Raw genomic sequence first — 115,343 nt, 5'->3', positions numbered from 1 at the left:
GCGGCGCGGGCCGGGCTGTCGGGGTTCTTCAGATAGGCGGGGACCTCCCGGCAGAACCCCGCGACGAACCACCTGGTGGCGGGTGGGCCGAGAAGGCGCATGCGGGCGAGGGTCTCGACGGCCTGGCGCACCTCGACGGTCGACTCGCCCGCTGCGACCCCCCGGGGCAGGTCGAACGTGTCCAACCACTGATGCGCGAATTCGGTCTCGGACGGGTCGAGGTGGTCGAGGTCGTCGCCGGCGCCTTGGCGGCCGGACTTGACCAGCAGGTCGGCGTAGTACGCCACGGACACGTCCGGCGGCGACGCGCCGCCTCCGGCGCGTCGCAGGGCGGTGGCGAGGTGTGTGGCCCAGATCCGGGAAAGGGTTTCGGCGGCTTGTTCGGGAGTCTCGCCGCGGCGGCGGTTCCAGATGCCGTGCACGCCGACGATCGCCGCTGTCACGAGCTCTCCCTGGGGAAGAAGTCGGTGCCTGTTCCATGCACCGGGCGCTCGCCCGGGTGGTGCGGCTTTCGGTGCAATACCGCGATGTCCCGGCCGAAGCCCGCGAACAGGCGACCGTCCGGGCCCCAGTCGAGAGCCACACACGCCGAGGGCAGGGGAATCCGGTCGAGACACCGTCCGTCGGCCAGGTCCCAGACGCGCGCGGTCCGGTCGTTGGAGCCGGTGGCGGCGACGGGTCGTCCGTCGATCGTCGTGCACGCCACGGCTCTCACCCAGTCGGTGTGTCCTTTGAGCGGTTGGCCGAGTTGAGTCTGCGTGGTCAGGTCCCATACCCGCACGGTGGCGTCGTGGGAGCCGGTGACGGCGACCGGCCGGCCGGCGATCGTCGTGCACGCGACGGCTCTCACCCAGTCGGCATGTCCTATGAGCGGTTCGCCGAGTTGAGCGTGCGCGGTCAGGTCCCACATCCGCACGGTGTCGTCGTCGGAGCCGGTGACGGCCACGGGCCGCCCACCGACCACCGCGCACGCGACCGCGACCACCCCGCCGGTGTGCCCCGTCAGGGGTACACCGAGTTGTGTACCGGTGTTCAGATCCCAGACCCGCACGATGGCATCCCACGAGCCGGTCACCGCGACGGGCCGCCCACCGACCACCGCGCACGCGACCGCGACCACCCAGTCGGTGTGTCCGATGAAGGGTTCACCCAGCGGTGTGCCGGTGCCCAGGTCCCAGAGTCGCACGGTGGCATCACGGGAGCCGGTGGCACCGACGGGACGCCCGCCGACCACCGTGCACGCGGCCGCGTCGACCCAGTCGGTGTGTCCGGTGAGAGGTTCACCGAGCGGTGTGTGCGTGGTGAGGTCCCAGATCCGCACGGTGCGGTCGTCGGAGCCGGTGACGGCGACAGGCCGCCCTTCGAGCTTCGTGCAACCGACCGCGATCACCGCACCGGTGTGCCCCGTGAGGGCTTCACCGAGGGGTGTCCGGGTGGTCAGATCCCAGATCCGCACGGTGTCGTCGTCGGAGCCGGTGACGGCGACGGGCCGTCCATCGATCACCGTGCAGGCGACCGTGCGCACCGCGCCGGTGTGTCCGGTGAGGGGCTCACCCAGGGATGTGCCGGTGGTCAGGTCCCAGATCCGCACGGTGCGGTCGTCGGAGCCGGTGACGGCGACGGGGCGTCCGTCGACCAGGGTGCACGCGACGGCTCTCACCCAGTCGGTGTGCCCGGTGAGGGGTTCGCCCAGCGCCGTGCCGGTGGTGAGGTCCCAGACCCGCACCGTGGCGTCGTGGGAGCCGGTGACGGCGACGGGCCGCGCGTTGATCGCGGTGCACGCGATCGCGACCACCGTGCTGATGTGTCCGGTGAGGGGTTCGCCGAGGGGTGTGCCGGTGGTCGGGTCCCAGACTCGCACGGTGGTGTCGTTGGAACCCGTGACGACGACGGGCCGCCCGGCGACCACGGTGCACGCGATCGCGACCACCCCACCGGTGTGTCCGGCGAGGAGGGGCTCACCCACAGGTGCTCCGGTCGTGAGATCCCAGACCCGCATGGTGGCGTCCTTGGAACCGGTGACGGCCACGGGTCTCCCGCCCAGCACCGTACACGCGATCGCGACCACCGCACCGGTGTGTCCGATGACGGGCTCGCCCAACGGTGTGCCGGTCGTGAGGTCCCAGACCCGCACGGTGCGGTCGTTGGAGCCGGTGACGGCGACGGGACGCCCGCCGACCACACTGCACGCGACCGCGACCACCAGATCGGTGTGTCCGGTCATGGTGTCGCGAAGCGCGGGGTTCAGGATTCCACCGGTGGCGGCGACGGTCGTCCACACGCCGGTCTCGATCCGGTCGTCGAGCGTGCTCGCGGGAGCGGCGGCTCGGTAGCGAATGGCATCGGTGGCCAGGAGCCGCCGGCGGGTGCCGGGATCGGCCTGACGGTGCACGCCGATCGAGGCGCGGTAGACGGCACGCGCCGACAGCGCATCGGTGCCGCCGGCGCGAGGAAAGGCACGCACGAGGGCGATCGGGTCACCGTGGACCAAGTACTCCGTGTCGGTGAGGAGTTCCTCCAGGCGGCCCGCGGCTTCGGCGTGCGCCGGAGCGTGCCGCAGGAGGTACGGAGGGGCGGTGTCCCAGCTGCGCACGTGGCCGTCGTGGGTGGTGTGCGTCGCAAGAAAGTGCTCCAGGACGTCATCGGGCGTGGGAGCAAGGGGGTCCGTCGTCGACTGTCGCACGAGATGATCGACGAGTCCCTGGTGAAAGAGGCGGTACAGCAGCGTGTCGTCGTGGTCGGGGGTCGCACGCAGGTAGAACAACGCCTCGGAGACCAGCGTTCGGGCGCGATCGGGATCGACGTCGGCGAACAATCCGGCCAGGGGTAGCGCCACTTCCAAGGGCATCCCCGCACCCCGGGCCAGGGCCAGTGCGGACAGGATGGCGCGGACGCCCGGACCGTCCGGACGCGAGGCGAGATCCAGGTCGAGCACCGCCGGCAGTGTGGTGGGCGCCGAACTCCCCAACCGCCCGGCCGTGTCCGGGTCGGCCGGTGCGGGGACCTGCGTGAGGTGACGAGTGAAGATCCCGGCCACGAGGAACGCGCCCCACTCCGCACGGCGATCCGGGTTCGGGGCGAGGCGATCGGCAATCGCCCGGGCGAGATGATGACGGATCGCGCGCATCCGGGGCGGGCCGAACGCGGAGATGTCGGCCAGGCGGGCTCCCAAGTGGTCCGCCAAGTCCTCGCGAACCTCGTCGGGATGGGCGTCGTCCAGGTCCAGCAGGCCGCCCACATCGATGGCGCGGTCGAGCAGCGGGGTGAACATCGGCCTGCGCCGCGTCCCCACCAACAGGCGTACCGCGGGCGTGCCGTCGGCACGGGCCACGCCCACCAGTCGGACCAGGTTCGCGCACAACGCCACCGGCTCCGAAGCCTCGTCCAAGGCGTCCACGATCACCACCGGAACCTCGCCCGTCGCGGGCAGGAGAGCGATGAACACCGTCGCGTCCATGAGCACGTCCGGCCCGGGATCCATGCCGAGTTGACGGGCCGCCGACGCGAACACCTCGGCCGACGTGCGCCCTCGGGCGTGCACGGCGGCCAGGAGGTCGTTGATCGACGGGCACCCCGACGCGTCCCGCGCGTCCAGCCGCTCGCGCACATGCCCCGCGACCGCGACCAGTTCGGGATGCGACGCACACGCCAACGCCCCCAACAGCGCAGACTTGCCCACTCCCGGATTGCCCGTCACCACCCGCAGGCCACCCACCGCGACGTCGTCCAACCACGGCGCGAGCACCCGCAACTGCGAGCGCCGGCCGGTGAACCGCACCCCGGCCTTGTCGGTGAAGTGCCGCACGTCCGAGGGATCGAGAAACACTCGCAGCGCGGGCTCGACACCGGCCAGGCGCGCCGCGTCGGGGTCGTGGACCGGGTTGGGAAAGAACGGCAGGTTCGGCTCGTCCTCGGCCAGCACCATCGCCGTGCTCTGCACGCTCTGCACCATCCCGGGCATACGCTCCACCCGCTGCGCCACCCGTCGGGCCACCTTCGAGAACGGTACGTGCGACCGGGCGGGATCAGTGTCCAACCCCGTGCGGGCCACCTCCTCGAACACCTCGGCCAACGCGACGCTGAACCGCCCGTCGTACGCGTCCTGCCCCGCACCCGAAGCCGTCATCACCCACGCGTACGCCGGCGTGTCCGATCCGTGCACCATGTGCGGCAACGACGCCGCCCGCCCCGACCGACACAGGTCGAACAGGAAGAGCGTCGGAGACCCCAATCGCTGCGCGTCGTCCACCCATTGCGCGACGTTCGTGCCTCGACCCACGCACGCGTCGGCCGGCACCACGTCCACCCGGTACGGGTTGGCGGCATCCGCGTCCCCGTGCGACGCGACATACACGACCCGGGCGGCGCCCAATGCCTCGTCCACCGCCGTGCGCAACGCGGCGGCGCCCACGTCCCTGTGCACTTCGGTGGTGTAGCCCAGGCGGTTCAGCGCCGCCGTGACCGGCGGCACCACCTCGTCCACGAACGGCAGGTCCGACCACGCCACCGCGCCGACCGGAACCTCGCCGATCCCCGCCGCGAAGCGCCCGATCCCCACCACCAACGCTCGGACAACCCCCACTCACGCCCCCCACCCGACAGGAGACACCAGCCTGGCAGACATTGCCCGACCGCACCCTCGAAAGGACGCAACAACGACGAACAGCCCAACAACGCCGGGAGACTTCCCGGTTCCCGCGGGCAGGCGCCGAGACCGGGCGCAGGACCCGGTCGAGGACGCGCACCGGTGCAACGTGCCGATCCGCGCGGAGGAACACGACCGTCTGATCCCGCTTTCGGCACCGCCGCCTGCACCCACCCGTCGAGATCCTTGGCCGCCCTCACCTTGTCGCCGACGTTCATCCGCCGGCGGACGCAGGTCACTGCCGATAGCGGCTGTACAAGCCCGGCGACACCCGCCCACACGGCGGCCACCAACAGCGGTGTGGGTCAGGGGCGCCGGCGGTGGAACCGGCACTCGTCGTCCCCGGCGCCGAGTCGGAAGGGCGGTGGGAGCCGTTCGAGGAAGGACTTTCGCCCGCGCCGTTCGATCCGGCGGGCCTGGTGGACGACGCGAAGCCGTCCCGCTCCTTCACCGTCATTCCTGGAATGTCGTGGTCTCCCCCAGTGCGGCACGTCCGGTGTCGATGTGGTTCACCGGCGCGGAGTCGTCGGCGTATCCGAACGAGATCCCGACCAGCAGTTTCCCGGCGGTGCCGCCGAGTTCGGTGCGTACGTCGTCGGCGTAGAAGCTCAGCAGCCCCTGCGGGCAGCTCGCCACGCCGTACGCGGTCATCGCCGGCAGAAGCGTCTGGTGGCGAAGGTGAAGGCCGGCTTGTGGGGCCGCCGGCTTGCCCGGGTGGTTGCACCGGCCATGGCCGACGGTGACGGCGGTGACACGAGGCCGCGCGCACGGCGGCAGGGAAGCCCGCCCGACTGGATCGACAAGCAGCTGCACGGCAGACAGTCATTCGTCTGGGACTGCCCGCCATCCACTCCCACCGGCACGAGTGAGCCGCGGGGGTCAGGACCGGGGATGGCTCGCCGAGCAACTTGTCGTTGGACACGTCCTGGCGTCGGAGTCCCTCTGCGGCTGTGCAAGTCGGGCAGCGGGTCACCGCCGAGGTGGTCGCCGTGGATCAGGAGGAGGGCCGGGTCCGGTTTCCGCCGGGCAGCCCAGCGACAACTCTGCTATCCGGCGTCCACGGTGCAGCGCAACGGCAGTTCGTCCCGGCCCTGCGCATGGCCAAGGCCGCAGGCGAGACCGCCTTCGCCGCGCATGTCATCTCCGGCCTCGCCACCCGGGCCGTCTTCCCACGACGCGGACCCGACGCCGCACCTCGCCTGCGCCGGAGCCAGCGCCGCAGGAATCCACGCACGGCGCTGCCGGCGCGGCTGTCGGGGCCGAGGCACGCGGCCGCGCGGCCCCGGGCGGTCGCCGGGCGACGAACGCCAGGCGCGCCGTGCGCCGGCCGACGCCGGAACCCGCCTCGAACACATCGGCGGCGGAAACGACCAGGCGCACGGCCTGCCTCCGAACCCGCCGTTCCGTGAATGCAGGCGCGTTGCCCGCGTGGCCGGTGATCGCCGTGCGACTACGACAGCCAGAGTTTTCGCTCGATGATGGCGCCCTTGCGGGATCCTTGTTCGGTGACGAAGGGGGTGATCTCCACGCCGGAACGGCGATGGTTGACCTGTGACGGCGTCAGTGGCGTCCGCGGTGCCTTCCACGCGGCGGGCTTGAGGCCCAGGGCCACGACGGAGAGGGCCGGCACGGTGTCCGCGGTGCGTACTCGGGCAGACGGGTCGCGCGTTACCGAGGAGATCGCGGCGGAGGCGTCCGGAGGATTCCTGGCCTCCTCGAATCTGGTGATTTCGCCGAAGTGTTGCATGCCGGCTCTCGCGGCGAACTCTCCGAAATGCGCGACGTGATGGTCGACTTTGGCCTCGAAGAACTGGGCGTCAAGGCCCGATGGTGACGAATCCCCGGTCCTCGTCGTCGCGTTGCGCCCTCGTCGATGCGCCCGTCGCAGCAGGCGATCGTCTCGCCGTGCCCGGCGAAGCTCGCGCTTCGCTTCTTTGACGGATTCCATACCTGGACGGGCTGTTCGAGGTACCTCCGGGTTCCGGCGGTTGGCCTTCCAAACCCGTCGGTCGTACTTTGCCTGGATACGCCTGCCGTACACCATCTCTCGGGCGATTCGTACCGCCATCGCCGTCGCGTCCGGCGTCAGACCGGCCAGGCGGGCATCGTTCGCGTCTCTACGCGCGGCCCAACTCGCCCTCATGCGCTCGAACATGCCCCTCCATCGTGACTCTGCAAACGCCGCGCAAGAGCCACCCGTGCGACGACTTCGACCCGGACACTCATCGAGACTCCCATGAAGTCACATCACCAGGGCTCTCGGCAACATCGATGACAACGCGCCCGTTGTCCGATCGTCGAGCGCCGCCCGCGACGGACGGCCCCGACGCCTCGTTGCGATGGACATGACCGTGTCGCGCTCGTGGGGCAACGAGGTCGATCACGGGGTTCCTTTGACGGCCTGTCGCAGGGTGCTTTGGCGCCCCGATCCGCCGATCGGCGCGGCGGGCAGACGGTGTTACCGCTGCCCGGGTGGTCGCACAATCTTGTGTCGACCCGGTCGAGGCGCCCTTTCGCGTATTGCTTGCGGACGCGGTCAGCACCGCCGGACGGAACTCACCTCGTTCCTCTGCGGCGACGGCAGGTTCGTGCTCTGGCCGTCGAGGATGTTGAGGATCTTGTTCCTGTACCCGGCATCGCGAAACAGGCACCAGTCGTCCTTGGTGTTGTTCCGGGCCGACCACACGTGGTCGTTCAACCGGCCCGACAAGACACTCAGGTCGGAGGCGCCGTCCTCAAGCTCGTAGTGCGCGCCGGTGCCGTTCGTACCGTAATAGATGCAGAATTTGTTCGAGTTGCACGGCCACGCCGACGCGTCCGTCCGTGCCGTCGCAGATGGGGCTGAGATCGTGACGGCTCCGACCAGCAATGCGGTGACTACTGCGGCGCTGCGCGTCCTGAAGGCCATGATGCCACTTCCTTTCACATCCCGAAGGCGCCGACGAAACGCATTTCGGCCCTGTCGCCCACTCGCGGCGTCGGCGGTCCGAGACGGGTCGATGTCAGGGTTCTACGCATCCGCATCCACCTCCAAGCAGGCCCGAGCCAACGATCACCCGAAAGGATGGTTGCGGAGGGTGGGCTTCCGGTGGCGCCGTACCCGCGGTGACGGCGTCGCCGAGCATCTCGCATGCGCCGCATTGGCCTGCGCATCGGCATGCGGTGCCGAATTCCGCCGTCACGGCCGCGAAGGCTTCCGAGGGTGGAAGGTGGTGGCGGGCCGACCTGCATGGGCACCACGGCACGTGTTCGTCCTCGAGCGCATGGCTCGGGCGCCCCGGGGGTCGAGGGGCTCGGAGAGGCCCGGCGGGACCCACCGGCCCCGGCATCCGGCGACCGACCGATGTCGACCCGCGCGATCAGCGCTTGCGGGCGACGCCGCCGAACTCGATCCATTCCGCGGTCTCCTGGGCCGGCCCGGGCGTTCCGTCCGGGCGCCAGGTGGATACCTCGACGAGGCCGGGGTCGAGCAGTTCCAGGCCGGTGAAGTAGCTCTCGACGTCCGCCGCCTCGCGGACGCGGCCCCAATTGCCCTGGGTAGCGGTGAGCATGAATTCGCTGAGACGCTCGCGTACTTCCGAGTCTGCCGAGACCAGGTGCGAGATGACGACGAAGCTGCCCGGGGCGAGCCGGTCCATGACACGTTCGACCAGAGCCGCCGGTTCATCGCTGTCCGGCAGGCAGTGCAGTACCGAGACGAACAGCGCCGCGGTCGGTTCGGTGACGTCGATCAACTTGGCCACTTCGGCGTTGTCCATGATCGCATCGGTGTCCCGAAAGTCCGCGGTGATCACGGTCGTTCGGTCGTTGTCCGCAAGGATCGCGCGCCCGTGCGCCAGCACGATCGGGTCGTGGTCGATATAGGCGACGCGCGACGCCGAGTCGACGCGCTGCGCTATCTGGTGCACGTTGTCCTGGGTGGGCAGGCCCGATCCGTGGTCGAGGAACTGCCGTACGCCGTAATCGCTCGCCAGCACCCGGACCGCGCGTTGGAGGAAGCGCCGATTGTTGATCGCGAGCGCGCGCGTGCCCGGCGCCGCTTTGGACAACTCCTCGGATGCCTCGCGGTCGACCCGGTAGTTGTCCTTGCCGCCGAGATAGTAGTCGTACATTCGCGCCACGCTGGGAACCGTGAGATCGAACCCGCCGGGCGGGTTGACCTGCGCCCGGTCCCGGGCATCGTCCTGCGCGTCGATCGAGCGCTCCGCCATGCGAATCCCCCACGAATACCCGGTAGTTGACGACGTGTCACACGACATGGACACGCCGGACACAGCCTAGCCGATGCTTGACCGAGTCCATATCCTCGACGCGCGGGCCGTCCCGCCCTCGTCGGCGCCGATCAGCCGGATGACCCGCGTCGGTCACGCGGAACGACAGCCGGGCGCTGACGCGGGCACGGCAACGTAGGGAGAACGCACGGAGTACGGTCCGCGTTCGATGGGTTGTCCGAGCCCTCGAGCGTGGCGCGACATCCCCTGCCCTTGCGGATCGCCTTGCGGCGCGCGGGGATCGCCCCCGTTGATCCTGCCGAAGCCGAGCGTCCCGCCGCCGTCCAGCGTCGCGGCGGCGGGCAGACGAGCCCGGGCGACGTGTTCGTCGATCAGTCGGCCTGGTTCGGCGTACTGCTGCACCGGCTCGACGGAACCGCCGCACGGCCGACCGCATCCCGACCCTCGCGAACTCGCCGCTCTCCCGGGCGCCCACAGCACGGCACGCGACCATCACGCCTCCGACGAGCAGGCCGAACACCCGGCGTATCGCCGCCTGTCGAGCGACGCGGGTGTTCCGGCACACGGATCGCGAGGCACCGTAGTCGGCCCTGCCGTTGTGCGTCAGTCGATGAGGTAGTCGTCGGGGGCGGGTCCCTTGGTCCAGTTCCAGTAGTCCACCAGGCGCCAGGGGCTGGCGGTGTAGACCTCGCCGTCGGCGTTCTTGAAGTAGGAGTGCTTGATGGTCGGGTGCGACCACACCAATTGCCGGACTGCGGCGCGGTGTCGGGCGACGTAGTCCTCGAGGGCTGTGTGAGTGGGTTCGAGGGCGCGGGCGCCGCGCTCGATGACGGCTTCGATACAGGCGGAGATGTACTGCATCTGGCATTCGGATTGGAAGATCAGGCTGCCGCCGTGTGCGAGGGCGGTGCCGGGGCCGTACATGCAGAAGAGGTTGGGGAAGTTCGGCACGGTGATGCCGAGGTACGCGGTGGGTGTCTCGCCCCACTGTTCGGCGAGAACCGCCCCGTCCCGGCCGACGACGCGCATGGGGTAGAGGTAGCGGTTGGCCTGGAAGCCGGTGGCGTAGACGATGATGTCGGCCTCGTGGCGCACGCCGTCCGCGGTCACGACGGCGTCCTTGTCGATGCGCGCGATGGGGTCGCGGACGAGGGTGACATCGTCGCGTTTGAGGGTGCGCAGCCAACTGCCGTTGTCCTGAAGGGTGCGCTTGCCGGTGGCCGGGTAGTCCGGGAGGACCTTGGCGAACAACTCCGGGTCGTCGCCGACCTGGCTTCGGATCCAATCGGTGAAGATCTCGCGGGTGCGGTCGTTGCGCTCGCTGATGGAGCGCTCCTGGTGCGGCCATTCGGGGTCGATACGGGCACCTTCGAGAGCGCCGTCGCTGCCGGGCCAGAAGATCATGAAGCGGTACCAGCGTCCGTAGAAGGGCAGGTGCCGCATGGCCCACCGCACGCCCGGACCGACCTTGCCGTGGTAGTTCGGGTTGGGGAACATCCACTGCGCGGTGCGCTGGAAGACGGTCAGGTGCGCGACGTCCTCGGCGATCGCGGGTGCGATCTGGAAACCGGACGCGCCGGCTCCGATCATCGCGACGCGCTTCCCGCGGTGGTCGACGCCGTGGTCCCAGTGGGAGGAGTGGAACACGGGGCCGGCGAAGTCCTCCGCGCCGTCGAAGTGGGGGATGTGGGGTCGGTTGAGCAGGCCGACTGCGGAGATCACGGCCCGGGCGGTGACCGTGTTCTCCCGGGCGCCGGGGCCGCGGGTGGTGACCCGCCAGGTGCCTGTGGGCTCGTCCCACACGGCCTGGGAAACCTCGGTGTTCCAGCGGACGTGGTCGGCGATGCCGTGACGTTCCATCACATCGCGGAAGTAGCTTTGGAGTTCGGGCCCGCGGGCGTAGAACTCGCTCCAGTGGTCGGAGGGTTCGAAGCTGTAGCAATAGAAGTGGTTGCCGACGTCGACGCGGCAGCCGGGGTAGGTGTTCTCGTACCACGTACCGCCGACATCCGGGTTCTTCTCGATGATCGTGAAGGGGATGCCGGCCTCCTTGAGGCGGATGCCCGCGAGCAGGCCGGACTGGCCGCAGCCGATGACCAGCACCGGGAACGCTTCGCGGGCCGCGGCGACCCCCGGGGTGGGGACGAACTCGGCAGGCTGCTCCCCCAGTTGCATGTCCTCAAGCATCATGGGCACGTACTCGGCCGGGATCTCCGCGCAGGCGACCCAGTTCATCATCGCGTGGAGCAGTTCGGGGCCGGGCTGCGTGGGCAGGGTGCAGCCGTTGTCGCGATAGGCACGTATGGCGTCCAGGGCTCGGGCGCGGACCCGGGCCTTCTCATCCTCGGTGAGGAAGCCCTGCACTTCGTTCAGGACGAGGCCGCGTGGGCGTATCGGCCCGCTGATCCACGACGGGTCACCGGTCAGGTGGACGAGCGACAGCATCAGGGCGGGGATGCTGACGTCCTCGAGTGCGGCGGCGATGGTGGCGTCGTCGTCGGTGAAGGGAAGCCCGACGTGCGGGTGGCGTTCGGACATGCTCGTGTGCTCCTGCGCGTGGGGGTGTGGACAGGTACTCAGGGACGGGCGAGGCGGCGGGCGGGTCGGCCAGTGCGCCGGGCGGGGGCGCCGTTCTGCCGGCGGCGAACCGATTCCGGGTTCGGCTCGGGTCGGCTCGGGTTCGGCTCGGGCTGCTGCGGGCGGCCCGTGCCCACCGCGAACGAGCAGCCCCTGCCCGCGTGAGCGGGCTGGAGCGTGGTGCCGTGGTCCTCTCGGGGACGGTTTCCGTGCGCGGCCGGACGCCGGTGCGGCCCGCGGTGCGCCGGGACTGTGCCGCCGACGGGCTGCGGGGCGCCGCCCTGGACCGGCCGCGGTCCCTGACCGTCGCGGTGGAGCGACGCGTGTGCACCGCCCCGGCTTCCCCGCTGAACCGCGCCGGGAGCCGCAGCGAGCGGGCTCCGCTGCCGGCGGCCGGGCGGTCGCGCCGGCCTTCGGTACGGCGTCGCTCCGTCGCGCATCGGCGAGGTTCCGCCGGGGCCGCTCCGCGCTGCCGCCCCGTGGGTCGCGCAGGGAGACGGCCGCGGTGGCCGCTGCCGCTGCCGACATCGTGAAGTGGCAGCGCTGGTCGGCACCCCATAGGCGGGCTGCTCCGTTCGTTTCGTACCCGGCGACGGCGCTCATGACGGCCCGCACTCGCGCCCATATCGAGACGATTTCAATATGAAACTATGGCCCGCAGTGAAGCCTAGGGGCCTAAAAATCACAAGAGACGCACGACCGCAGTTCGCATCGCCGCGTCCTCCGCCGAGCAGGGACTCACCGTCATCGATGGAACGGCCCCCAGGGCAACGGACTTCGCGGGAAACCACGCCGCCGCCTACACGTCTTCGACCAAACGGACGCTTTCGGCGACCTCTCGGTCATCGCCTTCATCGAGTGGGCCAAGACCCATGCCACTCATCTGCGCGACTACGGCGCGGGCATTGTGGAGGGGCGGGCGACGTTGCTACCGCCGAACCCGGGTCGGCCCGGTCGTGGGGCTGCGGCGAACCAGACGACGAGCGTGATCGCCACATCCGAGGCCGGACCCGCCGTAGAACCGCGCGTTCGCGCCGTCCTCAACATGCCGTTGCCGCAGCACGCCGTCAGAGGGAGGCGATGACCTCGGCCGACGTCATGGGCACCGAGAACATGGGGAAGTCGTAGGTGATCGCGTTTTCGTGCTCCTCCTGGGAAGTGGCGGCAACGCAGTCCGCGAGAGTGATGACGCGGAAGCCGTTCTCGTACCCGGTGCGCATCGTCGACTCCACACAGCAGTTGGTGAGGAAACCGCCGAGGATGATCGTCTCGATCCCCTTGTTCCGCAGGATGAAGTCGAGGTTCGTGCTCGCGAAGGTGTCGAGGCCGCGCTTGCCTTCGATCACGATGTCGCCCTCGGCCGGCGCCAGGTCGTCCACGATCGCGGCGCCCCAGGTGTTCTTGACGAAGGCCGAGCCTTCCACGACTCCCTTGAGGATGCCGTACGGGTGGCGAGACAGTTCGCCGTAGCCGGGGGCGAACGTGATGGGTGCGTGCATGATCGCGACGCCCGCGGCGCGAGCGGCTGCGACCAGGGCCACGGTGTTCGCGAGCATTCCGGTCTTGGCCATGACATCGGCAACGGCGCTGTTGAGCACCCCGCCCTCGCTGGTGAAGTCGTTCTGGTACTCGATCAGGACGAGTGCGGTTTTCGCCGGATCGAAGCGGAAGGTCTCGGACATGGCGGCTCCCTGGTGAGCTGGAACGTCAACGGTCTTGGCCAGTTTGCCCGAGATGGCCTCCTACTTCGCCCGGTTCGGGATCACGAGCGGGTTCCCTGCTGCCTCCCGACATCGGATTCCCGACGAACCGGCCGGGAATCGGCAGTTACACCGGCAACTCGAAGCCACCGGACTCCCGGCGCTCCGGACGGGGCCGGTCGCATCGGGCGGGGAGGCGTGCGGCGCGCGGTGAGGACCCACGGCCGATCGCCTTCCCGATCCCGGGATCGAAACGCCGCCCGACCCGTCGGACCCCGTCGGATCCCGTCGGACCCCGTCGGACCCCGTCGGACCCCGTCGGATCCCGTCGGATCCCGTCGTGGCGGACGTCGCCCCGGGCGTGCCGAAACCCCCGCGGGATGCAGGCGCGGGGGTCTCGGTGGTGAGGGACGCGGAGGAACGTCCGGGGAGCCTGTCCCGGGGGTGGATCAGCGGTGGGTGCCCGCGGGGCCGGCGCCCTGGTGACCCGCGAGGAGGTCACCGTGGTCGTCGTCGCCGTCGACGTTCAGGCAGGTGTTCCCGAACGCGAAGTTGCCGCCGGCGATGATGTTGACCGTGTTCCCGCAGAGGTTCACCGGAACGTGCACCGGGACCTGGACGTTGTTCCCGGACAGCACGCCGGGCGAGTCGACGGCCGCGCCGTCGGCGTCCGCCCCGGCACTGGCCGCCCCGGCACCGGCCAACACCAGCGCGACGGTACCGGCGGCCGCCATCGCGGCCTTCCTGAACGTGTTCACAACTACTCTCCCGAAACTCGCCGGCGCGCCGCGTGAATGCGACGCACGAACCCCCAACGACGACCCGCCCCGTCAAGCAACCGGCCGGTGCAATCGTTCACCCGAACGCGCGGATGCCCCCGATCTCCGGCTCCCGGCAGGAGGCGCGCGGCCGTCATCGCACCGCCCATGCCACACGACGCTCGCGTACGGGCTCTTCGGGCTCTCCGGGCTCTTCGTGGTCGGGTGCTGCCTGCTCGCGGGAGGCATCGTGGCGGTCGGCGCGTTGGCGCGGGCATTCGGTGGCGACTACCCGACCGAGTTCGTCACGGGTCCCCTCGGGCTGGTCCGGACCTGTGCGCCGGGCCGCGTCGCCGGCACCGTTCCCCCCGGTCCCAACCAGGAGTGATGCCGAACTCGGTGTACAGGCGCCGGCAGTCCGTGGATGCTCCTTGGCGCTCCGTGTTACTCCGAGCTGATGGGGGGCCACCGAGCCATGGACCCGCTCGGAACGCGCGTCGGGTGCGTACCGGCGCCGGGGCGGGTACTCGTCCCGCTGCGGCAGCCGTCCGCTCGCGCCGGAAGAAGGGATCCAGATGTCGACTGTGCAGACGACACCGCGAACGAATCGTCTCCAGCGGGTTCATCACCGCGCCCGGTCGAGCGGCTCGTGATGCCGAGTACCGCTCTGATCGTCATCGACATGATCAACGCCTACGAGCACGAGGACGCCGAGGCATTGGTTCCCTCCGTACGTGAGGCCCTACCCGCGATGCGGCGGCTGATCGACCGCGCTCGCGGACACGAGGCGGACGTGGTCTACGTCAACGACAACTTCGGCAGGTGGCGCTCGCACCACGACGAGATCCTCGATGCCGCACTGCGGGGGCGGCACGCCGACCTCGTCGAGCCGATCCGGCCGGACGACACCTCGATGTTCGTCGTCAAGGCCCGCCACTCGATCTTCTACCAGACGCCCCTCGAATACCTGCTGAACCAGCAGGGCGTGCACCGGATCGTGCTGTGCGGCCAGGTAACCGAGCAGTGTGTGCTGTACTCCGCGCTCGATGCCCACATCCGTCGCTTCGAGGTGGCCGTGGCCGCGGACGCGGTCGCGCACATCCACGCGGACCTCGCGGACGCGGCCGTGAGCATGATGGAACGCAACATGGGTGCCACCGTCCTACCCGCCGACCGAATCGAGTTCTCCTGACCGCCGGGGCGAGCGCCCACGCGTCCGGAGCCCCCCGGCCACGTCACGACACCGGATACGCGTCCCGCTCGAATGAACTCGGTCCGTTGGGAGCCGATCGGGGTGCCGCCGCTCGCGGAGCCGGTGGGTCGTCCCCGGCCGAGTGCGGGACAAGCCCCCACGCCCTCGAATCCGTGTCGTCACTCGTAGTCACCGGCCCACGATTCCCGTCGACAACGCTCCTCACGGCTCCCCCGCCCGAGGTCCGGCGTTCGGGACTCTCGGGTCTCGCATGGGTGGACTGCCACAGGGTAGGTGGGGGACCCCTGCATGCGAAGGAGTCACGATGGCGGATTCCGCCCGCCCGCGCGACCGGGCCGCAGACCACCCGCCGGTTCCGGTGTCCGGATCGGCCCGACCTGCGGGCGGGGGACGGCCGCAGGTGGTCACTCTCGGCGTCGAAGAAGAGTTTCTGCTGCTGAACCGCGAGGACGGGGAGCCGGTCGCCTGCGCGGAGTCGGTTCGTGCCGCGGCCGACCTCCAGCCCGGGCTCGCGGACGGTGAAGTACAACCGGAGATGCTCCAGGTCCAGGTGGAGGTGGCGACCCCGGTATGCGAGAGCCTCGACGAGGTCGGCGATCACCTGCTGCGGCTGCGGCGGGCGGTCTCCGCCGCGGCCGAGCAGACCGGGTGCATGCTCGCGCCGTGCGGTTCGGCGGCCTTCGCCTCCGAGGGGCAGGCGTCGGTCACGGCACGTCCGCGCTACCGGTCCCTGCACACGGACGCCCCGCAACTGGTCGACGAGCAGTTGATCAACGGCATGCACGTCCACGTGGGGATACCCGATCGCGACGCGGGCGTCGCCGTGATCAACCGGCTGCGGCCCTGGCTGCCACTTCTGGTGGCGATGTCCGCGAACTCTCCCATGTGGCACGGCGACGACACCGGCTTCGCCAGCTGGCGTACCGTCGTCTTCGGCCGCTGGTCGGTCAGCGGCATCCCACCACTATTCGCCGATGCCGGCGACTACGACCGGCGCGTGGACGATCTCCGGGACGTCGGCGCGCTGCGAGATCGCGGCAGGATCTACTGGCAGGCCCGCCTCTCCGAGCGGTACCCCACCGTCGAGGTGCGCGCCATGGACGTGCAACTGCGAGTCGACGACGCGGTGCTCCTCGCGGGGGTCGTCCGTGCGTTGATCACGACGGCCCTGACCGGGAACACGGCAGGCGCCCCCCTTGCCGAACCGGCCCCCGAACTCCTGGCCGCGGCCCAATGGCACGCCGCGCGCTACGGCTTGGGTGACGCGCTCATCGACCCGCGGATCCCCCAACGCGTCCTCGCCGGAGACCTGGTCGGCCGGTTGATGGACCACGTACGGCCGGCCCTCGAAAACTCCGGCGACGCAGAGCGCGTGACCACACTGGTGCACCGACTGCTCGCCGAAGGAACCGGCGCCCAACGACAACGCGCGGCCGTGCGCCGCGGCGGCCCCGAAGCACTCATGGAATTGCTTGCCACCGAGACGACCGCGGCCCCACAACCCCACCGGTAGAAGCGGCAACCCATCGGGAGACACGCACGGACAGACCTACCCCGACCGACGGTGCCATGACATCGCCAGCGACCAGCGACATCGATCCCGAAACGATCGGGCGCTCGACGTGCCCATCGGCCGGACACGGCGTCGAACCGGCTGCGGTGCGGTATCCACCCCCCGATTTGGGAGGAACGACGGCCCTCACGCGTTCGACATGCACGTCGCGCGGGCGGTCAACTTCTCGATGAGCAGGCCGGCCGGCGGGTAGTCGGTGTTGGAGTAACACCAATCGGTACCCCAAGGGGACCGGCAGGACCAGCCGGACCGCGCCGGGCGGAGGCGAACGCAACCGTGCGAACCGGCCGCCCGGGCGGGCGGTTGCGGACGCGCCTCCGCGTCCTAGACCACGGCCGAGGCGGGCGTGCGGCCCCGGGGCGCGGCCTTTCCACGGGTGATCGGGACGAGGGCGAACCAGATCATGGCCGCGCCGACCGGGAGGAGGTTCATGTTCGCCATGATCGCCACGAAGCCGAGGAGGACCAGCGCCGGGCTCAGCACCGCGGAGAGACCCCGCCGGGGGCCCACGAGGGCGTACTGGACGAGCATCGCGACCAGGCCCAGCATGAAGAACAGCGGGCCGATCTCGTAGAACGCCTGCGGGAGTACGGCGGGAACGTCGGCGTAGCGGTCGGACAGGGCGCTCTTCTCGGCGGTGTCCGCCGCCTTCAGGCCGACCACAATGTCGAGGACGGCTACGCGGACGAACGTGGCCAGCCCGGCGCCGGCCACGGCGGTGAGGATGTCGGCGGTGATCCGGCGGGACCGGCTGCCACCTTCGGCGTCGAGGATCCGGCGCCGCAGTCCGGCGATCACCGGCCCGTACAGGAGCAGCGCGCCGAGGAAGAACAGGTGGCCGATGGTCCAGGCGGGTCCGGGACCGTGTTGGCCGTCGCGGCCGTCGATGAGGCGGACGACTCCGTACCCGCCCATGAGGGCGGGGGCGAGACGGAAGGCGATCTTCGTCATGGGCGGTTCTCCTGGGATTCGGGACGTGGGGTTTCGATGTCCCAATCCTCTGGAGAACAGCGGCCCGGGTAATCGCCGTCGAAGGTGATCTCCGGGCATCGCCGGCGCGGGGGAGAACGGAGACCCTGCTCCCCCGCGCGACCGATGGCCGCTCAGGAGGGTTCGATCAGGCGGGCCTCGTACGCGGCGATGACGGCCTGGGTCCGGTCGCGGAGGCCGAGCTTGGACAGCACGTTGCTCACGTGCGTCTTGACCGTGTGTTCGCTGACCACCATCGCGGCGGCGATCTCCGCGTTCGACAGGCCGCGGCCGAGCAGGCGCAGGGTCTCGCGTTCGCGGCCGGTCAGGCGCTCGGAGGCGGTCGTACCGGCACGCGGGCGGTTGCGGGTGATGTCGGAAATGAGGCGGCGGGTGACGGCGGGAGCCAGCAGCGACTCCCCGGCCGCGACCACCCGGACCGCGTGTACGAGGTCGTCGCGCCGAACGTCCTTGAGCAGGAAGCCGCTCGCCCCGGCGTAGAGCGCGTCGTAGACGTAGTCGTCCCGGTCGAACGTGGTCAGCATGATCGCGCGGGCCGAGGTCTCGGCGCACACGACCTTCGCGGCCTCTATGCCGTCCAGACCGGGCATGCGGATGTCGAGAAGGACCACATCGGCAGCGTGTTCACGGACGGCGGCGATGGCGGCGGCGCCGTCTCCCGCCTCGCCCACCACCTCGATGTCGGGCTGCGCGTCCAGGATCATCGCGAAGCCGCTGCGGACCAGTTCCTGATCGTCTGCCACCACCACCTTGATCACGAGGCCACCGCCGCGGCCGAGGTGTAGGGCAGATGCGCGCGTACGCGGAACCCGCCTGCGGGCAGCGGACCGGCCTCGGCCGTTCCGCCACAGGCGAGCGCGCGTTCGCGGATACCGATCAGGCCGTCCCCGCCGCGCCGCCAACCCGCGGGATTCGCTTCGTCGCCCCTGCCGTCGTCGGTCACGGTGATCTCCAGTTCGTCGCCGGTCCAACTCAGCCGTACCTCCGCTGTCGAGGCGCCGGCGTGCTTGACCGTGTTGGTGAGGGCTTCCTGGACGATGCGGTACGCGGCAAGGTCCGTGTCGGCGGGCAGGTCGCGGCGGGCCCCCTCGACGGTGAGTCGCACCCGGACGTGGGTGCGGTCGACGTGCTCGATCAGCTGGGTGAGCGTGTCGACGGTCGGCTGGGGCGCGCGGACGCCGATGTCCTGGTCGTCCTTGAGGACGCCCAACATGCGGCGCAGCTGCGCCATCGCGTCGCGTCCGGCCTCCGCGATCGCGTCGAAGGAGCGCTCCGCCCGGTCGGGGTCCGTGCGGACCACCACGGGACCGGCCTCCGCCTGGACGACCATGATGCTGACCGCGTGCGCGAGTATGTCGTGCATGTCGCGGGCGATGCTTGCGCGTTCCTCGGCGGCCGCCCGCGCCGCCTCGGCCTCGCGTTCGCGTTCCAGCTGGACGGAACGTTCCATCAGCGCGTCCGACCTCTCCCGGGCGGCGCGGGCGAGCATGCCCATGAGAAACGCCGTGACGGGCAGGAGCAGTGTGAACATGAACTGGCCCGCGTCGTTGTCCTTGACCAGCAGCGCTCCGAACGGGGTGGTGGCGGTGAGTGTGCCGATGAACCCCCAGCGCTGCCAGGGGTGCTCCCCGCGGTCGGCCAGGGTGTAGATGGCCACCAGCGCGCCGTATTGCAACGTCTGCCCGGGTCGGTCGTGCAGCGAGACGGCCGTCGCGAAGAACGCCACGACCAGCACCACCGCGAACGGCGCACGGCGGCGCCAGAGCAACGGCACGACAGTACCGAGATTGACCACGAAGCCGAGCGGCGACACGTCGGGCGCGGTCGCGAACGGAACGAACACCGGGACGGCCACCGCCGCCGCGACCAGCCCGTCCACAAGACGGCCGTCGCCACGGCCGGTGCGCAGGCGTGCGGCAACGCCGCGGAACGAATCTGACATCCACTCAGTATTGGCCTGCGCATCAGGCTTCGCCTCAGTCGCGAGGGGGATTCGGCCGGCGGGCCCGGCGGGTGGCGGGCGATGCGCTCCGTTGCCGCGTCCCGGATCGACGGTCACGTGCCGGTCGGCCGGGTCGCTGTCCTTCAGGCCTGGGTCGGCGCCGGAATCCGACTCGGACCGGCTGCCGTTACAACTTCTCGAACCGCCACTGCAGCAGGTCGACGCACGCGTGGAGACCCGGCGTCGGGGAGCCGGCACTCTCGCGCATCAACATAACCGCCTGGATCCTGCGCCCCGAGGCGATCAGACGATCCACTTCGGTCTGCACGTCCCGCGAAAGCCGATTCCACAACGCGTTGCCCATACCGCATTCAACAGCCGCACCTCGACAAGCCGCACGGAGGTTTCCGGTTCCGCCGTCACCGCCGAAGCCGAACATCGCCGGGACGTCGCCGGGACGTCGCCCGGGTCATCGGCCGCAAAAGGCCGACGAAGTGTCAGGTCCTCTCCTGATGGGGAGGGCGGGGCGGTGGAAACGACGGAGGCGGTGGCGCCTGCGTCCAGGGCCCCGGGTCGACTGGACGAGACAGCGGATAGAACGGAGGCGGCGGTGGCGCCTGCGTCCAGGGCCCCGGGTCGACCGGATGCGGCAGCGGGTAGGACGGAGGCGGCGCCTGAGTCCATGGTGAAACATCGTCCGGGTGGGCGCCCCACGTGAATCGACCAGGCTCGGAGGCTGGTTGACGCGGGGGCGGACCGCTCTTGAGGTTGACCCGATGTGTGCGGGCGACGAAGCGGTATTCGAAGATCGAGCAGCCGATGACGGCCAGACACCCCGTCACGGACAAGCCGATCGACAACGGGCTGTGGTCGCCGCCGGTCGGAGCAGACAATTCGTATCCGGTCGAGGCGATCGCGAACCCCGGCGCGAGCAGGGCGGGCAGCAGCGGATGCCCGTCATTGGCGTTGAACATGTTCTTGTACGCGAAGAACGCGGCCCCCAGGGCGAACAGGACGCCCCAGAGTGGGAGAAGCAGCCCACCGACGAAGAGCGGGATGGCGACGAACCACGAAGTGCCCCCACCCCCGCCGAGCCCACCGATCGTGTCGCCGGCGTACAGGAAGTACCAGACGATCACGCCGAGTACCGCGAGCGGCAGGCCCGAGCCGGCGGCCAGGCGTTTACAGGTCCCCATGCGGTCGCCCGACGACGCGGCAACGAGAAACACCGTCACGACCACCCAGATGGGAACCGCGAACAACAGGCCGTTCGCGACCTTCAACAGGGCGGCGTCCAGGTCGGGCTCGAAACGCCCCTCACGGAACCAGACCGTCAGCGACACGATCAGCCCGATCATCGCGCGGACATACTGAAGGGCGGCTATCTCCCGGTCGGGCTCGGTGCGTGGACTGAACAACCACCGGGCCGCCATCAGCGGCCACGCGACGAACAGCACGCAACCGGTGCCCGTGCCGCCCTCATTCGCGCGACTCGTACTCACTTCGAACCCCCCGTGTGACTCGCAAACGTCAGTGATCGTCCCACGCGCGAGACAACCGCCCGACGGCGAGGCGACGTGACGCCGCCGGGGCGCCGCACCTCGGGCGCACGCTTTCCGGCCCGGCGCCGCGCGTGGGGTGGGCTGTGTACGACGCACGGCTGGAACCGGGCAACGGGTGGGAAGCGGCTTGCTGGCGGCCCGTTCGGCCACGTGCCCGCCTGTGGGCGGCAGTGAGGGCACGAGATGGTGGAGCCCAACGACTCGGCCACGGGCTCCACTTCCGGCCGCCGAACCGGTCACGGCCCGCCGACGGAAGGTGGAGCAAGGCGCCCCCGCCGGAGGCGGCGGGCCATGCCGTGTCCGGTCGCCAACTCGGCCAACTGCAGGCCGTCACCGCCCGGGCGGTCGAAACGCCGGCATCGTCCACCTCGCGGTCCCGTCACGCTCCGGCTCTTCCTTCAACCCGATGCCCGAGTTTCGTTGCCCGTGGCCAGTGTGATCTGGGCAGTCCATGAATCGGGCTCCTTGGGCGGATCCCAGGTCACCTCGACGTCGACGCCGTGGAAGTCGCGCGCGAGTTCCACCACCCTCACCGCTGCCGCGGCCCGCGCGTCCTGGGGGTCGGTGTCGCGAGGCATGTCCAGGCGTCCGCAGATCATTCCGCCTTCCCGGGTGAGGACACTGGTGCGCCAACCGTCCGGCGTCGCCAACAGGACGATCGCCTTCGGAACGCCCGGGACGGTCCACTTCTTCGCCTTCTCGCGTTTCACCATGCCGCCATCCAACATCGCCGTGCCCACGACGACGAGTTCGGGACGAAAGCCGACCACCGCACCGCGGTTCGATTCCCCTCCCGTGGCGGTGCCGGGCGGGCGTATGCCTCGCCGGCGGCGAGATCGCGTCCGGCGTCGCGGCGGGTGGCAGGCCGCCGGTTCTTCGAGCCGAGCGGGCGGCCGGGCCCGACCGGCAGCTCCGGCGACCAAAGGCGCCAGTAGTGGTAAACCGTCCGGTACGGCGGGAAGTGGCGTGAAGGCAGGCGCCACGCGCACCCGGGGCCGAGCCCAAAGCCCCGAACTTCCAGACGGCACCAGAGCGCACTGGGTCCGATCGCCGCCGCCTACTGGGAGTTCGCCTCCCGCAACCCGCACCTGTACCGGCTCATGCACAGCCTCTCCGACGTCCCGTTCGGGACCCCCGGACGCCCCGCCCTCGGCCGTAGTTCAACGATCTCGGCCTTGAACTCTGCCCGTGCTACTTACGGGAGTTGCCGTGCCGACGGCGGGCGGATGGCGCGCGACGCGCGCCGTTCACTCTTCCGGATCCGGCCTCCGACAGCATTGCGGGCACCGTTCCCGCCACGATTCCGGGATCCGAGTGATTGCGCGAATGCGCACGGATATGCTGCGTACATGCTGAGAAACGAGCGTCACGCGCGCATCTTTGAACACGTTTCCGCGCACGGGAGCGTGAGCGTCGAGGAGTTGGCCGGAATCCTGGCGGTCTCGGCAGCCACGGTGCGGCGCGACCTCCGGCACCTGGACGCGTCGAAGCTGCTGCGCCGCACCCACGGCGGGGCGTCCCTGGGCAACATCGGCCTCGAGACACCGATGCGGTACCGCAGCGAGCGCCGCCGACCGGAGAAACTGGCGATCGCCCAGGCCGCCGCCGCGCTGGTGCCGGCGAAGGCCGTGGTCGGCCTGAACGGCGGCTCCACCACCACCGAGATCGCCCGCCTCCTCGCCGACCGCGGACCCGTCACCATCGTCACCAACGCGGTCAACATCGCCGCGGAGCTGCTCCCGCACCAGGACGTCACGCTCGTCGTCATCGGCGGCACCGCACGCAACGAAAGCTACGAACTCGTACGCTCCATCGCCGAGAAGCCCCTCGCGGAGTACTACACCGACGTGACCTTCCTGGGCGTGGACGGCATCAGCGCCACTCACGGCTGCACCACCCACGACCAAGTCGAAGCCGTCACCGACCGGGCCTTCACCGACCGCAGCAGCCTCACCGTCGTGGTGGCGGACAACTCGAAGATCGGAAAGGTGACGCTGGCGAGGATCTGCCCACTGTCGGCGATCGCCCACCTCGTTACCGACCACGACGCCCCCAAGGACGAACTGGCGAGGATCACCGACGCCGGTGTCCTGGTAACCGTCGCCTGACCCGACCGACCCCGTCAACCCCGGCTACCGCCATGGCATTTGCGCGGATCGAGCCCGACCGCACGTGCCCGCGGCTCGTTGGCCCCGAACTCGACCGCGGACGATACCCTCGCGAAGATCCGGAGTCGGCCGGGGCCGACCGGTGTCCGCCCGACCTACTTGACCGAGCCGGCGGTCGGACCGTCGCATGCGTCCGCATGCCACCCGGCGCAACGGGGAAGGCATCGGCCTCCGAGTGCGCCCGCTGCCTCGGCATCCCCGTCGGCACCCGCCCGCATGACGCAGGCCCACATCACCGGCGGTCCGCCATGCCCACAACCGGGCGGGCCGGTGTCGCCCGGTCCTCATCGACGAGACCCGCCGCCTCAACCCCCGCACCACCACCGGCGCCGAAACCGCCGACCCGCGAGACGCAACTCGCCGGACGGGCCTGTCCGGTCGACTGCGGGCGTACCCGGCGCGGACCGGAAAGAGCGAACCGTTGGCTCTTGGCGCCGGTGTCGCCCCCGCCCCACGCCGGTGATGGTGAAGTGTCCCGGCCCGCCGAACCGTCCCCGGTACAGGTCTACTCGTCGGGGATGGCGGCGTTGTCGGCGAAGGCGGTGCCGGTCGGCTTGAACTCGTCGGGCCCTGGGCCGAATCGGCCCGAGTAGACGACGTCGATCAGCAGGATCCGGTCGTTGCCCGCCGTGCCGTCCTTGTCCGTGGACGTGGTGAGCCAGATGTCCCCGTCGGGATCGACCTCCACGGTGCGCAGCCGGTCGTACGTCCCCTCGAAGAACGACTTCTGCTCGACCAGGTTGGAGTTGGAGTCGATGCGCAGCCGGTAGACTCGCTGACCCCGAGTCGTGGCCACGAACACGTGGTCGTTGATGACGGTCAGGCCGCTCGGCGAGGCGGACGCCACCGGCCAGGTCTTCTTCGGCGCGATGTATCCGGAGCAACTACCTGCGGTGCCCTGACAGTTGGGCCAACCGTAGTTGCCGCCCTTCTGGATCAGGTTGACCTCGTCCATGATGTTGTCGCCGAACTCCGCCTGCCAGAGGCGTCCCTTGGAGTCGAAGTCCAGGCCCTGCGGGTTGCGGTGCCCGATGGACCAGACGGCATTGCCGAACGGGTTGTCAGACGGGATCGAGCCGTCCGGATTGATGCGCAGGATCTTGCCGTTGAGGGAGTTCTTGTCCTGCGCCCGGGAGTCGTTCTGGGCATCGCCCATGCCCGCGTACAGCTTGCCGTCAGGCCCGAAGCGAAGCCGCCCGCCGTTGTGGTAGCGGCTCTTGGCCATGCCGTCGAGCAGCACCTGGTAGCCGCTGAGCGCGTTGTTCTCCAACTTCATCCGGGCGATGCGGTTGCCGTCGGACGAGGTGTGCAGGAAGTACACGTAGTGGTCGGTGGCGAAGTTCGGGGAAACCTCCACGCCCATGAGGCCGCCCTCGCCGCCGGTGGTCTGGGAGTTGGGCACCTTGCCGAGCTGTGTCTTCTGGCCGGACTTGGTCAACCGGTAGACGTTGAAGGTGTTCCGCTCGGTGTAGATCCCGGAGCCGTCCGGCAGGAACGCCACGCCCCAGGCGACATCCACACCGCCGGCCAGGGTCTTCACGGTGCCCGGATCGGGGGTGCCGCCAGGCTGGGAACCGGCGGTGGTGACGCTGATCTCCGGGCCGAACGCCGACCGGTTGCCCTTGGCGTCGAAGGCCCGCACCTTGAACCTGTACGTCGTGTCGGCCCTCAGGCCCGCGACGGTCGTGGTCGCGGTTTCCGAGGTACCCGCGGCGACGCCGTCGCGGTGGATCTCATACCCCGTGACCTTCACGTTGTCGGTGGACGGCGTCCATGCCAGGTCGACGCTCGTCGCGGTCTTGCCGGTGGCGCGAAGCCCCTGCGGGGCACTCGGCGCCTCGGTGTCGGGCGGCGCGGGCAGCGTGGCGATGGTGACCACGTTGCTGGCGTCGGAGACGTTCGGGGCGGCGTCGCGCGCGAAGACGGTCCAGTCGTAGCTGGTCTCGGGTGTCAGGCCGGTCACCGTGGTGGCCGACGTGGAGCCGTCGACCTGCTTCATGAGCTGGCCGTGCTGGTAGACGTCGTAGCCGGTGACCTTCACGTTGTCACTGGCCGCGTCCCAGGTGAGGGACACGGAGGTGGCGGTCGGCTCCCGGTCCTTGCGCAGGTTCCTCGGAGCCGTCGGCTTCTCGGTGTCGGCCGGGCCCTGTGGGGTGACGGTCAGGCTGTCGAGGTTGGGGCCGTCCACACCCGAGGTGGTGGCGCGGATCTTGTTGGTCCCCGCCGCCAGTGCCGTCGTGACGGAGACCGCCTTCCAGGTCGTCCAGGCACCGGTGCCGGGGAAGGAGAGGTCGCCGGCCGCCTGGGTGCCGTTGACCGTGATGTCCAACGGCCGGTCGGCGGAGGTGCCGTTGGCGTAGCGGAAGTCGAGCTTCGTGGCTCCCGGCTGTTCCGCCTCGACGGTGAACTCGACGTACGCGTCGGACACCACGTCGAAGTTCACGAAGCCGGCGCCGGTGTGGCCGGCGTGGTTGGACTCCACCTTGCCCTTGACGACATGGGCGGCCTCGGCCTCGTACGTGGCGGCGCGAGGGAGGGAAGCGGAGTGGGCAGCGGGCAGGGCCACGCAGAGCGCGGCGGTGGTGGCCGCGGCTACCAGGGCGCCGAACGCCCTGGACGGCCGGGATTTGATGCATCTCACGGTGTCCTCCAGCGAAGAGGGCTGAGCGCAGGGCGGCTCAGCAGCTCGTGGTGCCGCCCGGGCGGTCCGCTGCGAAGGTCTCGCGGCAAGCGACTTCCGGCAACGGGCGGTCACCCGGGGGGAAGTTGGCGCCGAACCTCGATAGTTAGGAAACTTTCCTAACTGGTGATGGAGCACGCTAGGCCCCGGTTGTGTACCTGTCAACGGGTCTCGCGCCACTCGATGTGCGGGCCCACTCCCGACCGCGCCTCGATCATGCCGCCAATCGCCGCATGAGGCATCGAAGCGAGCACCGAGCCACTCTGCGCTCGCCCGGCCTCGTTCGTGACGGGCGTTCAGACAACCGAATACTTCGCCGGGCGCCGGTGGGTGAAGCTGCATCGACGACGAAGCTCAGGTGTCAGCGGCGGAAAGCAACGGTTGCCCATGCGGGTCCGATACGCGGGACCGCAAAATCGTCGATGGTCGTGCGTGGCCACATCCGCCGGTCTCCCGGACGCACGATTTGGGCATCGCGCCCCAAGCCACCGGCAACCCGACGACACAACCCGGCCAACGGGCGGTCGGCACAAACCTGTTCGCCGGCACAAAGTCTCCCGGTCGACCTCGCACCCAGCGCGTTGGCGGCCGGGTGGGTGGCGGAGAACAAGCTGTGTCTGGCTGTGTTGTCGGATCCGCGGTTCCCGCCGGTGGGCCAAGTGCCCTTCTATCAACATCGGTTCGGGGGGTGACGCGGCACCCGCCCCTTCCCTATGGTCTAGACCTATGACGAGACGATTAGGCAATGCCGTCCGCGGGGCGGTGGTGATCGCGCTCACGGCCACGCTGACCGCCGCGATCCCGGCCGAGGCCACGCCTTCACGACCACCGACGCTCACCTGGACGACCTGTCCGCCCGACCCCGCCGGCGTCCCCGTCGACCCGCGACTACGGTGCACGACGCTGCGCGTACCGATGGACTACCGCGCCCCGGCCGGCCGGACCATCGAGATCGCGGTGTCCCGGCTGGCCACGGCCAAACCGGGGCTGCGCCGCGGCATCCTGCTGCACAACGCGGGCGGGCCCGGCGCGGCGAGCCTGAACCGGCCGAGCACGTTCGTCAACCTCTATCCGCAGGAGGTCCTGGACCGCTTCGACCTGATCGGCTTCGATCCGCGCGGTCTCGGCTACAGCACGCCGATCACGTGTGGACGCACCACCCAAATCACCAACGAGCGTCTCTTCCCGTTTCCGGCCCCGGACGGATCGATCGCGGACAACGTGGACTTCGCCCGTACTCTGGCGCGCGACTGCCTCGCCAACGGCGGCGCCCTGATGCCGCACGTGACCACGGCCAACACCGCGCGAGACATGGACCGGATCCGAATCGCCCTCGGCGAACGCAAACTCTCCTACCTCAGCGCCTCCTACGGCAGCTATCTGGGAGCGGTGTACGCCGAACTCTTCCCCGACCGCACCGACCGGATCGTCCTCGACGCCAACGTCGACCCCAACGTCACGTGGCACGATCGGTGGGCGTCCTGGGACCGCGGGTTCGACACCCGGTTCGGGGACTTCGCCGCCTGGGCGGCCGAACGGCACGACACCCTCGGCCTCGGCACCACCCCCGCCGCCGTACGCCGGGGCTACCTCGACATGGTCGAGCGCCTCGATCGCTCCCCGGTGCAACACCCCGGAGCGGGTCCCGTCACCGGCAACCTGTTCCGAGCCCTCTATCACGCGTACTCGTACCACACCCTCCAGTTCCCGGAAGTCGCCGCGTGGTGGCGATTCCTCGCCGGGACCGGGCCGCCTCCCCTGTGGGGAGAGTGGCCGACCACGCCCGGCATCCCACGGGACAACGACACAGCCGTACTGCTCGCGGTGACCTGCGGAGACAGCCGCGCCCCGCGCGACATCGCCCACTACCAGCGCGAAGTCACACGCAACCGGGCCCTGTTCCCGATCCTGGGCGGCATGGGCACCAACATCTGGCCGTGCGCGTTCTGGCCCGACCCGGTCGAGCCGGCGGTACGGATCACCGACCGCGGAGCGACCAACATCCTCCTGCTCCAGACCACCCGGGACCCGGCCACGCCCTATTCGGGTGCACTGGGCATGCGCACCGCCCTGGGCAAGCGGGCACGCATGATCACCGTGGACGGAGGAAACCACGGCGCCTACGACCCCGAGGCGCCGTCCTGCGCGCTCACCCGAGCACACAGCTTCCTGAGCACCGGAACACTGCCCCGGCGTGACCTCTTCTGCTTCCACGACCCGTCGACCACACAGGACGGAAGCCGGCTTCCCGGCGCAACCCTCCACGCGCGTCGCCCACCGATCAGCCCCTCCTGACCCCAACTCCCCGAGCCCGCCCGACACGCGCCCTCGACCGGCCCCGAAGCCGATCGAGGGCGCCCCGTCGTCGACCGGTGCCGGCCCGCCCTGCCGCCCGCGCCCGGTCGCTCGACACCCCGCATCACCGGTTCGACGCAGCGCCCAGACGACACATCCACGGGTGTGCGGACCCTGGCGAATCCCGGCCCCGCTCCGGTCACCGGGCGCGGCGGTCCGCCGCCAACGCCGTTCGCACCGACGGTTCGAACTCGGCCAGGACTGCGGCACGTCGGCTCGTCGTCCGCTTCGAGAACCCGCTCCGTGCCGCCGCCGGGCAACGTGGTCGCGATGGCCGGCGGTGAACCTGGGCTGAACGGTGTCGGCGGTGGTTGGACGGTGTGCGGTGGCGGCTTCCGACCGGGGTGCCATGACCGGATCCACCGCCCGGGTATGTGTCGTGACAGATGGTGTACCGGCTGTCGCGATCCTGCGCGCGAGGTACGGCGACGGCGACAACCCCGGCACCCGGCATACGGGATCGACCCCGAGACCTTTGTCACTCAGGTGGTCGATCCGCTGCTCGGCCTCGTCCGGGGACGGTCGATCTCCTGGGCAAAAGACAGCGAGGCGGCTTTCAGGATTTCGTTGGCCGCCCGCGTCAACTCGGCCTCGTCTTTGCGGAGTTGCCGCACCTCCTCCGACCCCACGGAGGCCAGGGCGGTCGCTCCTTTCGCAGGAGTCGGGGTACGCGCCTGCCGCCCGTCTTCGGGGCGGCGTGAACGGCTTCCGGGTCGTCAGGACTTGGGCGGGATCGCAAAGGATGAGACGGCGGCACCCTGGGACGGCAGTTGCGCCACGATCGGATGGTCTCGTCCGATCGGACCGAGCTTCGCGCTGCCGCCGGGGGCGCCGAGGTCGGAGAAGAACTCGGCGTTCATGGCGTTGAAGTGGTGCCATTCCTGTGGGGTGTCGTCTTCGAAGAAGATCGCTTCGACGGGGCACACCGGCTCGCAGGCGCCGCAGTCGATGCACTCGTCCGGGTGGATGTAGAGCATGCGCTCTCCCTCGTAGATGCAGTCGACGGGGCACGCCTCGACGCATGCCTTGTCCTTGACGTCCACACAGGGCGAAGCAATCACAAACGTCATCGAACTGCCGTCCTCTCCGGGGTCGTTCCTGTTCGCCGTTCCGACCCGGCCGACCGTATGGCCTCAAGTAATGTTGAGGTCAAGAGGAGGCTTTGCATGACGAGTTACCGTTCCGGTGAGGTTCGAGCAGGCCCGGACGACTGGCTGAGCATCGGCGAGGTGAGCGCCCGGACCGGGGCGGCCGTCTCCGCTCTGCGGTTCTACGAGGAGTTCGGCCTGATCGCGTCCGAACGTGACGATCGCAACCAACGCCGTTATCCGCGGCACATGCTTCGTCGAGTCGCATTGATCTCGGTGGCGAAACGCATCGGCATCCCGTTGCTCGACCTCCGAGAGGCGTTCGCCGATGTGCCGCTCGACCGTCCGCCCAGTCACCGGGAGTGGCAGCGCGCCTCGCGTGGCTGGAGGCGTCGGCTGGAGGAGCGTCGGCAGACCATCGAGCGCCTCGAGGCCGAACTCACCGGGTGCATCGGCTGCGGATGCCTCTCGATGAAGGCATGCGCTCTGCTGAACCCCGGCGACGCGCTCTCCGGGGATGGTGTCGGGCCCCGACGACTGTGAGAAACGGACTGTCGCAACAAAGGGTTCGGCGCGATTGCCCCCGGTCCCCGATGGAGGGCCCCGTATCTCGGACGTAGGCGGCGACCCGATTCGCCGAGTCGTCCGCGACCCCGGGGTCCTCGCGTTCGTCGAACGGAGCGCATGGGGCCGGCCGGGCCACGTTCGCACTGCGAGTGCGCCCCCCGAGAGTCGGTCCTGTCGACGCTGGAAGACGCCGACGAATGTGTGGTGCGTGAGGTTCGCGAGGAATTCGCGCAACCACGGGCTGCGAACGGCCGGCAGCCGGACCAGGGTGTGCTCGAACGTTTCGCGCTCGGTTCGAAAGGGGGCCATTGGGGAGTAGTGGGGGCGGGTCGTCACGGAGGACATCCCGGGGGCAGGACGCCCAACGCGGTAACCGGCAGGCGCGGCCGGGGACGGGCTGGCCACAGCCACACCCCCAGCGACAGCGGCAGCAGGTACGCCGACGCGGCCCGGTCGGTGGTGGTCTATGTCCGACCGGTCTGCGAATGGAACGGCCCGAGGAGGATGTCGACTCCAGCGTCGGGGGCTGGGCGTCCCGGTCCGGCCAGAACGGCGTGCCGCCTCGGCCGGCCCGCGGGCAGCAGGGCGTCGAGCGCGCGTTGGACACGTCCGCGGTCAACCAGTTCGGAATCGCCACAGCCCCTCGAACGGGCACGCCCGACCCGACCCCGACAGACCGGCAGGTGGCGGCGTTACCCCTTGACTCCCCATCCGCGTACCTGTGAACGTCTCCAGTTGCCAGGCCACTTCCGTCTCTCGGACCTTGGGCGTGAGCACGATTGTTGTCAGACCCGGCGGGCTCTCACCGCGCTTCTGCTCTGCCGGGCGAGACTGTGAGACCGCCGCCGGGCATTGATGTGAAGCACCAGCCCTGTGGTCCGGTGATCTCCCACGCCGCCTCCGCCGAGCCGGCTGGGCACTTCAGGTGCAGACCGGCGTCGAACACCATCCTCAGCGCGCCGGACTTGAATGCGACCGCGGACAGGACCGATGTCGCAAGCAGTTGGGAGGCTATGCTCCGCGAGGTCGGAGTCAGGGGAAGACCCGGATTCGTCAGGGCCGACCCGTGCGACAGGAGAGCGGGGCATTTCAGGACGACCTCCCATTCCGAGTCGAGGGACACCGCCGGATGGGGCTCGAGGGCGACCTTGGCAACGCGCCGGCCCCGGAGGTTCAGGATCCACCGGTCAGGGTATTCGACCGGATTCGTATCGGTACTCACCCCTGCACCCTGACCTACTCCATCACAGCGGTCCAGGGAATTGCCATGGCCGTCAAGCCACTTCGATATCCCGCTCGATTGCCTTGAGGCAGCCCCGGCCCGTCCGAAACCTCGCCCGTGCCCAGGCCGAGCGCGGCAGACGCAACTGGGCTCTCGTCGATGTCCACGTCGTCGAGGCGCTCCTCGCCACCCGGCCCAAGGCGCAAGCTCGCGGGAGTTCACCGAAGCGGCCAGGGTCCTGGAGGCGGCGAGGAAGGCCCTGCCGTCGTGCGGCGACTTCGCGGAGACGACCGACAACCCCGCCCCCGAGGAGAGTTCCACCGTCGAATACGCGCTGACCGGCGGTGCCGGCTACGACATCGGTGACGACAGTCTGTCCCTGGAATTCGGCGTGGACGGGCCGTACTCGTTCGTCGTCACCGTCGTCCGGGTAGGGCCGGTACTGGTCAGAGGCATGTCCGTGGGCATGTTCGGCCCACCGGCGGTGGCGATACCCAAGGCGGTCATGAAGGCGCAGGTCGACAAGGTCGCGGCGATCGCGCTCCCCGCACGGTGAGGTCGAGCGACGACGCCCGCCGGAGACCGTGTGGTCGCCGGCACCCGCCGTCTGTCGCCAGGCGATACATCGAACGCCACGGACTCCTCCAGCCCTATGTGGCCGGTATGTAAGCCGGTTGTCAGGAACGCCCCTCGGCGGCGGCGCCGGCCAGGCCGCTGACCCGGCCCGCCCGCGTTCCGGGCGGTCGACCCGTCGCCGACGTCGACATCGAATTCCGCGAACTCGGCAAGCCCGGCGTGTGGGGCCCTTTGCACTGCACCGTCGCCGGCTACTACGCGCACCCGGAAGCGGCACGCTCCCCGGGGAGCTTTTCCGGCTGAGACTCTCGAGCCAAGGGTTTGAGATCCCCATCGGTGGTGTGGACCTGCACGGCGGTCGTCCCGCCGCCCGGCCCAGCGATTCAGGCCCCTTGGCGTGCCGTACGACGTTGCCGACGAGTTCGCTGACCAGGAGTCCGATGTCGGGGACAGTTCCTCCGGGCCCCCGGCCCCAGGCCCTGGCGCACAGCTGGTTCCGTACACGGTGGCGGGCCGTGCCCGCGGCTTGGGGCTCGGCCGGCAGGTCCCACGTTCAGCGGAGGTTCGCGGGTTCTCGTGAGCAAGCCGGCAACGGGAATGCGGCTCGCCCGCAGAGGTCCGGTTGCCCGGGAAGGCCCGCCCGGACAGCCGCCGGCCGAGTTCGCACGTGAGTCGTCGGATGTCCCGGCACTGGGCCTGGTGCACCGGGATGGCGGCCGGGCAGGCTAGTTTGCTCGGGTGACTCTCCTTGATGATGTAGCCGAGCGGGACGGCTGGCGGTGCTGGGTGTGCGACGAACCGGTCGACCCCGACGAGTCGGTGAACGACCCGCGGGGGCCCAGTGTCGACAGCCGGACCGCCGACCGGAAGGCCAAGGTCGCCGAGCGGCTCGCGCACCGCGGGTGCAACACCCGCAAGGGCGCGGTCAAGGTGGTCATCGCCTGGCCGGACCACCTGTACGTGGTCGAACCCGCGCCGCTGATCACCGTTGCCGGGAGGCTGGAGCGCAAGGGCGGCCGCGAGATGGTGGGCCGTTGTCCGACCAGGAAGGACGCCCAGCAGGCGGCGGATTGGTTGGTGGACCGGTTCTCCCGACTGGTGCCGGGGCTGCCGGTGACCGCCGACATCGAGGCGGGCGGCGGTCAGTTCCTCGTCATCCTGGCCACCGGCCGCCGCTGACCGTGTGCCGCCCCGGCCACCCTTGAATCGCGCGGCGCCGGGCGGCTTCAAGCCGTCGCGTGGTGGCCCGGCCCGACCAGGGGCCAGGTGGGGCCCAAGGGCTGGTCGAACCAGACGTGTTGGATGCCGTCGGGTTCGACGCGCAGGCCGAAGCGTTCGGGTCCGGGGCGGCCCCCTGCGGTCCAGCGTGCGTGGGTGTGTTCGATGTCGGCCCACACTCGCGTTCGCCGTACACGGTGACCGCGAACGGGCCCTCGTCGCGGTCTCGGGCGTGGTCGACGTCGGCCCGGTTCGCGCCGGTGGCGTCGATCACCGGCAGGGTGCAGCACCACGGGTTCTCACGCTCGGCTGCACTCCTGCCCGGGCGCGGCAAGACGTGCGTCCGGGAACGGGCTATGCACCGTCGTTGCCCTCGCGCAGGGAACGAATCATGCTCTGCAGGATCCGGAACGCGTCCGACTGTTCGGTCTCGGTCATGCCGGCCAGCATTGCGACCTCGACGGACCGGACCGCCACGGTCGCCTTCTCCAGGCTCCGTCGGCCGCGAGGCGTGAGCCGCGTGGGAAGAACCTTCCCGACGGGTGCCGCCGCGGGCCGGGTCACGTAGCCGTCTCGTTCCAGGGCCTGGAGCAGCACGTTCATCGATTGCCGTGTCACGAATGCGCCCCGCGCGAGCTCGGAGTTCGACAAGCCCGGCCGTTGAGCCAGCAGCTCGAGGCAGGAGTAGTGCGTCACGCTCATCCCGAGTGGTCGCAGCACCTCCTCCATGGCTGCGCGCAGGGCGCTCGAAGCCTCTTTCAGCAGGTAGCCCAGTGATTTGTCCAGGTCGACGCCGGCACCGTTTTGACTCATGTCAGGATTCTGACATACGTTGACTCGTGTCAGGAACCTGACACGAAGAGAAGGAGCAGCACCATGCCCGCCACCGGCCCCGACTTCATCTCGCTCCAGGCACGCGACCTCGACGCTTCGCAGGCGTTCTACGAGCAGTACCTCGGCCTCGTCCGCGCGCAGGCCGGACCTCCGCACGCCGTCGTCTTCGAGACGAAGCCGATCGCGTTCGCACTCCGCGGCGTCATTCCCGGCACGGATCTCGCATCCGTTGCCCAGCCCGGCATCGGTGCCGCGATCTGGCTCCACGCCACCGACGTCCAGGCCATCCACGACGCTCTCGTCGCCGACGGTCACACCATCGTCTCCGCGCCGATCGACGGCCCCTTCGGTCGGACCTTCACCTTCGCCGACCCCGACGGCTACCAGGTCACCCTCCACGACCGCGCCTGATACGCCCGACGCCACCGGACGAGCACCGGTCCCCGCCCCGAAGAGCGCGGTTGCGCCCGAGGCGCGAGAATCCGGGCGACAATCATCGGCTCTTCGCATGCCTCGGACCATCGGCGCGGGGTCGTACCGTCCTTGCCGTCGACGGTGGTCCCGCGATGCGCCCGCGCGCCACCGCGGGGGCGCGGCCAGCACAGAGAACAAGTCGTCGAACAGGTGGATCGCAGATCGGCGGATGAGCGCCCGGGCGATGCCAACCGCGGGCGCTGCCCACCGGACCGGTTCGAGCCGCCCCGGGTGACCGCGGCCGCCCGGCCCTGCGGGAGCCGTTCGACGAACTCCCGGGCCTGCGCGACCTCCACTGGTGGCCGCCGCCCTCACCTGGCTCGCCCGGTGGCGCGCGGCCGCGCCGGGCCACGGCCGCCCGCCCACGACGCCGCCCCCGTCCGGGTGTTCGGACAGGGGCGGCGCGCCTGGTATGTGGTCACACCGCCAGTCGGTGCACGCTCCCGTAGGTCGTCCCCGCGAACAGCCACCGGCCGTCGGCCGACACGGTCAGCGACGACACCGACGGCTCCGGCAGGTTCCTGGTGATCGAGCCCCAGGTCCGGCCGCCGTCGGTGCTGCGCAGCACCCCGAGAGCCGGGGTGAGGTGGTAGTGCGAGCCCGCGAACACCGTCGAGCCGTCCGGGGTGAACGCCAGCGAACTCAGGGCGCCGCTCAGGTCGGCGGCCACCTTCGTCAGGTGCTTGCCGTCGTCGGTGGTCACGTAGAGCGCGTCCTTGGCGGCGATGACCGCGTGGCCCGGGGTGCGCGGGTTCAGCGCGATCGCGCTCACCCAGCCGTCGAGGACCTTGTTCAGGGTGACGCCGCCGTCGGTGGTGCGGAACAGCCCGTCCGGGCCGCCGAGCCAGGCACTGTCGGGATTGGCCCGGTCGACGGCGACGCTGGTGAAGCCCTTCAGGTCGTCGTGCCCGTTCTGGACGAGGGACTCGCCGCCGTCGTTGCTGGTGTACACGGCAGACGGCGAGTGGGTGGCGATGTACAGCCTCTTCGGATCGGCGGGGCTGACCGTGATGCCGAGTGCCTTGCCCGGCACGGCGGTCTGGACGATGGTCCACCGCAGGCCCGCATCGGTCGACTTCTCCAGGTAGAAGCAGGGTTGATCGGAGGTGCAGGTGTTGCGTACCCGGTACACCGTCGAAGGGTTCGACGGATCGGTGGCCAGGCCGTCGATCCGGTTGCCGAAGGTGTGCGGCGCGGTGCCGGAGAAACCCCATTCCTGGTACCCGCGCGGCAGCCGGCTCTTCAGTGGCGCGGACGACTGGTAGCTGCCGGTCATGGTGCCCGCGACGATCGCCGGTCCCGACCTGCCCTGGGCGACGGTCAGCGACAACACTTCGGAGCCGGGCACCCCGATCCGGCGGAAGCTCTGGTGGTCGTCGGTGGTGTAGATGCCCGCGCCGGCCGAGATCACGTCCGTGCCGGGCCGTCCGGGGAAGGTGCCGGTGGCCTCGTACAGGTCGATGCGGGCCAGACCCGCCTCGGCGTGCCAGGTGCGGCCGTTGTCGCGGCTGCCCCATTGCTGCATCTCGCCGGTGGATTGGTTGACCTGGATGTGCAGCCGACCCGAGCCGTCCACGATCGCGGCCAGAACCACCACGTCGGTGCCCCACGGTCCGCGCAGCGCCCGCCAGTGCGCGCCCCGGTCGGTGGAAACCTGCGCGACCTGCAGGTCACCCCTGGCGACCAGGGTGCCGCCGGTGCCGGTGAGCTGATCGACACCCGCGCCGGTCGAGCCGGGGCGAGGCAGCTTCACCGGGGTCCGCGCGCCCCGGCGGAGCACCCAGACATCGGCGCCGGACGTGAAGTACAGGTCGCCGCCGGTGAACTTCGGGTTCCGGGCGTCGGCGGGGGAACCGGGTAGCAGTCGCCAGGTGTTGCCGTGATCGGTGGTGACGTGCACACCGTCGGAGGCAGCGGCGTACAGCCGCGCGCCGGTCGGGTCGAACACGACGCCACCGACCTTGCCCGGGGTGTCCAGCACTTGGGTGAACGTCTTGCCGGCGTCGGTGCTGCGCAGCACGTACCCGTGCCAGTTGTCCTTTTGCCGGCCGCCGGTGAACACCACGTCGGGTCGGAGCGGGCTGGCCGCGACACCGCCGGCTTCGAAGGCGTTCACGGGCAGTTCGTTGCTCTGCTGCCACGTGGTGCCCCGGTCGTCGGATCGGAAGACGACGTTGCCGATCGGGGTCTGCACGTAAGCCCGTTCGGGCCTGGCGGGGGTGAAGGCCAGTTTGCCGCCGTTGCCGTTCGGGCCGACCTGCCGCCATTCGTTGCCCCGGGTGGCCAGGGTCGTCGGCGGGTCGTCGGGGGCCACTGATTGCGCTTCGGCGGGCGCCGCGCCGAACGCGCCGAACACGGTGCCGAAGGCCACCGCGGCGATCAGGAGTAGTCGGCGCCGGGACAGCTTCGCTGAACCCGACCGTGAATGCTGTGCGTTGAACATTCCATCTCCCATGGGGGCCGGAGGTGTGATCTTTGTAGTCGCGGCTCCCGACGGTCGGCCAGGTGTGGCCGGTGTCCGATTGCGGCCGGCGCCGGAATCGGCCATGCTCGCTCGCCATGGAAGATGACGAACTCGTGTTCGGCGCCGTCGGGGTCGCGCCCTTCGACGAGCGGGTCTATCGCACCGTTCTGGCCGGACCGCCGGTCACCGTGCGCGACTTGGCGGAGCGCACCGGCTCGGGCGTCGAGCGGCTGCATTCGGCCCTTGCCCGACTGCGCGGCCACGGTCTGGTCAGCCGGCTCTCGGGCCGCCCCACCCGGTGGGCGGCCGTCAGCCCCACCGCCGCCCTCGCCGCCCTGGTCCGCAACGCCCACGCCGACCTCGGCAGGGTCACCGAGACGGCCGCCGAACTCGAGGCCGTCTACCGCGCGCTCGGCGAGGCCGCCCGCCCCGGCGAGGGCGTCGAATTGCTCACCAGCGCCGACGAACTCGGCCGGTGGTTCGCCCGGCTCCAGCAGGAGGCCACCGAGGAGATCATGAGCCTGGACCGGCCGCCGTACGTCCTCGCCCACGGCAACCCGCTCCAACACACCCTCCTGGGCCGCGGAGTCCGGTACCGCACGATCTACGCCCCCGAGTCGTTCGAGATACCCGGCAACCTCGACGACGTGAGCGGCCTGTCGCGGGCCGGCGAAGAGGCCCGGGTCCTCGCCGGCATCCCGCTGAAGATGTCCGTCGCCGATCGCCGGATCGCCCTGCTGCCCCTGCACCTCGATTCGCCCATCACCCGCAGCGTCGTCATCCGGGGCACCACCCTCGTCGACGCCCTGGTCGCCCTGTTCGAAGGGCTCTGGACACAAGCCGTCCCACTCACCGCCGCCGGCCCCCAGGAGTGCGACCCGCTCGACGCGGAGGACCGGCGGATCCTGAACCTGCTGCTGTCCGGACTCAAGGACGAGACGATCGCCCGGCAGCTGGGCACCAGCACCCGGAGCCTGCGGCGGCGAATGCGGGTGCTCCTCGACGAGTTGGGCGCGGAGAACCGGTTCCAGGCCGGGGTGCAGGCGGTGCGGCGCGGCTGGGTGTAGGGATGGTCGGACGGGCCGGGAGCTGAGCAGCAACGCGACACCGTGGGTGCTGCGGTCTTCGCGGCATCCCGGTGGGGACGGCCGTGCCCGGTGACCGCGGCGTGGGCTCACAGCGCGGCGATCGTCTCGTCGACCCTGCCCTGGGACTCCGACAGCGCGGCCGACTGCTCGACAGCGTGCCCCGTCTCCGCCCTCCGCGCCGGCCGAGACCTGGGCCGAGACCTGCTCGTCCAGTCCGGTCTCGGACAGTGGTCGGGGCGGGCTCGATCGTGTCGACCAAGGCGGGCAGGTCCCGCCTCGCACGTGTCGCCGACTCGGCCGGCTCCCGGGCGTTCATCGCCCCCGCATATGACCTGCGCATCGCGTCGATCACGTCCCGGGCGGACGGAGTCGGCCCGCCGTCGCCCGGAAGTCTCGCCGCCGGCGTCCGCGGCGGGGCGGGCGGCAGGCCGCGTGAGGTACTGTCAGCGCCATACCGCATCGCATGGCGGCCTCCTTCCTCGTGGCGAATCCGTTCGGAGGTCCTCCATGCCTGCTCTCATCGTGCGCCCCTTTCATCGTGACGATCGCGACCAGTTGACCGAGCTCGTCAACGCGCATGTCGCTGCCGTCGTGCCCGGCGCGTCCGTGTCCGTCAATACCGTTCTGGCGCAACTCACCCGGCGCCCCGACGAGTTCATCACCGATCCGTGGGTGGCGGAGCGAGCCACCCTGGTCGCCGAGCAGCGGGGGGCCGTGGTCGCCGCCGCGCATCTGCTGCGCTACCGCGACGACGCCGAGGTCGGCCCGGATCATCGTGGCGCGGGCGAGATCGCCTGGTTCGTCCACCGTCCGCCGGCGACGTTCCGGCCCGACTCCGAGACGGCGGCGGATCAGCTGATGGCCGCGTGCCTGGCCCGGTTGGCACGTTGGCACGTGCGGGTCCGCTACGCCGACGGAGCCCTGCCCGCTCCCGGGGTCTACGGCCTGCCCGATGTGTGGCCGCACGTGCGGGCGGCCTACGAGCGGGCCGGCTTCCGGCACACCGGCCACACCGAAGTGGTGTTGCTCGCCGAGGTCGCCGACCTGGTGTCGCCGCCCGCCGATCCGTCGATGCCCCAACCGGCCGTGCGGCGCACGCTCGGCGAGTGCGGAACCCGGCTGACGGCCCACCTGGACGGCCACGTCCTCGGCTTCATCGAAGTGGACACCGCCCTCGACCGACCCGAGCGGCTGGCCCGCAACGGAGGAATGGCCGACATCGGCAACCTCGTCGTCGAACCGGACCACCGCGTCGACGGGTTGGAGCACTGGCTCCTGGCCCAAGCGGCCCAGTGGCTCCGCCTGGCCGGGGTCGACCGCGTGCTCGCCTACGAGTCGGCCGACGACACGGACGCGATCGGGCGGCTGATCGCCGCCGGCTTCCGCGAGCTGACCCGTACCGACCGAGGATGGGAGCACCGACAGGGGTGACGCGACAGGGATCCGGACGGGCACGTCCCCGTCCGGATCCGCCGGCCGCTATCGCGCACCGAACCGCCGGCTGCCGAGGAGCACACGTTCGCCCCGACCTCCCGTCGGCGTGTTTCACAGGCCCAACTGCCACGTAGACAGCGCCTTTCCAGGTTTCACGGTCATCCAGCGGGTCGAACGGGCCCGCCGTGTCCTGGGGATCACGCTCGACGGGGCCGACGAACGGCCGGCGGTCCATCCGGTGTGCCGCGCCCAACGGTTGGGGTTGTGAACCCGCCGCGACCGCGTGTTCACCCTTGGGCATCGCCGGGGACAACCGGCCCTCCGGTTACTCGGCCATCCCCAGTCGGTATCCGTCCTCGGCGGAAAAGGCCGCGGTCACCGTGAACCGATCCGCGCGCACCAGCGTCTGACGCCACTCGACCGGGCCGACCGTGGCCACTCCCAGGCGGTCGATCGCGAACAGGGCCGTGTTCGACGGACATTCCAGCATCGTGCGTTCGGCGCGATCGGGCACCACGGCACGGATGCGCTCCCATCCCCCGGTGATCCGGATGCCGCAATGCCGCTCCAATTCGGCGTACAGCGCCGTGTGCGTGAAGTCGACCCCCAGCAACGGGGCGGTGACGTCGGCGGGGAGCCATACCCGATCGACGGCGAGCGGCCTCTCGTCGGCGAGGCGAAGGCGCTCCAGGTGGACCAGCGGTGTCGACTCCTCCAGGCCGAGCCGGGCCGCGACCACGCCGTCGGCACGCCGATCCAGCACCCGCACCACACTGCGCTGCACCGCACCGATCTCCTCGACCGAGGCGAAGAGGCTGTACGGTCGGCCCACCTGCTGTTCCATCGACGTCTCCGCGAGTGCGGACACGCGTCCCCGGTGCGCCGTGACGACGCCTTCGCTGCGCAACTGGCGCAGGGCCTCGCGAACCGTGTGGCGGCTGACTCCGTAGTCGGCCGCGAGGGCGTGCTCGCCGGGGAAGTGGTCGCGGAACTGGTCGGCCTCCAGGCGACGGCGCAGGTCGGCTCGCAGTTGGACCCACAGCGGCACTCCGCTCGCGCGATCGACGGGATTCGCTCCCGCGGGCTGCGTTGATGTCACCGAGGGTTCCCCTGACGTGCGACGGACCCGTGCTCGTGTCCTGTGTGAGGCCACGAAGGTACGGAAGCGTGCCGTCCGGTGGCAACTCCGCGCGGACCCACCGTGGTCCTCCGGGGTGCATGCTCGGGCGATCCGCGTACCGGGCGACACGGCAACCGTGCGATCGGTCAACGAAGGGCATCCACGAGCATGAACACCGCCAAGGCGACGAGAAGCGCGGCGAACATCCGCTGAAGGGCGATCCCCGACAGCCGGGCGGCCAGACGTTTGCCGTCCCAGGCCCCCAGGATCGCCGCGCCGGCGAAGGGGCCGAGCGTCGCCGGATCGAATGTGGTCGGCCCCACCGCCAACCGGGCGGTGAGCGCGGCTACGGAATTGACGGCGATCACGACCAGGCTCGTACCGACCGCCAGGCGCATGCGCAGCGACAGGACGCTCACCAGGGTGGGCACGGCGAGGAATCCTCCGCCGACGCCGAGCAGACCCGTGACGGTGCCCAGACCCGCTCCCGCGCCCATCACCTTGCCGATGCCCTGTGCCCCACGGATCGACCTCTCGTTCGCGCCTGGATCGGGTGCGCCGTTCTCCACTCCTTCGCCCGGGCCGGCATTGCGGAGCATCGCGATGGCGGCGAGCAGCGTGACCACGGCGAATGCCGTCGTGAGCGCGGCCTTGGGGATGTGGCCCGCCAGGACGGAAGCGGCGATGGCGGGGAGCACGCCGGCCGCGGCGAAGAGCACGCCGACCCGCCAGCGTACGGTGCCCGCTCTGGCGTGACGGAACACAGCCGTCACCGAGGTCGCGGTCACCACGATCAGGCTGGTGGTGGACGCGTCGGCCGGTGCCAGGTGCAGCAGGTACACCAGTGCGGGTACGGCGAGGACGCCCCCGCCGCCGCCGAGCGCGCCGATGGCGAGCCCGACCGCGGCACCGGACACGAGCGCGACGATCAGTACGCTCACCTCGCGGCCGAAACGTCGGGGACGGCGCGCCTCACGGAGAGTCCGGTCGTGCGATGGGGTGCTCGGCGCTGTAGGAGGCGAAGCCGCCCTGGAGGTCGGACACGTTCGTGAAGCCCGCCGCACGCAGGATCGACGCGGCGATGGAGGACCTGCGGCCGCTCGCACAGAACACGGCGACGGCCTCACCGCGCGCCAACTCGTTTATTCGCGAGGGGAGTTCGGGGAGTGGGATCAGTCGGGCCCCGGGGATCGTGCCATCGGCGCGTACTTCGCCGGGGTTGCGGACGTCCACGACGCGCGTGTCCGAGTCGAGCACGACGAACTCGTCGACGCGATGCCGTACGGCGGTCCGACGGTATTCGGGCTCGATCCCGGGTGCCCCGTCGGCCAGCGCTCCCGGCACACGGTCGAAGCCGATCCGGGCCAGCCGGTTGCGGGCCTCGCGTTCGGTGCCGGGGTCGCAGACGAGCAGGATGGGACTGTGTGCGCTCAGGACCTCGCCGGCGAGTTCCGCGAATCGACCGCACAGGGGGACGTTGATCGAGTCGGCGAGGTGTCCGGCGGCGAACGCGTCGGGATCTCGGGTGTCCAGGACGACTCCCCCGGTCGACCGGGCGCGCAGGAACTCCCCGAACGACAGGGCGGGGACGTGGGTGCTCTCGTCCAGTGTCGGCCGCTCCTGGCGATTGCGCGCGGACGTGTAGGCGAAGTAGCGCGGCGCGGGGATCTGTTCGGAGCACACCAGGTCCACGAAGTCGCCCTCGGCCATCTCGGCCAGCGCGTGGTTCGTGCGCCGTTGTTCGCCGATGGTGCTGTGGTGTTCGGCGGACAGGTTCTTCCCGCAGGACGACCCGCTCCCGTGGGCGGGATAGACGCCGGTGGCGTCGGGGAGGGCAAGCAGGCGTCGGGTGGAACGGAACAGGGCACGGGCCGACTTCTCCGTGGACCAGTCGGCGCAGGCGGCCAGGTCGGGACGTCCCACGTCGCCCACGAACAACGTGTCTCCGGTCAGCACGCCGAAGGGCACCTTGTCGCCCGCGTGGGCTCTGACGACCACGCAGATCGACTCCGGGGTGTGTCCGGGGGTGTGCAGGATCTCGAGTTCGACGTCACCGAGCGAGAGTTTCCGGCCGTCGGGCAGCGGATGGGCGGCGAAGTCGACTTGGGCGGCGGAGCCGTAGGAGATCAGCGCCTCGGTGTGGGCGGCGAGTTCGAGGTGTCCGGACAGGAAGTCGGCGTGCACGTGGGTTTCGATGACCCGCTCGATGTTCAGGTTCAGTCGTGCGGCGTCGGCGATGTACTCGCCCACGTCGCGTTGGGGGTCGACCACGACCGCGCGTCCGGATCCGCGGTCGCCGACGAGATACGAGGCATGGGAGAGACAATCCAGGTAGTACTGCTTGAAAACGAGTGTATCGACGCGTTCCACGGAGAGGCTCCCGCCGGGTCGGATGGGTGGGTTACGCCGGATGCGGCGGGCGCGGACGGGTGCAACTCGTCGCGGCGGCCGCGCGGCGGTGGCGATGTGGCTAGGCGCGTCCGCGAAGCATCAGGTTCCAATACAGGAACGGCAGTCCGTAGCGCTTGAGGTACCACATGTCGGTGCGTTCCCGGGTTGTGTCGATCACCGGGATGGAGGGGGTGGGCTTCATCGAGTAGTCGAACTCCGCGAGCAGCGTTTTGCCCCGTGCTGTGGTCAGCGGGCAGGACGCGTATCCGTCGTAGCGGGCCGGTGGCTTGAGACCGTTCATGCGCGCGAGGAGGTTTCGCACGACGACCGGGGCCTGTTTGCGCACCGCGGCACCGGTCTTGGAATTCGGCGACGAGCCGACGTCGCCCAGCGCGAAGACGTCGGGGTAGCGCGGGTGTTGCATGGTCCATTGGTCGACGAGGACGTAGCCCGCGGGGCTCTCGGGATCGGCCAGGACGCTCTTCTTGATCCAGTCCGGCGCGCTCTGGGGAGGCACCAGGTGCGCCATGGTGTAGGGCAGCGTGGTGGCTACCCGGGTGCCGTTGTGGGTGACCACGACTTCCTTGGACCCGGAACGGACCTCGCTCACCTCGCTGTCGAAGTGCACGGTGATGCCGTATCGCCGAACAACCCGATCCAGGACGCGAGAGAACTCCGGGACCGCGAACATGGTGGATGTCGGGAGCACCAGGTGCACGTCGATGTTGCCCAGGACCCCTTCGCGGCGCCAGTAGTCGGCGGCCAGGTAGGCGATCTTCTGGGGCGCGCCACCGCACTTGATGGGCCCCGACGGCATGCCGAACACGGCGGTTCCCGATCGGGTGTCCCGGATGAAGCGCCATGTCGCCGGTGCCGTTTCGGGCAGGTAGTTGCTGGAGACGCCCTCCTCGCCGAGCGTGGCCTCCAGTCCGGGGATTCTCGACCAGTCGAGCTGGATCCCGGGACACACCACGAGGCACTCGTAGCCGATGGTCCTCCCGTCGTCCAGGGTCACTTCCCGCACGTCGGGATCGATGTGGACCGCACTCCGACGGATCGACCGCACTCCTCGAGGCACGACGGACGCCTGCGGGCGCGTGCTCTCCCCGATCTCCGCCAGTCCGCCGCCGACCAGGGTCCACAGAGGTTGGTAGTAGTGCCGGGTTGCCGGATCGATGATCGCGACATCGCGCTCGCCGGAGCGGCGCAGCCGCGCCGCCACGGTGATACCCGCGCTCCCTCCCCCGACGATCACTGTCCGATGACGTTGCGTCGACACCATCATGACCTCCAGGACATCAAATGTGCAGACATTTAATCTGGCCACATGTCTCCCGGTTTCCGCAAGAGAATGTACGTACATTTTGGATCCACCTTGTGCGGGGGCATCCGAGTCGGCCGGACGGTGCGGCGGCGGCCTTGGGCCGGCGAAGGGCAGCCCGGTCCGAGCCACCGGTGACGCCCGGCAACCGCGGCGTCGGCGACATGTCCCCTGTCGCGTGGCTTCGCACGAAGAGTCGCGGCGCGGCGCGACGGCAGCGCGGCCATGGCCGAGGAAGGCGCCCTGAACCCTGGGGTCGGAGTTCGCCCGCCACCGCGGCCCGGCCGACGTGCTCGAAACCTGTCCGGCGAGCCGGCCACCGGCACTCGCCCCCGGCGCGCGTGATCCGAGCCCGCCCTGGGCCCGTTTACGCTCACACCGCGAACTCGGCCTCCGGGAGGGCCTGTTCGATCCAGACGATCTCGCCCCCGGGGACGCCCCGCGTGCCCCATCGCTCCGCGCACTCGGCGACCAGGAACAATCCCCGGCCGGCCTCCACGCACCGACTCGAAAAGGCTGGTGCCGAGGCCCGAACTCAGGGGACGGCGCGAGACTCATGATGTCGCGAGGTTGTCGGTTCCGGACCTCTGGATCGGCCGAACTCGCCCGCGCCGCACCGGTATTGGCGCCCACGATCGCATTCGTGCCTGGCGGAGAACCCGGTGGTTGCATACCAACCGAGGTCGCGACCGTTCACGACTCGGGGCCATAGACGCGCGCGGAACGCAAAGGCTCCCCCGGGTGATCCCGCCGACCTCCAGTCGGACGAGACGCGCGCGGGGCGTCATCGGCGGCTGTCGCAACTACGCGTCTTCGATGGGGGTTTGCCTCGCCGACGGGATCATCACCCGCGAACCGGCCCCGGAACTGCGCGCGGCGGCGTTCGCGGGCGCCGCCGAGATCCGCGCCGACAGCGACCCCGACCCCGGCGCGGGGCTTCCGCGAACATGATCGTCACCGTGACGAACGGCGCCGTGTCGAGGCGGCGTCGCCGATATATTGCCACCGCCGGTCGGCATATCCCGGATTTCGGATACATCAGGGTCCGCGAACGTGTCATGGGTATTACCGAGAGCGTGGTCTCCACCGGCGACGGGCTGCTCGTTGCCGGCGACACCGTCGCGGTGCACGGGGAATCGCTCGCCGCCCTCGCCGCGGCCGCGCTCGCGCTGGGCAGCCGGACCGCGGGGGAGGCGGGTCTGGGCGGCCTGCGCGACGTGGTGGCCCGCTGCAACGGCGGACACGTGGTGATCCTGGCGATCGGCAACCACGCGCTGCTGGCGGTTGTCGGCGACGAGGGGTTGGACATCGCCGGGCTGTATCGCGAGTCGCCCGCCTCGATCGCCCGCCTGGACCGGATCCTGACCGGAGCCGCGTAGTCGGGCGAACACCCGCCCGCCGACGCGGCCATCGACGGGGCGACGACCTGGGCGCGTACGTGGAACGGGACTCCAACTGGAAGTGTCGATACCGCAGATGCTCCGTGGCGTGGCATCCGAGAATCCCGGAGGCGGCCGGGCTCGGCGTCGGTGATTCGCACAGGATCGGTGGTCGTTCTTCGTGCGTGGCGACGATCCCCCGGTTTCCGGCCACTGCCTACCGTGATCGTCCGCAGCGGCGCAGGCCGCGCTCCGAGGAGGTTTCCCGTGACGAGACGATCCGAATTGCCGGGTACGACGCCCGCAGACCGCCGATGGGCACCGGGCGCCGAGTCGGGTGCGGTGCGCGGCGGCGGGCACGCCGTGGCCGGGCGTTCCCCGGACGCCGAGTGCTTCGCGGTCACCGGGCACTTCCCGGGAGGCGCGCGATGAGACGCGTCTCGCGTGGGGTCGTGGGGACCCTCGTCCTGGGTCTGCTCGCCGCCGGATGCGGTGGGAGCGGTGGGGGTGGCGCCGGCGGCGACGGCGACACGCTGACCGTCGGGGTCATCGCCGATCCCGGTGGCCTGAATCCACTCACCGCGCTGAACGCGAGTGCGTTCATGCTGAACCGCTTCTCCTACGACGGGCTGCTCAACATCCAGCCCGACGGGCGCATCGTCTCCGGTGTCGCCGAGAAGTGGACGACCGACGCGACCACCGCGAGCTTCACCCTCAAGCGCGGCGTCACGTGCGACGACGGTACGCCGTTGACCGCCTCCGCGATCGCGGCGCAGTACGCCTACATCGCCGAGCCGGCCAACGCGTCGCCCATGCTCGGCATGATCGTGCCCACCGGTCTCACCGTCTCCGCCGACGACGCCGCCGGCACCTTGACGTTCAAGACGCCGGAGCCCACTCCCTTCCTGCTGCGCAATGCCGCGACGCTGCAACTGGTGTGCCCCTCCGGCATGCGCGCGCAGGGCAGGCTGGACCACGCCTCGGACGGCACCGGGCCCTACCGGCTGACCGAGGCGGTACCGGGCGACCACTTCACCTTCACCAAGCGGCAGGGCTACACCTGGGGTCCGGACGGCGTGGACAACGCCCGCACCCCGGACCGGGTGGTCTTCAAGGTGATCGGCAACGAGTCCACCCGGACCAATCTGCTCCTGGGCGGCCAGTTGGACGTCACGACGGTGGTCGGCCCCGATCGATCCCGGCTGGCCGCGGCCGGGATCAAGTCCACGGCCATGCAGGACCCGCTCGGCCAGTTGTTGTTCAACGAGGACCCGAACCGGGTCACCGCCGATCCGCAGGTGCGTCGGGCGCTGGTCACCGCGATCGACCTCCGGCAACTCGGCGCGGTCGCCACCGGCGGCAAGGGAGTGCGGCCGACCCGACTGGGCACCGCGATGTCCCCTCCCTGTCCGACCGACTCGGTCACCGCCAACCTGCCGACGCACGACGTGGACCGCGCCGCCGAGTTGCTGAGCACCGCCGGGTGGAAGAAGTCCGGTGGGTACTGGACCAAGGACGGGCGGCAACTGTCCATCACCGTGCCCTACCCGGGCCTGTCCGGCACCCAGGTCGTCGCGGCGGCCGAGCTGGCGGTCAAGCAGTGGAAGTCGTTCGGCGTGAGGGTGACCCTGCAGCCGACCACGCCGGCAACGAAGGTGTCCACGCTGATGACCGGCCAGTGGGACGTGGCGTGGGCGCCGCTGTCACTGAGCACGCCCGACCAGATGCTTCCGTTCTACTCCGGGACCAAGCCGCCCGAGGGCCTCAACTTCGGTTCCGTGCGGAACCCGGAGTACGAGCGCCTGACCGCGCTCGCGATGGCCAAGCCGGACACCGCGGGCTGCGCCGAATGGACCGCGGCGGAGGAGGAGTTGATGAAGCGAATCGATGTGATCACCTTCATCGACAGCAACGTCCCCTACTTCACCCGGGGCTACGCGTTCGAGGTCGACGGCGGCGGTTTCCTGCCCACATCCCTGCGCCGCACCGACGCGGCCTGACCGCCCGCGCGGACCGCGATTCGGCGGGAAGGTACTCGCGCGGCGTCGACCGCAGCCGCTGGACGGTGCGGGTGCGTTCCGGGTCAGGGTCCGACGGGCGCGGGCGCGGGCGACGACCATGACGGCCGCCCGAAGCGGAACCCAGGCCCTGTCCGCCGGATCCTGGGGGGTCCGCGCCGCCCGGCACCGCGCCTCGCCGCACCGGAGAAACAGCCGAAGAGAACCACCATGCGGCTGCTTCTCCGGCACGCCGATGCACGGCATCCGCCCTTCGGGCTCCTCGCTGCGCTCACGACGCGGCCCGATCCACCAAGATCCGCCGGACAGGGCCTAGCAGTGGGTGGTGACGCGACGCGCGAAGGCCAGGGACCGGGCGAAGATCTCCGCCACTGCGGCGTCCGGCAGTCCGTGCCAGCCGTGGTCCGCGCCGGGCACCGTCCACAAGTCGACGGGGGCCCCGACCTGATCCAGTGCCGAGGCCAGGGATTCGCTGTGCGAGCACGCGACCAGGGTGTCCGCGTCGCCGTGGACGAGGAGGAACGGCGGCGCGCCGGGGTGCACGTGCGCGAGCGGACCGGCGGCGTGGGCGCGCTCCGGGACGGCCGCCGGAGCCGCGCCGAGCAGGAGTGCCTCGGGGGTGGTGGCGTCCTCGGGCGTGAAGCGGCCCCGCGCGGTGGTCAGGTCGCCGGGCGCGTACCAGACCACGGCACCGGCGGGCCGCGGGTCGGTGTGGGTCAGGGCCAGGAGCGAGGCGAGGTGGCCACCGGCGGACTCTCCCCATACAACGGTCCGCCGGGTGTCGATGCCGAGTTCCGCAGAGCGCAGGGTGAGCCAGCGCAGTGCGGTGCCCAAGTCGTCGAGCGGGGCGGGAAACGTGGCCTCGCCGCTGAGCCGATAGTCGGCGCACGCGACGGCGAAGCCCGCTTTCGCCAGGCGCGCGAAGGGCCCGGGATTCCAGCGGCGGGTACGGAACCCCATGTCGTCGCGCCGCCCCCGGCGCCAGGCACCGCCGTGGACGAACAGCACCAGCGGAAGCGGCTCGGACCGGTCGGTCTCGGGCAGCCACAGGTCGAGTTCCAGCGGACGGCTGCCCTCGAGCTTGCCGTACGGCACCGCGCGCATCTCGCGGCGGCCGGGCGCCTTCGAGGCCGCGGACGGCAGCGGCGCGTGGTCGGGGTGGGGTGCGGCGATCAGTTCCCGCAGCAAGGGTGCCGTTGTTGCGCAGCGGATACGGGCTGGCAAGGCGGTGTTCCTTCTGCCAGGCCATCACACGGTGACGATCGCCCCCGCGGTACCCGCTCCACGGGCGGCCACTTCGGGCACGGAACTCACCGACTCCCCGTGCCGTACGGCGCCGGAAGTCGGATACCCATCGGGTCGTGTGTGCGGGCCTCTCACGATCCTGTCAACGACCGGACGCCGCCCCCGGATGCGGCGCCCCAGCCGCTCCCCCGGCCGAGTATCGGCCGAGCGGCGGAGGCGTCGTTCTTCGGAACCGCGTCGGGGACGAACCCGGGAGGACGGTCACACGGTCGGTGCGATCTGCTCCGGGTCCACGGTCACCCGCACCTCCCGAGTGCCACCGAACACGCCCGCGACGGTGAACGTCACGTCCAGGCGCCCGAACGCGGTGTGGGTGACGAACCCGACCGAGTCCTTGGGCACGGACGCCTGCGCCCACCCGTCGAGATCCTTGGCCGCCCTCACCTTGTCGCCGACGTTCATCCGACCCCCGTCCGCCGCACCGACCCGACCTGCGGAGTCCGCGCTCCGTGCCGGACCGGTCAGTATCGCCGGACGGGGTACCGATCGCGGCACCGACACGCCATACGGCTCCGTACGGACACGTCGTGATCGATCGGGCGGGTGGGGGTCCCTGCCCTCTCGCCACGGCGGACCCGACACCTGTCCGGTCGGAACGGACGGCGGCTCGATGAGCCGGGCATCCTCTCCACGCCCCTCGGCGCCGGCGTGTCCGACCCGGCCGACCCGGCCGACCCGGCCGACGAGTAAAACCCGGGGGTCGTCCTTTTGATCGAGATCGCCATGGTGGCCGCGACCACGGCCCTGTGGTTCGCGTTAACCGTGAAGGGACCTGCGGCAATCGCAGCAGGTGCCTCCCTACTCACGGGGGTCGCCGTCAGCGAGATGCATTACACCGACATGTTCGCGATGAACGTTCGCGTTCGCAGGCGCATGGCCTCTACGAATGTTCGGATCCGACGATCCGACAAATGGAACGGAAACGCCGTGCGACGCATCCTTCTCCTTGCCAGTGGCAACAATGGCCTGACCCAGCGTGCCGACCTGGCTCTTCGGGCGGCCGGCCACCAGGTGCGACTCGCCGTGGTCGCCGAGGGGTCGGATATTCTGCGGGCAGTCGCCCCGGCGGATTTCGAAGTCGTCATCTGCCCGTTCCTGAAGACGCGCATCCCGTCGTCCGTCTGGAAAACCTGGCCCACGGTCGTCATTCATCCGGGCCCGGTCGGCGATCGCGGACCTTCCTCGTTGGACTGGGCCATTGCCGACGGTGAGCCGCTCTGGGGCGTGACGGCCCTGTCGGCCGTGGAGGAAATGGACGCGGGACCCATCTGGGCGACGCGCACGTTCCCGATGAGTGAACCTCCGGCACGCAAGTCGGCCGTCTACAACGGGCCCGTCGCCGATGCGGCCGTCGAATGCGTTCTCGAGGTCGCCGAGAAAGCCGCGGATCCCGCATTCCTCCCCGTGCCGGCACAGCAGTACCCGAAGGCGGTGCCTTCGGCTCGCCTGCGCCCGGCGATGTCACAAACGGACCGCGCGTTCCGGTGGGACTCACCGGGACCGGACATCGTGCGATCGATCGCGGCGGCCGACGGGTTCCCGGGAGTGCTCGCGAACATCGGTTCCCGGGCCGCCTACCTGTACGACGCGCGCTTGGACGGCCCGGTGGCCGGAGCGCTCCCGGGCACGATCGTGGCACGGCATCACGAAGCCGTGCGCGTGGCGGCCCGGGACTCCAGCGTATGGATCGGACACATGCGCGCCAAGGCCGAACCGACGGCCCGTGCCTGCAAGCTTCCCGCGGTACAAACGTTGGCGCGCGGCGATTACGGCGTGGACATCGCGGCCCTGCCCGAAGCGACGTGCTCGCCGTACACGGATATCCGGTACCGGCGTGAGGGCGACATCGGATACCTCACGTTCGACTTCTACAACGGCGCCATGAGCACACGCCAGTGTGGACGACTCCTGTCGGCGTTGCGCGAGGCAACGACCCAGGACACCAAGGTCCTGGTCCTGCGGGGCGGACCCGAGTTCTTCTCCAACGGCATCCATCTCAACGTCATCGAGGCCGCCGATCAACCGGCCATGGAGGCGTGGCTGAACATCACGGCCATCAACGCCGTCTGCCGCACCATCCTCACCACCACCGAACAGGTCCTCATCGCGGCGTTCGAAGCGAACGCGGGCGCGGGCGGTGTGATGCTTCCTCTCGGGGCCGACGTGGTCGTCGCTCGTCCGGGCATCGTGTTGAACCCGCACTACGCGACCATGGGACTGAGCGGCTCGGAACTTCACACGTACACCCTGCCCCGGCGTGTCGGCGACGCGACGGCGCGACGACTCACCACCGAATGCAGGCCGATCGATGCCGAGACCGCACTCGCCATCGGCCTCCTCGACCGCATCGGCCCCGCGAGGAAAACCGATTTCGACAGGTGGTTGGCCGACCTGGCCCGGGCGGAAGTCGCAACACACGAGCAGACCCTCGACAGCAAACGCAAGACTCTTGCCGCAGACGGCGCCTTCAAGCCGGTCGCCGCGTACGAGACCGAGGAACTCGAGGCCATGGCCTTCGACATGTTCGCGAACCGCCAGGGCTTCGCACACAAACGCCACCGATTCGTCTTCAAGCTCTGATCCCCCACCACGCAGACCCGGTGATCGCGAGGCCGGGATCCGAACGCCGTCGGCCTGGACCGGGCCGCGTGATGCCGGGTGCGGCCGCGAGTGGTGAGGCGGGGTGCAGCCCCGTGCGCGGGCCGGTGTCCGTACCGCACCGGGTGCGCCCGCGGCAACGACGCGGGCGCTGATCCGTCAGGCGGGCTGGACGGTGATGGTGCAGAGGCGCTTGGTGGCCCGGGTCAGGGCGACGTACAAGTCCCTTTCCCCACCGGGGCGGGCCGTGATGATCTCCTCGGGGTTCATGACGACGACACCGTCGAATTCCAGGCCGCGTGCTTCGGATGCCGGCACGATGCGTGCGTGTTGTGCGACACCCTGGGCCGTCAGTTCGGCCACCCTCGTGTCCGCGCAGAGCACTCCCAGAAGCTCGCCCGGGTAGGCGGTGCTCTGGGCTCGGAGCTCCCGGGCGACGGCGGTGACCAACCCGTCCGGAGGCGTGGTCACGGTGCGAGGGCTCTCACCGCTTCGCAGTGACCGTGTCGGCTTCTGGTCCGGAGCGATCCGCGCGAGCAACTCTCGGACACTCTCCAGAATCTCCTGCGTGGTGCGATAGCCGACGGTCAGGTTGTGCAGTTTGAACCGCGGTCCGACGTGCGGGCTCAGTGCTTCCTTCCAGTCGCGTGCCGTCGCGACCGGGCCGGCCTGGGCGAAGTCGCCCACCAAAGTCATCGCCCTTGCCGGGCAGCGGCGGACGACCATCCGCCACTGCATGACGGTCAGCTCCTGCGCCTCGTCGACGACGACGTACCCGTACGTCCGCTCCGGCGGGCCGTCGACCAGGCTCGCAGCCTCGTCCAGCAACGGCACATCGGCATCGGTCCACGGGTGGTCCGGACCGCGCAGCAGAAGTGACCGCTCCTCCGCGGTCAATCGGGGCAGGCGCTCGGCGAGAGCATCGGCATTCGTCAGGAGCGCCTTCACGAGGTCACCGGGTACCAGCCGCGGCCACAACACCTCGACCGCTCGGTCGACGCCGGCGTCGTCGAGGAGATCGGCCCGGATGGCGTCCAGGTCCAGCTCGTGGACCGGACCCGAGTCGGCCGCACCTTCCACACGGCGCTGGGCGGCACCAGTGAACCGGTCGAGGTCCATGCCCGTCATCGCGGCGGCATCGGCGTCGATCTGCTCCAGAAGGTCGCCCATGTCTCGTTGCATGGCGTCGGTGACGGCGTCGACCAGAAGCTCTTTGAACACCTGGCGTGCGGGGTTGTGCCCCGGTGCGGCTGCCACGGCGGCGTCGCGTGCCGTGGCAACGTCCTCGCCGGACAGGTGAACCGATTCCTGTCCGACCCGCACGGTGAAGTCGCCGTGGGGAGCTTGGTGGACGAGCAACAGGCCGGCCAGAGCATCGGCGAGGTCGGAACTGCCTTTGAGACGCGCCGTATCGAACGGGTCCACCGTGTCCGCGGACACTCCGGCCAGTTCGTGGCAAGTCGCCAGGACGACGTCGTTCTCACCGAGCGAGGGAAGGACCCTGGAGATGTAGTCGAGGAACCGGGCATTCGGGCCGACCACCAGGACACCTTGCTCCGCGGCGCGCGGGAACGCGTACAGGACATACGCCGCCCGGTGCAGGGCGACCACCGTCTTGCCCGTACCGGGCCCGCCCTGCACCACTGTCACCCCGCGGTGGGCGGAGCGGACGATCTCGTCCTGCTCGGCCTGCAGCGTCGCGACGGCCGCGTGCATCCTGCCGGTACGCCGCGCCGACAAGGCCTCGGCCAACGGGCCGTCACCCACGACGTCTTCGTCGGTCGGGGCGGAACCGTCGAGCAGTTCGTCGCTCACCGAGACCACCGTGCGTTCCTCGAGGCGCAGGTGCCGGCGGCGGCGCAGATTCATCGGGTGGATCGGCGTCGCCTCGTAGAAGGGCCGCGCCGCGTTCGCGCGCCAGTCCACGAGCAGAGGCAGTTCGTCGTCCTCCGTATGCAGGCCGATCCGCCCGATGCGCAGGGCCGTGCCATCCGTCCAGTCGATGCGGCCGAAGACCAGCCCCTTTTCGGCGCCCTCCAGCCGGCCGATTTCCCTGGCCAGACGCTCGGCGGCGATCTCTCTCTCGTATGCCTCATCGGCACTTTCCGCCGGAGCTTTCAGCACATTCGCTCGGTGTACTCGCGCCTCGGAAAGCCGCTCGGTGAGCAGGTCGTACAAGGTGGACACAAAAGCCCGCTCCGATGCAACCGCACACACAGCAGGGTCGTTCGCTTGCGACAACAGGGGACTCCTTCGATTCGAGCCAAGATCATATGGTCATAATTCTCCGAAAATAAGGCTTGACTTACTCGGGGCGCCGTGGCCCCAACCTGTACGAACGCTCACGCCCTGCATCAGTCAGACCGGCAATGGGGCCCTGACCTGGGAAAATAAAGATCTGCTGCGGCTCCTCCGAGTATCGAATGAGCGTTGAATCGGTGCACACGACGATGATCTAGAGCTGTCCGCCGGGCCGGGTGGCGCGCTTGGCGGCATCGGCAAGACCGAGGGCATACAGGACTGCCTCATGACCCTGCGACTGAATCCATGACGGCCGACCGTATGGCAAATCATGCATTCCGCCGTTCCGTTTATTGCCGGTTGCAATCTCGATGCCCGTATGCCTTATGGGCGATCCCCGTTCTCGGATGCCTGCGATTTTTTGCCGCACTCGGGAAAAGACGGAAGAGCCGGTGAGGCGACCTCGCCCCATCGAGCTCACTGCCAGGGGCATCCGGTCGCCTCGTCCGGGGACCCGACCGAGGAGACGAGCGCAGAATGGGTCAAAGCCCTCGACCGGCCCTCGACCGGTCGGACCTGCCCGAGGGCGAGCACCGCGCCCATGCCGAGTCGGCGTGGGGGATCACCCCATACGTCGCCGAGGGGCTCTACATCCTCTACGGCCGGGTCGGGCCGGGGGTCGGTTGCGCGGCAGGGACCGGCCCCCGGCGTTCGAGGCTTCCGGCGGGTGGGTGCCGGTGATCGCGGTGGGCGGCGCGCTCGGCGCCGGGCTGGTCAGGGGCGGATGATGTAGCGGCCGCGCAGGCCGCCCTTGGCGGTGGCCCGGTGGGCGTCGGCGGCCTGGTCCAGGTTGACGACGGCGTGGACACGGGCCGGGAGTTCGCCGGCGGCGGCGCGGGCGAGGAGGCCGGCGAGTCGGGCGCTGTCGGACGAGGTGAACAGCGTGGTGACCGCGATCCCGCGCTCGGCGGGCGGTGCGAGACCGGGCCGCACACCGACGTAGGCGCCGCCGTCGCGGACCAGTTCGAGGGCCTGGTCGTTGAGTTGTGCGGCGTCGACGACCGCGTCCCATCCCGGCTCGGCGTGCGTGGTGAAGTCGGCACCGAGGCCGCGGACGAACTCCTCGTCGCCGGTGCGGGCGAGCCCGGTCACCTGCCAGCCGCGTTCTTGGGCGAGGACGGTGACGTTCGCGCCGACCGCGCCCGCGGCGCCGGTCACCAGCAGCCGGTCGGCCCCGGCGGGCGCGTCGCCGAGCAGGTCGACGACCTGCGCGGCGGCCAGACCGTTGAGGGGGACCGTGGCCGCGGCCGGCAGGTCCAGGTCGTCGGGGACGGGGGCGACGTCGGCCGCCGCGACCACGATCTGCTCGGCGTAGGTGCCGTAGTCGCGGTCGAAGCCGACCACCAGGCCGGCCACCCGGGTGCCGACGGCCAGGTCGACGCCCGGCCCGGCCGCGTCCACGGTGCCGGCGAACTCCCAGCCCAGGCCGGTGTGTTCGGGCTGCTGGACCAGACCTGTCGAGTGGAAGAAGCCCGCCGCGACGCCGAGGTCGGTGGGGTTGACCGTCGCCGCGGCGATGGTGACGCGGATCCGGCCGGGGCCGGGCTCGGCGACGGGCACCTCGATGATCTCGATCGAGTCGGGCCCGTTCGGGACGCGGACGACGGCGGTGCGGAAAGTGGCGGCACTCATGACTTGTTCCTTCGCGGTGGGGTGATCGTTTCCGTGCTCCATGCTGGTTTCGTTAACCTCGTGACAAAAGAAGGCACTTGAAAGTGCGTTAGCCCCCTCGGGCACCGAAGGAGCGATCGATGTCGACGCGGACGGCGGCCCAGCAGCGGGCCGAGGAGAAGACGAGCTACAACGCGTTCATGGAGGGCTGCCCCAGCCGCCAACTGCTCGATCGCATCTCCGACAAATGGGTCGCGTTGATCCTCGCGGCCCTTGGCAGCGACGGCCCGCACCGCCCCGGGGTCGACCACGGCGATGGTCCCCGGACGATGCGCTATTCCGAACTGTCCCGCCGGCTCGCGGGCGCCAGCCAGAAGATGCTCACCCAGACCCTGCGCTCCCTGGAAGTCGACGGCCTGGTCACCCGGACCGTCACGCCCACCGTGCCCGTCACCGTCACCTACGAACTCACCGAACTCGGTCTGTCCCTGAATCGCGTCATAGCCGGCCTCAAGGACTGGGCCGAAACACACATGACCGACGTACTCGCCAACCGCGAGCAACACCACCGCGCCGCAGCCGAACACTGACTAGGGTCGGGGCAGTCCGCCCGGCGCCGCCGCCTCCCCCGGCGTAGGCGGTCGTGCCCGAGCCGTCCCCACCCGCTGCCCCTGTGCCCGGACTCCGTTCCACTGCGCGCAGAACGCGCGGATTCCGAGGGTGTGGCACCACATCCTCGTGGCGGCCGGGCTGCGAGCCCTTTGTGCAGACGCTCGGATCTGCCGACGTGACTCTCGTGCGCGTCCAAGGTCCGCGCCCGACCCGACACGGCTGCGCCGCCGACACGCCTTCGCACCGGGTGAATTCGCCGATCCCCGGACACCTCGGGCAGACGTCCGACACCCTGGGTGGGTGGCCGACGACATCGCGCACGACGACCCGTACGAGGGTGCCCCGCCGATCCCGGTGGAGTTGGCGGGCCTGGCCGAGTCCACCGGCCGAGAATTGTTATTGCGCGTGGCGGCCGTCCTGGACCGGGTCGCGCTCGCCGACACGTCGGGCGGGACGGCGCTGTTCGCGTCGGCACTGCACGCCGCGCGAGGCCTGGTCGAACACGACGACCGCGCCGATGTCGACCAGCCGTTGCGGTACGTTCGGGAGCAGTACCGGACATGGCGCGAGGCCACGACATAACGACACGCGGGAAGACTTCGGGCTGTTCGGCGTCGCAAGGGCCGGAACCCCTTGCGGGAGCGGTGTCCCGCGCGCGGAACGGACACACCACCCGCCAAGCCCTCGACACCGCGCCGACTCTCCCCGCCATCCGACGGGCAAACCCGACGGCTCCTCCACGCCGACCGGCCGTGCACGTGCAGTAGCAGCACACGAGAGCAGGAACGACTCGATGGACATCGAAGGCGCTGGGATCGACCACCTCATCGTGCAATACGTGTGCGGTGAGGATCGGGCCTACGACGGCCTGGTGGCCGCGGGACCGGTGAGCCTGTCGCGCCTTCTGGACACGCGGGCCGGCCGCGCCGCACCGTCCTGGAACGACGCGTTGGCAGAGGTACGCGAACGCCTCGACGCCCTGGGGAGAGAGGCCTTCGAACGCCTCTCCACACTGCAGGCGCTCCTGGCGAAGGCGTTTCCCGACGCCCTGTTCGACGCGGTCGCCGACGACCCGGCACTCGAACCCGTCGTGATGTGGACACTCCAGGGACTCTCCGATCCCCGCGTGCTGCCGATCCTCGAGCGTGGGCTGCGTTCGCCGGGCTCCACCCGCCGACAGGCGCTCCACGGCATGGTGAAGCACGGATCCGCCGCACACACCGACACGATCGTCGCCTGCCTGGGTGACGAGGACGATCGTTGGACGGCCTTCGAAGTGCTGGGGCACCTGGGTGACGAGCGTGCCATCGGCCCGCTGCTGGCCTGGCTCGCCGAGGACGACCGCACCGCCATGATGGCCGAGCAGGCTCTCGCCCGCATCGAGGAGCGCATCGGCGGCCCGGTCACACGACCCGTGTGGCTGGACCTGGAACTCAAAGAGTTCACCGCGTCCTCCCCCCTCCAGCCGTCCCGTGTCACCGAGGTACCGGCGCCCGGGCAGACCGTGGTGAACGGCGACGTTCTCGTCACATTGGAGAGCGAGCTGTTCGAGACACGGTTGTGCGCCGACCGGTCCGGAACCGTCGCGGAAGTCCGTGTGGCAGTGGGCGACGAAATCTCCGACGCCGTCGTCGCCGTCGTCCTCCGAGCCCGACGCCGCATCGGCTAGCGACACCGTCCGCAGCGCGGCCGGCGGCTGGAAGGCGGCGACCATTGCGCGTTTGGGGGATCGCGCGGCATCGGAGACGTCGCGTCCTCGGCCTCTCTCGGGGAGCCGAGCACGCGGGTGGGCCACCGCCTGCAAGCGGTCCTGGTGCTCGGCGAACCGTGCGCTCAGCCGGTCCGGTTCGACCATGTCACATTCCTATGCCCGCGCCGGTCATACGTACTGACCGGCGAAACCCGCGCCGATGCAACGGCGGGCCCGGGCCGCCGTCCGGCCGGACGGCACGCGGAACCCCTCAAGCACAAGGAGTCATGGCATGAAGGCGCACGTCAGCGCGATCCTGCTCGGTGTCCGGGACATGGACCGGGCCAAGCAGTTCTATACCGAGGGGCTCGGCTGGAAGATCAAGGACGACTTCGGCGTCTCGGTCTTCTTCGAGTCGGACGGCGCCTCGCCGGTCGGCTTCTACGGCCGTGAGGGCCTGGCGGATCAGGTGGGCACAGGCGCGGACGGAACCGGCTTCGGCGGGGTGGTACTCACCTACGTCGTCCGCAGTCGGGAGCGGATCGACGAGATCATGGCGGAGGCCGCAACGGCCGGCGCCAAAATCCTCAAGCCCGCCGGCGACCTGCCCTGGGGCGGATACGGCGGTACCTTCGCCGATCCGGACGGCTACATCTGGAGCCTCGGTTTCAGCGCCCGGGGAAAGGACCAGCTCTACGCGGAGTAGCCGCTCTCCGTTCACAGCCGCCCGGGACGGCGAGGCGCGTGCCGCGACCGTCCCGGGCATGGCGACGGCCCCGCTGGGCGAAACGGGAGCGAAGCACGGCGACCGGCCGGCGACCGGCGTCGCGATCGGCGACACGGTCGAGGCCGAGGTCGAACTCGACACCGAACCACGCGACGTCGTCGAGCCCGCGGACTTCGCCCGACCCCTGGACGACGACCCCCGCGCCCGCGCCGCGTACGACAACCTCACACTCAGTCGCAAGCGCGAGCACGTGCGCGCCGTCGAGAGTGCGAAGAAGCCCGCAACGCGCCAACGACGCATCGAGAAGGCCATCACCGCCCTACGGGGCTGACACCCGACATCGAGACTCCGCCGGCACAACAAGAGCCGCGCGGATGCCCGACCCTGCCCCACGCCACCGAAGGAACACACATGCCGAAGCGCCTGATGACCGTGCTGTACTGGTTCCTCGCCCTCGAATTCGCGCTGGGCGCCGTGACCAAGTACTGGCCGGGCGACACGATGTTCAGCTCGGCGTACTCCGCGAAGTTCGTCGACTGGGGCTACCCCTCCTGGATGCGCTTCGTCGTCGGCGCCCTGGAAGGCCTCGCGGCCGTCCTGCTCGCGATCCCCGACAAGCGAACGCGCTTCCTGGGTGCCACGACGCTGATGTTCGTGCTCACCGGCGCGGTCACCACCCACATCGTCAACCACGACCCCGCGGTGGAGAGTTGGGCCGCGCCGGCGCACCTGGTCGTCATGGGCCTGCTCGCGCTGACCACCTGGCCCTCCGACTGGCGGGACCTCCTGCGAGCCCCTGCCCGCCAACAGCCCGCAATGACAACGGCGTAGCCCCGCAACCGCGTCCTCACCGGCACACCACGGACTGAGCGCGGCAACCGGCAAGCCCGCGCTTCGACCACCGGCTGACTCTCTCGGGCGGAATGCGCCTCGCCCTGGTCCAGATCGTCCACGACGCAGCCGAAAGCCGGGTCTACCTCGGTTCGAGACCGACGCCCGCGGTCCGCCCGATCCGACTCGCCCGCGCTGCGGTGGGTCAGGCGCGCAGGCGGGCCAGGGTGCGGCGCCCGCGCTCGACCAGCTCCGGATCGCCGTGCTCGCGGCCGTACCGGATCCCGGAGACGGCGTCGCGTGCGGACGCGGCGGTCAGATGTTCCTCCTCGGCCCGGCTGAGCGGCCTGCCATACCCGGTCAGGAACGCCGCGCGCAGATCCGGGCGTCCCGTCCAGGCGTCGGACAGGCGTACAAAATCCCGTACGGCGGGGGCGTGTTCGCTGCGCTCGAAGTCGATCACACGCACGGTGGCGTCATCGGACCAGAGCAGGTTCCGTGGTTGCAGGTCGCCGTGGACGGGGACGAGATCGAGACCGGGCAGCCGAGCTGCCTGTCGCGCCGCGGCGCGGACGAAGTCCTCGTCACCGGGCAGGAGATGGCCGCGGACCCCGTCGAGGAGTCGCTCCAACGATTCGAGGCCGGCGCAGGCTCCGTCCGCTCGTCGGGCCGGCGCGCTGCGGTGAATCGAGGCGGCGAGTGCCCCGATGCCGCGGAAGATGCGTCGCTCGACGTCGGGCGGGTGGACGGCGCCGTGCAGGGAGCGACCCGGAACGGCGGTGACGACAACGGCTCGCAGATCCGCGTCGGCGGCCATCAGCCGCGGCGCGGCACCTCCCAGCCGCGGGACCCAACTCCGGTAGGCACTCGTCTCGCGATCGTGGAAACGCTCGTTCTGGTGGATCTTGACGAACCACAGGCCACCCGCGGCGCCGTGTGCCCGCCAGACCCGGCTGTCGGCCCGGGCCCAGGATGCGTCCGACCACTCGGCGATGCGGCCGACCGCCCGTTCGGTGAACTCTCGCACAGCCGTGGGCGGGACCGGGTCCGCGTCGCCGACGGCCGGGACGCGACGGAGTCGATCCGCCGTCGGGTCGTACGCGATCGGGTCGCCGGGCTGCTGGAAGTGCACGGCGAGCCGGGTGCCGACCCGATAGGCGTCGAGCCCGGCCCGACAGTAGGCCACCATCGGCGTCGGCAGCGCGTCGAGCCGATACCACGCCATCCCATCGCACACGGCGGGCTCCATGACCCGCGGAGTTCCGCGCCAGAGCCGCGCCTCGAAGAAGAACCCGACCCGGGCACCCCCGCCGGGGCTGCGATGGTGCACCGTGACCGCGGCGCGGACGTCGGCCGGGTCCACGACCACGCCGGTCTCCTCCTCCGCCTCGCGGATCACGGCGCCGACGACGTCCTCGTGCGGACCGTCCAGGTGGCCGGACGGAAGATGCCACAGGCCGGCGGCATACACCGTCCCGGCCCGACGCGACAGCAGCACCCGCGTCCCGTCGACGCTGTCGCGACGCAGGATCAGATGGACGTCCACGGGCTCGGTGTGACGCTCCCTCACGCTCGTTTCCCATCGCAGTTCTCGGGTGATCCGGGCCCGGCTGCCGGTCTCGTGCCCCCGATCCTCCGGGTCGCGATGGGGTCACCCTCTCGCGAGGCGGGCCGGTGACGGCGGTGTCGCCTGGCTCTGTTCACGAGTATGGGCGCTCAGGGCGGTGATCGTGTCCGGGGGCAGCCGCTGTGCCGGGCCCGCCACGGATCGGTGTACCGAGGCGGTGCCCGGTCGGGGGCCAGGCGAGACCCACCGTCCGGCACGCGCGTGGGCCCGCCACACCGATGCGGTGAAGCGGGCCCACGCTTGCGACCGGGGATTCAGAGGCGGTCGTCCGTCTCGTCCTGGATGTCGTCGAAGCTCGGCCGGCCTTGCCGGCGGGCCTCGTCCGCCTGCCGCCGCAGACGCTCCTGCTCGCTCTGGCCTCGCTGGGACGCCTCGTCCTGCTTGCCCTGCATCTTCTGCTTGGCCTGCTGGGCCTTCTCCTGCATCTCGTCCTTGATGCCCATGCGGGAACTCCGTTCCGGTGGGGGGTGGGTTCTCAGTCACCATGGCACGGAGACGGACGCGACACCTTACGGTGCGTGGCAATCAGGTGACGTTCGGCGTCGATGTGTCGCGCCACTGATCCGCCCTCGTCGGTTCGGTTGCCTGCGGGCCGCCAGGACTTCGGGCGAGGGATCCGGTGTCGGTCCAGGAAGTGCCGGGACGCGGCCGGCGGCCGGGGCGGGGGCGTTCCGCCGGTCGGGGGCGGACGCGGCCCATTCGGGCCTCAGCACGGCCCGGGCATCCCCTCTACTTGTACGGCCATGTCGCGCAGTTCACGCGCCTCGGCGATGTGTTCGTCCGCGAGCGGGGGTTCCAGGACCGCGAGGCGCTCGAGGTGTCCGGCCTGGGTTCTCAGGCCACGAGCCCACGCGGCTCCGGACTCGCAACTCCCGCCCCGTTCCGCCTTCCACAGGCCGGCGGACTCCGCGCGCCGCCGGTTCGTCTCCTCCCGCGCGACGACGTTCTCCGGTTCACCGGCGGCGAGCCCGGCCGCGATCGCGTGCTCGACTGTGGGTCATCCGCCGGTACCAGGCATCGATGTCGTGCGTCATCGAGTCGCCGTCGTCGGGGAGACGTCGCCGGCCGGTCCTTTCCGTGGGGCGGCCCGCCTACTGGCGGGCCATGTGCATGCGCATCTCGCTGGGAACGTCGACGATCAGGTCACCGGACAGGTCGACGGTGACGCTGTGGAGGGTGCCGGTGAAGCGGAACGGCGGCCGGTAGTCCGGGGTGACGGCCGATCCGGGGTTGGCGCCACAGGCCATGCCACCCGGGTTGAACGTGATCGGGGTCGTCACCGGCATGTCGCTCTCACCGACGAGGCGGCCGTCGATGTAGAGCTGGGCGCGGCCGGGCGCGCCCTTGCCGTGGGCCATGTCCGGGGCGCCGGTGGGCTCGAACTCGAAACGCAACGCGTGCCGCCCTTCGGGCACGCTCTCGCCCGAGACCACGTGATACAGGGCCCGCTGGACGTAGTTGTGGGCGTAGTGCAGCCGGCCGTCCTTGACGTAGAGCGACCAGCCGCCGGCGTTGCCGCCCTGGCACAGCAGGACGCCCTCCGCGCCGCCGGGCGGGATCTCGACGTCGGCGACGACACTGTGCGGCCGGTTCAGGACCCGGGGGGGCGACCGCGGCGGGCAGGACCTGGGTGCCGGGGCGGAAGGTGTAGCCGGTCCGGTTCTCGGTGATCTGCGGGCGCTCGGTCATCACGCGCTCGAAGGCGCTGCCGTCGATCGGCATCACGTTGTACTTCCCGGCTTCCACGTACCACAGGGCGATCATCTCGATCAGCTTGCCGCGGTGCTCCCGGGCCAGATTGCGGGTCTCGGCGATGTCCTCGTCGACGTGGTAGAGCTCCCAGTGGTGGGCGTCGAGGTCGTCGAGGTCCGTCACGGTGATCGGGGTGCCGAAGGGCCGCTCGGCCTCGGCGAAGGAGGGGCCGGGCCAGGGGCAGACCGCCCGCCATCCGTCGTGGTCGATCGCCCGGTGCCCGAGCATCTCGTAGTACTGCGTGCGGTGACGGGTCGCCGCGTCGGCGTCGTCGAAGGTATGGGCGAAGCTGACGCCGTGGATGGGTGACTGGGTAACGCCCCGGATGGTCGCGGGCGCCTCGATCCCCAGGACGTCCAGGACGGTGGGGACCATGTCGACGATATGCGCGAACTGGCCGCGGATCTCGCCGCGGGCGCGGATGCCGGCGGGCCAGTGGACGAGGAAGGGGTCGCTGGTGCCGCCGCGGTAGGTCTCGCGCTTCCACCGCCGGAAGGGGGTGTTGCCCGCCCACGTCCAGCCCCACGGGTAGTGGTTGAACGTGGTCGGCGCGCCGATCTCGTCGATCCGGGCCAGGCTCTCCTCCAGCGCCTCGGGCGCGTTGTTGAAGAACTGCAATTCGTTGGTGGTGCCGGTCACTCCGCCCTCGGCGCTCGCACCGTTGTCGGAGACCATCATGATCAGCGTGTTGTCGAACTCGCCGGTCTCCTTCAGGAAGTCCAGCAGCCGCCCGATGTGATGGTCGGTGTGCGCGAGGAACCCGGCGTAGACCTCCATCATCCGCGCGGCCAGACGCCGCGCGTCCGGCGTGAGCGACTCCCACGCGGGCACGTCCGGGTCGTGCGGAGACAGCCGCGCGTCCTGCGGCACCACACCGAGCTCCTTCTGCCGGGCGAAGGTCTGCTCGCGGTAGACGTCCCAGCCGTCGTCGAACCGTCCCCGATAACGGTCCGCCCACTCCGCCGGCACATGGTGCGGGGCATGGGTGGCGCCGGTGCACAGATTCAGGAAGAACGGCTTGTCCGGGGCGACCTGCTTGGCGTCTGCGATGAACGACATCGCCCGCTCGACGAGGTCCTCCGTCAGGTGGTAGCCCTCCTCCGGCGTGGCCGGCGGCTCGACCTGGTGGTTGTCGTACACCAGGTCCGGATGCCACTGGCTCGTGTCGCCGCCCAGGAATCCGTAGAACCGCTCGAAGCCCCGCCCCAACGGCCACCGGTCGTACGGGCCCGCCGCCGACTCCTGTTCCGAGGGCATCAGGTGCCACTTGCCGACCATGTACGTGTTGTAGCCGTGCTGGAGCAACATCTCGGAGAGGAACCCGTTCTCGAACGGGATGCGCCCGTCGTAGCCCGGGTAGCCGGTGGCCAGCTCGGTGATCGCCGCCATGCCGTTGGCGTGGTGGTTGCGGCCCGTGATGATGCACGAGCGCGACGGCGAACACAGCGCGGTGGTGTGCATGTTGTTGTACAGCAGCCCGCCCGCGGCCAGCGCGTCCAGGTTCGGCGTCTCGATCGGACTGCCGTAGCAGCCCAGTTGCCCGAACCCCGTGTCGTCGAACACGATGAACAACACGTTCGGCGCACCCGCCACCGCCCGCACCGGCTGCGGCCACGCCGGACTCGACTCGTCGGTCGTGCGCCCGATCACCCCCGGGAACCGCTGCCCCGGCCGGTACTCGCTCCACGACGACTGCGCCATCTCGGTCTCCGTCCCACCGGCGGCACCAGCGCCGGTGATGTGTGTGCGGCCGGGCGGCCTGCCACGACCACGAAGCCCTGCCATCGACGCGGGATCCATATCGACAGCCGGGCAGGAGACGTCGGCTCCGGCCGGGCCCCGGGCTCCTCCACGCTAGGACGCCACCTCCACCACGGCGACCGGGGTGCGCCGTCCGGGCCTCCGGCGAGAAGGCGATTCGAGGCCCCGACCGAGGACGACCCGGTGATCCGGTAGGGCCTGATCCACGCCTCGACCGTCGCCGCGCGCTGCCCGCCCTGGTCGAAGTCGAACAGCCTTCGCCCCTTCTGCGCACTCGCCCACCCGCCCGGTCGGGGCACGTACCGGCGGGCCGAGCCGGTTCCCGCCGAACGGGCCGTCGGGAACCGGGCGCCGGGACACCCGCCGGTCGACGCGCGGGCATGGGCGTGGGCGTGGGCCTGGGCGTTGCGGCGTTCGACTCACCGTGTCCGGTCCGCGTCACGCGGTCGGGTCGCGCCGGGCGTCTCCTCGTCACCTGGATGCCCGGTTGCTCGTTGTGCCCGTCGTGGTGGCCCGGCGTCCCCCGTCGCCGCGCCCACCTCATCCCGGTGGTCCCTCCCCCGATGCCACCGGGTGGCCGGGCGCGTCGGTGCCGGCCGGCGCGACGCCGGCACCGACCGCGTCCCGGGAACCGCACTCGGGCCACCCGGTCCACGGCGGCTCAGTCGTCGTGCCGCGGCCGGGTTCGCCCGCCGGGAGGCGCTCCGGCAGCGCGCGTCCGCGGCGTCCGGCGAGCGTCGCGGCGAGGACCCCGCGGTCGACGTACGGCCCCACCGCCGTTTCCACCAGCCCCCGCAACTCGGCCCGAGCCGGCGCCTCGACCTCACTGCACCGGCCGGTCGACGTCGAAGCCGTGCCGGGCCGCGAACGCCGGCCGGCGGGGGTCGTCGCGTTCGCGCTCGACCGCGGGCAGCGCGTACGCGCGGACCTGCCCGTGGGCGAGGGTGCCCCACTGGTCGCCGACGCCTTCAGGACCTCGAACGTGGCCGCCTCCCACCGGGCCCGGAACGGCCTCGGTTCCTCCCCCGCCTTCCCGCGGCGCCGCCTCAGCGCCTGAGCCGGATCACCGGTGGGGAGCGCCGTCGGCCAGATGGGCGAACGTCTCGAGCCAGCTCGCGTACCACTGGCGAAACCACGGGTGACCCTGGGCGAGAGGGACGATGGTCCGCGCCGTCTCGCGGTAGTACGAGCCCCGTTTGTCGGGTCGGGGATGCGAATCCAGGCGCTGGACGTTGCTCAGGCGATCCGCCAGTTTCACCATGAGCGCGTCCGTCGGCGCGCTCTGCAACCGGCTCAGATAGGCCTCTCGGGCCTCGGCCGGGGACTGTCCCTCGGCCGGTTCCGGTTTGGTCACCCACTCGACCAACTCCGCGACCCGATCGCCGAAACCGATCCTCACCGCCTCCGGCGAGCATGCCGTGTCCTCCACCACATCGTGCAGGACCGCCGCCCGCAGGACGTCGACATCGACGATGCCCAGCGCCTCCACGAGAACGCGCACGACCTCCAACAAGTGCTCGACGTACGGCTCGCCCGCCGGCCGGACCTGGTCCGCGTGCCAACGCACCGCGAAGTCCACCGCCGTGTCGAGCAGTTCCAGGTCCCCCGGGGAAAAGCGGCTCGCCCATCCTTCCCGGAGAACCGGCCAACCGGCCTTCGCCTCGAACCGCTCGAGCACCATGCTCACCACTCGCCCCCGTGTTCGCCGACCGGCACCGAACGGCCAACGCTACCAACCCACATCACGCGGCCGTCTCCCCCGCCGGACCACTCGACCACCGCGCCTACCCCGTTGTGGAGATCGAGGTCACCGAGATGGCCTCCGCCGAAATGCTCCTCGCGGTCTTCGGCTACTCCCTGTACTCAGGGTGCACACCGAGTCCTTGTCAGTCCCTTGTGTACCGGTTGACGGCCCGCGGAAGGCCGAGACGGGCTCGCAGGGTGGTCGTGGTGTAGCCGGTGCGGAAGGCCTTGCGTTGCCGGAGCTCGGGGACCAGGGCGGTGGTGATCGCCGTCAGGTCGTGGGGCAGGGCCGCGGGGCGTAGGCGGAAGCCGTCGAGGCCGGCCGGGCGCCAGTCGAGAAGCAGGTCGGCCAGTTCGCCCGGGGTGCCGGTGAAAATGTGCGCGTCGGAGGCCAGGGCGGCGCCGTCCAGGCCGTCGAGGCGGCGCTTGCGCCGGGCTGCGGCGCCGGGTTCCTCGTCCAGGAAGACCACCAGGTCGGCGAAGGTCCGCAGCGGTTGGTCGACCGGTCGGCCGGCCTTGGCTTTGGCCTTGTCGACCTTGCCGAGGATGGTCGCGATGTCCGCGCGGGAGTGTGGGGTGAGGTAGACGACGTCGGCGGCCGCCGCGGCCAGTTCGTACGGTACGGAGGCATGGGCCAGGACCGTGACCGGTGGTTGGCCCTGGGGCGGGCGCGGGGTGATCGAGGGGCCGCGGATGCTGAAGTGTTCGCCGACGAAGTCGATGTGGTGCAGTTTGTCGCGGTCGATGAAGCGTCCGGTCGCCGCGTCGCGGATCTCCGCGTCGTCCTCCCAGCTGTCCCACAGCCGGCGGGCGACCTCGACCACGTCGGCGGCCTCGCCGAACAAGTCGCGCAGGCGTTTGGCGATCAGTTCCGTCTCGCGGATGTCGTCCGGGGTCAGGGCGGGTGTCGTACGCCTGCCGAAGTGGGTGGCGTCGGCGGCGCGCGAGGAGATTTGCGGACGCCAGCCCGCACGGCCGCGGCTCGCGTGGTCGAGCGTGGCGATCCCGATCGCGACGTGGAACGGTTCGGTGTGGGTGACGTTCGTGGTCGGCACGAGTCCGATGTGGGAGGTCAGCGGGGCGAGGGTGGCCGCGAGCAGGACCGCGTCCAGTCGGCCCCGGACCTGGTCGGTGCGGTCGTCGGGCCGCTCGAACGAGGCGGATTGCATGGCGAGCGCGTCCTCGAAGGTGACGAAGTCGAGCAGCCCGCGTTCGGCCTCGGCGACCAGGTCGGCCCAGTAGCGGGCGGTGAACAGGTCGGCGGGTCGGGCGTCCGGCTCACGCCAGGCCGCGGGGTGCCAGCCGGCACCGTCCAGCGCGACGGCCAGGTGCAGCGGGGTCACGATGTCTCCTTCGCGCGTGGCGCTTTCAGGCCGAGGTGGTCGCGGAGTGTGGTGCCGGTGTAGTCCGTGCGGAAGACACCCTTCTCCTGGAGCAGTGGGACCACCCGGTCGACCAGCTCGTCCAGTCCGGTGGGTGTGAGGTGGGGGACGAAGACAAAGCCGTCGGCGCCGTCGCTTTGGACGAACTCGTCGATGGCTTCCGCGATTTCATGCGCGGTGCCGACGAACGTCTGTTGTCCGGTGACCTCGATGACCAGTTCGCGCATGCTCAGCCCACGCGCGTCGGCGAGTTCCCGCCATCGGCGGGCAGTCGCGTCGCGGTCCTTGCGGAAGGTCGAATGCCCTTGGAGGAGGAGACTGTCGGGCGCGGGGTCGATGTCGGGCAGCGGGCCGTCCGGGTCGTACCTCGACAGGTCCCGGCCCCAGACCGCCTCGACGAAGGTGAGCGCGGTCTGTGGACCGACCTGGGCCCTGCTGATCTCGGCCGCGTGCTCGATGGCCTCCTCGGTCGTATCGCCCAGTACGTAGGTCGCGGTGGGGAGGATCTTCAGGTCCTCGGGCGCGCGGCCGTGTCGGGCGAGCCGTCCCTTGACGTCCCGATAGAAGGCGCGGGCCTGTTCCGGGGTGTTGTATTTACTGAAGACGACGTCGGCGTCGGATGCCGCGAACTCCCGCCCTTCGGGGGATTCGCCGGCCTGGATGATCACCGGGTGACCCTGCGGTCCACGCGGTGTGCCGAATCGCCCCGAGATGTCGAAGTGCGCTCCCCGGTGCGCGAATTGCCCTGCGCCGGCCCGGATGAAGCAGGCTCCGTCCGGGTCGGCCGGGATGTCGTCCGGCCGGCGGCTGTCCCACAGTTCGCGTGTGGTCGACAGGAACTCGGCGGCGCGCGCGTAGCGTTCGGCCTCGTCGAGGAATCCGCCGCGACGGAAGTTCTCGCCGGTGAACGCGTCGAAGCTGGTCACCACGTTCCAGGCGGCCCGACCCCCGCTGAGGTGGTCCAGCGTGGCGAGCCGACCGGCGACCTCGTACGGTTCGTTGAACGTGGCGTTGACCGTCGCGGCCAGTCCGAGGTGGGTGGTGATCGCCGCGAGGGCGCTGAGCACGGTGAGCGACTCCGGCCGACCCACGACATCGAGGTCGTGGATGCGGCCCTTGTGTTCCCGCAGCCGCAACCCCTCGGCCAGGAAGAAGAAGTCGAACTTCCCACGTTCGGCGGTCCGGGCCAGTCGGGCGAACGAGTCGAAGTCGATTTGACTCTCGGATCGCGGGTCCGACCACACGGTGGTGTTGTGGATTCCGGGCAGTTGCGCGGCAAGATGGATCTGCTTCACCGGCACGACGCGACCGCCCGCCTGTTGCGGTGGCGGCGCGCCGGCTCGGCTCGGCCGTGGTCCGGGGATGGCTCCCCTGGTCGCGTGATGTGGTTGCGCATGGTCTGCATCGTCGAACCTTCACACTTATGTGAAGGTCAATCCGACCCGGCATGGCGTGGATCACATCGACTCGCGTGCCGCCTCGGGAGCGAGAGCGGCGTCGGAGCCGGGGCCACTCGGACACCCCGCCGTCAGGATCACCAGGTCCCCACTACAGCACATCCCCGGTCGGCACCCGCGGACGCGCCGGAAGTCACGCCCGCACCGCGTACGTCAAGCACCTACCCGTGGGTCTGGACGCTGCTCAGCGGGCGAGTATGTGGCCGTCGTGGGGGCGGTGGTCCCGGGAACGGCGCAGGTCGGTGGTGACGTAGGTGCGTTGCAGCCAGCGGTCTGCTCCGTCGTAGCGGGGGTGGAAGGCGGTGCGGCCATGGACGGTGACGCGGTTGTCGATGATGACCAGATCGCCGGGAATCAGGCGCAGGGTACGAGCGGTCGCCTCGCAGGCGCGGCCGAATTCGGCCAGCGCCGCGGTGGCCCGAGGGGTGAGCGGGGTGGTGACGAGTTGGGCCATCCGTATGTCGGGATCCTCGACCGCTCCCGACAGCACCGCTCGGGGCTTGACGTCGGGCTCGCTCACGGCAGCGTCGGAGCCGAAGGAAGGTGGTGGTGTGGTGATGAACTCCGGTGCGAACAGGGCCTGGCGGCCGGCCGACGTGAGAAGCGGCAGCGCTTGGCGGATACCGGCGACGCGCATGCCGGCGATCCGGTCGTGGTCGGCGCGCAGGCACAGGAAGATCACATGGTCGGGTGGGTGGGGGTGGAAGCCGTTCTCGGTGTGGAAGGACAGCGGCACCGATCCGGCGTTGCCGTGGAAGCTCTCCTGCCCGGGCACGGGCACGACGTCCTGCACGAGGGCACCGGATTTCTCGGCCCGGTAGGCGAGAGGCTCGCCCAGCCCGCAGGCCACCATGGTGAGCATCGCGGCCGAGACGGTGGCCCGGCGCTGGACGGAGCCGGGTACGGAGGGTGTCGCGGGCAGGGCCGCCCGATCGACGGGCAGGCCGCCGATCACCAAGGTGCCGTGCGGGCCGGAGTGCCTTCGAAACCGGCGCACCGCACGGCGCAACGGCAACGGCAGGTCCTCCCAGGCGTCCCGGGCCCGGGCCACCCACTCGGGGTTGTCGACTTGGTCGTGAACGCCGGTGCACAGGGTGCGGGCCTGCCGCTCGCACGCGTCGGCATCGGCCGGGTCGAGTGCCCAGTCGCCGGCGGCGGCAGAGCTTCGGGTGGTGCCGGGCGTCGTCTCGGGCATCAGGGTCTCCTGCCGCAGGTGTGGGTGGCGGACACACGGACTCACGAGTGGCGCAGGCCGGCCACGGCGTCGGCGACGTAGTGGTCCCCGAATCGGATCAGGGAGGCGTACCGGGCCGCGCGGCGATGGCGCATGTGCCGTAGTTCGGCGACGGCGTTGTCGGGGCCTTCCGGTTTCTGGGCGATGGAACGATGCAGATGCACCATCGAGTACGCGAGGGTGACGTGCCGTTCACCGTCCACGATGTCGGCTTCCAGGAGTGCGCCCCGTACCTCGGCCAACTCCGGGGCGCGGGCCGCCAACTGCTCGTAGGGGTCGGGAACCACGGACAGCAGGTCCTTCATCGCCGCCCGGAACAGCTTGTATCCGCGATGCTGGCGCCCGCTCAGCGGGACGTCCACCGACGGAGGCGCCATGGTGTGGCGTATCGCCGCCATGTAGTAGTCGGCCGGGACCGTACTGGCGTGCGTCATGGCCGCCGGAAAGCCCCGTACATACACCGTCGCATCCGCCAGCCGCAGCAGCGCGGCATCGCCGTCGCCGTGCCGCAGATGGCGGGTGGCGTCGGCCACGGCGACCGCGGCGCAGACGTTGAACAGGACATGGACCTGGTGCCCGATGAGCCACCGAGCACTCCACACACTCTCCAACGACGCCCCCGCGGCAGGCTCGGGGACGGCCACCGGCGGTACGGAGTCGGGGTCGGCGCCCGGCGCCGCGCCGGTGAGGTCGAGCACCGAGTGCCGCATCCCGGCCGCCTCCAGCGCCAGGTCGGCACCCGACAACGGAGCCTCGCACAGGTCTTCCAGACCGCGGTGGACGACCAGGACACCGTGCAGGGCGGCCTGCTGATCCGACAGTTCCCCTTCACGGACCCGGAAGAACGCTTGACTGGTCGACTCCGCCGGCAGTCCCTCACCGGCCACGGCCGGAGCCAGAGCCGACAGCGCGGCCACCAACTCACCGGCAGCCACGGCGGCCTGCCGCAGCGCGGCGGTCCGTTCGACGGGTCTGGCATGAGTCGCCAACCCGGCCAGCACACGCGCGGTGCGCCTCGCCTCGGCACCGACTCGCGTGCCCAGCGCCGGGACGGACCGCCCGCCTCGGGGTTCACGGAAAACAGCGACTGCTGGATGATCGGCAACCGGCGATATGTCCATGGCTGAAGTTCGCCAAGAACACCGCACACGAAACCCTGATCCGCAAGACCGTTCCTGTGCGGTGCGCCGGAGTTGGCCGGCGGGGTCCGCGGCGGCGGGTCCGGCATGCCCCGCGGGCTCCGGTCCGAGGTCCGGACAACCACCATCCACGGCACCGGACCGACCGATTGTGAATCCCTGCCCGACGTCACCGCGGTCCAAGGATCGGGTCGGGAGATCGTCGGCGCCGCGCAGCAGGGCGCAGCGGTGGCGGTGCGAGCACCCCGCACGGACGGCGTCACCGGTTTCCGGCGCAGCCACTCGGCGTGCGGCTCGGGCATGGGACCCTCGCCTTTCTCCGCCTCCGGAACGAACAACCCTCGCAGGAAAGGTACTTCGCTCACGGCAGGTACCCGCCCGGGTCCGGAACAACGGCCGTGCCGCCGAGGGCGGTTGCTACCGCCCCACACGTTGGCGGCCCAAGGGCCGCCGGCACAAGGGGAATCGGGAACTCGGCCCGAAACCACCCCGACGCCGTTCACACCGACCCGCCCTGCCGGACCTCGCCCGCGCAACCGGCCGCACCTGGACGCCACCATCTCGTCGATCGCGACCGGCTCGGTTCTGCTCGTCTACGCGGCCTGCTTACCGTACGTCTGAGCTCTCGCGCCCAAGCCGCCACGCTGGTGGTGCAATGAACTTGGTGGGGCTGGTGTGATCAGGGCGTCGGAACCGTTGCTGAACAGTAGTCCCGCTCGCCGACCTTCACCCGCGCACCGTAGGGAAGTTGCTGACCGCACTGAACCGCCCGACCACCCCGCATGGAGGATCGAACGTGAGACGGAGCCGTTCGATCCACAGACCCCCGACGCGCCGAACGAGGCCGCGGCGGGTGGCCGCGGCCTCGTCCGAGGGCGAGTGTCGGATGCCTATCGGGGTGCGTTCGGTATCACGGGCAGGTCGGGTCACCGGGCTGGGCCGGGACGCTCACCGCGTTCCAGGCCGCCTTGGTCTTGTTGAACAGGCCGCAGGTGGAGTCGAGCGCCTTGGCGGACTTCAGGGTCGCGGTGCGGTACTTCTTGTAGGTCATGCCGCTCGTCTTGAGCAGCATGCCGCCGTAGAAGATCTTGCCCGCGGTCTGGATTCCGACGCCCGTGAGTTGCGTGTTGTTGCAGGTCGGGCTGGAGGGCTTGCCGCCACCGGGGTTCGTGCCCTCGGCGAGCAGGTAGAACCAGTGGTTCAGGGGCCCGGCCGCCGCGTGGGTCTCGGTGCCGGGGATCGAAGAGCTGTAGCAGTTCGGGTTGTTGTTGACCAGCGAAGGGTTGTACATGTTGCGGATCGGGCCGCTGCCGACCAGGTTGACCGTCTCGCCGACCAGGTAGTCCGGGCGGTCGTAGGGCGAGGGCTCGTTGGTGTACGCCTCGGTGAGCGCGCCGAAGATGTCACCGGTGCCTTCACCCAGGCCGGCCTCGGCGCCGGCACCGCCGGGAGTGAACTGGTCTATGCCGTGCCCGAATTCATGGCCCACGACGTCCATGGACGCGATCCACTGGTTGCTCTGGTTGCGGCCGATCTGGACCTGCGAACCGGTCCAGTAGGCGTTGATCGCAGGGAGCCCCACACGTACCGGCCAGCTTCCGCCGTTGCCGTTGTGCCCGTTGCGACCGAGCCAGTCGCGGAGCATGTTCCATTCCTTCTGCGCGGCCCACAGGGCGTCGACGCAGCCGGTTTCCTTGCTGGTGGCGTTGCCGTTGCCCCAGGTGTCGGTGGCCTTGGTGAACACGCCGCCGCTGTAGTCGGCGCAGGACAGGCCGGGCCGGGTGGTGTCGATCATCTTGTAGTTGCCGGCGCTGCCGCTGGTGTTGATCGTCAGCGGGTTGGGGCCGTTCCACTGGCTGGTGCCGGTACCGCCCTTGACGTCGTCGTAGGAGTCGAGCATCCGACCCGAGCGGGCGTCGACGAAGACGTGCAGCCGGCTGGGTGCGCTCTCGGTGCTGCCGATCAGCACCGTCTCCCAGGCCAGGTTCGCGGAACCCTCCCGGACTCGTACGACCAGGCGTCGCGACTCGACCTTGTCGACGACCTTGAGTCGCGAACGCGAGACGTTCTCGGCCGCGCCCTTGCCGACGGTCGGCTTGACGGGGACGTCGATCCGCAGATCGGTGGCCGACTCGGCGGCCCGGACGTTGCCGTTGCCGTCGGCCAGCACCGCGGCGCTCGCGCCGACCACGGGCAGCCCGCGGTAAGTGCGCTCGTAGGCCACGGAGTACAGGTCGTCGACCCACGGGGTCACCTGCTGCCGCACGTAGCTCTCGTTGGGGCCCTTGGCCAGGACGTCCTGGCCGCTCGCGGCGGCCTTGTCGGCGGCGGACACCGCCGCTGCCAAGCCGGGCGCGGGCGGAGGGGTCGCCGCGTTCGACTGGGACGTACCGACCACGAGGCCGGCGAGTAAGGCCAGGACCGACCCGACCGTCACCGTGCTGCGTTTCATCGAGGCTCCTTGGATAGAGGACAGACCTCGACCACGAGTCCGACTCTCGTCGGTCCGCGGGGTGAGCGGGACCGACCATCGCGCGCGCCGGGTTCGTGCCCGAACGAACGAAACGCTCACACGGGCGCAAGTCGACCGTCAACGAATGTGATTGGCGCGGCACATTCTGTCAACAACCCACGCACGCCCTCGTCGAGCACGCGGGCCGCCCGCTCCCCTCCCCGACAACCGGGCTCCCACGAAGGCGAGTTGGCGCGAGTGGGGGCGAAGAACGCGGACCGTCGGGCGGCGTGGCTACCCGGTTGGGGACGTGCAGTGGCACGCCCGGGCGTGAAGAGCTGCGGTGACGACGGTTCGAGACCGGTTCGGAGAGCAGGAACGCGCCAAGGCTGACGGGACACCGCGAACTTGCCCGACGAATCGGCGACGACAGGGTGGCCAGGACAGGCGTGGGGGCGTGGGGCTGGGGCCAGAGCGAGGCCCGCGGGCCGGGACGGAGTGGCGCAGGGGCTGTGGTGGTGGTGGTGGTGGCGGTGGCGGCGGTGGTGGCGGTGGTGTCGGCGGCGTCTGTGGTATCTGAGGTATCCGTGGTGTCCGTGGTGTCGGTGGGGTCGTCGTGGGGCCGGTGGCGTTCGGGCGTCGGTGCCGTGTGGCGTGGCGTACGGGCGTGCCGGTGCGGGTGGCTCCGGCAGGTCCCGCGGTGGGAGCGGGTGTATGGGCGGCGCGGGTGGCGAGGTCCGGCGCGACTGTCGGCCCCGCGCTGGGGCACCCCGGGCTGCGCGAGGTCGTGGGGGTGGCGGCGGTGGGTGTGCAGCGGCGGGCGGTGCGGGTCGGAGGGTGGCGTCGGTCACTTGGCAGGGTTTGGTGCTCGGTGCTGATGGTGCTGATGGTGCGTGTGGGGTTGACGGTTTGAGGATGACGCAGATCAGACGCTTGGTGACGGGTTGTCGCACGGGCATTGACACATGGTCGCCCGTTGCGCGAAATCGGAGAATCTGAGCAAAGTCGACATTCTGCCCGAATCAAGTCGCGTCTACACGCGTGACCCGTTGCCGATCCTTCCGGAGTTCGTGTGCCTAAGCCCGTCCTGACGTCCCAGCCGTCCGTCGCCCGTCGCGTGCGGACCCCAGCGCTCCCCGGTCGGGGTGTCGCCCGCCGACTCCCGGCCCTGGCGGTGGTCGGGGTGCTCGCGGTGACCGTCGCCGCGTGTGGCTCCGGTGACGGCGCGGGGTCCGCCCGGACCGACAAGGCAAAGGCAGCGGCGGTACCCGTGAATCCGCCCCCGACGACCACCCCGAACCCGGCACCGGACGGCCCCGGGGCGCGGGGCGCGTCCCCCACCGGCCCGGCCGAGACGACCGCCCCCGGCCCGTCGGGCCCGCAGCCGTCGGCGTCGGCACCCTCGAAGCCGCACCCCTCCGCTCCGCCGACGGGTCCCGCGTCGACGACCCCGGGCGCGCCCTCGTCGGCCGCGACGCCCCGCGGCTCCGGCCACGCCGCACCGGCCGACCCACCCGCGCCGGCGGCGAATCGGGCCGCGGACATACCCCCGCCGCTCGTGCCCATGGGCATCGTACGGAGCACCACGGATCCCGGTCACCGCACGGTCGCGCTCACCTTCGACGACGGCCCCGACCCGCGGTGGACTCCGAAGGTGCTCGCACTCCTCGACGAGTACGACGTCAAGGCCACCTTCTGCATGGTCGGCCCCAACGCCTCTCGCCACCCCGATCTGGTGCGCCGTGTGGTCGCCGCCGGCCATCGACTGTGCGACCACTCGGTCACGCACGACGAGCAGATCGACAAGCGGTCGACCCCGCGAGTCGAGCACGAGATCGTCTCCGCGCGCGACGAGATCGCCCGGGCCGCCCCCGGCCACGACGTCGACTGGTTCCGCGCGCCCGGTGGCGCGTGGTCGCCGACCGTGCGCCAGATGTCGGCCGCGTACGGCATGAAGCCCCTCGGCTGGTCGGTCGACACCCGGGACTGGGAGAAGCCCGGCGTCGACGCGATCCTCGACAATGTGCGCCGTGAGCTGCGCCCCGGCGGCGTGGTCCTCATGCACGACGCGGGCGGCGACCGCACCCAGAGCGTCGAAGCGCTCGCACGGCTTTTGCCGTGGCTGAAGGACCAGGGCTACCGATTCGCGTTCCCGGGCTGAGACAACCGCCCCCCGGCCCGCCCCCGCGCGTCGGTGGCCGCGCGACGGGCAACGTACTTGCGCCTACGAAATCGGTGCTCGCGCGTCGCGGGGGTCGGGCTGCCGCCCAAAGACCCGATCGGTCTTCGCTGTTCGCGCCGGTCGAGTCAGCTGCCCGGGTGGTCCTTCACGTACCGGGCCCATGTGCGTTCGAAGGCGGCTCGGTCCAAACCCGTGGCGGCGGTGAGCGCGGCGTCGAGGCGACTCGCGTCGCGATAGACCTCGGCGACGAACGTGTGGGCCTTGTCCGTGCCGAACTCCTCGGCCAGGAAGCGGATTGCCTGCATCGAGAGGTGGTAGCTGATCGACGTCGTCGCGGGGTCGGCACTGTGGATCTCGCCGTCGACGGGGAGCCTGCCGGTGAATCTGCCGTCGTTGACATACGCCCGCGCGGTCGGGTTGTACTTGTTCGCCATCCGCGGGTCGGACCACGGCAGCGACTCGGCGAATCCTTCCGCGACCCAGCTCACGTGCTCGGTCCACGCGGGGGCGAATCCGGCAACCATCGCGTGACCCAGCTCGTGTTCGACGATCTGCTTGAAGATCGCGTCGTCGGAGGTGGCGAATCCCTTGCCCGCACCGTCCACCACGACGCGACAACCTACTTGTCGCGTCTGTTTGCCGTCGGTCAGCGTGAGGGGAGCCAGGCTCACACACACGCCCGCAGCGGGGCCGCGCCCCTTGGTCGACGCGATCTCGTCGAAGGTACGTCGATCGGGTGTCACGTAGACGACGAAGCGATCGACGGGCAGTCGCGGGCCGCGCCACGCGTCGAGATCGCGTCGGGCCGCGGCCTCCGCCTTGTCGGCCCAGGTCGCCGCCTCGGCCTTGTTCGCGACGGCGGCGGCGAGGACCACATGCGGACGCCTTTCGACCACCAGGGCGGTCTGATCCCACGGCATCGGGTACATCACCCCGCCGTAGGGAGCGGTGGAGACCGCAGTCATCCACAGGGGACCGCCGGCGGAGGTACGGTCGAAGGTCCATCGGTAGTTCTCCGCAATCGCCACCGGGTCGACTCCTTCGACGCGATGCACGAAGGAGACCACGACCATGACCGCGGCGCGACCGGAGTCGGAGACCGACCGAGGGGGCTGGTTCGACACCGTGTATCGGGCCTCCGCGAACGGGAACAGCGCCAGGTTCGCGAACAGGCGGCGCTGCTCCGCGATCAGCTCGCCGGCCGTCGGGTCGATCGGCGCGACGAAGGCGTCCACGTTGTGTTCCGCCAGGGCGCGCGAGCGCGCGGCGACCACCGCCTCCACTTCCTCGTCGCGGATCTCGGGACGCTGCGGAGCCGCCTCCGCGGCGCCCGCCGTTCGATCGTCCTCGACCCGCTGGTGCCGTTCGCCCGCATTCGTGGTGCCGCCGATCACGCCGGTGGCGACCAGCAGGACCACGATCAGGGCGACGGCGATCGACGCAGCTACGGTCACGAGCATGGCGCGCCGCTCGACGCGAGGTTCGTCGGCGTCGTGCCGTGGATCGCCGCCCACGCGGCCGGTTGCGGGCGGCGTCGAGTCGCCGGGAACGGGTGTGTCGGACATGCCGGTTCTCCCCTTGGACCCCGGCGCCAGGCGAGCCCACCCCGGTCCCGGACCGGCGATCCGATCAAGTATGCGCCGAGGCTATCCAGCACCGCCCCCGAAGCAGCACGCGACCCGGAGCAGCGATGCCGGGCCCCGACCATACGCGGGGCCGCGTAGCGTCGGCGAGCGCCCCGAAATGGTGAACCCCGGTGCGCATTCGAGCAACGACCCATACGGCGACGGCGCGGACGAAGGGCAAAGCCCCGGAGCCGGTCGAGCTGCGCTGCCTGGGCCCGCCGCCGCCGAACCATGTGGTCTCGACTCGACGGCGACGCCATTCCCTCATGGCCGGACGATCCCAGGACGTCGTCCGCTCACACCGCCGGAACGATACGCCAACTGCCCTACGGACAAAGGCGGATCCCGGCCGCGCCTCCGGACACCGCATGGACGACCCGATGAGACGCCCGCCGGACAACACCACGAGACCCACCGGTCCTCTCACGCCCAGTCGGCGGCGAACGCCCGCGCGGGGTTGTCCACGAACACCTCGGCGGCGAACTGTTCCCCGAACTCGCGTACCAACCTCGGGCGCAGGCTGTGCAGTAGGAAGGGTATGCCGGGCCCGCCGCCGCTGGACGCGCGCGCCGTCGCTGTCGTGGTGTCGCCGCCGAGCAGGATCCGGTGGCCGTGGCCCGCTTCGGCGAGCGCGGCCAGTTCGTCGAACAGCCGCCAGTCGGTGGCGTGGTGGGCGCGCGAGGGGCCGTCGAAGGAGAGGAACGCCCCGGTGCGGGCGGCGTCCAGATGAGCACGCGTGTCGGGCGAGCGGCCCAGATGGCCGAGGATGACCCCCTCGGGGCGGACCCCCAGTGCTCCGCACAGCAGGTCCATGACCTGCGTCGCGGCCGTGCCGCCTTCGAGATGGACGGCGATGGGCGCGTCGGTCGCCCGGTGTGCCTCGGCTGCGGCGGCCATCACGTGTCGTGCGTGCGTGTCGAGGCCGTGGAAGCCTCCGGCGACCTTGATCAGCCCCGACCGGACCGGCGCCTTGGTCAGGTCGTGGACGAACAGCTCCGCGAGCCGGTCCCGGATCCGCGCGAGGTGCTCGGGGTCGTAGTGGACCGCCTGGTGGAGTCCGGTCGCCGAGACGACCTGGATGCCGGTCTCCCGGGCGAGTTCGGCCAGGTCCGCACGACGGCGACCGAGTCCGTACGGCGTCCACTGCACCACGGTCCGTCCTCCGAGCCCACCGAAGGCGCGGAGTTCGGCGGCGGCGGCCTGCCGGTCGTCGAGTTCCTGGCCCGCCAACACCGGGCTGCGGAAGAACAGGTGGTCGTGCGCATCGGTGACACCCATGTCCGGGGCGGGAATATCGCCGAGCACGGTACGGATCGCGCTCATCCCGCGTCGCCCCCGCTCTCGTCGGCGGTGGCCGCGAGCGCGCCGGCGGCGACCCGCAGCCCGGCAAGCGCCTTCGGCACCCCGATGTACGGCGCGAGATGGACGAACACCTCAATGATCTCCTCGGCGGTCAGCCCGACCCGCAGGCCGCTCCTGACCTGGCCCTCCAGCTGTGGGTCGACCCCGCCCAGCGCCGTGAGCGCGGCCAGGTTGAGCAATTGCCGATCCCGCAGGCCCAGACCCTCGCGTTGATATGTGCCCCCGAACAAGGACGTCACGATCCAATCCGGGAAGCCGGGCGCGATGCGCTCCAAGCCGGGGAGCGTCGCCTCCTGGGTGTGCCGGTCCTGGAGGTCGTCCAACAGTCGGTAGCCCTGCGCGCGGTCGAAGCGCGCCTCACGCAACTCCATGATGATTTCCCATCCTGCCCATCCGGCGTCCATGTAACGGGTGTGCCGTTACATCTCGATCAGCGTAACGCCTCAGGCGTTACGCTGTCGCCATGCAAAACGAAGACGCCCTGGCCTTCCGGTTCGACTGCGGCGCGACCTGGCTCAACCTGCTCGCCACCCGAGGCCGCAGCTTCAGCGCGCACCCGGTCGAACGCATCGCCACACCCGAGCGGCTGGCGGAATGGGTCGAACACAGCGAATTGACACCGCTCCGCAGGCTGACCGAGGTCGACGTATGCCGTACCCAGGGCCTTCGCGAGAACCTGCGCCCTCTCGCCCTCGCGGTCGTTACCCAGGCAACACCACCGGCCGAGGCCGCCACCGCGCTGACCCGCTTCCTCAACGAAGTCACCGATCCCGTAAGGCTCGTGGTCACCGATCGGCTCACCCGCGAACCCCCGCCCACGATGGACGCGGCACTCGCCCGCATCGCACGCCAGGCCGTCGACCACCTCACGGGCGCCGACCGCCACGCCCTGTCCGTCTGCCCCGAACACGACTGCCGTGGCGTATTCGCCAATCCGACCGGCCGCCGCCGCTGGTGCCCCTCCCCGGCCTGCGCCAGCCGCGGCCGGGTCCGGGCCCTTCGCGAACGCCGGCGAACCGCCGACTGATCGGGAATACATCGGATGCGGGGGTCGGCGGGCCACGGAGATTCGGAGTGGACGGCGGGTCCTGCGGCGGGGCCAATCCGGGTGCCGGCGGCGGTGCGCTGTCGGCACACCGCCACGGCCGCGCTCATCGGTCACATGACCGACAGCCCGCCCCCGGTGATCGACCGGGAACTGCTGCGACGCTTCGGCGCTCTGACGCCCAGGGAGCGCGACGTGGCCGTTCTCGTCGCAAGCGGCCTCGGCAACGACGAGATCGCGGCCCGGATGTCCGTATCGCCGTTCACCGTGAAGACCCATGCGGTGCGGGCCATGACGGAGGTCGGCGCACGTGATCGAGCGCAACTCGTCCCGTTCGCCTTCCCGGCCGACCTCTACCCCTGAGCCCGCCGAGCAGGACTCCGAGTGTGCGCGCAAGAACCAGCCCGGTCCCGGATGGAGGAGCCGAATCGGCGCCGGATGCCCGTCGAGGGTGCGGGTATCGAGGCGGTGATCACAGCTTGAACGCCTTTCGCGGGTTGACCGTGACCAGATCCACGGCCGTCTCCATCGCCTCGTCCTCGTCGAGTCGGTGCTCGGCGACCAGTTCGGCGAGATAGCCACAGTCCAGCCGCCGCGACATGTCGTGTCGGGCGGGGATGGAGCAGAAGGCTCGGGTGTCGTCGACGAAGCCGGACGTCCGGGAGAATCCCGCTGTCTCGGTGACCGCGCGGCGGAACCGGCGGATGGCGTCGGGGGCGTCGAGGAACCACCACGGGGCGCCCGCGTAGACCGAGGGGTAGAACCCGGCCAGCGGAGCGATCTCCCTGGTGAAGACGGTCTCGTCGAGGGTGAACAGGATCAGGTGGAATCCCTCGGCGGTTCCGTACCTGTGCAGGAGCGGACGCAGGGCGTCGGTGAACTCGGCGCGCAGCGGGATGTCGTGGCCGGTGTCGGGGCCGTACCGGTGGTGGGTGGGCGCGTGATGGTTGCGGCGCACGGATGGGTGCAGGGTCATCACCAGGCCGTCGTCGCAGGACATGCGAGCCATCTCGAGCAGCATGTGTCGACGGAAGGCGACGCCCTCGGCTTCGCTCGCCGTGCCCCGCAAGGCGGCCCGGTAGATACGGGCGGCCTCGCCGTGGGTCAGCGGTTCGGTGCCCACGTCCGGGTGGCTGTGGTCGGCGGAGGTGGCGCCGTGCGCGATGAAGTGGCGTCGTCGGTCTTCCAACGCCCGGATGTAGCCGTCGTAGTCCGAGGTGTCGATGTCCGCGGCCTCGCCCAGGCGCGACATGGCTTCTCCCCAACCCTGACCGGGCTCCAGGTAGCGGTCGGGTCGGAAGGTGGGCAGGACTCGCGCCGTCCAGGCGGGGTCGGCGGCAAGTGCCCGGTGAGCGGCCAGATCGTCCGCGGGATCGTCGGTGGTGGCCAGCACCTCGATGCCGAAGCGGCGGAACAGCGCCCGCGGGTGGAAGGCCGGATCGGCCAGCCGCGCGGCGATCCGGTCGTAGATCCGGTCGGCCGTGGCGGCGGCGGGTCGCTCGGTCACGCCGAAGATCTCGACCAGTTCCGCCTCCATCCAGTAGCGGACAGGGGTCCCTCGGAAGGCGGTCCAGTGCTCACACATCTTGCGCCACGCCTGGCGGCCCTGCTGTTCGGACAGTGGTCCCTGCCCTACCCCGAGTTCGTCCAGCGGGACACCGCAGGCGTGCAGCAGGCGCGTGACGTAGTGATCGGAGGAGATCAGCAGACTCGCCGGGTCGCTGAACGGCTTGTCGTCGACCAGCAACCGCGGGTCCACGTGACCGTGCGGCGACAGGATCGGCAGGTCGCGGACCGCTTCGTAGAGACGGCGGGCGACGGCGCGTGCTTGTGCGTCGACGGGCAAGAGCCGGTCGGGATGGAGTGAGGAGGGCATACTCCGCATGGTTGTCCGCAGCCGGAGGCCACGGCAATCGGTTGTCATGTGTTGCCAGGAGAGCTCGTGTGCGGATGTGGGCACAGGCGCCGATCGGCAAGGCCCGTCGACGACTTGGGCCATGCGTGGGAGCGAGCGCCCTGCCGCCCTGACGGAGAAATCCCCGACGACACGGATCGAGATGGGACGGCATATCAGGACGCCGCGGATGGCCAGGCGACTGCGCGGTCTGCCACCCGTTTCACATCCGATCACAGACCTCGCGTCCGATCATGGACCTCGCCTCCGATCACGGACCTCGGGTCGAGGCTGGACCTCGGGTCGGCGCCGGCCCTCGAAACCGCCGGGGGTAGCCGGCCCCGGGGCGCGGCTCATTCCCGCCCGGCCGACCCCCACGACGGAGCGCCGGCCGCCGCCGGCGTGACGGGTGCCGCGATCTGCGCGGCGAGGTGCCCGGCCCCGAAGCCGTTGTCGATGTTGACGACCGCGACCCCGGGGCTGCACGCGTTGAGCATCGACAGCAGGGGTGCCAGGCCGCCGAAAGCCGCTCCGTAGCCGACGGAGGTCGGCACCGCGACGACGGGCGCGGCGATCAGCCCCGCCACCACGCTGGGCAGCGCGCCGTCCATACCCGCGGCGACCACCACGACCCGGGCGGAACGCAGCAGGTCGAGCATGCCGATCACGCGGTGGAGCCCGGCGACGCCCACGTCCACGGCCGACTCACAGCGCCGTCCCAGATAGCGGGCGGTCAGTTCGGCCTCGAGCGCCACCGGGAGGTCGGAGGTACCCGCCGCCAACACCACCACGAGACCTCCCTCCGGAGCGGGCGGTTCGGGCGGCCACACCAGCAGCCGGGCGTCCGACGCGTGCCGGGCGTCGGGCAGCTCGGCGAGGACGGCCCGCGCGTGCTCGGGACCGGCGCGGGTGAACAGGGCCACCGCCCGGCCGCGCTCGCGCAGCTCGGCAGCGATCGCGCCCACCTGGTCCGGGGTCTTCCCCTCGCAGAAGATCGCCTCCGGATATCCCCTACGGTCGATCCGTTCGTGGTCGAGGCGTGCAAACGATTCAGCCATGGCGGACTCCGATCAGGGAAAGCGTGAAGGCACCCGATTGCATGCCTGCGAGATCGACGGCGACCATCCGGAACCCGGCGGCACGGACCACCGCCAGAGCCTCCTCGCGCAGGTCGCCCGCGAGCGCCGCGATCTCGGCGACGGGCACCTCGATCCGTGCGACATCGCCGTGGTGGCGGACCCGGCAGTCGCTGAAGCCAAGCCCCCGCAGGCCCCGTTCCGCCACCTCCACCTGTCTCAGCTTTTGCGGTGTGACCTCACTGAAGTGCGGGATCCGCGAGGCCAGACAAGGCGCGGCCGGTTTGTCCGCGCACGGCAGGTCCAGCGCGGCGGCGATCCGGCGGACCGCCGCCTTGTCCAGGCCCGCGTCGGCGAGCGGGCGCAGCACCCGGTGGCGCACGGCGGCCCTGCCGCCGGGACGGTCCGCGCGCACCACGTCGTCGGCGTTCTCCCCGTAGGCGACGGCCGTCAGGCCGTGCGCCCGGACCACCTCCGCGGAAATGCGGGCGAACAACTCGTCCTTGCAGTGGAAGCACCGGTCGGGGCCGTTGGCCCGGTAGGCCGGCAGGTCGGCCTCATGGGTGGCGACCTCGACCACGCGCGCACCGATCCTCGCGGCAACCCGCAGGGCTGCCGTGCGCTCGTCCGCGGCGAGGCTGGGCGAGACGCCGAGCACCGCGACCACGCGGTCGGCGCCCAGCGCTCGGACGGCCAGGGCCAACAGCACGGAGGAGTCCACTCCCCCGGAGAAGGCCACACCGAGCCGTCCGGGCGTGTGGAGCAGTGTTCCGACGCGGTCGGCGGCATTGCTGTCGGTGTCGGACAGTCCGGGGAGCATGACGTGCTTCTCCTCCTGCTGATACTTGTCGGTCCGGGGGGGTGTCCCAGGTTTCCGACGTCCACGCCGATGACGACGTCTTCGGTCAGGCGAGTTCCCAGGCGCGGGCGGTGAGCGCCTCGACCAGTTCGGCGTCTCGGGCGAGGGCGGGATCGAGGAAGGCCAGCACGGCGTGCGCGGCGGCGGACGGTGATCCGGTGAGGACCGGGGCTGCGGCGTCTCGTACGGGGATCCCGTTGCTTCCGCGCAGGTGCAGCAGCCACGCGGCGATGACGCGGAGCGCGCCGGGCGGCATCGCCCCGGACGTGCGCTCGGCGTAGAGCGTGGGAAGGACGCGCACCGGGATCTTCTGGGCTCCGTCCTCGGCGATCTTGGCGAGGGTGTGCCGGATGCGCGGGTTCGCGAAACGGGTCGTCAGCGCGTCCCGGTAGGCGGCCAGCGCGGTTTCCGGGAAGTCCAGGTGGGCCGAGGCCTCGACCCACCACTCGCGCACCCAGACCCGACAGACCGGATCGGCCACGGCCTCGGCGACGGTGGCGTGCCCGCGGAACGGCGCCGCGTACGCCAACAGCGAGTGGGCGCCGTTGAGCAGCGACAGTTTGCGTTCCTCGTACGGCGTGACGTCGGCGACGAAGCGGGCACCGGCGTCCTCCCAGCGGGGCCGCCCGGCCGGAAATTCGCCGTGCAGCACCCACTCGGTGAACGGCTCGGTGACGACGGGGACTTCGTCGCGGCGCCCGGTCGCGTCGCGGACGGCGGCCACGTCGTCCGCGGTGGTCCACGGGGTGATCCGGTCGACCATGGTGCCGACGTACGAGGCGTGCGCGGCCGCGTCGCGCCATCCGGGGCGCCCGATCGCGTCCGCCAGTTCGCCGATCACCCGTGCGGTGACCTCGCCGTTTCCCGGCAGGTTGTCGCACGGCACGACAGCCACGGGGCCGCCGCCCGCGCGCTGCCTGGCGGCCAGCCCGGCCAACAGCCGCGCGGCGACGGTCGATACCGGAGCGTTCGGGTCGACCCGGAGTGCGGCGATATCGGCACTCACATCGGCGCGTCCGGTGTCCAGGCCGCCTCCGGGGGTGCGTGTGTACGCCGCCTCGGTGACCGTCAGGGTGACCACCGCGAGTTCCGGCCGCCGCCAGTAGTCCAGCCACGCGGCGTGGTCGCCGCCGGAGTGCGCCGAGGTGAGCGAACCGACCACCTCGAAGCGGTCGCGGTCGGGAGCACGGGTGGCCAGCGTGTAGAGCCCGTCCTGGGCGGTCAGCCGCTCGGCGATCGCGGTGCTGCGCCCGGTGAACGCCGCGATGCCCCACCGGTCGGCGTCGCCGGCGTGCTCGGTGTACCAGGCCTGATGGGCCCGGAAGAAGCCGCCCAGGCCGAGGTGCAGCATGCGCACCGGCGCGGCGGGGCGTCCGTCGACCGCGCGGGACAAGGGCCGGGTCGCGGGTTGGGCGGTCACAGTTCGAAGACCTTTCGCGGGTTGACGCGCACCGGTTCCGCCGCCGCCTCGAACGTCTCGTCCCGGTAGAGCCGGTGCGGTGACGGGATCGGCAGGTCGCGCACCATCTCGTGGCGGCGCCGGGCGAGAGCCCGCACACCGGGGTCGACGGGAAGTAGTCGGTCGGAGTGGAGGCTTGGCATGACGGCATGTTCGTTGCCGTCGGCCCGGCGCGGCAACCGGTTGCCATGTGTTGCCCTGGGCACTTGCACCGCGCCGGACGCCATGGTCCTCTGGCCGCCATGACAGCACAGATCGGTGGGCCGGGCGCGGTCCTTCCCGAGACCCAGGTGCGAGCCTTCGTCGCCGAACAACTGGCCGACGAGGATCTCGACGGCCGGAGCGTATGCCTGGTGGTACCCGACGGCACCCGCAGTTGCCCGCTTCCGCTGCTGCTCGCCGCGGTGCACGACGCGCTGTACGGCCGGGTCTCCCGGTTGACGGTGCTTGTCGCGTTGGGTACGCACGCGCCGATGGGCGAGGCCGAATTGGCCGCCCACGTCCCGCCGCTGCCGGGCATGACCGTCCTCAACCACGAGTGGTGGAAGCCGTCGACGTTCGCCTCGGTCGGCACCATCGGCGCCGAGCGCGTGGCCGAGTTGTCCGGCGGGCTGCTGCGCCAAGAGGTCGACGTACGCCTCAACCGGGCCGTCGTGGAGCACGACGTGGCCCTGGTCGTCGGCCCGGTCTTCCCGCACGAAGTGGTCGGCTTCTCCGGCGGTGACAAGTACTTCTTCCCCGGCGTCGCGGGCGCCGACATCATCGACCTGTCGCACTGGCTCGGGGCCCTGATCACCAGCGCGGAGATCATCGGAACGCGCGGCATCACCCCGGTCCGCGCGCTGATCCACGAGGCCGCCGCGCTGATCCCGAGCCGCAGGCGCGCGCTGTGCGTCGTGGTCGAATCCGGCACCGGGGCACTGCACTCGATGGCGTACGGGACCCCGGAGGCGGCCTGGTCGGCGGCGGCCGACGTGTCCGCGCAGGTCCACGTCCGCTACCTCGACGCCCCGGTGCGGCGTGTGTTGTCCGTGATCCCGGAGAAGTACGAGGACATCTGGACCGCGGCGAAAGGCTTCTACAAGCTGGAACCGGTCGTCGCGGACGGCGGCGAGGTCATCCTGTACGCGCCGCACGTGCGGACGATCTCCGCGATGCACCCGGAGATCGAGGAGATCGGTTACCACTGCCGCGACTACTTCACCAAGCAGTGGGAGCGCTTCAAGCACCTGCACTGGGGCGTCCTGGCGCACTCCACACACCTGCGCGGCGCGGGTACGTACGACGAAGAGCGCGGCGAGCGCTGCCGGTTGACCGTCACCCTCGCGACCGGCATTCCCGAAGACGTCGTCCGCGGGGCGAACCTCGGCCATCTGGACCCCTCCGCGGTGGACTTCGCGGCGTTCGACGCCGACCCGGACACACTCGTGGTGCCGCAAGCCGGCGAGGTCCTGCATCGGTTGCGCCCATGAGGGCCGCGTGGGTCGATGCGTCCGCCGGCATCGCCGGGGACATGCTGCTCGCCGCCCTCGTCGACGGCGGGGCCGCGTTGAGCACCGTGCGTGCCGCGGTGGAGGCCGTGGTCCCCGGCGAGGTACGCCTCGCACAGACACAGGTCACCCGCGCCGGGATGCGAGCGACGCGGATCCAGGTGACGCCGAGCGACGACGACCACGCACACCGAACGTGGCGTGACGTACGCCGCCTCATCGAGCGGGCGCCCCTGGCAGATCCGGTCCGCGCGTCGGCCCTCGCCGCCTTCGCCCGCCTCGCCGTCGCCGAGGCACACGTACACGGCACCACGACGGAAGAGGTGCACTTCCACGAGGTGGGTGCCTGGGACTCGATCGCAGACGTCGTCGGCGTCTGTGCCGCGCTGCACGACCTCGCCGTCACCGATCTGACGGCAGGTCCCGTGGCGTTGGGCGCCGGCCGCGTCACCACCGCCCACGGCGAACTTCCCGTCCCCGCCCCTGCGGTGGCCGAACTCGCCGCCGAGTGGCAGGTGTTCGCGGGCGGCGAGGGCGAACTCGCCACCCCCACCGGCCTGGCGCTGCTCACCACCCTGGCCCGCGAATGCGCTCCCCTACCACACCTGCGTCTGGAGCGAACCGGCATCGGGGCCGGCAGCCGCGACACCCCCGGACGCCCCAACGTCACCCGCGTCTTCCTCGGCACCCCGGCCCCCGCCACGGCCCTCGATTCCGTCTTCGACGCCGCCGAAGCCGTCGTCCTGGAAACCAATATCGACGACCTGGACCCGCGCGCATGGCCCAGCGTCCTCGCATCCCTGATGGAGGCCGGCGCCTCGGACGCCTGGCTGACCCCCATCCTCATGAAGAAGGGCCGCCCCGCGCACACGCTCTCCGTCCTGTGCCCGCCGCAAGGCGCCCAACCCCTCCGTGAAGCCGTCTTCCGCCTCACCACCACCCTGGGCGTACGCGAACGGCCGGTCCGCAAATCCGAACTCCAACGAGGCTGGACCCACGTGGACGTCCTCGGCAGCCGCCTCCCCGTCAAGGTGGGCCACCATTGCGGCAGAATCCTCCAGGCAACCCCCGAGTTCGCCCCCGCCGCCGCCCTCGCCGCCCGTCTCGGCCTCCCCGTCCACGCCGTCCTCGCCGCCACCACCACAGCCGCCCACCAAGCCGGCCTGACCTCCAGCGCCCCCACCCCGCAAACGCTCACCCCCGAACCCGCCTGATTCCGCGCCACCACTGCGGGCACCTGTCTCGCCCCTCGGCGGGGGACCGCTGTTCGGCAGCCGGGTGGCCCGCCGCGTAGCCGTTTCGACGACGGCCACGCCGGGATGACGGCGTCGAACGGAGTACAGTGCGCTGCCTCCCACCCATTCCTTGGGCAGCCATAGGGTCGTCCGATACCGGGTGTCGCCGCCCCAGACCTGCGGCTTTCCCACGAGAACGGAAGTGAGATCGGGTGAGCGAGCGTGACGACGCGCCGACCGCCGCGACCGGCGGGAGCAAGGCACCGACGATCTACGACGTCGCCCGGGCCGCAGGGGTGGCCGCGTCCACCGTGTCCCGGGCGTTCGCCAGGCCGGGCCGGGTCAACGCGGCGACTGCGGAACGCATCCGGCGGGTGGCCGCGGAGCTCGGCTACCGCGTGAATCCGTTGGCGTCGGGACTGCCCACCGGCCGCACCTCGATGCTCGCGCTGGTGGTTTCCGACGTGACCAACCCGTTCTACGCCGAGATCATCCGGGGAGCCGAGTCCGCCGCCGCCGAGGCCGGCTTCGTTCTCCTGCTGATCGACGCCCAGGAGTCCGATCGGGTGGAACGCGCCAGTCTGGAAAGGGCGTTGCCCGCAGTCGAGGGACTCGTACTGGCGGGTACCCGACTGTCGGACTCGGCCATCCGCATGACTGCCAAGCAGCGGCCGGTGGTCGTCCTCAACCGGGATGTCGCCGACGTTCCCAGCATCACCCTCGACAACCCGCACGGCATGCTCGTGACCGCGGAACATCTGGCCCGGTTGGGGCATCGCACGGTGACCTACGTGGCCGGTCCGGAGGCATCCTGGGCGGACGGGATGCGCTTGCGGAGCCTGCGCGAGGCGGCGATCGGGCTGGACATGCGGGTGCAGCGCGTGGGCCCGTTCGCGCCGACGGTCGCAGGCGGTCGCGAAGCCGCCGACGCGCTCCCCCAGGACCTGCCGACCGCCGTCGTGGCCTACAACGACCAACTGGCGATCGGCGCCATGCTCGCTCTCCAGGCGCGCGGCGTCCGAGTTCCCGAGGACGTCAGCGTGGTCGGCTTCGACGACATCTTCCCGACGCGCATCGTCAGGCCCGGGCTGACCACCGTCGCCGCCCCGCTGCGCGCCCAGGGACGGGCTGCCGTCGACGCGCTGCTGTCCTCGCGCGGCAACCCGGCACCGCGCACCGGCAAGCCCATGACCCTGCCGGTAAAGCTGGTCGTCCGCGGCTCGACAACCCAGGCTCGGCGAACCCGGCGTCCGAGTTCGTGAAAAGCGGTACCGGATCGCGGACTTCGTCGACCACCGCTCCATCCGCGGCCGGCCCTGACGAGAAGAGCCGGCCGGGCGGTGACCGCACCGGATCCAGGGTCTGCACGAACGCGAGCGCGCGCGCATCCGACGCTCCGATCGTCTGACCCGCGGCGCTGCTACCGCCGTGCGTCCAGGGCCGCGGGAGCGACCTCGGCGAGCCAGGCGTCGGCGATCAGCCGATGCCCCAGAGGACTCGGGTGCACGCCGTCCGGGGCCAGCTCCGCCGGCTCCCGGTCCCGCGCCGCGCGGGGCAGCACGAGGTCCGCGCGAACCACTCGGGCTCCGTTGTGCGCAGCGGCCCGCAGGACGGCGTCGGTACGCGGCGACAAGTCCTCGAACCAGCGTTCCTGGTCCGGTCCGACCGGAAGCAGGAACGGGGTGATGACGACCAGCCGTGCGGACGACTTCCGCGTGGTGGCCGCGAGCAGGCGGTCGAGGCACGCCTCGAACTCGTCGACCGGACTGGCGAGGTTGCGGTCGTAGCGTCGCCAGGTGTCGTTGATGCCGATCTTGACCGTGACGACAGTGGGTCGGTGGTCCATGACGTCGGTGCTCCAGCGGGATTCCAGGTCGTACACGCGGTGGCCGTTGATCCCCCTGTTGACGACGCGGGGGCCGGGTCCGTCGTGCGCCCGCTCGCGCAGAGTCCGCGCGATCTCGCGGACGTATCCCTCGCCGAGAGATGCGGGATCCGCACGGTCTCGGCCCGCGTCGGTGATGGAGTCGCCGATGAACACGAGCGTGTCGTCGTTCTCGAGTGGCATGCCTGCCGTCCTGGCGTCTTGGTGGGTGGGCGGGCGACGGGACATCTCACTCGTGACCCGCCGGATCACGATCGACCGCGTCGGATCGAGGAGGTTTGTGCCGCGGCGCGCCTCAGGGTCTCGGCCTCGCGCGCCAGCACCGCGGGGTCGTCACCGGGGACGAACTCCAGGAGCGCCTCGACGCCCCGGCCCGCCAACAGGTCGAGGGCCGTGGTCCACAGGTCCCGGCGGTCCGCCAGCGGCAGCCGGTTGTTGCCCGGCCACCACGAGAAGACATGTACGGCGGTGACCCGGTCGCCGAGTTCGACGAGCCCCGCCAGCGCCTGCTCGTCGGGGGTGTCCTGCGGCGGCTGCCAGTACGTGCGGACGTTGTCCGCGCCCACCTCGTCCAGCAACCGGACGGTCGAGGCGACGGTGTCGGTGAGCGTTCGACCGTGGAACTCCGGCGCGAGCTCCAGGCCGTGGTCCGCGGCGATCCGGGCCGCCTCCCGCAGGCAGCGCACGGTTTCGTGCCGCTCGTCCGGCAGGGCGGACCGCGATCCGGTTCCGCCCGCCCAGACCCGTACCCGGGGTGCCCCGAGCAGAACGGCGGCCCGGGCGACAGCGGGGAACGCGGCCAACTCGGCGGGAGTGGCGCGAAAGTACGAACCGTACGAGCAACAGACCAGCCCGTGGCGGTCGGAGACCTCACGGACCGCGCGGACCGTGTCGGGCTCCCCCGCGGGCGCGTGCACGTCCGCTCCCCACTCGATCACCTCCAGGCCCGCGTCGGCCGCGCGTCGCGCGACCTCGGCGGCGGGCAGCCGGCGGAAGGTGACCGAGCACAGGCCCAGACGGGTCCGCCCGCCCCCCGCTGTGTCCGTCGGCCCGGCCGGCGGGCGGAGCGGGGAGCGGTCCGCCGCACTCCGGGTGCTGTCCTCGGTCATGGCCCTGCCTTCCTGCGGTCGGCCTGCGGATGGTCTGCGATCGCCCTGTGGGGGGGTCCGACGCGGTCCGCCCGCACGGGGGTCGGGCGGACCGGGTCGGATGGACCGGCGGAGTCGGGTGGACGGACCGGTCAGGCGTGCGGCGCCCCGCCACCGGTGGTCGCTCAGGGGGCGTTCGGGCCCACGTCCGCGGCGGTGAGGGGGTGCCGGAGTGCGGGCGTCGTCGCGTACTCGTCGGCACCGATGTCCCGTACGCTGCCGCGCTGGTCCCCGTCGATGTCGTCGGCCAGGACTATGCCGCCCAGCGTGGCCGCGCCGATCGCCGGGCTGCTCGCCGTCAGCCGCAGAACACCGTCCGTGCCCTGACTGAGCCGGGGGTCGGCCCGGATGAAGCTTCCGGCGGGGATGTTGCCGTTGGCGGCCGCTCCCCACAGCAGGTTGCTCTGCCAGGTGAAGCCGGAGGTGGCTCCCATGGCGACGAGGCTGCCGGAGTCGCCGACCAGCAGGTTGTCGGCGATGGTCACGTCCTGCGGTTCGAACGCCCGCGTCTCGCCCGACAGCATGCCGGCGTTGTTGATCAGGGAGTTGTGCGCGATCACCGCGCGGTCGCAGGCGTCGTTGCCCCGCCGCTGGGTCTCCGTCTCACTCGGGGTGTGGTCACGGGTGCTGCCGCTGCCGACCACCAGGGCCCGGCCGGACAGCCCGCTGAGGTAGTTGTTGACGATCACATGGTCGTTGCCGTAGATCCGTACCCCGTCGATGCCGCCGATCAGGTAGTTTCCCTCCACCGTCGAACCGTTGCCGTGTCGCAGCACGATGCCGCCGCGGCTGTCGCGGATGGTGTTGTACCGGATGGTGTTGCCCGAGGACTTCACCGAGATGGCCTCGGGGTCGCCGTCGCAGCGCTCGAACAGGTTGTACTCCACCTTTCCGCCGGCGTCGGCCAGGGCCCGGCCGCTGACGCCGAAGCGGATGGGCTCGCCGCCGTTGTCCCCGGTGAAGCTGTGGTCGGAGAAGTGGTTGCGGAAGATCTGCACGTTCTGGGCCATGTCGGTCTTGCCGGGACCGTCGACGACGATGAAGATGCCCGTGGTGGTCTTGTTGTGGAAATGGTTCCGGTCGATCTTCGTGTCGTTCGCCCGGACGACGACCCAATACGGATCGCCGCTGTCCGCGAACTGGAAGTCGTTGCGAGTCAGCCGGATCGCCGAGCAGGTCGTCGGGATCTCGAGCGTGGTGCTCTGCCGGAAGGCGAAGCCGCTGATGACGATGTTGCTCGAATTGCCGAGCACGAAGCCGCGTGCGCCCCGCAGCACCACACCGCCGCGCGTCTTCGACACGATGGTGATGGGTGCGGCGCTCGTGCCGTTCTTGCCGGAGATGTTGATCGAGCCGCCCGAGGGGACAGTATAGGTTCCGTCGGCGACGACGATCCGGTCACCGGGTGCGGCGCCGTTGATCGCGCTCTGCAGCGCCGCGAGGGAGGAGACCGGGATATCGGCCGCCGATGCGCTGCCCGACAGCGAGGTGGTGAGGGGTACCGCGGCAAGTGCGGCCACGGCCGAGCTCTTGAGGAACGTGCGTCGTTGCATGATGCCTCCTGGATCGAAGTGGGCGGGAGCGCTCAGTGGGCCCGGGGACCGACGTCGGCAGGCGTCAGGGGTCCGCGCCTCGGCGGCCGGCGGAAGTATTCGTGCGCGCCCACGTCCGGCGTCCTGGTGCGGGGCTGTCCGTCGATGTCGTGCGTGATGCGCGGCCGGCGCGGCGTGCCGGCGTCGATCGCGGGGCTGCCGGCGGCCGGGCGGGCGATGCCGTACGCGTCCTTCACCAGCTTCGGGTCGACCCGGGTACCGCCGCCGGCGGGGATGTTGCCGTCCGCGGCGGCGCCCCACAGGAGATTGCCCGTCCAGGTGAAGCGCACGGTGTTGGCCATGGCGACCAGTTGGCCCGTGTCCGCGACGAGCAGGTTGTCGGCGACGGTGACGTCGCGCGGCTCGTGCGGGCGCTGGCTCTCGCCGGAGATCGTGCCGCCGTTGTTCACCAGGGTGTTGTGGGCGATCAGGATGCGGTCGGGGGCGTCGTTGCCGCGGCGCGCCTCGGGCGTCTCGCCGGGCAGGTGATCGCGCTCCGATCCGCTGCCGATCACCAGGGCGCGCCCGGCCAGGCCGGAGAGGTGGTTGTTGACGATCACATGGTCGTTGCCATAGATCCGCACGCCTTCGGTGCCGTCGATGAAGTGGTTGGCCTCCACCCGGTTGCGGTTGCCGTGCCGCAGTACGATCCCGCCGAAACTGTTGCGGATGGTGTTGTACCGGATGGTGTTGTCCGAACTCTTCACCGAGATCGCTTCGGGGTCCCCGTTGGCCCGCTCGAACAGGTTGTACTCGACGATCGCGTGTGCGCTGGACAGGGCGCGGGGGCTGACGCCCAGCCGGATCGGTTCGCCGCCGTTGGAGCCGGTGAAGGTGTGGTCGGAGAAGTAGTTGCGGTACACGTGGACGCGCTGGGCCATTTCCTCGGTGTTCGCGCCCTCGATGCCGAGGTAGATGCCGAGGGTGCTCTTGCCGTGGAAGTGGTTGTGGTCGACCGTGCTGTCGTCCGCGCGCACCATCACCCAGTGCACGCCCTCGATGTCGGCCAGGTGGATGTCGTTGCGGGTGAGTCTGATGTGCGAGCAGTCCGGGGGGATGTCCAGGGTGTTCCGCTGCCGGAAGGAGAAGCCGCCGAGGGTGATGTGGCACGACGCTGCGAGGACGAAGCTGTGCTCGCCTTCCAGGATGACGCCGCCCTGCGTCCGGGCCGCGATGGTGATGGGCGCGCGCCCGGTGCCCTTCTTGTTCCGAATGGTGAGCGGGCGGTCCGAGGGGACGGTGTAGGTCCCGTCGGCCACCACGATCCGGTCGCCGGGTCGTGCCCGGTCGATCGCGGCCTGCAGCTCGTCCAGTGTGCGGACGGCCCTGGGGGCCGCGCTCGCGCTCGCGGTCAGCGCTCCGCCGACGGGGGCGGCGGCCAGCGCCACCCCTGCCGCGGTACCCATCAGGAACGTGCGGCGTTGCATGGTGCCTCCGTGAGGATGTGGTGGAGGTACGGACGGTGTTCCGGCCAGTGATCAGCCGGCGGTCGGGGTGTCCCGGGTGGTGTCCTCGGCGTCCTGGGTCGCCTGGGCGTCCAGGAACAGTTCGATGACGGGTACGGGGGTGTCGGGGCGCCCGACCGGGATCTGGAGCGTCAGCGTTCCGGCGGGCTGGCCGCCCATCTCGGTGTTGACCGCGGGACGGTCCGGGTCGATGTGGACCGGGATGATCTCGGACGCGTCGTTGAGCAGTTGGGCGTAGCGCACCCGGCCGGCCAGGCCCGGTAGGTGCAGGTGACGCATCGGCCAGGCGAACAGGTGCACGTAGAGCCGGTCGCCGCGTTGGGTGTACCGGCATTCGGCGGGGGCGGTGTACGAGGAGGGGCCGCAGTCGCGAATCGACCGCTCGTGCAGGTGCATCCACCGGCCGATCTCGTCGAGGATCGCGGTGTCGCGCGGGTCGAGCGCGCCACGACCGTCGGGCCCCACGTTGAGCAGCAGGTTGCCGCCCTTGGACACCCCGTCGACGAGCATGCGGATCAGCAGGTCCGGACTCTTGTGGTCCAGGTTGTCCCGGTCGTAGCCCCAGCTGCCGTTGAGCGTCTGGCAGGCTTCCCACAGCACGGGTCGCCCGTTCTCGGTCATGGGACCGGACGGCTGGTACTGCTCGGGGGTGACGAAGTCCCCGGGAAGGCCGGTCCGATCGTTGACGAGGACGTGCGGTTGCAGTTCGCGAATCGTCCGCAGGAGCTGCGGGGAGTCCCAGTCGTCGGGTCCCTTGCCGCCCCACCACGAGCGCTCGGCATACGAGAAGTCGAAGAACAGGTAGTCGATCCGTCCGAACGAGGTCAGCAGTTCGCGGACCTGGCCGTGCAGATAGCGCTGGTACTCGCGGATGTCCCGGTCGGCGTTGGCGGCCTTGAACGCCTCGTCGTCGCGCTGTGGATGCGTGCCGTCCACGGGGAAGGACGGGTGGTGCCAGTCGATCAGCGAGTAGTAGAGACCGACCTTGAGACCCTCGGCGCGGCACGCCTCGACGAACGGCCCCACGAGGTCACGGCCGTGCGGGGTGTTGGTGACCTTGTACTCGGTGAGGGCGCTGTCCCACAGGCAGAAGCCGTCGTGGTGCTTGGTGGTGAGCACGACGTACCGCATGCCCGCGGCCTTGGCCGCCCTGGCCCACTCGGCGGGGTCGTAGCGGTCGGGGTCGAAGTGGTCGAAGTACACCTGGTACTGCTCGTCGGTCAGTTCCTCGCGGTTCTTCACCCACTCGTGCCGTGCGGCGAGGGAGTACAGACCCCAGTGCACGAACATGCCGAACCGGGCGGTGGTGAACCAGTTCGTCTCCGGGCCTGCCTCGGGACCCGGGGTCGCGGACGGACGCGCCTGCGGGGTGTCAGCGCTCGCGGTCATGGGGAATCGCTCTTTCTCGTCGGCCGTCGGCGCGCGGTGGCTTTTGGGTGCGCGTCGGGCTGGTCGTACGGGAGGGGGTGGGGGCGGAGCCGACGGGTGTGCGGGTCAGCCCTTGAGTGCCCCGGAGGACAGGCCGCTGACGAAGGACCGCTGGAAGAACAGGAAGACGATCACCGAGGGCAGCAGCGCCAGCAGCGAGGCCGCCATCACCACGCCGGGGGTCACGGCCGGGTCGATCCGCAGGGTTCGCAGCGCCAGCGGCAGCGTGTACGAGGAGGAGTCGGTGGCCACGAGCAGGGGCAGCAGGTACTGGTCCCAGATCATCGTGAAGCCGAAGACCCCGATGACGCCGAGCGCGGGCTTGCACATCGGCAGGATGATCTGGGCGAAGATCCGGAAGTCCCCGGCGCCGTCGATGCGCGCCGCCTCCTCGAGTTCGCGCGGCACGTCCTTCATGAACTCGGTCATCACCAGGATGGAGAATCCCCAGGCGCCGAGCGGGACGATCATGCCGGCGAGGGTGCCGATGAGGTTGAAGTGCACGACCGGCAGGTCGGAAAGAATGACGGACAGCGGGAGGGCCAGGATCTCCTCGGGCAGCATCAGCGTCGCCAGGATGGCGACGAGCGCCAGTGTCATTCCCGGGAAGACTTTCCTGGCCAGCGCGTATCCGGCCAGGACGGAGACGGACACCTGGAGCAGGAGCCCGAAGCCGACGACGAAGAAGGAGTTCAGCAGATACTTGAGCACCCCTTGGTCGAAGGCTATGTCGAAGTTCTCCAACGTGAAGCCCGAGGGCACGATGCTCAGCTGCGTCGGGTCCTTGATGTCGCCGAAGGCGCCGACGAGCAGGGCCAGCAGCGGACCCGCGAACATGGTCAGGACCACGAGGTAGACGACGGCCTTCAGAATCCGTCCGCCGATGCTGCGGCTCTCGGTCAGGCCCAGCGCGGTTTCGGTCGACTCGCTCACTTGCTCTCCCTCCGCCGCAGCAGTTGGACGATGACGGTCAGGATCAGCGTCGCGACGAACAGCAGGACCGCTCCCGCCGCACCGACACCGAGCCGGTTCTGCTCGAGCCCGAGCTTGTAGATGAGGGTCATGACGACCTCGGTGGAGCCGTTGGGCCCGCCGTTGGTCAGCAGGAACACCTCGGTGAACACGCGCAGTCCGCGAATCGCGGCGAGGATGAACAGGATCGAGAACACCGAACGCAGCCCGGGCACCGTCACGTACCGCACCCGCTGCCACCGGGAGGCACCGTCGACCCTGGCCGCCTCGTACAGACCGCGGTCCACACTCGTCAGACCGGCGAGGAAGATCATCATGTCGTAGGGGGCGCCGCGCCAGATGCCGGTGACCATGATGGAGGCCATCGAGGTGTCGGGGTCGTTGATGAACCCCGACGGGCCCATTCCCGCCAGAGCGAGAATGGAGTTGAGCATGCCGTCGCCGGTCGGGTGGTACATGATCCGCCACAGTTCGGCGACCACCGCCATCGGCACCACCACCGGAAGGAACGCGGCGGAGCGCACGAATCCCAGTCGACGGCTCTGCCCCTCCATCAGCAGGGCCAGTGCGAAGCCGAGCGCCATCGCACCGAAGGTCTGGCCGACGGCGAGGACGATCGTGTGCCAGACGGCCTCGCGGAACCCGTGGGACTGCAACACCGTGCTGTAGTTGTCGGTGCCGACCCACCGGTTTCCCAGGTAGGGCTGAACCTCCTGGAAGGACATGGTCACCGCGTTGACCATGGGAATGAACTTGAAGTACAGGGAGAGGATCAGCGCCGGGGCGAGGAACAGCCAGGGCGTCCACCACCGGCCTCCTCTGCGGCCGCGCGCCCGGCGGTCGGCGGCCCCGCCGACCCGGCGGCCCGCTTCTCGCGGGGCGGAGCCGCTCGCCGACTTGGCGGCCGGCTCCGCCTGGTCGAGGCTCATGACGCGGCGATCCCCTGCTCCTTGAGGATGTCGGCGAGCTGCTTGTCGAGCTCACGCATCTTGGCGTTGATGTCGAGGCCGCAGTCCGCCATCAGCGCGTTCACCGCGTCCGCCGTCACCTGCCGCACCGGCGTCCAGTTCGGGATGGCGGGCGCGTACCGCCCGGAGTCCTGGTACGCCTGGGCGTAGGTCTTCCAGCGAGGGTCGGGGCGGATCTGGGAGATGTCCACGGTGGTGTTGACCGGAATCTGCACGGTGTAGCCGGTGGTGCCCTCCATCCCCTTCTTCTGGCCTTCGACGGAAACCGCGAAGCCGGCGAAGGCGTCCTGGCCGGCCCGGTTGTCGGAGCCGGCCATCAGGTAGATGGAGCTGCCCTCGGCGAGGACGGTGGCGTCCTTCGGCCCCTTGGGCATCGGCACGACCTCGTACTTGTCCGCGCCGAGGGACTTGTCGAAGCGGGGCAGCAGGTACGGGCCGACGACGTACATGCCGGCCTTGCCCGCCTCGAACGTCTCGTTCGTCGGCGGGGTGTCCATGGTCACGGCGCCGGGCTGGATGGCCTTGGCCTTGCACCCCAGGTCGCGGAACCACTGCATGGCCTGCACGGACGCAGTGGTGGTCATCGCCGGCTTGTACTTGCCCTTGCCTGCCTCGGTGATGAAGTCGCCGCCCGCGGCCCAGAGGAAGTTGGAGAAGTACCAGGAGGCGTAGCCGCGCTTGGTGGACAGCGGAGCGGCGAGCCCGGCGGTGTTGTTCTTGCCGTCACCGTCGGGGTCCTGGGTGGTGAAGGCGGCGGCCATCGCGGCGAAGTCGTCCCAGGTCCGCGGGACGTCGAGCTTCAGCTTCTCGCGCCAGTCCTTGCGGATCAGCAGCGCGGACGCCTGCGCGGAAAACGGGAGTCCGTACTGCTTGCCGTCCAGGCTCTTCCCGGACTCCAGTCCCTGTCCGATAATCTGCTTGTTGTCCTTGATCTTGCCCAGGTCGATCTCCCGGAGCAGACCTTGGCTGTGCATGGTTCCGATCTGCGTCACGTCGTTCATGACGATGTCGGGAAGCTTCTTCTGGGCGGCCCGCTGCTGCAGTTTGGTCTCGAAGTCGTCGAAGATGGCCGTGACCTCGACCTTGAAGCCCGTGGCCTTCTCGAACGCCCCGGCGAGCTCCAGCGCGCCCTTCTCCCCCGGTCCGCCCGGCGTCGTCCTGGTCCAGAGCTCGAGGGGCGCCTTGGAGTCCTGCTTGGCATCCACTCCCGCAGGCCCGGATGTACAGCTGGTGAGGATCAGTGCCGAGGCGAGGGCCCCCGCACCGATCCATCGCGATCTCTGCATGACAACTCCTGTTTCAGCCGCATCACGTGGCCTGGAAAGCGCTTGCCAGGACGGTAACCGGGTCCGATTCAAACGGTCAATAGTCCGATGAATACAAAAGATTTGGCGACCGACGAGAGCGCTCCTCCGGCGCACTCCCGCACCCCTCTCCCACGTGATCCGACGGACGGGATCGACGACCCGAGACCGATAAATAGCCTCTTACTCGGGCAAGTAGGGCATCGATGGGAACGACCCTTCACCCCAGGGCGCGTCCCACTCTCCACCACAGCCACCCGAACGAAGAAGATCGGGCATCCAAGGTCACGGCGATGACATTTCAATGATCCGATGTATGGTTCCTGCGAGCTACGGGCCCGACAACGCACAGGCCACACCGATCCGCGACGTTCGGTCGGACGCTTGCCATCACACCCGAGCAGGGACCGCCGACCGACCGGCCGACGGTCCACATCCGATCAGGAACCGCCGACCGTCCGGCCGACGGTCCACCACCGCACAGGCCGAGGAGACCACCCCGACATGAACGAACCGGCCACCGCACCGACAGCCCTGTTGGTCATGGAGGAAGAACGCCGGGCCGACGTCTACCCGCCCGAAGTGCTGGCCGAGATCGGCCGGCTCGTGCACTGGCAGGGGCCGCCCCTCACCCGGCACGAGCTCGACGCGGACCCCGATGCGCTGCGGACCGTCGACCTTCTGCTCACGGGCTGGGGCGCACCCGTCCTCGATGGCGCCCTCCTGTCACGTGCCCCTCGCCTGCGGGCCGTTCTCGTCGCGGCGGGATCCGTCCGGCACCTGACCACACCCGCCTTCTGGGAGCGCGACATCCCGATCGTCTCCGCCGCCGCGGCCAATGCCGTTCCGGTGGCGGAGTTCACCCTCGCCCATGTCCTCCTCGGACTGAAGCAGGCCCACCGCATCGAGCGGGAGATGGCGCAGAGCCGCCGCTTCCCCACCGACCCCGACGTCCCGGGCGCCTACCGGTCACGGGTGGGCCTGTTGGGACTCGGGCACATCGGCCGGCTCGTCGCCGCCCACCTCGCCCGCTTCGACGTCGAGGTCCTCGCCGCGGATCCCGTCGCCTCCCCGGAAACCGCCCGGCGCGCGGGAGTCCGGCTGATCTCCACCGAGGAACTCTTCGCCACCTGTCACGTCGTCAGCCTCCACGCACCGCTTCTGCCCGAGACCCGCGGCTCGATCGGGGAACGGCTGCTGAACTCCATGGGGCCGGGCGCGACACTGATCAACACCGCGCGGGGCGCACTGATCGACGAGACCGCCGCCGCGCAGGTCCTGCGTGCCAGGCCCGACCTCACCGCCGTACTCGACGTAACGCACCCCGAACCCCCGGTCCCCGACTCGCCCCTGTTCACCCTCCCCAACGTCGTCCTGACACCCCACCTGGCCGGCGCCCTGGGCGCCGAACGTCACCGCCTCGGACAGCTCGTACTCGACGAACTCCGCCTCCTCACCCAGAACCGGCCGCTCCGGCACGCCATCGACCCCGCCCGCGCCGCCTCGCTCGCCTGACACCGCCAGGCACTGTCGACAAGGCTCCTTTCCCCGGGAACCCTCGATCGGCGACGTCACGCAAGATCATGCTGTACCGCGTGCCAGGGTCCGGGCAAGACTGCTCGGCACCCGCTTCCACCAGGTCACAGCCACGGGCATCACGTCATCGAACGTGAGTGAGACGTCGGCGAGGGTTGCGAGACGTCGGGCCCGCGGCAAACACCTCTCGGCCCCGAACCCGCCCTGCGGACTCGTCGGACCGGGCGCCGCAGTGGGCTCTCGGCGGGCCGGGGTCGCCGACACCCGGCTGCCGCGGCCGGCACGCGGAACAGCGACCCTCGCGAAGTGGTCTTCCCATCGACACCGACGGCGGGCCGCGTTTCCCCCGGACGGTTCGAGTCCACCACCCCGGCCGCGAACCGTACGGCAAGGCTCGGGTATGCCTGGGCATCCCCGGCATCCGGTTGCCTCCCGGCGTGTTCCGCGACCGACGTGCCGGTGGATTCGTCCCACCGCTCGGCGAGGTCCGCGGGGCGGCGAAAGGGAGTCGCGACCATGGGCGGTTATCCGCGGTGGAAGTCGGAGCGGTCCGAGGCGGCGTGCGCCGCCGGGCCGCGTCCCGACCCTGTGGTGGTACAGCTCGACCCCGCGGTCAAGACGTACGGCGCAGGTTCCGCACGGGTGCGAGCCCTCGACGGAGTGGATCTCTCGCTCGCGGCCGGGACCTGGACCGCGGTGATGGGACCGTCGGGATCGGGCAAGTCGACGCTGTTGCACTGCGCCGCGGGGCTGGACACCCTCGACGCGGGACGTGTGCGGTGGCGGAGCGCTTCGCCCGCGATCACCGCGTGGGCGCCACCGCCGTCAGGAAATCGCGGATGATGGGGCCGGCGGCACCGGAACCCGACACACCGCCCTCGACGTAGACGGCTACCGCGATGTTGCCGCGGAAGGCGACCATCCAGCCGTTGGTGGCGTCACCGACCTCGGCGGTTCCGGTCTTGGCACCGACGCCGGACATGCCGCGGAAGACGTCCTTGGCCGCGCCGGTGGTTGCGCAGTCGATCATCATGGTCCTGATGGAGCTGCTGACGCCATTCGGAAGCTTGGCCTTGACGGTATGGACATCCATGCCGCGTTCGAGAATCGGTTGATGGAACTCGCCCGTGACGGCCGTGGCCACGACGGAGGCCATGGTTAGGGGGTTCATCTTCAACGCGCCCTGCCCGATCATCTGGGCGGCCTTGTCGTTCTCGCCGGTCGCGGCGGGAACCACGCCGTCCACGGTGCCCTGGCCGGCGGCAACCTTCCAGGCGTTGCTGTTGAGCCCGAAGTACTTGGTGGAGAAGTCGGCGAGTTCGCGGTCACCGATCCTCCCGCGCAGGTCGATGAGCGCGGTGTTGCACGAGCGGGAGAAGACTTCGCGGAACGTTGCCTTCGGTATGGACATGCCGCCGACATTGTGGAAGTTCTGACCGTTGACCGTGGAGTTCGCCGGACACGGCGCACTCGCGTTCGGCGACACCACCCCCTTGCTCAGCAGCAACGACGACGTCACGATCTTGAACGTCGAACCGGGAGCGACCGCACCCGACATACCCGCCTGTCGATGCACCGTCGATACGATCTCCCCATTGCGCATGTCGAGCGCCACCAGGGAAGCGGCCGAGTTCTGCCCGACAGCCCGCACGGCGGCGTCCTGGAGCGCGGGGACGAGCGTGGACGATCCCGGTCCCGAGGTGGGCGGGGCCGAGGACGGCCGCACCGTGGGCGCCGCCGAGGACACGGTCGGAGGCGGCGCCGAGGAAACGGCCGCCGGTGCGCTCCTGTCGGGGGTCTGCGAGGCCGCCACCGTTGCTTTGTCGTCGGACAGCACGCCGCAACCGGTGGCCAGCGTGGTCAGCACGACACCCACGGCCGCCACGCCACTCGGGCGAAATCTGTGGGTCCATCCGTGGCGACGCCGGTCAATGATGATCATGCCGCTCAGTACAGCGGAGAAAATCTCGCGGGTCCAAGACAAGTATCGGCCTGAAACCGATAAGGAATTGGCTATCACCCCTGGTCGTGGACCCGATGGTGCACTGTCCTCCCGTGTCGCGGACCCGAGAAACGCGGGGTACGTCGCGTACGGCATCGTCTCGTACAGCCGCCCGGCAGGTGGACGCCGACCGTCGCGCCTCAGGAACCGAGCACCGCGCGGATCCGTGCCGCGGTTCCGCGCGGGCGAAAGACGTATCCGTTGAGGCCGCGGGAAACGTCTCCAGGGGTGTCCCCGGTTCGCCGGCGAGCATCGCGGCGCACGTGTGCGGCCAGACGTGGCCCGAGTTCTCACCGGCGGCGGGCACGACACGGGTGGGTGAGCCCTTGAGCGCGGCCACGTCGAGGACGTGCGCCCTGATGGCCGGCATGTCGTGCGCGAGGAGGACCTCCGCGTTCCGCAGGTGGTCGGGCCCCGGAGCGCGTGCCGGGACGTCCGGCTCACAGTCGTTCGGGTCGATGTCGATGTACAGCATGCGGCTCGAACAGGGCCGCGGACCCCAGCCCTCGGTCCAGGTGCTCGCCGCGCTGGCGGGCGCGCTGCGGCTGACCGAGGACGCGCGGGACCACCTGTACCTGCTCGCCGGGCACCGCCCGCCGGAGGGCGCGCGGGCCGAGGAGTACCTGCGGCCCGGCCTGCGGTACCTCCTCGACCGCCTGGAGGACGTGCCCGTGCAGATGGTGAGCGATCTGGGCGACCTGCCGGCGCAGAACGACCTGGCGCTCGCGCTGTTCGGGTGCGTGTGCACGGTGGCCGAACAGGACCGCAACATCGTGCTGGGCTGGTTCACCGACCCCGACGTCCGCGGTCGCTTCGCGGTCGAGGAACACGAGGAGCAGGCCCGGCAGTTGCTCGCCGACCTGCGGGCCGCGACGACCCGTCGCGGCGACGACGAGGCGTCCCGCTCGCTGGTGACGCGGCTCCGCGCCGCGAGCCCGGAATTCACGGCGCTGTGGGACCGGCACGAGGTCCCGTGCGTAGGTCGCACCCGTACCGGCTCGTGCATCCCGACCTGGGCAGGATCGATCTGGACTGCGAGGTGCCGGCGACACCCGCGGCGGACCAGCGCCTGCGGATCTTCACTCCTCCGCCCGGTAACACCACGGTGCTGGACGAGTTGCGCGTGCTCGGCCCGCAGCACCGGCACGACACCCACGCGACGGACGTGACCGCACCGTAGGTCCGGGAACGCCTTGCCGGTTGCGGATCACTCGTGGCGTTTGCCAGGACGCAGAGTTCCCCACAGCGAGGGGCGGCCCCTGCCGGCGTATCGCTCGCGCCGCGCACCCGACTCCTACAGGCCATCGGCACCTCGAAGCAGCCTACGGAACAGGATGGACGGCATGACCCACGAGCACACCCCCTTGAACAGGTGGGATCCCGCGCCCCTTGCCGAGGTCGCCGACCGGTTCCGCGACCTGAAGACCCCCTGGTGGGTGGCGGGTGGCTTCGCCATCGAACTCGCGGTGGGCCACCGCGTCCGAGGTCACGGCGACGTTGACGTCCTGCTGCTGCGGCGCGACCAACTCGCCGTGCAACAGGCTCTACCGGACTGGAAGTGGTGGGCCGCCGATCCACCGGGAAATCTGCGCCCGTGGGCATCCGGCGAGGCTCTTCCCGAGGGCGTTCACGATATCTGGTGCCAGCCGGCACCGGGCGAACCCTGGCGCATCCAGGTCATGCTCGACGAAGCCGATGACCAGGAGTGGGTGTCACGCCGGGATCCGCGAGTACGTCGACCGATCGACACGCTCGGCCTGATCTCCGCCGACGGTATCCCCTACCTCGCACCGGAGGTGCAACTCTTCTACAAGGCCATGGAGCCACGACCCAAGGACGAAGCGGACCTCGACGCGGCCCTGCCCACACTCACCGACGATCAGCGGCACTGGCTCGTCCGCGCCATCACTCGGACTTACGGACCGCATCCGTGGGCGGACCGGCTGATGCGGTAACGCCGGCCGCAGCTACGGCACTTGGCCAGGTGGAACGCGGCAAGCGGACCCGCCTGCCCCCAGCCCCGCACCGCGACGGGTCGCGACTCATCGCCCGGTCCGGGCCGCCGGACCTCGGGGCTCGGGCGTGGCCAGGACTTCGCGCATGGCCGCCACCCAGGCCACCGGTTCGCGTGCCCTTGGACACCCGCGAACCGCTGTTCCGCTGCGGGCACCCGCACTCGACCCGGTGACGACGTCCCTCCTCCCCGGCACCAACGGCACGCCGGCAGCCGAAGCCGAGGCGGCACGCCGGTAGGACGCGGACGCCGCCGAGTCGTCCTTGCGGATCAAGACAATCGTGGCGCGGACGGCCGGGATGCGCCCCCTGCCCCCGGAATCACATCTCGGCACGACTGCCCGACAGGACCTGATGCGCGGGCGCGTCGCGCTTTTTGGCTGACCTTTTGACCATGATCACAGCGACTGGCAGGGTGTGGGAAATCGAGCGCGGTACAGGAGAACCATGGAGCCCTTGCACCACGACGACCCGCGCCGGCTGGGGCCTTTCAACCTGGTTGGTCGGCTGGGCGCCGGCGGCATGGGCCGGGTGTATCTGGGGCGTGGTCCCGGCGGCCGGACAGTCGCGGTCAAGACGGTGCGTTCCGATCTACTGGAGGCCGGCGACGATTTCCGCCGTCGATTCACCCGCGAGATCGCCGCCGCGCGAGCCGTCACCGGCGTCTTCACCGCGCGGTTGGTGGACGCCGATCCGGACGCGGCCACACCGTGGCTGGCAACCGCCTACATGCCGGGCGTCACGCTCGCCGACGCCGTCGCCGCACACGGCCCGCTGCCGGTGCGAACCGTGCGCCATTTGGCCCGTGGGCTCGCGGTTGCGCTCGAGCACATCCACGCCGCGGGCCTCGTCCACCGCGATGTAAAACCGTCCAACGTCTTGTTGACGGCGGATGGGCCGCGGGTGATCGACTTCGGCATCGCCCACTTGGCCGGCGCGACCTCGCTCACCCGCGCGTCGCAAACCCTCGGCTCCATCGCCTTCATGTCGCCGGAGCAGTTCGAGACGGCCGAAGTCGGTCCGGCCAGCGATGTGTTCTCGTGCGGGATCGTCCTCGCCTACGCTTCGACTGCCAAACTGCCTTTCGGCGAGGGACCGTTGCCGGTTCTGCTTGCGAACATCACGCTTCATGAGCCCGATCTCGACGGCGTACCGCTGGAGTTCCGAAGCTTCGTCCAGGCATGTCTGACCAAGCGCCCGCAGGACCGGCCATTGCCGAGGGAACTCGTGGCGGAGCTGGACAACATGGTCGACACCAGTGATCCGAGCCGCGAGGCGGCCTGGTTGCCCGCCGGCGTTCTCCACCAAGTGGTGCGCGTGGCTACGGACGTGCTCGGCTCGGACTGGGCCGAGCAGGCCGCAGGGGGCGGCAGCGGAGATCCCGACCTCGGAGATTCGGCGCGGGCCGCGAATCCCTGGCTCGCACTTACTCCCGGCGCCCCCCCGATATCCGCGGCGCCCGCGCCGCTTTCCGGCATCGCATCCGATTCCGCCCCGCCGACACCGCACGGGTACCCGCGCATCCCCAGTCCTCCGAAACCCGGGATGTACTACGGCGGGGCCGCGGCGCCGACCTCGACTCGGCAGCCGCACGAAGTCCCGCCCCCACGGGATCCGGAGGCCGCGGCGAACCCTTCGCCCCCTACGGATTCGGGCGGCCGGCCTGCCGGCCCGAGTCGCCGACGGTCGCTCTACCTCGGTGTCGGCGCTCTGGCGCTCGGGCTCCCGACCGCGGCGTTCCTCCGACGCCGCCACGACTCGAAGCCGAGCACGCCGGCGGGTCCCCCCGTGCTCTGGTCCCGCGACGTCGGCTCTCCCGGCCGGGCACTCGGCACTCCGGTCGTATCCGGCGGTCGGGTCTTCGTCAGTGTCGCGGGGAAGGAACTCGCGGCCCTCGACGCCCGTACCGGACGAGACCTCTGGCGCGTCCCCACCTTCGATCCCAAGTTGGAGGAGGTCCCCGTCCCCCACATGGTGCCCGTCGTCGCCAACGGCCTCGTGCACGTCGTCGACGCCAACCCCCGCAGGACCGCCGTGGAACAGGAAACGGGGCGGATCCGCTGGCAGATCGCGACGACCCCGAGGCAGTCCCCCGGCTTCGGCTTCGACGGGGGGTTGCTGTGCTCCTGGAACATGACCGTTCCCGCGGAGGGTGCCTTTTTCTGGGCCGTCGAGCCGACCAACGGCGAGGTCCAATGGGGCCTCCCACTGGCAACGAGACTGTCCGCCCCGCCCACCGCGTCAGGGGATGTCGCGTACCTGGTCACCAACGGCGGTGGGTTGATCGCCATCGACCTGGTGAAACACCGGGAGTTGTGGCGAACGGAACCGCAGAGCTCCGGCGGGGCCTCCCGTCCATTCCACGGGACTGTCACGTCCCTGGGCAACTCCGTCTGCTGGATGCCCGCCGCGGGTCGCATCGATGCGGCGGACCCCCGGACCGGCACCTTGCAGTGGAGCGCGACGGTCGCCGGGCGATTCGACAACCTCGGCACCGTGGTGGCCGCCGACGGTACGTTGTTCACGTCGAGCGCCGACGGCTTCGTCACCGCGCTGGCCGGTGTGTCGGGAGCAAAACGCTGGTTGCGCGAACTGACCGGGCCGCTCACGACGCCTGCGGTCGACGGCGGTGTCGTGTACGTCGCCTCGACGAATGGCCTGACCGCACTGGACGCCGCCGCCGGCCGCGTGAAGTGGGTCGTCCCGGAGGCCAGGGGAGGATCGGCGCGAATCTGCGTCAAGGACCGCGTCGTGTACGTTTCGGACGACGTCGGAGCACTGCGGGCGATCGCCCTCTGACAGACCGCTCAAGTCGGTCAACGCCGGTATCCGCTCCGCGTCAGCGAGGCTGTCGTCCGGCCGGCGGCCGGCGGATGTTCGGCCCGCCGGTGTCCGGCATTCGGACAGCCGCGCATAAAAGGCAGCGCACGAACGGTCGTTGCCCCTCAGGATGACGGCCATGCACAGTATCGAGTTCCTGAACTACCCCATCGGCGAGCAGCCGTCGGCCCTTCGGTGGGGCTTCCGCATAGACGGTACGGATCTGCGCGCGTACGCCGCCGATGCCACCCACGACCTCTGGCGCCGGGAGCGCTTAGGCAAGGGCCCGGCCGAGGAACAACGCTTTCTGCGCGCCCAGCACGAGGGCCTTCACCTCTCCGAGGTCGGCGACCCCGTACGCCATTTCCTCGGCGACCCGGCCCCGAATTCGCCGACCCCTCCACCGGCACCACTCCGCTCCTGGGCTGCTCCTGCGGCCACTGGTCCTGTTGGCCCCTCCTGACGATCATCACCACCACCCCGGAGACGATCACGTGGTCCTCTCGATCAGCCACGGGCGGTCGCGTGACCAGGTCGATGGACGCCTCTGGCAGCATGGGCCGATGGAAATCGTCAACGACCCGGACGACCCCTGCCGACTGCTGATGGGCCAAGAGGTCAGCGCCGTGTCTTTCGTCCGTGATTACGTCGAACTGCACTTCGACGGACCGGTCTTGCGGGCGCTGAGCGACCCCTTCGGATCGTACGGAGGGCGCGAATGGCGTTTTCCCGCACGGGGGTCGCTGGAGCTCCTGCGCTGCTACATCGGCAAGACCGTCGACGGCTGTGAGTTGGATCCGGATCGGATCCTCGCCGTGAACTTCGGGGAACACCGCTTCGCCATCCCGCTGGGGCCTGCCTCACGTGTGGGCCCCGAGGCAGCCCACCTGGTCGGCGTCGACGAGCGCGGCCGAACCGGCGGGATGTGGATCTGGTGACAGGCGCAACACCAACGAGCGTGGACACGGCGGGCCCCGAGCTTCGAAGTTGGCGTCAACTCGGCTGAAGATAGTGGCATCTCTCCCTGACCGGACGTTGTGGAAGGCGCCGGCTGTCAGGTCGGGGCGCCCGATGGTTCGGGTGAAGCCCCGCGCCCGAGTTGCCGACGGGCGCGGGCATCAGCGGGCTCGCATGCCCAGGTCGGCGGACGTCCTCGATCTGCGAGGTGGGGCGTGGTGGCTGCGCCGGTCGGCGCGGTGGGCGGTGTGGTGTCGGCACGCTGGTGCACGAGGCCCGGATGCGCCTGATGCGGACGTTGCCGCCGCCGACGAGGATCGGCCGGATCTCGAACTCGGGCGGCCGAGCCCCGCCCGACGCCGCCCGCGATCGATCCGCGGGCGTGGCACCCGGTCGTCAGTCCTTCGCTCGACGGACGGACGCGGACGCGGTCCGTTCGCGCGGTGTGGCGGTTGAGGTCGGCCGCTCCCTGTACCGACAGGTTTCTTGCAGCCCCGAGGCCGGTCAGTGCACGCGATCTCCGCACTTCGCCGGAAACAGCACGGCACCTGGCGGCAGTTCGCCCGGATGCCGGGAGATCACCCGCAGGCATGCTTCGGGAGAACCCTCGGCGGGCGGGTATTCGAGGGTGAGTTCGTTCAGCACGGTGACGGCACCGGCGAGATGCATTTCCGCCGCATGCGCGCCGTCGGGGAGACAACCGGCCAAGATGCCGAAGGCTGACGTAGCGCTGCCGTCGGCGACGCACTCGCGGATCTCGAAGCGCCAGTGCACGGCCGCGTCGGCCAGAAGCGACTTGCCCATCCTGCCCAGCCCGACAAGAAAATCGGCGCGAGCTCGCAGATGGTGGGCGATGGCACAGCAGATGGGAACCGCAGTGCCGTCGGAAGCCACCACCCGCGTGTACCCGGCGTGCGGAGTGCATGACAAAGCCTCGTCAAGCAGCCCCAACGCAGCGGCCTTTGCCGCCGGGTGACCCCGCTGGGCGATGTCCAGAAGCAGCGGGGTCGCGATCACGGCAGAGGGGAACACGGCGGCGCTGTGGCCATGCAGTATTCCACCGCCGCCGAGCTGCGAGCCGGCCTCCGCCGCCCGTACCAGGTTCGTTGCCTCGGAAAGAACACGAAGACCACGGGCGGCACGCTCGGGTTCATACCAGTCGGGATGGCCCGGTATGGAGCCCCAGTCCACCGCGTCGATCGCATCCGGCACAGCAGCATCCTCGCACGCGGCCGCCGCCACCCAGCAACGTCCGAGCCCCATCGATGCCTCGAACGTCCGTTGCCTACTTGCGCTTGTGGTCAGGGCCGGTGATCACGGCTTCGAGTTCGGTGACGATTCCGCAGCGCGGCGCCCGGCCGTCAAGGCGGCGACGGTCGCCCGGTGGCGTCGACCAGGCCACGGCCGCGGGTCATCCGCCGCCCCGCAGCGTTGAGCAGCGGCGACCGCGCCGGCCCGACCGCGTCCTCGACGCTTGTCCCGACCTTCCCGCAGCCGCCGACCTCGTCCGAGGCTTCACCGGACTCGGCGGACGAACCGGCTAACGTGCCACGCGGTGACGGAGGTAGACGAATCTCGAGGCGAAGGTGCGGGTCTCGACGAGTTCGAGATCCACCCGGCGCTCGCCGTGGGGAAAGAACGGAATGCCACCGCCGACCAGCACCGGGTAGACCATGGCCTGGTACTCGTCGATCAGACCCAGCGCGGCCGCCTCGGCGGCGAGAGTCGCGCCCCCGATCGCGATGTCGCCCTCCCCGGGCTCGGCTCGCAACCGCTCGATCTCCTCCGCCAGACCGCCGGAGGCCAGGCGGGCATTGCCCTGTACCGCCGACAGCGTGGTGGAGAACACCACTTTCGGGAGCGGCTTCCAGAGCGCGACCCATTCCAACTCGGCCTCGTCGAGCGAGGAATCCTGGTCGGCGGTCTCCCAGTACAGCATCGTCTCGTACAGCCGTCGTCCCAACAGGTGGACGCCAACCTGTCGAATCTCCTCGATCCAGAAGCGAAAGACCTCCGGGTCGGGCGCCGTCCAGTCGAAGTTGCCGTCCGGCCCGACGATATAGCCGTCAAGCGAAACGTTCATCGAATAGGTCACGCTGCGCATCAGACATCCTCCTCGTGAACGCCTTCGACAGTAGGACCGCCGAACGACAAAGGCGAGCCGGGAGCGGTGCGCTCACCTCCTTTCCTTCGGACGACCACCGAAAGGTCCGTCGCCTCGTCACAGAGTCGGTTTCGATAATCGGGGTCGACACGCCAGGGGCCGCAGGGACGATCCCGGAAATGCGCAGACGACGCGGTCCGGCCCGACCGTCTCCTCCACCCATTCGCCCCGCATGGCAACAGGTTCGGCCCCGACCCGAACCGGCCGGGGCCGACGCCCTCAACATTCCGAGTGATCCTCAGCGCATCAACGGCTCGTCACACCAGGATCCGCGTCTGTTACCGCCCGCCGCAGCCGTGACCGCTCCGGGCCCGCCTTATCGAGATCTGCAACCGGCGCAGACTCACGGAATCCGCAGATCTCAACGCGTTGACTCCACCGCCACCTTCACGTCCGGAATCGCGTTCAGCATCTCTTCCCATTCCGGATATTTCTGCACCTTCGCCTGATAGATCGCCGCGATGGCGTCGGCCGGATCGGGTGACGAATCGTCGGAGAAGCGCACCGCGATCAGCCGCGCCAGCCGGGGAAGGATCACGAAGTCGCCCGCCAAGTGCACGGGGTCGTGCATGTAGCGCTCCAATGCCGCCAGGTCCGCGATGGCGCAGAAGTACGCGTGGGTGAAGCCCTCGGCGGGGTCTCCCAGATCGCGGCCGACCGTCGAGAACGCCACCGACTCGACGCTCGCGGTCCGCCTGAAGGCGGCGAGCACCTCGACTCGCTCCTCCTCGGTTGTCTCGTCCTTGAACGCGAAGCGCTGCAGGCTGGCTATCACGGCCACTCCCTTCAATGAACCCATTGGTTCAGATAAGTAGGCTGGTGAGTACTCTGACACACGCAGACAAGAAAAGTGAACCGCTGGGGTCAGATTCGTTGACCCGCAGTATGCTGCGCACGTGACGGAAGCAGCTCCTCCAAGGGAACGGTTCGCGCCACGCGGGCGCATCGACAAGCGGCGAGCGATCCTCGACGCCGCCTTCGCGGTGTTCGCGCGGCACGGCTACGAACAGGCGGGCGTACGGGAAGTCGCCGCCGAGGCCGGCGTCGCCAAACCGACGATGTACAACCACTTCGCCGACAAGGAAGACCTGTTCCGGCACACCGTCGAGGCCGCCGCGGACGCGGTACAAACCGACTGCCTCGCCGTCGTCGACGACTTGCGCGCACCCGGCGAGGACCTCACGGCGGCAATGGAGGACATCGCGTACCGACTGCTTGTGCTCTGCTGCGACGAACGCTCCACCGCGCTGCGACGCCTCACCCACGCACAAGTGGTCCACTTCCCCGACCTTGTCGAGGCCGTCCACCGACGCACCTCGATCCGGATCGCCGAGTCCCTCGCCGACAGACTGGCCCGACTGTGTTTGTCGGGACGCCTACGCCCGTGCGAACCCGCGCAGGCAGCGGAACAGTTCCTCGCGCTTCTCACCGCTCCCATGGAAGCGCGTTCCCACCTGGGCAGCCGCAAAGTGACGGCCGCCGAAACCCACGCGATCGCCGCCGCCGCGGTCGACACGTTCCTACGCGCGTACCGGCCCGACCCCGCATGACGTCGACGGGAAACAACCAAGCCACGTAGACGACCCGGCTGTATTGCCCACCAGCGTTGTTGACACTGGAGGAGCGACCGACCGCGACCGAGGACGGCCGGGTCGCCTCGGACGATGCACGCACGGTCGGCTCGTGCGGTCGAGGATCGCGGACGGCCGTCGATGAGCGGTCGGTTCAGCCGTCCGACCGACTGCCGTCGGCTTCCCCGCAGGCCGTCCAGGCGCTCGCAAGTGCGGCCTGCCCGCCGGCAGCCAAGTTGTGGGCGGTCATCGCGGGCGCGGCCGTGGTCTCGGTCGGTACGGCGCTCGCCTACTCCGCCCTGCCCATGCTGATCACGCGGGCGGTGCCGCTGGAGCAGACCGCCGCGGCGAACGGCCTCAACGTCCTCATGCGCACCATCGGGCAGGCCCTGTCCAGCGCGGTGGTCGCCACCGTACTGGCCCAGCACACCCGCCTGTTCGCCGACACGGCGGGCGTGGCCGTGGCGGCGCCGACCCTGGACGGGTACCGCATGGCGTTCGCCCCGGCAGGCGCGGTTGCGCCGGCGGCCTGCGCGGCCGCCTGCCTCATCCCGCACCCGCCGCGCCCCGCGCGGTCCCCCCTCCAGGAGACTGAACAAGATGCCCGACCCGAACTCCTCCCCGCGCGGCGCCCGCCCGCGAAGGACATCCAAGAACCCGCCGACACCGGCACCGCCGGCGCCGCACATTGTCGTCGGGGTGGAGCCATCCGCTCGGCTGCATGTGCAGTGATCGCCGGGAGTCGTCCGTGAGCCGAATCTGGACGGTTTCGTAGGAACGACCCAGCGCTTGGACGCCGTTCAGCCTGAAACGTTGAACGCCAAACAAGATTGCGGGCATCAAACGCCCTTCAGAACACGATCAAGTGCCGCGCGGCCGGCAGGTCCCCAGTTCGGCTTGCCGCCGGGAAGGCCCCGATCTCCGTTCCGCCCCATGAGCATCAGGAAGAGGCTCTTCATGGCGGCCAGCCCGCGGGCGCGCCGGATCGCCGACTCGTCCGCATGCGCGTACGTGTCGAAGAACCGTGCGGCCGTGCCTGCGGGTAGCAGCACCCATGCGGCGGCGAGGTCCCACGCCGGATCGCCGGCGAACAGGTCACCGAAGTCGACGATGCCCGAGAGCGTTCCGTCCGAGACGACGACGTTCGCGGGATGGAGGTCGCCGTGCACCCACACCGGCGGGCCCTCCCACGCGGGGGCCGCGACGGCGTCGTCCCAGACGGCCCGGACGTCGGCGGCGGTGTCTTCGGGGGCGATGGCTTCGAAGAAGTGATCGAAGCCGTCCGTGCAGTTCCCGGGATGGGCACCGCGGTCCGTGGCGATCGGCGCCTCGACGGGCGCCTCCACGTGGAGCGCTCGGAGGAAGCCCGCCAGCGTGTCTGCCGCGTGGGCGCCGCGGCTGATCGAGCCGTGGTCCAGCGGCTCGCCGGGTACCCACGTCATCACGGTCCAGTGCTTGGGGAAGCGCTCGGACGGTTCGCCGAACCGCACCGGGGTCGGCACCGGGAGCGGCAGGCGCGGGGCCAGTACGGGTAGCCACCGCCGCTCCTTGAGCTGGAGCTCCGGGGTGGGGTCCATGCGCTGCATGCGCACGGCCAAATCGTCCCCGAGGCGCCACATCTGGTTGCCCCAGCCGCCCGCCACCTCGCGGACGGCCAGCCCCGCAAGGTCTGGATGTTGCTCCCGCAGCAGGTCGCGGACCAGCTCTGCGGTGATCTCGATCTCGCCGTCGGTCATGGGAAGTCACAGTACCGAGACGGCAGCCGAAGCGACTCTCGCCCTCCGGAACATCTCACCCGAACCGGCCTACCGGCGCCGTCACTTCTCACGAATGCGGTAGCGGCCGGGCGGGGTGCCGAACTGACGCTTGAAGGCGTTGGCGAAGGCGAATTCGGACGCGTAGCCGACCTGGTCGGCGACGGATGCCAGCGGCGCGTCGGAGTGCCGGAGGAGTCGGGCCGCGCTGGTCAGGCGCCACCAGGTCAGGTACGCGAGCGGGGGACGGCCCACCAACGCGGTGAAGCGGCGCGAGAACGCGGCGCGCGACAGGCCGGCGTGAGCACCGAGGGATTCGACGGTCCAGGGCGCGGTGGGGTTGTCGTGGACGGCGTCCAGCGCGGCGCGGACGACCGGGTCGGCGAGCGCGGCGGCCCAGCCGCGGGTCGGGTGGCCGACGGTACCGGCGGCGGTCGCGGCGGCCTCGGCGTACCCGGTGCGCAGGATGTAGACCAGCATCGCGTCCAGCAGTGCGGGGACGACGATGCCGGTCCCCGGCCGGGCCGTACCCAGTTCGGCGCCGAGCAGTTCGACGGTGGAACGCAGACCGGCACGTGCGCCGTCGTCGCCGCCGCCGCCCGGCGCTCCGCCGAGTTGCGCGGGGACATGCACGACCGGGGGAAGGCTGTCGAGCAGTGGGTGCGTGTGTGCGCGGTCCAGGTGGTACGCGCCGCAGAGCGTGACGGTCGTGGGAGTCGCGCCCGGCGGGAGCGCGGTGCGATCTCCCGTCGGTGGTGCGGCGAAGCGTTCTTCGAGCACGCGTGGTCGGCCGGCCGGGGCCGGCGGGTCGACCGGAGTGCCGTCGGGGCCGCAAGTCGGGGCGGCGAGGGGGCTGTCCGGGTGTTCGGCGAGGGCGTAGCCGTCGCCGTGCGGCAGGAACACGGCGTCACCGACACCGAGTGGGAGGGGCGGGACGTCCGGCCGCAGCAGTACGCAGGGGCCGCGCAGCACGACGACGAAGCCCGCGCCGGGGCCGCGGCGGAACTCCTGCCCCCACGGGGCGTACCACTGCGCGCGAGCCGACCGCGGCACTCCGGCGCGCATGGTGGCGACGACGTCGCCGAGCAGGTCCATGCCCGACACGCTAGTAGCCACCTCGCCGGTCGCCGGCACGAGGACCTCGGGTTCCGAGGCTTCCTCCGCTTCGTCCGCTTCGTCCGCTTCCTCGGGTTGCTCGGGTTGCTCGGGTTCCTCAGCCTCCTCGGCGATCCCGCGGGGCCATGCCGGCGCGAGGGTCTCGACCCCGATACGTCTGCGTATTTTCCGAAGACGATGAGGCATTGGGTGACTTCCCGTCCCGTTCTACGGTCGTGGAAGACCCCGTGACCGGCCTCCTGCGAGAGGCCTTGCCTCCAGGAGCGTTGCCATGCCCACAGACCTGCCCATTGCGGTGACCGGAGCGACCGGGACGGTCGGACGAGCCCTTGTTGCGGCCCTTCTGGACGGCGGGCATCGGGTACGGGCGCTGGTGCGGGACCCGGAGACCTCGCGGTTCGCCGACGCCGACGGACTGGAACTCGTCCGTGCCGACCTGACCGATCCGTCCACGGTGGCCGCGGCCGCGCGTGGGTGCGAAGCAGTTTTTCTGGTCTGGCCGTTCGTGAAGGCGGACGGTGCCGAGGAGACCGTGGCGGCACTGGTTGAGGCCGGGATCCGCCGCATCGCCTACTTGTCCTCCGTGGTTGCCGACGACGATCCGTCGCG

98 protein-coding genes and 1 pseudogene (2 of these 99 only partly in view) are annotated in these 115,343 nt (G+C 70.4%); 37 read left to right on the top strand and 62 right to left on the bottom strand.

Annotated features, from left to right (window positions below; genetic code table 11):
* The 9 genes from ACIRL2_RS28280 to ACIRL2_RS28240 all read right to left on the bottom strand — a co-directional run.
* On the bottom strand, window positions 1-443 hold the 5' portion of the coding sequence (locus ACIRL2_RS28280) for a hypothetical protein (RefSeq protein WP_402235584.1). Its footprint begins 406 nt before the window's first position; only the first 443 of its 849 coding nucleotides appear in the window; the start codon lies at window positions 441-443; the stop codon falls past the left edge of the window.
* A complete protein-coding gene (locus tag ACIRL2_RS28275; RefSeq protein WP_402235581.1) occupies window positions 440-4,582 on the bottom strand; it encodes an AAA family ATPase in 4,143 nt (1,380 codons plus the stop codon). Before ACIRL2_RS28275 ends, ACIRL2_RS28280 begins: the two co-directional genes overlap by 4 nt.
* Window positions 4,583-5,098: 516 nt before the next feature.
* Window positions 5,099-5,296: a hypothetical protein gene (locus tag ACIRL2_RS28270; protein WP_395868596.1), complete on the bottom strand. Its 198-nt coding sequence runs from the start codon at window positions 5,294-5,296 to the stop codon at window positions 5,099-5,101.
* Between the two features lie 799 nt (window positions 5,297-6,095).
* On the bottom strand, window positions 6,096-6,800 hold the full coding sequence (locus tag ACIRL2_RS28265) for a hypothetical protein (protein ID WP_402235579.1): 705 nt from the start codon (window positions 6,798-6,800) through the stop codon (window positions 6,096-6,098).
* Between the two features lie 381 nt (window positions 6,801-7,181).
* Window positions 7,182-7,553, bottom strand: a complete 372-nt coding sequence (locus ACIRL2_RS28260) for a peptidase inhibitor family I36 protein (RefSeq protein WP_395868600.1) — start codon at window positions 7,551-7,553, stop codon at window positions 7,182-7,184.
* A 451-nt stretch (window positions 7,554-8,004) separates the two neighbouring features.
* The gene (locus tag ACIRL2_RS28255) at window positions 8,005-8,856 is read right to left on the bottom strand and encodes an SAM-dependent methyltransferase (protein WP_395868602.1); all 852 of its coding nucleotides are present in this window, start codon (window positions 8,854-8,856) and stop codon (window positions 8,005-8,007) included.
* 624 nt (window positions 8,857-9,480) lie between these two features.
* Window positions 9,481-11,415, bottom strand: coding sequence for a flavin-containing monooxygenase (locus ACIRL2_RS28250; RefSeq protein ID WP_402235575.1), 1,935 nt, complete (start codon window positions 11,413-11,415; stop codon window positions 9,481-9,483).
* A gap of 1,106 nt (window positions 11,416-12,521) precedes the next feature.
* Entirely contained in the window at window positions 12,522-13,136 is a 615-nt protein-coding gene (locus ACIRL2_RS28245) for a cysteine hydrolase (protein WP_402235573.1), read from the bottom strand.
* 467 nt (window positions 13,137-13,603) lie between these two features.
* Window positions 13,604-13,912, bottom strand: a complete 309-nt coding sequence (locus ACIRL2_RS28240; RefSeq protein WP_395868607.1) for a chaplin — start codon at window positions 13,910-13,912, stop codon at window positions 13,604-13,606.
* Between the two features lie 652 nt (window positions 13,913-14,564).
* Between ACIRL2_RS28240 and ACIRL2_RS28235 the strand changes: the two genes are divergently transcribed.
* Window positions 14,565-15,104, top strand: a complete 540-nt coding sequence (locus ACIRL2_RS28235) for a cysteine hydrolase family protein (RefSeq protein WP_395868609.1) — start codon at window positions 14,565-14,567, stop codon at window positions 15,102-15,104.
* Between the two features lie 421 nt (window positions 15,105-15,525).
* Window positions 15,526-16,638: a glutamate--cysteine ligase gene (locus ACIRL2_RS28230; RefSeq protein ID WP_395868877.1), complete on the top strand. Its 1,113-nt coding sequence runs from the start codon at window positions 15,526-15,528 to the stop codon at window positions 16,636-16,638.
* Window positions 16,639-17,022: 384 nt separating this feature from the next.
* Here ACIRL2_RS28230 and ACIRL2_RS28225 read toward each other — a convergent pair whose 3' ends face one another.
* The 6 genes from ACIRL2_RS28225 to ACIRL2_RS28200 form a co-directional block, all read right to left on the bottom strand.
* A complete protein-coding gene (locus tag ACIRL2_RS28225) occupies window positions 17,023-17,649 on the bottom strand; it encodes a hypothetical protein (RefSeq protein ID WP_402235570.1) in 627 nt (208 codons plus the stop codon).
* A gap of 152 nt (window positions 17,650-17,801) precedes the next feature.
* Window positions 17,802-18,392: a response regulator gene (locus tag ACIRL2_RS28220; protein WP_402235724.1), complete on the bottom strand. Its 591-nt coding sequence runs from the start codon at window positions 18,390-18,392 to the stop codon at window positions 17,802-17,804.
* Between the two features lie 50 nt (window positions 18,393-18,442).
* Window positions 18,443-19,630: a sensor histidine kinase gene (locus tag ACIRL2_RS28215; RefSeq protein ID WP_395868613.1), complete on the bottom strand. Its 1,188-nt coding sequence runs from the start codon at window positions 19,628-19,630 to the stop codon at window positions 18,443-18,445.
* Window positions 19,631-19,817: 187 nt separating this feature from the next.
* On the bottom strand, window positions 19,818-19,994 hold the full coding sequence (locus tag ACIRL2_RS28210) for a hypothetical protein (protein WP_402235567.1): 177 nt from the start codon (window positions 19,992-19,994) through the stop codon (window positions 19,818-19,820).
* A gap of 133 nt (window positions 19,995-20,127) precedes the next feature.
* Window positions 20,128-21,132 (bottom strand): hypothetical protein, encoded by a 1,005-nt coding sequence (locus tag ACIRL2_RS28205; RefSeq protein ID WP_402235564.1) that lies wholly within the window; start codon window positions 21,130-21,132, stop codon window positions 20,128-20,130.
* Window positions 21,133-21,590: 458 nt separating this feature from the next.
* Window positions 21,591-21,905: a hypothetical protein gene (locus ACIRL2_RS28200; protein WP_395868617.1), complete on the bottom strand. Its 315-nt coding sequence runs from the start codon at window positions 21,903-21,905 to the stop codon at window positions 21,591-21,593.
* Window positions 21,906-22,541: 636 nt separating this feature from the next.
* Here ACIRL2_RS28200 and ACIRL2_RS28195 point away from each other — a divergent pair.
* Window positions 22,542-23,300 (top strand): DeoR/GlpR family DNA-binding transcription regulator, encoded by a 759-nt coding sequence (locus ACIRL2_RS28195; RefSeq protein ID WP_402235561.1) that lies wholly within the window; start codon window positions 22,542-22,544, stop codon window positions 23,298-23,300.
* A gap of 565 nt (window positions 23,301-23,865) precedes the next feature.
* Here the strand turns inward: ACIRL2_RS28195 and ACIRL2_RS28190 are convergent.
* On the bottom strand, window positions 23,866-26,001 hold the full coding sequence (locus tag ACIRL2_RS28190; protein ID WP_402235559.1) for a PQQ-dependent sugar dehydrogenase: 2,136 nt from the start codon (window positions 25,999-26,001) through the stop codon (window positions 23,866-23,868).
* 765 nt (window positions 26,002-26,766) lie between these two features.
* Between ACIRL2_RS28190 and ACIRL2_RS28185 the strand changes: the two genes are divergently transcribed.
* Window positions 26,767-28,335: an alpha/beta hydrolase gene (locus ACIRL2_RS28185; protein WP_402235557.1), complete on the top strand. Its 1,569-nt coding sequence runs from the start codon at window positions 26,767-26,769 to the stop codon at window positions 28,333-28,335.
* A 776-nt stretch (window positions 28,336-29,111) separates the two neighbouring features.
* Here ACIRL2_RS28185 and fdxA read toward each other — a convergent pair.
* On the bottom strand, window positions 29,112-29,465 hold the full coding sequence (gene fdxA, locus ACIRL2_RS28180; RefSeq protein ID WP_395868625.1) for a ferredoxin: 354 nt from the start codon (window positions 29,463-29,465) through the stop codon (window positions 29,112-29,114).
* A gap of 96 nt (window positions 29,466-29,561) precedes the next feature.
* Here fdxA and soxR point away from each other — a divergent pair, with 96 nt between their 5' ends.
* Window positions 29,562-30,026 (top strand): redox-sensitive transcriptional activator SoxR, encoded by a 465-nt coding sequence (soxR, locus tag ACIRL2_RS28175; RefSeq protein WP_395868627.1) that lies wholly within the window; start codon window positions 29,562-29,564, stop codon window positions 30,024-30,026.
* A gap of 826 nt (window positions 30,027-30,852) precedes the next feature.
* Here soxR and ACIRL2_RS28170 read toward each other — a convergent pair.
* The gene (locus ACIRL2_RS28170) at window positions 30,853-31,272 is read right to left on the bottom strand and encodes a DUF6188 family protein (RefSeq protein WP_402235552.1); all 420 of its coding nucleotides are present in this window, start codon (window positions 31,270-31,272) and stop codon (window positions 30,853-30,855) included.
* 391 nt (window positions 31,273-31,663) lie between these two features.
* On the opposite strand from ACIRL2_RS28170, the gene ACIRL2_RS28165 reads away from it, so the two are divergent.
* Window positions 31,664-31,828 carry a hypothetical protein gene (locus ACIRL2_RS28165; protein ID WP_395868629.1) on the top strand — a complete coding sequence of 55 codons (165 nt, stop codon included), beginning with the start codon at window positions 31,664-31,666 and terminating at the stop codon, window positions 31,826-31,828.
* 758 nt (window positions 31,829-32,586) lie between these two features.
* Window positions 32,587-33,027: a hypothetical protein gene (locus tag ACIRL2_RS28160; protein WP_395868631.1), complete on the top strand. Its 441-nt coding sequence runs from the start codon at window positions 32,587-32,589 to the stop codon at window positions 33,025-33,027.
* Between the two features lie 393 nt (window positions 33,028-33,420).
* Here ACIRL2_RS28160 and ACIRL2_RS28155 read toward each other — a convergent pair whose 3' ends face one another.
* Window positions 33,421-33,879: a MarR family winged helix-turn-helix transcriptional regulator gene (locus ACIRL2_RS28155; RefSeq protein WP_395868633.1), complete on the bottom strand. Its 459-nt coding sequence runs from the start codon at window positions 33,877-33,879 to the stop codon at window positions 33,421-33,423.
* Window positions 33,880-33,942: 63 nt separating this feature from the next.
* On the opposite strand from ACIRL2_RS28155, the gene ACIRL2_RS28150 reads away from it, so the two are divergent.
* Window positions 33,943-34,311, top strand: a complete 369-nt coding sequence (locus ACIRL2_RS28150) for a VOC family protein (RefSeq protein WP_395868635.1) — start codon at window positions 33,943-33,945, stop codon at window positions 34,309-34,311.
* A gap of 481 nt (window positions 34,312-34,792) precedes the next feature.
* Here ACIRL2_RS28150 and ACIRL2_RS28145 read toward each other — a convergent pair whose 3' ends face one another.
* Entirely contained in the window at window positions 34,793-36,817 is a 2,025-nt protein-coding gene (locus ACIRL2_RS28145) for a WD40/YVTN/BNR-like repeat-containing protein (RefSeq protein WP_402235548.1), read from the bottom strand.
* A gap of 116 nt (window positions 36,818-36,933) precedes the next feature.
* Here ACIRL2_RS28145 and ACIRL2_RS28140 point away from each other — a divergent pair, with 116 nt between their 5' ends.
* Both ACIRL2_RS28140 and ACIRL2_RS28135 read left to right on the top strand, forming a co-directional pair.
* A complete protein-coding gene (locus tag ACIRL2_RS28140) occupies window positions 36,934-37,905 on the top strand; it encodes a helix-turn-helix domain-containing protein (RefSeq protein ID WP_395868639.1) in 972 nt (323 codons plus the stop codon).
* Window positions 37,906-38,433: 528 nt separating this feature from the next.
* Window positions 38,434-39,357, top strand: a complete 924-nt coding sequence (locus ACIRL2_RS28135; protein WP_402235546.1) for a GNAT family N-acetyltransferase — start codon at window positions 38,434-38,436, stop codon at window positions 39,355-39,357.
* A 328-nt stretch (window positions 39,358-39,685) separates the two neighbouring features.
* Here ACIRL2_RS28135 and ACIRL2_RS28130 read toward each other — a convergent pair whose 3' ends face one another.
* The 5 genes from ACIRL2_RS28130 to ACIRL2_RS28110 form a co-directional block, all read right to left on the bottom strand.
* Entirely contained in the window at window positions 39,686-40,459 is a 774-nt protein-coding gene (locus tag ACIRL2_RS28130) for a GntR family transcriptional regulator (RefSeq protein WP_395868643.1), read from the bottom strand.
* A gap of 167 nt (window positions 40,460-40,626) precedes the next feature.
* Window positions 40,627-41,421, bottom strand: a complete 795-nt coding sequence (locus ACIRL2_RS28125) for a sulfite exporter TauE/SafE family protein (protein ID WP_395868645.1) — start codon at window positions 41,419-41,421, stop codon at window positions 40,627-40,629.
* A 31-nt stretch (window positions 41,422-41,452) separates the two neighbouring features.
* Window positions 41,453-42,850, bottom strand: a complete 1,398-nt coding sequence (locus tag ACIRL2_RS28120; RefSeq protein WP_402235542.1) for a rhodanese-like domain-containing protein — start codon at window positions 42,848-42,850, stop codon at window positions 41,453-41,455.
* Between the two features lie 100 nt (window positions 42,851-42,950).
* A complete protein-coding gene (locus ACIRL2_RS28115; protein WP_395868649.1) occupies window positions 42,951-44,156 on the bottom strand; it encodes an FAD-dependent oxidoreductase in 1,206 nt (401 codons plus the stop codon).
* Between the two features lie 409 nt (window positions 44,157-44,565).
* On the bottom strand, window positions 44,566-44,691 hold the full coding sequence (locus ACIRL2_RS28110; protein WP_395868651.1) for a hypothetical protein: 126 nt from the start codon (window positions 44,689-44,691) through the stop codon (window positions 44,566-44,568).
* A 317-nt stretch (window positions 44,692-45,008) separates the two neighbouring features.
* Between ACIRL2_RS28110 and ACIRL2_RS28105 the strand changes: the two genes are divergently transcribed.
* The 4 genes from ACIRL2_RS28105 (at window position 45,009) to ACIRL2_RS28090 (ending at window position 47,571) form a co-directional block, all read left to right on the top strand.
* Entirely contained in the window at window positions 45,009-45,143 is a 135-nt protein-coding gene (locus ACIRL2_RS28105; RefSeq protein WP_402235539.1) for a hypothetical protein, read from the top strand.
* Window positions 45,144-45,250: 107 nt separating this feature from the next.
* Window positions 45,251-45,571, top strand: coding sequence for a roadblock/LC7 domain-containing protein (locus tag ACIRL2_RS28100; RefSeq protein WP_395868655.1), 321 nt, complete (start codon window positions 45,251-45,253; stop codon window positions 45,569-45,571).
* A gap of 267 nt (window positions 45,572-45,838) precedes the next feature.
* Entirely contained in the window at window positions 45,839-46,003 is a 165-nt protein-coding gene (locus ACIRL2_RS28095) for a hypothetical protein (RefSeq protein ID WP_402235538.1), read from the top strand.
* 20 nt (window positions 46,004-46,023) lie between these two features.
* Window positions 46,024-47,571: an ABC transporter substrate-binding protein gene (locus ACIRL2_RS28090; RefSeq protein WP_395868657.1), complete on the top strand. Its 1,548-nt coding sequence runs from the start codon at window positions 46,024-46,026 to the stop codon at window positions 47,569-47,571.
* A 330-nt stretch (window positions 47,572-47,901) separates the two neighbouring features.
* On the opposite strand, the gene ACIRL2_RS28085 is transcribed toward ACIRL2_RS28090, so the two are convergent.
* Window positions 47,902-48,813, bottom strand: coding sequence for an alpha/beta hydrolase fold domain-containing protein (locus tag ACIRL2_RS28085; RefSeq protein WP_395868659.1), 912 nt, complete (start codon window positions 48,811-48,813; stop codon window positions 47,902-47,904).
* 282 nt (window positions 48,814-49,095) lie between these two features.
* Window positions 49,096-49,296 carry a hypothetical protein gene (locus ACIRL2_RS28080; RefSeq protein WP_395868661.1) on the bottom strand — a complete coding sequence of 67 codons (201 nt, stop codon included), beginning with the start codon at window positions 49,294-49,296 and terminating at the stop codon, window positions 49,096-49,098.
* Window positions 49,297-49,602: 306 nt separating this feature from the next.
* Here ACIRL2_RS28080 and ACIRL2_RS28075 point away from each other — a divergent pair, with 306 nt between their 5' ends.
* Complete coding sequence (locus ACIRL2_RS28075; protein ID WP_402235535.1) at window positions 49,603-51,474, top strand: enoyl-CoA hydratase-related protein; 1,872 nt, start codon at window positions 49,603-49,605, stop codon at window positions 51,472-51,474.
* A gap of 177 nt (window positions 51,475-51,651) precedes the next feature.
* Here ACIRL2_RS28075 and ACIRL2_RS28070 read toward each other — a convergent pair whose 3' ends face one another.
* Together ACIRL2_RS28070 and ACIRL2_RS28065 are read right to left on the bottom strand one after the other, a co-directional pair.
* A complete protein-coding gene (locus ACIRL2_RS28070; protein ID WP_402235532.1) occupies window positions 51,652-53,679 on the bottom strand; it encodes a HelD family protein in 2,028 nt (675 codons plus the stop codon).
* 828 nt (window positions 53,680-54,507) lie between these two features.
* The gene (locus ACIRL2_RS28065; protein WP_402235529.1) at window positions 54,508-55,425 is read right to left on the bottom strand and encodes an alcohol dehydrogenase catalytic domain-containing protein; all 918 of its coding nucleotides are present in this window, start codon (window positions 55,423-55,425) and stop codon (window positions 54,508-54,510) included.
* Window positions 55,426-55,544: 119 nt separating this feature from the next.
* Here ACIRL2_RS28065 and ACIRL2_RS28060 point away from each other — a divergent pair, with 119 nt between their 5' ends.
* The 6 genes from ACIRL2_RS28060 (at window position 55,545) to ACIRL2_RS28035 (ending at window position 59,264) form a co-directional block, all read left to right on the top strand.
* Window positions 55,545-55,994, top strand: coding sequence for a winged helix-turn-helix transcriptional regulator (locus tag ACIRL2_RS28060; protein WP_395868669.1), 450 nt, complete (start codon window positions 55,545-55,547; stop codon window positions 55,992-55,994).
* A 322-nt stretch (window positions 55,995-56,316) separates the two neighbouring features.
* The gene (locus ACIRL2_RS28055) at window positions 56,317-56,598 is read left to right on the top strand and encodes a hypothetical protein (protein ID WP_395868671.1); all 282 of its coding nucleotides are present in this window, start codon (window positions 56,317-56,319) and stop codon (window positions 56,596-56,598) included.
* Between the two features lie 211 nt (window positions 56,599-56,809).
* Window positions 56,810-57,685 carry a HEAT repeat domain-containing protein gene (locus ACIRL2_RS28050; protein WP_402235525.1) on the top strand — a complete coding sequence of 292 codons (876 nt, stop codon included), beginning with the start codon at window positions 56,810-56,812 and terminating at the stop codon, window positions 57,683-57,685.
* Between the two features lie 313 nt (window positions 57,686-57,998).
* Window positions 57,999-58,412, top strand: a complete 414-nt coding sequence (locus ACIRL2_RS28045) for a VOC family protein (protein ID WP_395868675.1) — start codon at window positions 57,999-58,001, stop codon at window positions 58,410-58,412.
* A 58-nt stretch (window positions 58,413-58,470) separates the two neighbouring features.
* Window positions 58,471-58,764 carry a YdeI/OmpD-associated family protein gene (locus ACIRL2_RS28040; RefSeq protein WP_402235522.1) on the top strand — a complete coding sequence of 98 codons (294 nt, stop codon included), beginning with the start codon at window positions 58,471-58,473 and terminating at the stop codon, window positions 58,762-58,764.
* A gap of 80 nt (window positions 58,765-58,844) precedes the next feature.
* Window positions 58,845-59,264, top strand: a complete 420-nt coding sequence (locus tag ACIRL2_RS28035) for a DoxX family protein (RefSeq protein ID WP_402235519.1) — start codon at window positions 58,845-58,847, stop codon at window positions 59,262-59,264.
* Window positions 59,265-59,469: 205 nt separating this feature from the next.
* Here ACIRL2_RS28035 and ACIRL2_RS28030 read toward each other — a convergent pair whose 3' ends face one another.
* The 11 genes and pseudogenes from ACIRL2_RS28030 to ACIRL2_RS27980 all read right to left on the bottom strand — a co-directional run.
* The gene (locus tag ACIRL2_RS28030; protein ID WP_402235516.1) at window positions 59,470-60,834 is read right to left on the bottom strand and encodes a phosphotransferase; all 1,365 of its coding nucleotides are present in this window, start codon (window positions 60,832-60,834) and stop codon (window positions 59,470-59,472) included.
* A gap of 311 nt (window positions 60,835-61,145) precedes the next feature.
* The gene (locus ACIRL2_RS28025; RefSeq protein WP_402235513.1) at window positions 61,146-61,334 is read right to left on the bottom strand and encodes a hypothetical protein; all 189 of its coding nucleotides are present in this window, start codon (window positions 61,332-61,334) and stop codon (window positions 61,146-61,148) included.
* 648 nt (window positions 61,335-61,982) lie between these two features.
* Window positions 61,983-62,177, bottom strand: a complete 195-nt coding sequence (locus ACIRL2_RS28020) for a hypothetical protein (RefSeq protein WP_402235511.1) — start codon at window positions 62,175-62,177, stop codon at window positions 61,983-61,985.
* 7 nt (window positions 62,178-62,184) lie between these two features.
* On the bottom strand, window positions 62,185-64,344 hold the full coding sequence (locus ACIRL2_RS28015; RefSeq protein ID WP_402235508.1) for an arylsulfatase: 2,160 nt from the start codon (window positions 64,342-64,344) through the stop codon (window positions 62,185-62,187).
* Between the two features lie 883 nt (window positions 64,345-65,227).
* A complete protein-coding gene (locus ACIRL2_RS28010) occupies window positions 65,228-65,401 on the bottom strand; it encodes a hypothetical protein (protein WP_402235505.1) in 174 nt (57 codons plus the stop codon).
* 66 nt (window positions 65,402-65,467) lie between these two features.
* Window positions 65,468-66,085, bottom strand: coding sequence for an HD domain-containing protein (locus ACIRL2_RS28005; RefSeq protein WP_402235722.1), 618 nt, complete (start codon window positions 66,083-66,085; stop codon window positions 65,468-65,470).
* Window positions 66,086-66,290: 205 nt separating this feature from the next.
* Entirely contained in the window at window positions 66,291-67,490 is a 1,200-nt protein-coding gene (locus ACIRL2_RS28000; protein WP_402235503.1) for an LLM class flavin-dependent oxidoreductase, read from the bottom strand.
* Window positions 67,487-68,830, bottom strand: coding sequence for an NtaA/DmoA family FMN-dependent monooxygenase (locus ACIRL2_RS27995; protein WP_402235501.1), 1,344 nt, complete (start codon window positions 68,828-68,830; stop codon window positions 67,487-67,489). Before ACIRL2_RS27995 ends, ACIRL2_RS28000 begins: the two co-directional genes overlap by 4 nt.
* Window positions 68,831-69,170: 340 nt before the next feature.
* Window positions 69,171-70,181 (bottom strand): TauD/TfdA family dioxygenase, encoded by a 1,011-nt coding sequence (locus tag ACIRL2_RS27990; protein ID WP_402235498.1) that lies wholly within the window; start codon window positions 70,179-70,181, stop codon window positions 69,171-69,173.
* A 41-nt stretch (window positions 70,182-70,222) separates the two neighbouring features.
* Window positions 70,223-71,209: a hypothetical protein gene (locus ACIRL2_RS27985; RefSeq protein WP_402235495.1), complete on the bottom strand. Its 987-nt coding sequence runs from the start codon at window positions 71,207-71,209 to the stop codon at window positions 70,223-70,225.
* 1,066 nt (window positions 71,210-72,275) lie between these two features.
* Window positions 72,276-73,811 (bottom strand): annotated as a pseudogene (locus tag ACIRL2_RS27980) (M4 family metallopeptidase); the annotation flags it as partial.
* A gap of 1,564 nt (window positions 73,812-75,375) precedes the next feature.
* Between ACIRL2_RS27980 and ACIRL2_RS27975 the strand changes: the two are divergent.
* Window positions 75,376-75,972 (top strand): polysaccharide deacetylase family protein, encoded by a 597-nt coding sequence (locus tag ACIRL2_RS27975; protein WP_402235492.1) that lies wholly within the window; start codon window positions 75,376-75,378, stop codon window positions 75,970-75,972.
* A 146-nt stretch (window positions 75,973-76,118) separates the two neighbouring features.
* On the opposite strand, the gene ACIRL2_RS27970 is transcribed toward ACIRL2_RS27975, so the two are convergent.
* The 3 genes from ACIRL2_RS27970 to ACIRL2_RS27960 all read right to left on the bottom strand — a co-directional run bounded on the left by ACIRL2_RS27970 (window position 76,119) and on the right by ACIRL2_RS27960 (window position 79,384).
* Window positions 76,119-77,558 (bottom strand): hypothetical protein, encoded by a 1,440-nt coding sequence (locus ACIRL2_RS27970; RefSeq protein ID WP_402235489.1) that lies wholly within the window; start codon window positions 77,556-77,558, stop codon window positions 76,119-76,121.
* Window positions 77,559-78,041: 483 nt separating this feature from the next.
* Window positions 78,042-78,941, bottom strand: a complete 900-nt coding sequence (locus ACIRL2_RS27965) for a phosphotriesterase (RefSeq protein WP_402235487.1) — start codon at window positions 78,939-78,941, stop codon at window positions 78,042-78,044.
* Window positions 78,938-79,384, bottom strand: coding sequence for a carboxymuconolactone decarboxylase family protein (locus tag ACIRL2_RS27960; RefSeq protein WP_402235484.1), 447 nt, complete (start codon window positions 79,382-79,384; stop codon window positions 78,938-78,940). Before ACIRL2_RS27960 ends, ACIRL2_RS27965 begins: the two co-directional genes overlap by 4 nt.
* 59 nt (window positions 79,385-79,443) lie before the next feature.
* Here ACIRL2_RS27960 and ACIRL2_RS27955 point away from each other — a divergent pair, with 59 nt between their 5' ends.
* Both ACIRL2_RS27955 and ACIRL2_RS27950 read left to right on the top strand, forming a co-directional pair.
* A complete protein-coding gene (locus ACIRL2_RS27955; RefSeq protein ID WP_395868703.1) occupies window positions 79,444-80,007 on the top strand; it encodes a CGNR zinc finger domain-containing protein in 564 nt (187 codons plus the stop codon).
* Window positions 80,008-80,142: 135 nt separating this feature from the next.
* Entirely contained in the window at window positions 80,143-80,388 is a 246-nt protein-coding gene (locus ACIRL2_RS27950; protein ID WP_402235481.1) for a helix-turn-helix transcriptional regulator, read from the top strand.
* 109 nt (window positions 80,389-80,497) lie between these two features.
* On the opposite strand, the gene uxaC is transcribed toward ACIRL2_RS27950, so the two are convergent.
* The 5 genes from uxaC to ACIRL2_RS27925 form a co-directional block, all read right to left on the bottom strand.
* Window positions 80,498-81,901 carry a glucuronate isomerase gene (uxaC, locus tag ACIRL2_RS27945; RefSeq protein WP_402235478.1) on the bottom strand — a complete coding sequence of 468 codons (1,404 nt, stop codon included), beginning with the start codon at window positions 81,899-81,901 and terminating at the stop codon, window positions 80,498-80,500.
* A gap of 371 nt (window positions 81,902-82,272) precedes the next feature.
* On the bottom strand, window positions 82,273-82,977 hold the full coding sequence (gene larB / locus ACIRL2_RS27940; RefSeq protein WP_402235475.1) for a nickel pincer cofactor biosynthesis protein LarB: 705 nt from the start codon (window positions 82,975-82,977) through the stop codon (window positions 82,273-82,275).
* Window positions 82,970-83,815, bottom strand: coding sequence for an ATP-dependent sacrificial sulfur transferase LarE (gene larE, locus ACIRL2_RS27935; RefSeq protein ID WP_402235473.1), 846 nt, complete (start codon window positions 83,813-83,815; stop codon window positions 82,970-82,972). The genes larB and larE overlap by 8 nt, the downstream gene beginning before the upstream one ends.
* 85 nt (window positions 83,816-83,900) lie before the next feature.
* Complete coding sequence (locus ACIRL2_RS27930) at window positions 83,901-85,274, bottom strand: mannitol dehydrogenase family protein (protein ID WP_402235471.1); 1,374 nt, start codon at window positions 85,272-85,274, stop codon at window positions 83,901-83,903.
* Window positions 85,271-85,456 (bottom strand): hypothetical protein, encoded by a 186-nt coding sequence (locus ACIRL2_RS27925; RefSeq protein WP_402235468.1) that lies wholly within the window; start codon window positions 85,454-85,456, stop codon window positions 85,271-85,273. Before ACIRL2_RS27925 ends, ACIRL2_RS27930 begins: the two co-directional genes overlap by 4 nt.
* A 99-nt stretch (window positions 85,457-85,555) precedes the next feature.
* Between ACIRL2_RS27925 and ACIRL2_RS27920 the strand changes: the two genes are divergently transcribed.
* From ACIRL2_RS27920 to ACIRL2_RS27910, 3 genes are all read left to right on the top strand, one after another.
* Window positions 85,556-86,785, top strand: a complete 1,230-nt coding sequence (locus ACIRL2_RS27920; RefSeq protein ID WP_402235465.1) for a lactate racemase domain-containing protein — start codon at window positions 85,556-85,558, stop codon at window positions 86,783-86,785.
* Window positions 86,782-88,017, top strand: a complete 1,236-nt coding sequence (gene larC, locus ACIRL2_RS27915) for a nickel pincer cofactor biosynthesis protein LarC (RefSeq protein WP_402235462.1) — start codon at window positions 86,782-86,784, stop codon at window positions 88,015-88,017. Before ACIRL2_RS27920 ends, larC begins: the two co-directional genes overlap by 4 nt.
* A gap of 233 nt (window positions 88,018-88,250) precedes the next feature.
* A complete protein-coding gene (locus tag ACIRL2_RS27910) occupies window positions 88,251-89,300 on the top strand; it encodes a LacI family DNA-binding transcriptional regulator (RefSeq protein WP_402235459.1) in 1,050 nt (349 codons plus the stop codon).
* 158 nt (window positions 89,301-89,458) lie between these two features.
* Here the strand turns inward: ACIRL2_RS27910 and ACIRL2_RS27905 are convergent, their stop codons facing one another.
* The 8 genes from ACIRL2_RS27905 to ACIRL2_RS27870 form a co-directional block, all read right to left on the bottom strand.
* Window positions 89,459-90,106, bottom strand: a complete 648-nt coding sequence (locus tag ACIRL2_RS27905; protein WP_402235458.1) for an SGNH/GDSL hydrolase family protein — start codon at window positions 90,104-90,106, stop codon at window positions 89,459-89,461.
* 65 nt (window positions 90,107-90,171) lie between these two features.
* Window positions 90,172-91,032 carry a sugar phosphate isomerase/epimerase family protein gene (locus ACIRL2_RS27900; RefSeq protein WP_402235455.1) on the bottom strand — a complete coding sequence of 287 codons (861 nt, stop codon included), beginning with the start codon at window positions 91,030-91,032 and terminating at the stop codon, window positions 90,172-90,174.
* Between the two features lie 164 nt (window positions 91,033-91,196).
* A complete protein-coding gene (locus ACIRL2_RS27895) occupies window positions 91,197-92,624 on the bottom strand; it encodes a polysaccharide lyase 6 family protein (protein ID WP_395868725.1) in 1,428 nt (475 codons plus the stop codon).
* A gap of 32 nt (window positions 92,625-92,656) precedes the next feature.
* Window positions 92,657-94,090, bottom strand: coding sequence for a chondroitinase-B domain-containing protein (locus ACIRL2_RS27890; protein ID WP_402235452.1), 1,434 nt, complete (start codon window positions 94,088-94,090; stop codon window positions 92,657-92,659).
* A 51-nt stretch (window positions 94,091-94,141) separates the two neighbouring features.
* On the bottom strand, window positions 94,142-95,518 hold the full coding sequence (locus ACIRL2_RS27885) for an alpha-L-fucosidase (protein WP_402235449.1): 1,377 nt from the start codon (window positions 95,516-95,518) through the stop codon (window positions 94,142-94,144).
* 105 nt (window positions 95,519-95,623) lie between these two features.
* The gene (locus tag ACIRL2_RS27880; RefSeq protein WP_395868730.1) at window positions 95,624-96,490 is read right to left on the bottom strand and encodes a carbohydrate ABC transporter permease; all 867 of its coding nucleotides are present in this window, start codon (window positions 96,488-96,490) and stop codon (window positions 95,624-95,626) included.
* Window positions 96,487-97,458 carry a carbohydrate ABC transporter permease gene (locus ACIRL2_RS27875; RefSeq protein ID WP_395868732.1) on the bottom strand — a complete coding sequence of 324 codons (972 nt, stop codon included), beginning with the start codon at window positions 97,456-97,458 and terminating at the stop codon, window positions 96,487-96,489. The genes ACIRL2_RS27880 and ACIRL2_RS27875 overlap by 4 nt, the downstream gene beginning before the upstream one ends.
* Complete coding sequence (locus ACIRL2_RS27870) at window positions 97,455-98,783, bottom strand: extracellular solute-binding protein (protein WP_402235446.1); 1,329 nt, start codon at window positions 98,781-98,783, stop codon at window positions 97,455-97,457. Before ACIRL2_RS27870 ends, ACIRL2_RS27875 begins: the two co-directional genes overlap by 4 nt.
* A gap of 522 nt (window positions 98,784-99,305) precedes the next feature.
* Here ACIRL2_RS27870 and ACIRL2_RS27865 point away from each other — a divergent pair.
* Together ACIRL2_RS27865 and ACIRL2_RS27860 are read left to right on the top strand one after the other, a co-directional pair.
* Entirely contained in the window at window positions 99,306-100,316 is a 1,011-nt protein-coding gene (locus tag ACIRL2_RS27865; RefSeq protein WP_402235444.1) for a hydroxyacid dehydrogenase, read from the top strand.
* Window positions 100,317-100,853: 537 nt separating this feature from the next.
* Window positions 100,854-101,180 carry an ATP-binding cassette domain-containing protein gene (locus ACIRL2_RS27860; protein ID WP_402235441.1) on the top strand — a complete coding sequence of 109 codons (327 nt, stop codon included), beginning with the start codon at window positions 100,854-100,856 and terminating at the stop codon, window positions 101,178-101,180.
* On the opposite strand, the gene ACIRL2_RS27855 is transcribed toward ACIRL2_RS27860, so the two are convergent.
* Window positions 101,140-102,204, bottom strand: coding sequence for a penicillin-binding transpeptidase domain-containing protein (locus ACIRL2_RS27855; RefSeq protein ID WP_402235438.1), 1,065 nt, complete (start codon window positions 102,202-102,204; stop codon window positions 101,140-101,142). The genes ACIRL2_RS27860 and ACIRL2_RS27855 overlap by 41 nt on opposite strands.
* A 593-nt stretch (window positions 102,205-102,797) precedes the next feature.
* Between ACIRL2_RS27855 and ACIRL2_RS27850 the strand changes: the two genes are divergently transcribed.
* The 5 genes from ACIRL2_RS27850 to ACIRL2_RS27830 all read left to right on the top strand — a co-directional run bounded on the left by ACIRL2_RS27850 (window position 102,798) and on the right by ACIRL2_RS27830 (window position 108,110).
* Window positions 102,798-103,508: a hypothetical protein gene (locus ACIRL2_RS27850; protein ID WP_402235437.1), complete on the top strand. Its 711-nt coding sequence runs from the start codon at window positions 102,798-102,800 to the stop codon at window positions 103,506-103,508.
* A 174-nt stretch (window positions 103,509-103,682) separates the two neighbouring features.
* Window positions 103,683-104,294 carry a nucleotidyltransferase domain-containing protein gene (locus tag ACIRL2_RS27845; RefSeq protein ID WP_402235434.1) on the top strand — a complete coding sequence of 204 codons (612 nt, stop codon included), beginning with the start codon at window positions 103,683-103,685 and terminating at the stop codon, window positions 104,292-104,294.
* A gap of 505 nt (window positions 104,295-104,799) precedes the next feature.
* Complete coding sequence (locus ACIRL2_RS27840) at window positions 104,800-107,151, top strand: PQQ-binding-like beta-propeller repeat protein (RefSeq protein ID WP_402235432.1); 2,352 nt, start codon at window positions 104,800-104,802, stop codon at window positions 107,149-107,151.
* Between the two features lie 160 nt (window positions 107,152-107,311).
* Complete coding sequence (locus tag ACIRL2_RS27835) at window positions 107,312-107,635, top strand: hypothetical protein (RefSeq protein ID WP_402235429.1); 324 nt, start codon at window positions 107,312-107,314, stop codon at window positions 107,633-107,635.
* Window positions 107,636-107,735: 100 nt separating this feature from the next.
* The gene (locus ACIRL2_RS27830; RefSeq protein WP_395868751.1) at window positions 107,736-108,110 is read left to right on the top strand and encodes a hypothetical protein; all 375 of its coding nucleotides are present in this window, start codon (window positions 107,736-107,738) and stop codon (window positions 108,108-108,110) included.
* 523 nt (window positions 108,111-108,633) lie between these two features.
* On the opposite strand, the gene ACIRL2_RS27825 is transcribed toward ACIRL2_RS27830, so the two are convergent.
* The 3 genes from ACIRL2_RS27825 to ACIRL2_RS27815 all read right to left on the bottom strand — a co-directional run bounded on the left by ACIRL2_RS27825 (window position 108,634) and on the right by ACIRL2_RS27815 (window position 111,074).
* On the bottom strand, window positions 108,634-109,341 hold the full coding sequence (locus ACIRL2_RS27825; RefSeq protein ID WP_402235427.1) for a hypothetical protein: 708 nt from the start codon (window positions 109,339-109,341) through the stop codon (window positions 108,634-108,636).
* Window positions 109,342-109,669: 328 nt separating this feature from the next.
* Window positions 109,670-110,233, bottom strand: coding sequence for a dihydrofolate reductase family protein (locus ACIRL2_RS27820; RefSeq protein WP_395868755.1), 564 nt, complete (start codon window positions 110,231-110,233; stop codon window positions 109,670-109,672).
* A gap of 421 nt (window positions 110,234-110,654) precedes the next feature.
* Window positions 110,655-111,074, bottom strand: coding sequence for a Dabb family protein (locus ACIRL2_RS27815; protein WP_402235425.1), 420 nt, complete (start codon window positions 111,072-111,074; stop codon window positions 110,655-110,657).
* A gap of 115 nt (window positions 111,075-111,189) precedes the next feature.
* Between ACIRL2_RS27815 and ACIRL2_RS27810 the strand changes: the two genes are divergently transcribed.
* Window positions 111,190-111,843: a TetR/AcrR family transcriptional regulator gene (locus tag ACIRL2_RS27810; protein ID WP_395868759.1), complete on the top strand. Its 654-nt coding sequence runs from the start codon at window positions 111,190-111,192 to the stop codon at window positions 111,841-111,843.
* A 257-nt stretch (window positions 111,844-112,100) separates the two neighbouring features.
* Window positions 112,101-112,616: a hypothetical protein gene (locus tag ACIRL2_RS27805; RefSeq protein WP_402235423.1), complete on the top strand. Its 516-nt coding sequence runs from the start codon at window positions 112,101-112,103 to the stop codon at window positions 112,614-112,616.
* A gap of 87 nt (window positions 112,617-112,703) precedes the next feature.
* On the opposite strand, the gene ACIRL2_RS27800 is transcribed toward ACIRL2_RS27805, so the two are convergent.
* Window positions 112,704-113,600 (bottom strand): aminoglycoside phosphotransferase family protein, encoded by an 897-nt coding sequence (locus ACIRL2_RS27800; RefSeq protein ID WP_402235420.1) that lies wholly within the window; start codon window positions 113,598-113,600, stop codon window positions 112,704-112,706.
* Window positions 113,601-113,681: 81 nt separating this feature from the next.
* The gene (locus tag ACIRL2_RS27795) at window positions 113,682-114,920 is read right to left on the bottom strand and encodes an AraC family transcriptional regulator (RefSeq protein WP_402235417.1); all 1,239 of its coding nucleotides are present in this window, start codon (window positions 114,918-114,920) and stop codon (window positions 113,682-113,684) included.
* 85 nt (window positions 114,921-115,005) lie between these two features.
* Between ACIRL2_RS27795 and ACIRL2_RS27790 the strand changes: the two genes are divergently transcribed.
* Window positions 115,006-115,343, top strand: the beginning of a protein-coding gene (locus ACIRL2_RS27790) for an SDR family oxidoreductase (RefSeq protein ID WP_402235414.1). 526 nt of this gene lie beyond the right edge of the window; the window shows 338 of its 864 coding nt (coding positions 1-338); the start codon lies at window positions 115,006-115,008; its stop codon lies beyond the right edge, outside the window.

Origin of the sequence: Embleya sp. NPDC127516, from assembly GCF_044765325.1 — a bacterium.
Lineage (GTDB): Bacteria > Actinomycetota > Actinomycetes > Streptomycetales > Streptomycetaceae > Embleya.
The sequence above is the reverse complement of the archived record's forward strand: the minus strand, read 5'-3'. Positions and strand labels throughout refer to the sequence as shown.

Coding starts and splice junctions, on each gene's coding strand:
- ACIRL2_RS28270 (WP_395868596.1), bottom strand. CDS start 5,296: ATGACCGCGTACGGCGTGGCGAGCTGCCCGCAGGGGCTGCTGAGCTTC.
- ACIRL2_RS28265 (WP_402235579.1), bottom strand. CDS start 6,800: ATGTTCGAGCGCATGAGGGCGAGTTGGGCCGCGCGTAGAGACGCGAAC.
- ACIRL2_RS28260 (WP_395868600.1), bottom strand. CDS start 7,553: ATGGCCTTCAGGACGCGCAGCGCCGCAGTAGTCACCGCATTGCTGGTC.
- ACIRL2_RS28255 (WP_395868602.1), bottom strand. CDS start 8,856: ATGGCGGAGCGCTCGATCGACGCGCAGGACGATGCCCGGGACCGGGCG.
- ACIRL2_RS28250 (WP_402235575.1), bottom strand. CDS start 11,415: ATGTCCGAACGCCACCCGCACGTCGGGCTTCCCTTCACCGACGACGAC.
- ACIRL2_RS28245 (WP_402235573.1), bottom strand. CDS start 13,136: ATGTCCGAGACCTTCCGCTTCGATCCGGCGAAAACCGCACTCGTCCTG.
- ACIRL2_RS28235 (WP_395868609.1), top strand. CDS start 14,565: ATGCCGAGTACCGCTCTGATCGTCATCGACATGATCAACGCCTACGAG.
- ACIRL2_RS28225 (WP_402235570.1), bottom strand. CDS start 17,649: ATGACGAAGATCGCCTTCCGTCTCGCCCCCGCCCTCATGGGCGGGTAC.
- ACIRL2_RS28220 (WP_402235724.1), bottom strand. CDS start 18,392: ATGATCCTGGACGCGCAGCCCGACATCGAGGTGGTGGGCGAGGCGGGA.
- ACIRL2_RS28215 (WP_395868613.1), bottom strand. CDS start 19,630: ATGTCAGATTCGTTCCGCGGCGTTGCCGCACGCCTGCGCACCGGCCGT.
- ACIRL2_RS28210 (WP_402235567.1), bottom strand. CDS start 19,994: ATGGGCAACGCGTTGTGGAATCGGCTTTCGCGGGACGTGCAGACCGAA.
- ACIRL2_RS28200 (WP_395868617.1), bottom strand. CDS start 21,905: ATGGTGAAACGCGAGAAGGCGAAGAAGTGGACCGTCCCGGGCGTTCCG.
- ACIRL2_RS28195 (WP_402235561.1), top strand. CDS start 22,542: ATGCTGAGAAACGAGCGTCACGCGCGCATCTTTGAACACGTTTCCGCG.
- ACIRL2_RS28185 (WP_402235557.1), top strand. CDS start 26,767: ATGACGAGACGATTAGGCAATGCCGTCCGCGGGGCGGTGGTGATCGCG.
- fdxA (WP_395868625.1), bottom strand. CDS start 29,465: ATGACGTTTGTGATTGCTTCGCCCTGTGTGGACGTCAAGGACAAGGCA.
- soxR (WP_395868627.1), top strand. CDS start 29,562: ATGACGAGTTACCGTTCCGGTGAGGTTCGAGCAGGCCCGGACGACTGG.
- ACIRL2_RS28155 (WP_395868633.1), bottom strand. CDS start 33,879: ATGAGTCAAAACGGTGCCGGCGTCGACCTGGACAAATCACTGGGCTAC.
- ACIRL2_RS28150 (WP_395868635.1), top strand. CDS start 33,943: ATGCCCGCCACCGGCCCCGACTTCATCTCGCTCCAGGCACGCGACCTC.
- ACIRL2_RS28145 (WP_402235548.1), bottom strand. CDS start 36,817: ATGTTCAACGCACAGCATTCACGGTCGGGTTCAGCGAAGCTGTCCCGG.
- ACIRL2_RS28140 (WP_395868639.1), top strand. CDS start 36,934: ATGGAAGATGACGAACTCGTGTTCGGCGCCGTCGGGGTCGCGCCCTTC.
- ACIRL2_RS28135 (WP_402235546.1), top strand. CDS start 38,434: ATGCCTGCTCTCATCGTGCGCCCCTTTCATCGTGACGATCGCGACCAG.
- ACIRL2_RS28115 (WP_395868649.1), bottom strand. CDS start 44,156: ATGATGGTGTCGACGCAACGTCATCGGACAGTGATCGTCGGGGGAGGG.
- ACIRL2_RS28105 (WP_402235539.1), top strand. CDS start 45,009: ATGGGGGTTTGCCTCGCCGACGGGATCATCACCCGCGAACCGGCCCCG.
- ACIRL2_RS28100 (WP_395868655.1), top strand. CDS start 45,251: ATGGGTATTACCGAGAGCGTGGTCTCCACCGGCGACGGGCTGCTCGTT.
- ACIRL2_RS28080 (WP_395868661.1), bottom strand. CDS start 49,296: ATGAACGTCGGCGACAAGGTGAGGGCGGCCAAGGATCTCGACGGGTGG.
- ACIRL2_RS28065 (WP_402235529.1), bottom strand. CDS start 55,425: ATGAGTGCCGCCACTTTCCGCACCGCCGTCGTCCGCGTCCCGAACGGG.
- ACIRL2_RS28060 (WP_395868669.1), top strand. CDS start 55,545: ATGTCGACGCGGACGGCGGCCCAGCAGCGGGCCGAGGAGAAGACGAGC.
- ACIRL2_RS28050 (WP_402235525.1), top strand. CDS start 56,810: ATGGACATCGAAGGCGCTGGGATCGACCACCTCATCGTGCAATACGTG.
- ACIRL2_RS28045 (WP_395868675.1), top strand. CDS start 57,999: ATGAAGGCGCACGTCAGCGCGATCCTGCTCGGTGTCCGGGACATGGAC.
- ACIRL2_RS28040 (WP_402235522.1), top strand. CDS start 58,471: ATGGCGACGGCCCCGCTGGGCGAAACGGGAGCGAAGCACGGCGACCGG.
- ACIRL2_RS28035 (WP_402235519.1), top strand. CDS start 58,845: ATGCCGAAGCGCCTGATGACCGTGCTGTACTGGTTCCTCGCCCTCGAA.
- ACIRL2_RS28025 (WP_402235513.1), bottom strand. CDS start 61,334: ATGGGCATCAAGGACGAGATGCAGGAGAAGGCCCAGCAGGCCAAGCAG.
- ACIRL2_RS28020 (WP_402235511.1), bottom strand. CDS start 62,177: ATGCCGGTGACGACCCCGATCACGTTCAACCCGGGTGGCATGGCCTGT.
- ACIRL2_RS28015 (WP_402235508.1), bottom strand. CDS start 64,344: ATGGCGCAGTCGTCGTGGAGCGAGTACCGGCCGGGGCAGCGGTTCCCG.
- ACIRL2_RS28005 (WP_402235722.1), bottom strand. CDS start 66,085: ATGGTGCTCGAGCGGTTCGAGGCGAAGGCCGGTTGGCCGGTTCTCCGG.
- ACIRL2_RS27990 (WP_402235498.1), bottom strand. CDS start 70,181: ATGCCCGAGACGACGCCCGGCACCACCCGAAGCTCTGCCGCCGCCGGC.
- ACIRL2_RS27975 (WP_402235492.1), top strand. CDS start 75,376: ATGGGCATCGTACGGAGCACCACGGATCCCGGTCACCGCACGGTCGCG.
- ACIRL2_RS27970 (WP_402235489.1), bottom strand. CDS start 77,558: ATGTCCGACACACCCGTTCCCGGCGACTCGACGCCGCCCGCAACCGGC.
- ACIRL2_RS27965 (WP_402235487.1), bottom strand. CDS start 78,941: ATGAGCGCGATCCGTACCGTGCTCGGCGATATTCCCGCCCCGGACATG.
- ACIRL2_RS27960 (WP_402235484.1), bottom strand. CDS start 79,384: ATGGACGCCGGATGGGCAGGATGGGAAATCATCATGGAGTTGCGTGAG.
- ACIRL2_RS27955 (WP_395868703.1), top strand. CDS start 79,444: ATGCAAAACGAAGACGCCCTGGCCTTCCGGTTCGACTGCGGCGCGACC.
- ACIRL2_RS27950 (WP_402235481.1), top strand. CDS start 80,143: ATGACCGACAGCCCGCCCCCGGTGATCGACCGGGAACTGCTGCGACGC.
- uxaC (WP_402235478.1), bottom strand. CDS start 81,901: ATGCCCTCCTCACTCCATCCCGACCGGCTCTTGCCCGTCGACGCACAA.
- larB (WP_402235475.1), bottom strand. CDS start 82,977: ATGGCTGAATCGTTTGCACGCCTCGACCACGAACGGATCGACCGTAGG.
- larE (WP_402235473.1), bottom strand. CDS start 83,815: ATGCTCCCCGGACTGTCCGACACCGACAGCAATGCCGCCGACCGCGTC.
- ACIRL2_RS27925 (WP_402235468.1), bottom strand. CDS start 85,456: ATGCCAAGCCTCCACTCCGACCGACTACTTCCCGTCGACCCCGGTGTG.
- ACIRL2_RS27920 (WP_402235465.1), top strand. CDS start 85,556: ATGACAGCACAGATCGGTGGGCCGGGCGCGGTCCTTCCCGAGACCCAG.
- larC (WP_402235462.1), top strand. CDS start 86,782: ATGAGGGCCGCGTGGGTCGATGCGTCCGCCGGCATCGCCGGGGACATG.
- ACIRL2_RS27905 (WP_402235458.1), bottom strand. CDS start 90,106: ATGCCACTCGAGAACGACGACACGCTCGTGTTCATCGGCGACTCCATC.
- ACIRL2_RS27900 (WP_402235455.1), bottom strand. CDS start 91,032: ATGACCGAGGACAGCACCCGGAGTGCGGCGGACCGCTCCCCGCTCCGC.
- ACIRL2_RS27895 (WP_395868725.1), bottom strand. CDS start 92,624: ATGCAACGACGCACGTTCCTCAAGAGCTCGGCCGTGGCCGCACTTGCC.
- ACIRL2_RS27890 (WP_402235452.1), bottom strand. CDS start 94,090: ATGCAACGCCGCACGTTCCTGATGGGTACCGCGGCAGGGGTGGCGCTG.
- ACIRL2_RS27885 (WP_402235449.1), bottom strand. CDS start 95,518: ATGACCGCGAGCGCTGACACCCCGCAGGCGCGTCCGTCCGCGACCCCG.
- ACIRL2_RS27875 (WP_395868732.1), bottom strand. CDS start 97,458: ATGAGCCTCGACCAGGCGGAGCCGGCCGCCAAGTCGGCGAGCGGCTCC.
- ACIRL2_RS27870 (WP_402235446.1), bottom strand. CDS start 98,783: ATGCAGAGATCGCGATGGATCGGTGCGGGGGCCCTCGCCTCGGCACTG.
- ACIRL2_RS27865 (WP_402235444.1), top strand. CDS start 99,306: ATGAACGAACCGGCCACCGCACCGACAGCCCTGTTGGTCATGGAGGAA.
- ACIRL2_RS27860 (WP_402235441.1), top strand. CDS start 100,854: ATGGGCGGTTATCCGCGGTGGAAGTCGGAGCGGTCCGAGGCGGCGTGC.
- ACIRL2_RS27850 (WP_402235437.1), top strand. CDS start 102,798: ATGTCGATGTACAGCATGCGGCTCGAACAGGGCCGCGGACCCCAGCCC.
- ACIRL2_RS27845 (WP_402235434.1), top strand. CDS start 103,683: ATGACCCACGAGCACACCCCCTTGAACAGGTGGGATCCCGCGCCCCTT.
- ACIRL2_RS27840 (WP_402235432.1), top strand. CDS start 104,800: ATGGAGCCCTTGCACCACGACGACCCGCGCCGGCTGGGGCCTTTCAAC.
- ACIRL2_RS27835 (WP_402235429.1), top strand. CDS start 107,312: ATGCACAGTATCGAGTTCCTGAACTACCCCATCGGCGAGCAGCCGTCG.
- ACIRL2_RS27830 (WP_395868751.1), top strand. CDS start 107,736: ATGGAAATCGTCAACGACCCGGACGACCCCTGCCGACTGCTGATGGGC.
- ACIRL2_RS27820 (WP_395868755.1), bottom strand. CDS start 110,233: ATGCGCAGCGTGACCTATTCGATGAACGTTTCGCTTGACGGCTATATC.
- ACIRL2_RS27800 (WP_402235420.1), bottom strand. CDS start 113,600: ATGACCGACGGCGAGATCGAGATCACCGCAGAGCTGGTCCGCGACCTG.
- ACIRL2_RS27795 (WP_402235417.1), bottom strand. CDS start 114,920: ATGCCTCATCGTCTTCGGAAAATACGCAGACGTATCGGGGTCGAGACC.